This is a genomic window from Lysinibacillus odysseyi 34hs-1 = NBRC 100172 (assembly GCF_001591965.1).
Classification (GTDB): Bacteria; Bacillota; Bacilli; order Bacillales_A; family Planococcaceae; genus Lysinibacillus_B; species Lysinibacillus_B odysseyi.
This window is the reverse complement of the sequence record NZ_BCVX01000005.1, coordinates 57,672-173,014: the sequence shown is the minus strand read 5'-3', so window position 1 is coordinate 173,014 and position 115,343 is coordinate 57,672. Positions and strand designations below refer to the sequence as shown.

Here is a 115,343-nt window from a genome sequence, read left to right as displayed (position 1 = left end):
TTAGTAACATCCGCAAACCAATTGAACCAGAATCTGCGAGTCATTGTAAGTCAAATTAATTTCGTTTCTGAAACAGTAAGCAGTCAGAGTGAAGAACTGACCGGGTCCGCAAACGAAGTAAAAACAGGTTCTGAACAAGTCGCATCGACTATGCAGGAATTAGCGGCCGGCACTGAAACCCAAGCGGACAGAGCAAGTGATTTATCAGCTGGTATGAGTAATTTTACACATAAAGTTCAAGAAGCAAATGAAAATGGCTACCGCATTGAAGAAAACTCAAAAATCGTGTTAAACATGACGAAAGATGGCGCGGAGCTCATGAAAAATTCCATTCTTCAGATGGAGAAAATTGATAACATCGTGCGTGAGTCAGTCCATAAAGTACAAGGGCTGGACAAGCAGTCACAGGAAATTTCCAACTTGGTCACAGTCATTAAAGATGTTGCCGACCAAACGAATCTTCTGGCTTTAAATGCTGCAATCGAAGCGGCAAGAGCAGGGGAGCATGGAAAAGGATTCGCCGTAGTAGCAGAAGAAGTAAAAAAACTGGCGGAACAAGTATCTGATTCCGTAACGGATATTACTAGTATAGTGGGGAACATCCAAAAAGAATCGGGGCTTGTATCGGATTCGCTGCAAGGCGGATATAAGGAAGTAGCAGAAGGAAAAGCACAGATTGAATCAACGGGCGGCACTTTCCATAAAATCAGTGAAGCGGTCACAGAAATGGTGAAGAGCATTACAACTATCGCTGGAAACCTAGCTGAAATTGCAGCAAATGCCCAGCAGATGAATGCAGCCATTCATGAAATCGCCTCTGTCTCCGAGGAATCGGCAGCCGGTGTCGAACAAACATCTGCCTCTTCCCAACAAATAAGCAGCATTATGGAAGAAGTAGCCGCAGGTTCAGGCCAGCTGGCAAAATTAGCCGAAGAACTAAATGCATTAGTAGGTCATTTTAAGTTATAAGTAATTAGTTTTACCTCTTGTAAGAAAAGGATGAGGGGATTAGTTTCTTATGAGATGAGACAGCAGGAGTAAGACAGGCACACCCGGTTGAGGGTAAGACGGGTGGGCTTGTGAATAAGAGAATTTTTGAACTACCTCTTTTTGAGGTGGTTCTTTTTTGATTAACGTTCTGAATAAATTGTGGAATGTCAAAATCAAACGGGACAAAGATTAATGGGGACAGGGGCTTGAATTTCCCTTTGGATTGTAGAGACTTCAACTGTCATTAATTCGTTTGTTTCGTCAATCGGATAATATAGTTTAATTCACTTAAAAGATTGTTACTTCTAATACACCGTATTCGCCGGATAGTTGGTTCCCCGAGCGATCAAGTTCGACCATTATTTGGTTGAACTCTTGATTTTACTGGTTTATGTAAATGGGAATAAAATAAATACACCCCTTTTAGTGGTATTTTTATGTAAAAAATAAAATACAATTAACATTAACTACAGGGGGTGATTAAATGTCTTCTATAGCAACTAATGTATCTATTGGATTAACTCAATTTCTTGATTATACATTCAAAGGGAGCACTGCCAAGACTAATACAGTGAAAAAAATCAAGTATCAAGATGATTACCATCCATCAAAAGATTATTGGAAGCCACTTCGCGATCGAATTAGACTTTATCATGAAAATAATCGAACAGAGGATTATTTGATTTCATTAATTGATGAAATATCTCAAGCTAAGCAAAAAAATTACACAGACGCTATTAAGGCATATTTGAAATTTTTTAGAAATAAGGAAGTCAAGTGGTTTGAACCTGGTAAAGCTACTTGGTACAGTGAAGAATTAGCAGTTAGATCTAGTCCTGAAATAGGTCTAATTATAGATGGTAAAGCATTTCTAATAAAGTTATTTTTTAAGGGAAAAAAAGAGAAAGTGGACAAAATCCGATGTAGATCAGCATTAACATTATTAAGTGAATCAATCTTCACTGAAGAGCATATTGATGACATAACATATGCAGTATTGAATGTACAAAAAGGTAAACTTATATTTGATGAAAAGCTGAATGATGACCACAGGATTGCATTACAATCTGAGGCTGCACAGTTTATTTATATTTGGGATAAAGTGTAAATTTGTCGAGTAAATAATCAATAGAAACACTGGTACCTTATTAATTTATAGGTGCCAGTGTATTTTTTAGAAAACTAAATAATCCATAAATTTCTGTATTGTTCCGGCTTTAACCTTTTTGCCACATGATTGTAAATGTTTGTAGTAGCTGTACATCCCCGTGATTCAGCCAATCCTAAATTTCTTAATCCTAGTACTGGCTTCAAATAGCCACTAATAGCGCGCATGTCGTAGCTAATGTGTTGTGATTTCCTGCACTCCGTATTTAATTTGAATATATAGCATCTATTTCCGAGCCTTTTTTGATGGCATCAGTCTGTTTTATGGTTACTAAAGACCAAGTGCTTCGATAGCAACGTATTAAAGGCAATCATTAGTATCTTCCGTATTGTACAATGCATAAATTCGTCCTATCAAGAAGACAAATTTAAGTGCCTTTATCAATTTTGAGCTGTAATCGTGCGAGTTTAGGCTAAGTCTCTTTAACTAAGTCGCGTTGTGTTTTAATATTCCATGTGCGGGCTCCTGCACTAATAGGGTTATTTCATCTGTAAATTAATCTAACTAATTGTCTGAGCTCTCCAATCTGCTTATTAATTATGTAGAGAAGCCAATTCAATAATTGTACTGTAAAGCATTAGCCACAGAACCCTTCCCTCCAAATTATCGTCCCACATAAATAAGATAATCCAATCAGGAGGTAAAACAATGCATCTAAAATCCCCCAAAAACCCGGCAGTCCTTCTCTTTGCCTGCGTGCTAGCCTTTGTAATGCTTACATACCTCTTAAGAATTTTCGGCTATTATTTTTCCTTTCTTGTTTACAGCGGGCATACTTATTTACTGCTTGCCGTCCTCACATTACTTTCCTTTTATCTGTTCGCTGACACGCAAAAAGTAAATGCGATGTTGGTATTTGTCGTTTCAGCTGTAGGGGTAGTAGGGATCATTGGGCTATGGTTGGCTTACTTTTCCTTGCATATTTCCGTCGATTCCATTGACTCTCCGATAGAACACAGAAAGTTGGCCATTGAACATAGAAATGATTCCTGGGGAGAAACCTATTACCATTACAATTTTTATCAGCCGACTATTTTTCCGATGGTGTTAAAAAAATTAAATGATGAAAAAGTATCCTTTTGGGTTCATGAGGACCAAATAGATGATTTAGAAGCATTAGGAGCAGATGAAGCTGAGTGGACGGGGAATAGTGTCACTTTCCGTACGGTTACCGGGGAAATAATTAAGGTGGATTTTTGAATTTGAGCTTTCTTCTTTCAAGCAGCAACCTTTAAATAGACAGCCGTTCAAATATGAACAATACCAATTACCAGCAAGATCATAGCCAGTAAATCTCTCAATTATAAGTAATCTCCAAAAAAACAAGTTGAAAGAACATTCCCTCAATTGGTATAATACTAAAAAGCTCGCTTGTACATGAGTATGAATCCGAGGTTGTCTCGCCGTCATATTTAGCTGTGCAAGGTTCGTTTTTAAAGGGTGTGTCTAAATGTTTCATGATCAAGTGATTTATATTATCGGAGATGCGCAAGTGCCGCAGAATAATCCGATTTCCAAACAATACAATCAGTTCTTTTTAGGAGTTGCGGTGGACCGGACGAACGGGATTATCGTGGAGGTAGACTGTTCAGCTACAGTGGAGCTGACGGTGAAGTTTATCCGTTCGATGCTGGTGAACCGGCGGATTAGTGACGAGAAGATCATCCAGGATGTTCAAAAACGTTATTTCGGCTCCTCGCAAAAAGCGTTAATTGTTGCACTGAAGGATGTGCAGCGGAAATATAGTCAAATTACTGCTTTGCCTACATCAACCTAGGTGAAATCCAGTTTACTTTCAAAAGTAAGCTGGATTTTTTGTTTTGTGAGGAACATTGATCGTGACATACATCGTATTTTCAGCATGAAGGGGGATCTGTTTATGATTCAGGATGGGTTTATGTATATCAGTGTGCTTGTCGCGTTGGCAGCGCTGATGGTTTTTATCGAAAAGAGGTTTGGGAAGTCGAAGTTTTTCAAGTTCATCCCAGGGATTGTTTTAATCTATATCGGGGCGGCGCTGCTGCAGACGTTCGGGGCGTTTGAGTCGAACGAATCGACAGAGGCTGCATACAGCAATGTGCGGTGGGCATTATTGCCGGCGATGCTGTTTTTAATGCTATTAAAATGTGATATCCGTACGGTCATTAAATTAGGGCCAAGAATATTAGGCGCTTTTGCGGTTGCGGTAGTAAGTATTGCGGCAGGCTTTGTTCTTGTGTATGCCGTGCTGCAGTCGTTTTATGTGGAGGATACATGGAAGGCGTTTGGCGCGCTGGCAGGCAGCTGGACAGGCGGGTCGGCAAACATGGTGGCATTGCAAAGTATTTTGGATGTGCCGGAAACGATTTTCGGCTATGCGCTTATGATGGATACGATTAACTATGCCGTGTGGGTTATGTTTATGTTCTGGCTTGTACCGTTTGCGGACCGCTTCAATAAATGGACAAAGGCAGATACGTCCAGCTTTATGAATAATTTGAATGTCAACACGGATAATATTACGGCTGATGAACAAGGAGCTAGATTTGAGCATATTTTATATTTACTAGGCATTGGTTTATTAGTTTCTTCTTTATCGAACTATTTCGGTGGGCTATTGCCGGAAGTCGGGGATGTCATCAACGGGACAACTTGGACAATTATCATTGCGTCTGTACTCGGGCTGATTTTGGCGCTGACACCGCTGTCACGTATTCCGGGAACATTTGATATTTCAAATGTTATGTTATACATTGTCGTTGCGTTAATCGCGTCACATTCGGACTTTTCCAACATCGCACAGGCGCCGATTTATATAATTTCAGGCTTCCTGATCATGGGTGTCCATTTAGTTGTGATGCTGCTGTTAGGAAAACTATTTAAATATGATTTATTTACATTAGGAATTGCGAGTTTGGCGAATATCGGCGGTATGGCGTCTGCCCCTATGCTTGCTGCTGCCTATAATAAAGCACTCATTCCGGTCGGCGTCATTATGGCGTTAATGGGTTCATTCCTCGGTACGTATTTCGGAATGGTAATCGGGAAGCTGTTATCGCTTTTATAAAGAAGGGGGTAGGAATCAATGCTCATTAAAGAACTGCTTGTGAGAACAGAAATCATACCATTAACGAAGCCTTTTAAAACAGCGCTGCGGGTAGTTGAACAAATTGAAAATGTTGTTGTAGAAGTTGTGCTGGAGGATGGGACAACGGGTATCGGTGCAGCGGCGCCTACCTTTGTCATTACGGGTGAATCCCGTGAAAGTATCGAAGCAGCATTAGTCGGGCCGATCCGAAACAATGTAATAGGAAAGGATATTACTCAACTAAATGATGTGCTGAAAACAGTTCAGGAGTGCTGTGTAGGCAATACGAGCGCCAAGGCGGCAGCGGATATTGCACTGCATAATGCATACTGCCATCATGTCGGGCTATCGGTTTCTTCTTATTTAGGCGGGCAGAAGAAAATATCTACGTGCATGACAGTAAGTGTCGATACGGTTGAAAAGATGCAGGAGGAAGCTAAAAAAGCGGTGGAAGCGGGCTACTCCGTACTGAAAATTAAGGTAGGCGACAATGCAGAGCTGGATGTCAAAAGAATGGCGGCAATTTTGTCGGTAGTGCCTAAAACAATTACGCTGCGGCTTGATGCCAATCAGGGCTGGAAACCGAAAGAAGCAGTGAAGCTCATCCGAAGGTTCGAAGAGCTTGAGTATCCGATCGAGTTTATCGAGCAGCCTGTAAAAGCGTGGGATTTAGACGGGCTGAAATATGTCAGGGACCATGTGTCCACACCGATTATGGGGGATGAAAGCGTCTTTTCCACCAAAGATGCAGTAAAGCTTATCGAAGGCGGCTATGTCGACCTGATTAATATTAAGCTGATGAAATGCGGCGGAATCGCTGAAGCGATGAAAATTGCAAGCATCGCAGAATCAAAAGGGGTTGCCTGCATGATCGGCAGTATGATGGAATCCTCCATTTCCGTGGCGGCAGCAGCCCAGGTTGCGGCGGCACATCCAAATATCCGCTATTTTGATCTGGACGCACCGCTATGGCTGGCGGTCGAGCCGACACACTTAAAGTATGTTGGCGAAATGGTTGAAATTATATAACAGATGAGGAATCCCCTCTCGCCAGAAGTTGGAATGTTGTTTACGTAAGAACAGCAGCCCGGTTCTAGGGAGGGGGGCTATGTGTTTATATCCTTTTGGGCCCCTGATGACCCACTTTATGTCTTAAAATCGTTAAAGCAGAACAGGCTAAATGAATAAATTGTAGAATCATTTTCTATACAGTTACTGAGAACATAATCAAGATGAAAACCACTTCACTTTCACTAGTAAAATGGTTTTTTGTTTTGTTGGAAAGAGTCGTTTAGGACTAACATCATATTTTTAACATAGAGTTGGAGTGCAGTGCTTACGTTCCTATACAACAGATGGTCAAGAAAACTTTGACAAAATTTGTTATGTGTTTTATTTTTATATTGACTAACTAATCAATCAAAAAAGGAGTTTCGCAATGCCGAGAACTGAAATTCAAAATTTAGAATTACGTGATCAAAGACGCGAGCAAATACTAATAGCTGCTTTAAAGGTATTTTCCAGAAGAGGAATGGCTGCCACAAAAATTAGTGAAATAGCGAAAGAAGCCGGATTAAGTCATGGACTTGTATATCATTACTTTAAGTCCAAGGAAGAAATCTTTACACTGTTAGTGCAGCGGGCTGCAGAAAGTGCTGTTCAGATTATCGAGAAGGCGCGTCTTCAAGAAGGAACACCATTAAAAAAGATTAAATGGATGACAGAACAGATTCTCCAAGGTTTATCAGCAGGAGAACAAATCTTATTATTTTTGATAATGATTCAGGCGAGCACATCCGATGCTGTTCCAGAAGAAGTGCAACACCTTTTCTCTTCACCGGAATACAAGTCACCGGTTAATTGCTTAGTCCCGTTAATTATAGAAGGTCAACAGTGCAATGAAATTATAAAGGAGGATCCAATAAAGTTAGCAGTTAGCTACTACGCTTTTATTCAAGGTTTTTCTATTAGCAAATTGCAGTGGAACCAATGTCCGATTCCAGAGGCGGATTTGATTATTAAAATTTTTAAATAATCTTTTCAAAAAGGGGTCTGAAATGATATTAAACAATCAGAATGTGAAATTTTGGTGGCTGTTCACTTCGCCATTTTTCATTATATTGCTGGGGTTTTTAACAGCTTCAATTTTTCATCATTTTATTGGGGGATGGGCGTGGATTCCGCTGGCGATAGTATATTGGAGTTTACTAGGTTTTTTTGTTTGGACTTTTAAAGAGGACAAAAAATTAGGGGATTGGTTCAAAAAATCTAAAAAAGCTCCTTTTTGGGTAACGATCACAATGCTGGTTGGGATGTTTCCGTTAACAATCCTTATAATGAATTATCGTTTGTTTGATTCGATTTGGTTAATCATCTTTTGGTTAATGTTTGCTTTTATTAATCCCTGGTTTGAGGAATACTATTGGCGGGGTGTTCTATTAGATAGCGTATTAACTAGATTTCCTAAATGGTTTGCTGTGTTATATACAACTCTGCTTTTTGTTATTAGCCATCCATTAATGTGGGGCATATTTTCTTATGCAAGCAAATCTTATCATCTGTATTTATATTTATCAGCAGCAGGTATTGTATGGGCAGTTACGTATTTAAAAACGAATAGTTTACGTTCTATTATTCTTTCACATTTTATTGTAGATATAGGGAATTTAACTGTATTAACTTTCTTGAATATTTACGTACCACCTGTAATGTAGAGTGAAATTTTCCTTTAGTGACACGAAACATTGCATGATTGGCAGGTGGAGGGAATCCTCTCTCACTGGAAGCTGGCAGACTATTTATTTTAAGGTAAGCGTTTTTTCCTAGTACTTGTACAAGAATGGGAAAATCCATATACGACATAACGTGAAATAAGTGCCTGGCAGCAATATTGTCCGGCACTTATTTTCATTTAAGTTGTATACCAAAATCGACGGATAGCAGGGTTGGTCGTATAAAATGATACGGCAGTATTGAAACAGACTTATGCAGAAAGCCCCCGTATATAAAACATGTCAAATTTTTTCTTTCGGGCACTGCCGGCCAACAAGATACCTTTTTTCGCGTTTTCCCTGTATACTTTTCAACAGAACACTACAAAAAACGAGGGATTTGATTTGATGCTGCGACAAATTCTTTTACATATTTTTTATCAGTTAAATAACGAGCGGACAATCAATGCGGCGTATCATCTGCTTCGGGGAAAGCGTTCGGGGCAGACGATCCAGGATGTGGGGATTTTTAAACTGTACCCGTATTTCGGGATTTTGCGGAAGCTTGCGCGTCCGGTATTTGAGGACGGGGTGAATAGTCTGGGTGTAGAAGGCTGGATTAGAACCGATGATAACGGCTATTTTACACTGACGGAGAGCGGTTTGGAACAGGTACGGAAGCTTGCACTGCCGTTTTTTGACGGATGGCATTATCAGGGCAATGAGCATATATTCTACGGACGGCTGTCTCTTATCGTGCAGAGCCTGTCGAACCAAGCGGCAGGAATCCGGTCATTTATACCGGTTCAGCGCAATGAGGAAATTCAAGGGTGGTGCCGGCAGTTTCTTTTGGCAAGTGATTTTCGTTCCGGGATGCTGCAGCAGGCGCTCTTTCACGAAATGAAGACGAGCATGGAGCAAAGCGGACTTTCGACATTGCAAAAGGAGCTGCTAGTCGAGCGTCTGACAGGCGTTGGTGTGACAGGGATACCGTGGCAGCAGCTGAGCTTTGAGCATGAAATGACGGAGCTTGACTGCCAGCTGCTGTTCATTAGTGCGCTTCACAAGTGGCTGGACACAATCCACCAGCACAACGAACAATTTCCTTATTTATTAAAGCTTGCGGAAAATATCCGCATTGATAATGTATTGACGGGCTCTGCCTATCAGACAGCCCAGATGTACAATCAAGGCTACTCGCTCGAACAGATTAGTGCAATGCGGCGCCTGAAGGCAAGTACGATAGAGGATCATCTGGTAGAGCTTGCGATGAATGAGCCGACTTTCGATAGTACGCCATTCATCTCACATGAGCAGCACGAGGCTGTGCAGCAGGCGGTGCGTACGTATGCGACAAGAAAGTTGAGGGTACTGCATGACGCCCTGCCGCATCTATCATATTTTCAAATCCGGCTTGCGCTGGCAAAAGGGGAGGTGTAGGACATGCTAGAACAAAGACTTCAGGAAATCTTCGGCTATAGTGAATTTCGTCCGGGACAAAAGGAAATTATTGAGCATCTGTTAGAGGGGCGTGACTGTATTGCTCTTTTGCCGACAGGGATGGGCAAGTCGATGTGCTATCAGCTGCCGGGCTATATGTTTGATAAACCGGTTCTCATTGTGTCACCGCTTTTATCGCTTATGCAGGACCAAGTCGATCAGCTGCGTCAGCGCGGAGAAAAGCGGGTCGTAGCGTTGAACTCCTTTTTATCGCCGAATAAAAAAACGTACGCCCTGCATTTTCTGCACGAATACCGTTTTATCTTCACCTCGCCGGAGATGCTGACACAGCCGCAGGTAAGGCAGCGGCTGCAATCGATGGAGCTGTCCTTGATCGTAGCGGATGAGGCGCACTGTATATCTCAGTGGGGGTTTGACTTCCGTCCCGATTATTTGCGTATCGGAGAAATTCTCGGGGAAGGGCGGCCGCCGGTTCTCGCCTTAACGGCAACAGCGACAGATTCTGTATTAGCCGATATTAAGAAGTACCTTTCTATGAAAGAGCCTTACCAATTCATCCATAATGTGAACCGGGAGAACATTAAGCTTGCTAAATATATGTTTGACAAAAAGGAAGAAAAGCACGAGTGGATTTTGGAGCATGTTAAAAACACCGCGGGACCGGGTATTGTATATATGTCATCGCGCAAGCGCTGCGATGAGTTTAGTCAGCTGCTCATTGAAAATCACATACGGGCGGCAAGCTATCATGCAGGAAAAGATGCAGAAGATCGGCAGTTTATCCAGCAGCAGTTCATCCAGAATGATGTCGAGTGGATTGTAGCGACAAATGCTTTTGGCATGGGGGTGCACAAAGACGATATCCGGCAGGTGATCCATGAGTCCATGCCTGCGAATGTCTCAAACTATATGCAGGAGATTGGGCGTGCAGGGCGTGACGGGAAGGATGCGCTGGCCATTTTGCTTTATGCGGATGGGGATGAGCACTATGCCCGGTATATTGCCATTGAAGATCTGCCAAAGACAATGCATGTAGATGCATATGCTGCATACCGGCAGATGCAGCAAAATCCGACTGTGATGTTACATGATGAAGGAATGTCCGAAACTGCTTTTCGTGTACTCGATTACTGGATGCAGCAGGAACCGCAGGAAGCTGTGAAACAGCGCCTCCTGAATATGGAGGAAAATAAGCATACAGCTGTACGGGAAATGGCAAATATCATCCATATGTCAACTTGTATGCGGGCAAAACTAGTAGAATATTTTGGGCAAACACTCATAAAGACCCAGGAAGTATGTTGTACAGAGTGTGGATTAGAGATGGATAAGATCATTGGGCCACGCCGAAAAGTGACGAAACAGGCGCTAATGACATGGGACGGGCGGCTGCAAAAATTGTTATTTGGGCATATTTGAGTATACGTACCCGTTTACATTTTCCGCAAATTTCGTCATAATATGAACATAGATGGCGAAGTTTGGAGGGTAATGATATGGCGAAAGAAGACTATCGCGAAAAAATAGAGGAAGATCGTCAGGAAATTGAAATGGAAGGTTTCCAGTCTAGAGCATCCCGGTCAAAACGTAAAACAAAAAAACGTAAAAATCCACTTATATCGATTTTACTTGTAATCTTTATTTTTATTCCATCAATGATATTATTGTATGTTAATTTCTTGTACGAGCCTGATAGTCCAGTAGAAACAGTTGAACAAAATAACGAGGTTGTTCAGGTCGAGAAGAACGATACAACAGCGAAAGCAGCTGAAGTAGAGGACGATGAGGAAGAAAAGGACAAAAAGGATGCATCTGCCACTAAGGAAGAAGACATTTCAGCGGACAAGCAAAAAGAGCTAGCAGCGGCACAGGCAGCAGCAGCTGAAGCGGCAAAAGCAGCCGAGCAGAAGGCAAAAGAGGAAGCTGCGAAGAAAGCGGCTGAGCAAAAAGCGAAAGAAGATGCTGCAAAAAAGGCTGCTGAGCAGAAAGCAAAAGAAGAAGCAGCAAAAAAAGCTGCTGAACAAAAAGCACAGGCAACGAAGCCAAAAAGAACTCATACTGTAAAATCAAACGAAACACTTTACCGCATTGCAATGAATTATTACAATGATCCAAGTGCAGTCGAAAAGATCAAACAAGCAAATGGGATGGCTTCTGAATCCATCCAAGTTGGACAAACGTTGATTTTACCATAAACCATTTTACAGGTTCATAAGTATAATAAAGAAAAAAGACGGAACCATAGCGGAGACGTCTTTTTCTAATGGTTAGGAGGAAGCCAATTGAGATCCATTGCCAAAATGTTTTTCGCCGCGCTTCTCTTCATCTTTTATATGGTAAGGGAAGCGCATGAAAACAATATACGCACACATTTCGTGCATGCCCGCGGGAAAAAAGACCGGTTCTCGATATTTTTTATAGCGGATGTGCATAACCGCAAAATCAATAAAAAAATGCTGGAACAAATTGAGCCGGTGGAAGCGGTTATTATTGGCGGGGATTTTGCTGATAAGCGGGTATCCATCCCAAAAATCGAAATGAATCTGCAAAGATTACAATCTCTTGGTCCCATTTATTTCGTATGGGGCAATAACGATAGAGAAGTAGGGGAAGGCAATCTCCTTGCTTTATTTAGAAAGTACGATGTGACAGTAGTAGAGGATGACGCAGTCCAGCTGCCGAATCGCTCGAATGTTACATGGATCAGTGCGATTAATGATACATCTCAGCGGCAGTACAGCTTTAAAGATGCACTGGCAAAATGTAAGGAAGGCGATGTGACGCTGTTCATTTCGCACAATCCGCAAGTATTCAATCAGGCCTATCCGATTCATAAGCCGGCCTTGATGATGGGCGGGCATCTGCATGGCGGCCAGATCCGACTCGGTAAACTCGGCATGCATCCGCACGGGTCCTATACAATGCGGGAGGGTGTACCGACATTGATCAGTAATGGCTATGGCACAACATTATTACCGCTGCGCCTGATGGCAAAACCCGAATGCCATGTGATTAAAGTAATTTGTGAAGAAGAATAGGATATAGCAATTAAGAGGCTGGGGAGCGGGATGCCCCAGCCTTTTTTGATGGGAAAGACCAGCAGTATAAATAGAAAACCGTTCTGTAATAATAAAGCCTCTTAATAAATTATATAGTTGTTTAATTTTCCTTGAACTATCAGTACAAGTTAGTTGAATAAAATGGAAATATTCAGCAAAATGGGATTATGTAAATCCATGCGGAAATTTACATGAATGAGAGTTTTTTAATGATTCGTTTAGGCAGCCGCAAACCAAAGGATTTTTAGGGGGAATAATGGATGGATATGAAATACCCAATTGGTACTTTTCAATTTGATGGAGAGATGACTAGCAATGTTACAGAGCAGTGGATAAATGAGATTGAGGAGTTACCGACATTGTTACGAGAGGCTGTAAAAGACTTAAATAATGACCTGCTTGATACACCGTATCGTTCTGGCGGGTGGACGGTTCGACAAGTAATACACCATCTTGCAGATAGCCATATGAATGCTTATATCCGGTTTAAATTAGCCCTTACAGAAGAAAACCCTGTCATTAAGCCATATAACGAAACGAACTGGGCGGAACTATCTGATTATAAATTACCAATTGATATTTCACTTACACTTCTTGAAACATTACATAAACGCTGGACTAATCTTTTACGTAGTCTAACACCTGCTGATATGAAAAAGACATTTATTCATCCAGATTCAGGTGAAGTTTCAGTAGGGAAAAATATAGGAATCTACGCTTGGCACGGTAGACATCACCTTGCCCATATTAACTCTTTGAGTAATCGCCAAGGGTGGTAAAGAATCGATGAATTAAAGTAAGAAATAAAAATTTCAAAGGGCCTTATTACAATAAACTGTAGTAAGGCTCTTATATTTTTATATTAAAATTAAATAATTCTACTATAACCTTAAAAAACAAACTTTTAATTTGAAGTTTATTACAGAAAAAAGCGTTTATAAAATAATTTCATGCTGTGCAACTATTTGGTACCGTGCTGTATCTAATCTATTGAGAAACAAAATAACCGATAAGGGGGTGCCAACATGGAATCGATCAAAAGCTTGGTCAGAAAAGCGAAGAAGGGAGACGGGGAAGCATTTGTCTCGCTTGTAAAGCAATATGAAAACGTATTATACCGTACAGCCAGCAAGCTGTTGAACAATGAGCAGGATGTGGCAGATGTGATGCAGGATACGATTATCTCGGCTTACGAAAAAATACATACGCTCAAAAAAGACGAGTACTTCAATACATGGATCTGCAAAATCTTGATTAATAAATGCAATAGCTTATTAAACAAAAGTAAGAAACTCGTAGTGATGGACGAGCAGTTGTTGATGGAAAAGAAAAATGACGGATTTCAAAAACTGGAGCTGGAAGATGCATTGAATAGCTTAAATGAAGCCTACAGATTAGCGCTTATTTTATACTATATCGTCGGGCTCAATATAAAAGAAATCAGCGAATTTCTAAAGGAGCCGGAAGGGACGATTAAATCCAGACTTTCCAGAGCCAAAACGCTGCTGAGGGACAACTACTATCAATATGAGGGAGGGTTTGTATATGAAAAATAACTTTGAAAAAGAGCTGGAGAATATGATGAAGGAAGAGAAGGAAATACCGGCAAAGGTCAGACAGTCTTTAGATCAATCGTATGATATGATCCGGGCAAAATCGAAAAAGAAAAAAGCCCGTTTCGTTTGGAAACGAGTCGCAGCTGTAGCCAGTGCCATTCTCGTAACAGGGATCATTCTTACTAATGAACAGGTAATGGCAGGGATTAATGGATTCTTTAACTTTGGCGATAAAGGAATAGACAGAGCTGTAACAGAAGGCTTCGCCTTGGAGGATCAGAGCACGGCTGCAGATCAGGGAATCAGCATAACACTAGCACGGCATTTTTCGGATGCCAATAAAATCGGCATGAGCTTTCAAATCATATTTGACGATCCTGCTGTTCTACAAAATGCGGAAGATATCAGCATGGACTACCGGCTGAAAAACGGGGATGGGGAGTACATTGTTGAGTTTATTCCTGATACAAAACCACTGAAGGGTACCAACAGACATATAGCTGGTCTTGAAGATTATAACCCTATCCTAAATATTGAAGCCGGGAAAGTTCAATTTGACGTAGTAATGGATTCCCATAACGGATCGATTCCTGCGTTACAGGACGCCGTTGTAGAGATTGAAAGCGTCGATATTTTTTACGGTATTGATAGAGAGCTGAAGAAAATTGACGGAAGATGGGATTTGCCGGTAAACAATAAATCTGTAGAAGATGGTCCGGCCATTGAATATGTCATGAATGACGAAGCTTCTTTACTTCATGTATCTTCTGCAAAGGCAAATCCGACATCGATGAATATCGTATTTTCGGTGGATAAAATATCTTATGATGATGAAAATGCTATTGCACATCATATGAAAATCATCGATGAAAACGGAGAGGAATTTGTTTCAAATGGCGGCTTTAGCATGGACAGAAACGGTGATGGAGTCGTAATTTCAACCAACTTCCCGATTACATCTTATAATAGTTCTGCCAAGCTGAAGCTTGTCGTTGAGGGAATAGGAGAGGTAGAGCTGGTGAAAAAATAGCCCCTTATAAAAATAAAGGGAACAGTCCCATTAATATCGTACCTGTATTTAGTACGCTTGAAAAGAGTGTGCTGCCTACAGGTGTTTTTTATATACAAGATCTGAGCCGGAAGAAAATTCAGCGTGTAATGCCAAAAACGGGGGATGTCCGCATTGAAAGTGAAGCCATCTAAATAAATGGCGAAAGCGATAAAGGAATATGTAGAGCAATAATAAAAATGTTTCATTCTTGATCCACGAAGAGGGGACCCGGACTTTCATTTGAGAACGTTATTTGTATGATTTTGTATGGATTGATCATTAAATCCGTTTCGAATAAATAACCATTGTCAATGGGATTGATGTAACCATAATACAAAATAAAATACTCAAAACTTGTGTGGCACTTAAAGTGTTATCAACTATTAAAAATAGAAGTGTAATTGCCGCAAATAACGTAAAATAATTTGCTGTCATGCTTCTGCCTATAATTTCTTTTGTACGCTCATCTTTTGGAAATAAATGCGGCGATAAATAAGACATCATTAATGCACTTGTTCCTATGAAAAATAACATAATTCTTTCTGAAAATTGCCCATTTACAATATCTGAGTAATTTATATAAATACTCATTGGTATCGTAATAATAGCTAAAAATAAGTACGTTAACTGATTTTCACGTGCTTTCTTCATTCGAAATCCCCCTCATAAATAAATATATCTTCAATCTTACAATTAAAAATTTCTGCCAATTTAAAGGCCAAAATAATGGACGGATTATATTTTTCTTTTTCAAGGGAAATGATGGTTTGTCTAGAAACTGAAAGTTTTTCCGCCAACTGATCCTGCGTCATACTTTGTTGAGCCCGTAAAACCTTAATATTATTTTTGATAGAAAATCCTCCTTTAAATGTAAAGTTAGTTTTACTTTAAGTAAAGCCTACTTTACATACAACTAAAAAGCAAGTGCCCAAAGCGTCGGTTGGGCACTTTATAGATATAAGACTGACGAGATTCCCTATTGGAACACCGTATTGTGTCAAATAAATTATATTATCAAGAGCATCTAAAAAAGATGGTTCCTGTACAATACAGAAACCATCTCTTTTTTATTTGTCCGTGGTTTGGGAACCCCTCAACATGGACCGCTTTTTTATTTCTCTGCCTTCATCAGGCGCTCAGTTTCTGCAAACTCTGCTTCAATTTCCGGGTTCAGCTTGTATGTCGCAATACTCACTACAATTGCTACAAGCAAGCAGATGATAAAGCCCGGTACGATTTCATACAGCATGCCGCTTAAATACTCGGATTTCCCCCATACGAAGGCAACAACTGCTCCGCTCACCATACCAGCAAGAGCGCCGATGTTTGTCAGCTTGCGCCAGTAAAGTGATAATAAAATGACTGGTCCGAATGCAGCACCGAATCCTGCCCAGGCAAAGCCGACAAGATCAAGAATCGAGCTGTCCGGGTTCCAGGCAATCACTGCTGCAAAGATTGCTACAGCCAAAACGGCAATCCGTCCGGCAAGAACGTAATGCTTATCTGTTGCATCCTTTTTAAACAGTGCTTTGTAAATATCTTCGATAAGTGCAGAAGACGTTACAATCAGCTGTGAAGAAATTGTACTCATAACAGCTGCTAAAATAGCTGCTAAAATGATCCCGGCAATGAACGGGTGGAAGATAATTTGCCCCAGTACAATAAAGACAGTTTCCTTATCTTTAAGCGTAAGTCCCTGCTGCTGGAAGTAAGCAACACCTACAAGTGCTGTCAGGAGAGCTCCTCCTAGACTGAAGATCATCCAGCCAATACCGATGCGGCGTGCGCTTTTTGTTTCTTTAACAGAACTGATGGCCATAAAACGAACGATGATGTGCGGCTGGCCAAAATAACCAAGCCCCCATGCAACGGATGAAATGATTCCTGCTGCTGTTGCAGCGGCAGGCAGCAGGCTCAAATGCTCTGGATTCACGGCTTTAATCGAATCAAGCGTTTCTCCAATGCCGCCTGTCAGGAAAATACCAAAGGCTGGTACGGCAATAAGTGCAATTACCATAATCAGACCTTGAAGGAAATCTGTGTAGCTAACCGCCAGGAAGCCGCCGAACAAAGTATAGGCAACTACAACTGCTGAAACGACGAGCAGCCCTGTATGATAGTCATAGCCGAATGAGCTTTCAAAGAATTTCCCGCCGGATACCATTCCGGATGATACATAGAATGTAAAGAACACTAAAATAATAATCCCCGAAGCAATACGCAGCAGCTTCGTTGTGTCACGCAGACGGTTATCCAAGTAACTTGGAATCGTAATCGAATCTTTTGTGACCTGTGTATAAACACGAAGACGTGGTGCGACAAATAGCCAGTTTAAATAGGCACCGGCTGTCAGGCCTATTGCAATCCATGCTTCTACAAGCCCAGACGCATAAATAGCGCCCGGAAGTCCCATTAACAGCCAGCCGGACATATCTGCAGCACCGGCGCTTAAAGCCGTGACGGCAGGGCCTAGACCCCGGCCGCCCAGCATGTAATCTGATAAATTGCTCGTCTTTTTATATGCATACCAGCCAATAACGAGCATCGCAATCATATAAATGCCGATCGCCAATAATTGAAAACCATGATCTGACAAGAAAAAACCCCCAATTGTTTGAACTGTATACTCAGTAATCCCTTAGATGTGTCTTATTTTTTTTGTTTAGCCCGCTTTGTAGCACGGCCTAATAGGAATGCACCTGCTCCAACCCCAAGAAGCGTATTTGTGCGTTTGTTGAACACCTGCTTTGTTACAAGCGTCAAGTTTTGCGGACGCTCTGCTAAGCGGCGCATGAAGTAACCGTACCAGTCATTACCGAATGGCAGATAAGTACAGAACTGATAGCCCTCTTTAGCAAGAGCAAGCTGCATTTCTTTCCGGAAGCCGTAAAGCATCTGGAATTCAAATTTGTCATTTGGAATGTTGTGCTCTTTCACGAATTTCTTCACATGATCAATAACGTTATGGTCATGTGTCGCGATAGATGTAAATTTACCATGCAGTAAATGATATTCAATCAGCTCAATATATTTTTGGTCGATTTCCAGCTTCGACTGGTAGGCAACACTTGGGTCTTCTTTATAAGCACCTTTTACGATACGAAGACGGTAGTTTTTATATTTCTCGATATTTTCGATAGATTCAAAGAAGTATGCCTGAATAACTGTTCCGATATTATCATACGTTTCGCTTAAACGTTCTAGAAGGTCGAATGATGTATGAAGGCGGGCATAGTTTTCCATATCGAAATTGACAAAAATGCCATATTGGTGAGCTAGGGAAACAATTTCCTCCAAGTTTTCATAGCAGAATTCCACATCGATATCCAAGCCTAGCTGTGAAGGCTTTAAAGATACATGGGCATCAATCTGCTCACTGTGGATGCGCTCGATCACTTCAAGAATTTGATCTTTTGCTGCCGTAGCTGCCTCTTTTTCGAAAACAAATTCCCCTAAATTATCAACCGTACATGAAATGCCGTGACGGTTTAACTCTTTAATGCTTTCGATTGCCTCGTCTAAATTTGTACCTGCAACGACATTTTGCGCACCAAGTCGCAAACCGTAACGCTGTGCTGCATTATTCAGCGTTCTATTCTCGGATAAATAAATAAAAAAGTCTTTTAACGCCATTTTTTCTTCCTCCACATACAAGTAAATGTAAATCTTGATGTGAGTATAAGGCAAAAAAATAAAAAAGAAAATAATAATTTTTCAGACTTATAGACACAACTTCATAGAAAGCGAGGTTTTGTAAGGGTTTCCACCACGAAAAAAATTTTTTGTAATATACTTTTTTAACACTTTTTGAGTATAAATTTGGTAAATATGCAAAAATACTTTGCATATAAAAAGCCCGGCGACAAAACCGGACTTGTATCCTTATTTTTTTCGAAGACGGTACTGAAGGCTTTGCCGGTGCAGGCCAAGTGTGCGGGCGGTCTGTGAAATATTGCCATCATGCAGCTCCAGCGCCCGTGTAATGTAGTAATCCTCAACCTCACGCATATATTCATCAAGAGGACGTAGATCTTGTTTTTCATGAAAGGCAAACATGTTTGTATCGCCGTCCTCCCTGAGCGTCTGCTGTTTCGTTTTCCATTTGAAATAAGCCGGCAGCATATGCAGCTCAACATATTCCTCAGTTGTAAGAAGACTGCTGATATCATCGAGCAAAACTTCCAGCTCCTTTAGGTTGCCCGGCCAATCATAGCTCAGGAAAAGCTCTTCTACTTTAGGTGCAAGTCCCTGTACACGGACACCGAAATTAATGCGTCTGCGTGTAAAGTAGTCTTCAACGAACGGCATAATATCCTCGCGTCTTTCCCGAAGAGCAGGGACTTGAATTGTTAAGTTTGAAAATAGATAGTAAAGGTTTTTTGACAGCCGGCCCTGTTGGATCAGATCAATGGGATCTGTACCAATGCTCGCGATGAATACATGATTACGTTCAGCATGGGCAGTCAGCAATTCAGTGATGCGCTCCTGTGCATCCATTGATAGATATTCAATGCGTTCAGCAAAAAACGTATAGTTCTGGCTTCCGGCAATGTATTTTTCAATCTGCCGGATTAACGGTTCTTCATTCCTTCGGCAGATCAATGTAATGAAACGCTCATTCGGTTCCTTCAATTCATGATGAATCCCTTCGGCAATCATATCTTTTCCTGTACCGGATTCTCCTATAAGCATGACGGGAATCCTGCCCATTGCTGCAATTTTAGCCTGCTGGATTACTTGTCTCATCGAGCGTGAAACAGCGGTAATAATGTCAAATGTCAGCGGGGCACCGTAACGGCTTAACGGACGATCCATCAAAAATTCCTGCTGTGTTACATCACGTGCAAACTGGACAGCGATACATTTCCCGCTTTTCGTAATGAATGGACGGTAATCGCTGATCATCGAAATTTCTTCTCCGTTGTGATTCCAAAATGTATGCTTCACTCGAAGAACAGGCTCTCTAGTAGCCATGACCTGATGCAGAAGATCCTGCTTCAAATCGATATCCAGCAGCTCAGATGCAAGCCGTTGTTGCTCCTCCTGTTCGGATAGTCCATTCATTTCCCGCATCTTTTTATTATAAAAAAGAATTTGGCCTGATTCGTCGATTGCACAAATTCCTGTATCGATTTGTTCTCCCATGAACTCATATAATTCAATAAATTCGTCTTTAGTCATAAAAAAATCTCGCTCCTTCATGTCTTACAGTACATTCTAACATGTGCGACCATTCTAACAATTATTTTTTGGAATTGTGCAAAAAAAATCTTGATTTATGCAACTTAGTATTGCAGAATGTAAGTATATTAATCTGATATGTGCAAAAATTCTTTGCATTGTCATAGATATTGAGGAGGATACTTCGTATGATTCCATACAAACATGAACCATTTACTGACTTTTCGGTGGAGAAAAATAAACAAGATTATTTAGATGCATTAAAAAAAGTGGAAGCTGAGCTTGGCGGAGACTTCCCGTTAATCATTGGCGGAGAGCGCATTACAACAGAAGAGAAAATTGAGTCTTATAACCCGGCTGATAAAAGCCAGCTGATCGGACGCGTATCAAAGGCAAGCCAAGAGCTTGCAGAAAAAGCAATGCAGGAAGCTGAAAAGGCTTTCAAAACATGGAAAAAGGTAAAACCTGAAATCCGTGCAGACGTTCTATTCAAAGCAGCGGCAATCATCCGCCGCCGTAAGCATGAGTTCTCAGCTATTTTGACAAAAGAAGCTGGTAAGCCTTGGAACGAAGCAGATGCAGATACAGCAGAAGCAATCGACTTCCTTGAGTATTACGGTCGTCAAATGCTATCAATGAAGGATGGCCGTCCTGTGGAAAGCCGCCCGGGTGAATATAACCGTTATGACTATATTCCGCTTGGTATCGGTATTGTCATCTCACCATGGAACTTCCCGTTTGCAATTATGGCGGGTACAACAGTTGCAGCGGTTGTAACAGGTAATACAGTATTATTAAAACCGGCTTCTACAACACCGGTTGTTGCGTATAAATTCATTGAAGTATTAGAAGAAGCAGGCTTACCAGCAGGCGTTGTCAACTTTGTCCCAGGAAGCGGCGCAGAAGTAGGGGACTACTTAGTAGACCATCCGAAAACACGCTTTATCAGCTTTACAGGCTCACGTGATGTTGGACTACGTATCAATGAACGTGCATCTGTTCTAAACAAAGGGCAAGTTTGGATCAAACGTGTCATCGCTGAAATGGGCGGTAAAGATACGATTGTAGTAGATAAAGAAGCAGATTTAGAATTAGCTGCACAATCAATCGTCAAATCGGCGTTTGGCTTCTCTGGTCAAAAATGTTCAGCATGTTCTCGCGTTGTTATCGTAAAAGACGTTTATGATCAAGTAGTAGAGCGCGTAACAGAGCTGACAAAGGAATTAAAAGTAGGAAATCCAGTTGACCCGACAAACTTCATGGCAACTGTAATCGACCAAAATGCATTCAATAAAATTACGGAATACATCGAGATCGGTAAAAAAGAAGGCCGTCTTGTAGCAGGTGGAACAGCGGATGATTCAGTAGGGTACTTTGTACAGCCAACTGTATTCGTAGATGTAGATCCATCAGCACGCATCATGAAAGAAGAAATCTTCGGACCAGTCGTTGCGATTGCAAAAGCAGATACATTTGAAGAAGCGATCGATATCGCAAACGACACAGAATACGGTCTGACAGGTGCTGTTATCACGAAAAACCGTGAAAACTTGGAGTACGCTCGTGAAGAATTCCATGTCGGAAACCTTTACTTCAACCGCGGCTGTACAGGTGCAATCGTAGGCTACCAGCCATTCGGCGGCTTCAACATGTCAGGTACAGACTCTAAAGCAGGCGGTCCTGACTACTTAACACTGCATATGCAGGCAAAAACAACATCTGAAATGTTGTAACCCCCCTTTATATAAGGATAAATAATAAAGCAGTGCACTGCAGGTAAACTCAACTGTAAAGAGTTTGCCTGCAGTTTTGTTTTGCTTTCAAGACCTTTACATGAATAGGGGCGCAAAATGTATGTAAATGCCCTACAATTAGATAAAGGGATGTATTCTATTTTTCCTTCCTGCCGGAGAATAAATGGAGAAATGATATATTTTTAACTAAGAGATCAAAGGAGTCGATTTATAATGGAGAAAGTAACCCCGTTTTTAATGTTTCAGGATGGGAAAGCAGAAGAAGCAATGAATTTTTACACATCCCTAATCGAAGAATCAGAAATAACAAGTATTGTCCGCTATGGAGCGAATGAGGCAGGAGACGAAGGGACTGTCATGCAGGCTGCTTTTTCTTTAAAAGGCCAGGAATTCATGTGCATCGATAGTAATTTAAATCATGGATTTTCCTTTACTCCTTCGTTCTCTATTTTTCTTACTTGTGATACCGAAGAAGAAATAACTACTCTTTATGAGGAGCTGATCGAGGGGGGACAAGCCCTTATGCCGATTGGCGATTATGGGTTCAGCGAAAGGTTCGGCTGGGTGAATGATCGGTTTGGCGTATCATGGCAATTGAGTCTTCCATTGAAAAACGCTTAAGCCTTTCCGGCAATTCACTCTATTTATAGAAGGCTATTTCTTCTTCCTATATGTAAGTAAGCTGACAATAATCGATAGTACAGTAAAGATGACAGCCCAAAAGAAGAACGTTTCGTTGAAAACGGTATATGTCAGGATCGTAAATACGATAAAGGTAAGGATCGGGACGATGAACCACTGTGTAAATAAGAAGCTTCCGGTGATTGATGCTAAAACAACGACTAGTGGGCAAATAATAAGTACAAATAGAAATTCCATTGTTCCATCCCTCCTTTTTTGATTATACCATAAAATTCCTATTGCATATAGAAAGCCCGGGACACCGATTCCCAGGCTTTTAATATATTAAATGGAAAAATCCTCTGGAATAAAGACCTTTAACTGCTTTGGACGCACATATACGGTGTCCCCTTTTTGCACGCTGAGATGAAGGAATTGCTCCTTCGATAAAGCGGCTTCCAAATATTCCTCTTCATCCTGCCGCCTAAGCTCGACCTGCACATTTGGTCCGACAAGGTGGATATGTGTAATCGTGGCAGCAACTGTATCTACAGCCGACCTTTCTTTTTCAAGCACGATATCATGCGGACGGACGTAGCCGACTGCCTCGTCATACGTAGTGCCTTGTAAATCATCCGATACGTGCATTGTAAATGTTCCCTGAGTCAGCATCCCGTTATGGAGGCGACCTTTAAATAGATTGACATTCCCTAAAAAGTCATAGACGAATGGGCTTGCCGGTTTTTCATATACTTCTTCGGGAGTGCCGATCTGCTCGATTTTCCCGCCGTTCATAACGATAATCCGGTCTGCTACATCCAGTGCTTCTTCCTGATCGTGCGTGACGAAGATACTTGTAATATGGTACTCATCATGCAACTTTCGAAGCCAGCGACGGAGCTCCTTTCGCACCTTCGCATCGAGCGCGCCGAATGGTTCATCCAACAGCAGTACTTTCGGTTCTACAGCAAGCGCTCTGGCCAGTGCCACCCGCTGACGCTGCCCGCCGGAAAGCTGGGAAGGGTAGCGGTCGGCAAAACTTTCAAGCTTGACGAGGCTAAGCAGTTCATTCACTTTTTGTCTGATCGTTTCTTTGGAAGGGCGGTGTTTGCGTGGCCGTACTTTCAAGCCATATGCGACATTGTCAAATACCGTCATATGCCGAAATAGTGCATAGTGCTGAAAAACAAAGCCGACATTCCGCTCCTTTGGATTCACCTTCGTTATATTATGGCCGTCAAAAAGGATGCCCCCTTCATCGAGACTTTCCAGCCCGGCGATAATCCGCAGGAGAGATGTTTTTCCGGAGCCGGAAGGACCGAGCAGGGCGATGAGCTCTCCTGATTCGATTTCAACGGAGATGTTTTGCAAAGCCTGAAAGCTGCCGAATGCTTTTGATACGTTTTTAACTGAAATCCCCATTTAATGACCTCCTCCTTGTAGTCCTGATTTCCATTCGATGATATTTTTAATAATGATCGTAATGATTGCTAAAATGGACATAAGGGAAGCAACGGCAAACGCAGCAGCAAATTGATATTCATTGTACAAAATCTCAATATGAAGCGGCATGGTATTCGTCATGCCGCGAATATGTCCAGACACGACGGAGACAGCACCGAATTCCCCGATCGCGCGCGCATTGCATAAAATCATTCCATATAGTAACCCCCACTTAATATTAGGAAGTGTAACATAGATGAACGTTTTAAAGCCGCTTGCCCCTAAAGAAATGGACGCCTCCTCATCAGTCGTACCCTGTGTCTGCATTAGCGGAATAAGCTCGCGTGCCACAAAAGGCAGTGTGACAAATAATGTTGCGAGGACGATACCAGGCAGGGCAAACACAATTTTTATATCATTCATCATCAGCCACTCACCGATTAAACCTTGTGCCCCGAATAGCAAAATAAATGTCAGTCCGGCAATCACCGGGGAAATAGCAAATGGAAGGTCAATCAGTGTAATCAGCAAGTTCTTTCTTTTAAACGAAAACTTCGTGATACACCAGGCAGCAGCAATCCCGAAAATCGTGTTCAGCGGCACAACGATTATCGTTACAAGCAGTGTCAGCTTAATAGCGGCTAAGGCATCCGGGTGCGTAATAGATGCAATATATGTCTCCCAGCCCTTTTGAAAGGCAGTAACGAAAATGGAGACAAGCGGCAATACAAGAAATACCGCTAAAAACAGTAGAGAGACCGCTGTCAGGGCGATCCGCACAATCCGCGGCTCCTCTGTTGCCCGATACACTTTTAATTGATTCGCTTCGATCATAATCCCTCCTTAGCTCGGTAAAAACTTCCGGTTTGTATACCATTGAATTAAGTTAATAAGCAGCAGTAAAACAAATGAAAGTACAAGCATGACGGTGGCAACAGCAGTAGCGCCGACATAGTCGTACTGTTCTAGCTTCGTCATGATAATAAGCGGTGTAATCTCCGTTTTCATCGGCATATTACCGGCGATAAAGACAACCGAACCGTATTCGCCGAGCGCCCGGGCAAAGGCAAGCGAAAAGCCTGTCAAAATAGCGGGAAACAGCTCCGGAAAAATCACTTTCGTAAACGTCTGGAATCGATTGGCCCCAAGGCTTGCGGATGTCTCCTCTGCTTCCTGGCTGAAACTTTGCAGGACAGGCTGCACTGTCCGTACGACAAATGGCAGACCGATGAATGTCAGTGCAATAATAATCCCGATCGGCGTAAAGGCAATCTTAAAGCTGAAAAATTGGCCGAGCCATCCGTTCGGTGAGTATAAGGTTGTCAGTGCAATGCCGGCGACAGCGGTCGGCAGGGCAAACGGCAGGTCGACAAGACCATCGACAATCCGCTTAAATGGAAACCGGTAGCGGGTCAAAACCCAGGCAATCACTGTCCCGAAGACTACATTCACCAGCCCTGCTGCAAGCGCTGCACCAAAACTCAGCTTATAGGAAGCCATCACACGGGGGTGTGTAATTGTTTTCCAAAAGTCCCCCCAGCTCATGGATAATGTATTAAAAAAAATCATGGCAATAGGCAGCAGAACGAGAATACTAACATACAGCAGCGTGTAGCCGAGTGATAAAGAAAAGCCGGGAATGATGGCGGCTGATTTCTCTTTCAAGTGAACACCTCCTCTTTCGATAAACCCTTCATATGTATGAGAGTGTGAAACCGTAACGGGGCCACATAGTAAATAAAAATGTTCCAGCATGCCGGCCTATAAAGAGAAGACGGGGGGTGCCTTCTTTTTATGGACAGCTGCTGGGGGACAGTTTCTATGAAAATCACAAATGTGTGATGCATAGCTGGAATCATAGCGATAAAATGTCTAGCAAGGACCGGGATGATTACTGTTCGTAAATCTCATCAAAAGTGCCGCCGTCGGCAAAGTGTGTTGTCTGTGCTTTTTTCCAGCCGCCGAAATCCTCGATTGAGACTAGCTTTAGGGTAGGGAACTGATCTTTGTATTTAGCAAGAATTTCTTCATTACGCGGACGGTAGTAGTGTTCGGCTGCAATTTCCTGACCGATATCTGTATATAAGTAGTCAAGGTATGCTTTGGCTACCTCGCGTGTTCCCTTTTTATCCACTATTTTGTCAACGATTGCTACTGGCGGTTCTGCAAGAATACTTAAGGAAGGTGTGACGATTTCAAATTCATCCTTGCCAAGTTCGTTTAATGACAGATACGCCTCATTCTCCCAAGCAATAAGCACATCACCAATGCCGCGCTCTACGAATGTCGTTGTGGCACCGCGTGCTCCGGAATCAAGTACTTCGACATTGCCGTATAGATCCTTGATGAAGGATTTGGTTTTTGCTTCATCACCACCGTATTGTTCCTTCGCATATGCCCAGGCGGCTAAATAGTTCCAGCGGGCACCTCCGGACGTTTTAGGGTTAGGGGTAATGACGGATACACCGTCCTTCACCAGATCATCCCAGTCCTGAATGTTTTGCGGATTTCCTTTCCGGACAAGGAATACGATTGTCGACGTGTAGGGAGTCGCGTTGTTTTCGAACTCAGATTGCCAGTTGTCGTCCAGCAGGTCCCGCGCCTCGGAAATTTCATCGATATCATAGGCAAGAGCTAATGTGACAACATCAGCTTCCAGTCCGTCAATCACTGCGCGTCCTTGTTTTCCTGATCCACCGTGAGACTGCTGGATTGTTACTTTCTGACCTGTCTCTTTTTCCCAATGCTTTGCAAACTCTTCGTTAAATGCTTGGTAAAGCTCGCGTGTTGGGTCATAGGAAACATTCAATAGCTCGATAGCTTTAGAAGAATCAGCCGATGTCTCGACAGTTGCATCTTTAGATCCGCATGCGCCCAGCATTAATGCTGCCGCCAGCAGCAACACGGTGAATCCTCTGTTTTTTCTTTTCTCCATTTTTTCCACTCCTTTGTGAAATCAAAAAGGCAGAATGCACGCTAGAGGTACATTCTGCCTTCAGTTTTCTGATCAGCATATTCTATTGCTTGTTAAGGGCTAACCACTTACTTAAGCTTACGAAAACTTTAAATCAAACATAACATATCAGTCAACAAGGAATTATGATAAAAAGGTATTTCGGTTATTTCTGACTACCTGATGCCGGAAAGATAGTAAGTATGCAGCTTAAAACACAGTAAAATTACTACAGATAAATTGGCCTCGAAAAGAGTGGCAGGTTAAAAAAGAGAGGATATACTCCTTTGGGCGAAGTATCGCTATTTTATGCAAAAAAGACAAAAGGAAATTGGGCACAAGCTCGAAACAACGGGAAAAAAGGGGTACACTAGAAGTAATTGTACTTAAAAAAAGGAAGGTTATTTATGAAAAAAGTAGATGCAGTAATAGTCGGCGGAGGTCCTTGTGGTTTATCAGCAGCGATCGAGCTGCAAGAAATCGGGCTGAAACCAATTGTGATTGAAAAAGGGAATATCGTCAATGCGATTTATCATTATCCGACACATCAGACGTTTTTCAGTACGAGTGAAAAGCTGGCTATCGGGGATGTACCATTCATTATTGAAGAGCGTAAACCGCGCCGAAACCAGGCGCTTGTATATTACCGGGAAGTGGTGAAGGCAAAGGATATTCACGTAAACCGCTTTGAAAAGGTAGAGCGAGTAGAGAAAAAAGAAGGGCATTTTATTGTTTCGACAACAAAAGAACAATATGAAGCAGCATATGTCGTCATTGCGACAGGCTATTATGATAGCCCGAATTATATCGGAATCCCTGGGGAGGACTTGCCAAAGGTTTACCATTACTTTAAAGAGGCACATGAATTTTTCGATACGGATGTTGTCGTCATTGGGGGGAAAAATTCTGCCGTGGATGCCGCTCTTGAGCTGAACAAGGCGAAAGCACGCGTGACAGTTGTGTACCGGGGCAGTGAGTATTCTCCCAGTGTGAAGCCGTGGGTGCTCCCCGAATTTGATGCATGTGTGCGAAATGGAGAAATTAATATGCTGTTTGACAGCTGTGTAACAGAAATCCGTGAACAGGAAGTACTCGTCAATGTGGATGGCAAGGAGCAGATTCTGAAAAATGATTTTGTTTTTGCTATGACAGGCTACCATCCGGATCATGAATTTATCCGTAATATGGGGGTCAACATTGACGAGGAAACAGGCCGTCCGCAATTCGATTCTGAGACGATGGAAACGAATGTGGAGAACCTATTTATTGCAGGAGTTATTGCTGCAGGGAATAATGCAAATGAGATATTTATCGAAAACGGGCGTTTCCATGGCAAACTGATTGCTGATAAAATCAAAGGGATACGGTAAGTAAGAGGGATTATAAAAAATAAAAGCAGGAAGGATTTATGATAATCTTTCCTGCCGAAAGAAGGAGTCTGAAAAGCTGTTTTCACGGCTCCTTTTTTATATAATCCGCTTCACATAAGGGATTTTTGACAATATTGTCACCGTGATTAATGACAGGAACAACCCAATAACAACCTGAATCGGGATGCCGATTGCCGGATGAACAAGCACTTCATCACCATTTTGGAAATAGCGGCGGATCAAATCCAAAAAGAGCGGATGCACAAGGTAAATTCCGAAGCTTGTCCAGGAAATTTGTTTCAACAATCTGCCGGGGGAAAATTGTTCGTTCTGCTCCTGCCGCTTTGTAATAAAGTATTTAAAAAAGACGAATAATGCAATGGCCATTGCTAATACATTTGGTGTTGCATAGCCGAATGCATAGCTCGAAAACTGCTCCTGCTCAAAGGCAAATGCATTCGTCCGTAAAATGGTGGCGGCCGCACCAATAATCCCTGCGGTATAAATAATGATACGCAGTTTCTTTGATTGGTTATACCGCCCTAAATAAAACCCAAGCAGGATCATCCCCGTGAATTCAGTAAACGGGAAGTAATCAACGAGCTTATTCGGGATGAGAAAGTCATAGTACCGGAAAACCCCAAAAAACAGCAGATAAAGCATGACTGTATAGCCGACAAGCTGCTGAGTGGCATAGCGGCAAAATACATTAAACATAGGGATCAGCAGGTAGAGTGCGATCAGTGCATAAAAATACCATAAGTGATAATAGATCGTTGCATTCAAAAAAAGATCCCGGAATTCTATAAAGGATGGAGCGCTTTTATAAATGGCCAAGACACGCCATAAATAGTAAAAGATGGACCAAAACAGAAAGGGAATCAGGATTTTATTGGCTCGCTTTGTGAAAAAGTCCTTAAGGGATTCTTCTTTCCTGCCGAGCAAAAGTGCGCCTGAAATCATAAAGAATACAGGTACGCACCATCTTGCTAAGCTATTATAAATAATGCCTGCCTCCCACATCGAAAACTCTGCTTTCTGATATAGCGATGCATAGGGAGCGGCAGCATGGATGACCAGTACACCGATTATGGCAATGGCACGCAAGTAATCCATGAAAAAAACGCGTGGTTTCATACAGCACCTCTTCTAATTGATAAGGATTAGTTTAGTATGAAACCATTTGGAAGTATATATTACGCAAAAAATACCTTTAAGTCGATTGGCTTATGAGCCTGGTTGATGCCGATGAGCAGCTTGAGGCGGGCTTTTTGGCCGTTGATGCCATTCGCAAAAATGACACCCATATCCTCTAATTGCTTTCCGCCGCCATCATATCCGTATACTCCCTCTGCAATACCATTAAAGCAGCGCGATACGAGAACGACCGGAATATTATTGGCCACAAGTTTCTCAATTACTTTTGATACTGCCGGCGGAACATTTCCTTGACCAAGTCCTTCCAGCACAAGCCCGTCATAGCCGGATGCCATGACGGCTTCCAGGATATCAGCCTCCATCCCGGCGTATACCTTCAGGAGTGCCACACGCTTTGAGACCTCTTCAAGCGGAACATACTGTCTGCGGACAGGCTGCTGCTGGATATGAACCGCTTTTTTTGTTACTAATCCGATTGGGCCGTATTGCGGGCTTTGGAATGTATTAACACTGGAAGTCGAAGTTTTCGTGATGTTGAACGCCTGATGAATTTCATCATTCATGACAACAAGAACCCCTTTGTCACGTGCTTTATTATCACATGCGACGCGAATAGCCTCGATTAAATTATATACACCGTCCGCACCGAGTTCATTGGAAGACCGCATTGCTCCTGTTAGGACAATCGGGAAGTCGAAGCGGGTTGTTAAATCTAGAAAATAGGCTGTTTCCTCCAAAGTATCTGTTCCGTGGGTAATAACGACACCATCTATTGCGTATAATTGTGTCTGTTCGATAATTAAATTTCGTAATGTAAGCATCTCTTTTGGCGTAATGTGTGGGGAAGGAAGATTGAACGCTTCGATTTCTACTATATTAGCATAGCCTGCCAGCGTTTCTTTTGCGCCAATGAGCGGGTTGCGCTCGTTAACTAATACCGCTCCTTCTTCTCCCATTTTCATTGAAATTGTACCGCCTGTATGGATGAGCAGAATATTTTTTTTCATAAGAAAACCTCCTGTTTACACTTTCTTGTAGATGTTTTTGCTATAATAAAAGGGAAATTTTTTTCAGAATGGAAGGAGGGTACTAGACATGTTCATTTTAATATCAGCAGGTATTGCACCAGGTCTGGCCCTTCTCAGCTATTTTTATCTGCGGAACCAGATGTCCACGGAGCCCCGAAGAACTCTTCTTCACACCTTCATCTACGGTGCTATCATTACTTTCCCGATCATGTTCATCCAATATGTGTCAGAGGAGGAAGGGACCTTCTCAAATCCTTTTTTATCGGATGTTATTTTTGCGAGTTCGATCGAAGAATTTTTCAAATGGTTTGTCATCTTTGTCGCCATATTGCGTCACGTAGAATTTGATGACCCATATGATGGGATTTTATATGGTGCAGCCGTTTCCCTTGGGTTTGCCAGCGTTGAAAATGTTCTCTATCTCTTATCATTCGGAATCGATACGGCCTTTTTGCGTGCGATCCTTCCTGTATCAAGTCATGCGCTGTTCGGCGTGGTCATGGGCTATTATTTTGGGAAAAGCAAATTTTCAAAGGATAATAAACAGCTAGAATACCTGATACTTGCATTTCTTGCACCTGTTCTCCTACATCTTAGTTATAACACAATTTTAACGCTGAAGGGCCATCTCATTTACTTGATGCTGCCGTTTATGTTGTTTTTATGGTGGTTTGGCTTGCGTAAGGTGAAACAGGCACATCGACATCTTGTTCAGCATCTATATGAAAATAATAAAATATAAATGGCTTTTGTTCACAATTTTCGTGTACAAAAGCTTTTTTTTGTGTATAAAAAGTGGCTGTTTTTCCATCCTACGTAAAAAGGAGTGATTCGCGATGATAAAAAAATGGTCATCATCAATTTTGGTTGTGTATTTATTGATCATTTCATTCATCCCATTGCAAGCAAATGCTTTTTCCTCCCAGGTTGTGGAGCGGGGAGCGTTTGGTGATGATGTCATTGAATTACAGGCGAGGCTGCAGTATATCGGATATTACGATGGCAATATTGATGGCGTCTTTGGCTACGGCACGTACTGGGCATTGAGAAACTTCCAGTCTGATTATGGGCTGAAGGTTGACGGCGTGGCAGGAACTGGTACAAAGAAGGCACTTGTTAACAACACTGACTATGACAGGGCATGGGTAATGGAACAAATCAATAAGGGAAGACGCTTCACTTATTATGGTGGTATTCCGCTAGAACAGCAGGTGAAGCAGGGAACAAAGAATAGCCAGGTCCAACTGCCGGGCAAATATTCCGAACAGGACTTGCAGCTAATGGCCAATGCTGTATACGGAGAAGCACGTGGAGAGCCGTATGAGGGGCAGGTAGCTGTCGCAGCAGTCATCTTAAACCGACTGGAATCCAATGAGTTCCCGAACACAATTTCAGAAATTATCTTCCAGCCGCGGGCATTTACAGCGGTTGCGGACGGGCAGATTTGGCTGGAGCCCAATGATCGTGCGAAGCAGGCTGTTTTAGATGCTATGAACGGTTGGGACCCATCTGAAAACGCATTATACTATTTCAACCCGGAAACAGCTACAAGTCCGTGGATTTGGTCACGGCCACAAATAAAACAGATAGGTGAGCATATTTTCTGCTACTAGAGGTGGATGATGAAAAATAGTTTATATTTAGTTGGGATATTATTGGTTGCAGTGCTGCTTTATGCGGTAGATCTAACGAAACAAAACAATGAGCTAAAGCAATCGATGCATGCTTATTATACGAATGAAATGGCGGCTGCCTCCGCTAAAATGACCCAGCTGTCGCAGGCTATCAATCAAGCGCAGCTTTTTGAGGATGGTGAGGCGCGGGACAACGAGATGCAGTCGATTTGGCGAATCAGTAACGACTTGCGCAATTCTATCGGGAAGCTTCCAATTCATAATGGAGTAGCCAATGATATGATGAGTTACCTCGGACGGATGGGAGATCAGGCAAAGAGCGGTACACAAGGGGACTGGCAAGCTATCGCCCAAAATATGAATAGTCTGAAGGAAGAATGGAATGTTGCCACGGCAAGATTTTTCTCGACGGGCAGCAATTATGACACATGGGCAGATGGGCTGTTAGAAGAAAAATCTCCATTCCAGACGGTCTCGGCCAACTTGAAGAGCTACCAGGAGACTGATTTCCCCCTGACTGCCAGCGAATCAGATTATGAGAAGAAACGAGATCTTGTCCATTTAACGGATAAGGAAGTGACGAAGGATGAGGCATTGCAAAAGATGCGTGAGTTATTCCCGTCGACTGACGGAGCAACGGTAACCGTATCCATGAATGCAGATGATGCAGCCTATCCGTTCTATCATATTCAATTCGCGCGCGGCTCGCGTTTAGGCTATGCTGATATTACGAAAAAAGGCGGCCATATCCTTTCGTTCTTACTGGAACGACCGGCGAATGACCCGCAAGTGACACAGCAGCAGGCACGTGAGATGGCTACTAGCTTTTTACAGAAGGCTGGATATACGGATGCTGTCTATGTAGAAGCAAGGGAAAACCATGAAGCATGGCACTTTGTCTTCTCACGTAAATCAGGAGACGCAATTGTTTATCCGGACAGCATCCAGTTGAAGCTTGCAAAAGATACAGGCGAGCTATTAGGGCTCAATGCGATGGAATATATACAAAAAGAAAATCTCCCTGATACAACACCGGTAGAGCTTGCTATGGAAAATTATTTTGCTGATGGTGTAAATGTTGAGGAGACAAAACTTGTATACGCGGAAAATACAGGCCGTGAATTAGTGCTTTGTTATGAAGTGATTGCTAGATTAGATCATGAGCAGAACGAAACCTTCCGGGTATTAATAGACGCGAATACCCATAAAGTCGTCCAGATTGAGCAATTAGTCTGATGAAAAATTCCCTCTATATCTAGAAAAAATACCAAATCCATGACATAATAGAACTACTAAACGATGGTTGAGGGGAACTACATGGAACTAAAAATCGGGACAATGTTGATATTGGAGCCTACGTATACAGATAGTGTTGAAAAGCTGCGATGTAAGGTTGTAGAGCAGAATGAGCATGCCATCTACATCGATTATCCTGTAAATACGGAGACAAAAAGAACGGCTTTCTTAGTAGACGGCGCACAATTCCGGGCTACCTTTCACACAGAGGCCAAGCAGAGCTTTGCCTTCAATACAGAAGTGCTTGGGCGTAAAAAGGGAAATATCCCTATGATTATGCTGAAAGTTCCACCCGAGGATGAATTTATTAAAATTCAGCGCAGGGAATATGTACGGGTAGAAACAGCCGTGGATATCGCTGTAGGGCATGAAGAGCGCTATAATCAATTTGTAAGCGCTGATATAAGTGCAGGAGGAATATTGCTGCATATAAACCAATCTGTCACATTTAAAGAAGGAGATGTCGTTCAGCTGACAATCGTCCTGCCGTATTTGAACGGCGATATGCGCTATGTAATCACTGATGCTAGTGTCATCAGTATTTTCGAACGGAATGGCCAGCGCTATGCCTCCATGCAGTTTAAAGATACAGATGATCTGGATAAGCAGTATATTGTACGCTTTTGCTTTGAGCGCCAGCTGCACATCCGCAAGAAAGAAATGAATACACCAGTTTGAGGCCACCGGAAACGGTGGCTTTTTTATTACATTTGTTGCACGGGAACTGTTAAAACAATAAAAAGTATAGGTTCAGAAGTATTTTTTGCTTGCACTATGTGGATAATGGGACTCTAAACAGCATGGAAATCAAAAAGGTGAATTTAGAAAACAAATGGTCCGTACATCCATCGTTCAGACAGGTCAAATTTTGAAGGAATATGGTACAATGGGGAAGGAAAGTAGGGATTATTTATGGCAAAGAATATTCAAATTGCGATTGACGGTCCGGCTGGAGCGGGGAAAAGCACGATCGCAAAAATTGTAGCAGAAAAATTAGGCTATACGTATATCGATACGGGGGCGATGTATCGCGCCGTAACGTATAAAGCACTTTGTACAGGCATACAATTAGAAGACGCGCAGGCTCTTGAAAAAATGCTCCGCGCGACAGAGATTCGGCTGCAGCCTTCACAGGAAGGACAACTTGTCTTTGTTGATGGCGAGAACGTGTCGGCGCCTATCCGCTCAAATGAAGTGACAGCGAACGTTTCCCAGGTGGCGGCTTATGCGAATATCCGGGAGATTCTTGTAGCGATGCAGCAGCAGCTTGCCGAACAAGGCGGGGTTGTAATGGACGGAAGAGATATCGGGACGCATGTATTGCCAAATGCAGAGCTGAAAATCTTCATGTCAGCTTCTGTAGAGGAGCGTGCACGCCGACGCCAATTGGATAATGAAAAACGGGGTATCCCATCATCCATTGAAAGTCTGATAGAAGAAATTGCCCTGCGCGATAAAAAGGACAGCGAACGGGAAGCATCTCCCCTTATTCAAGCAGAGGATGCAATGTATTTGGATACGACTCAGCTATCAATTGACGCAGCTGCTGAAGCCATTTTAAAATTAGCGAAAGAAAAAATAGCATAATCTCTCGAAAATAAGCATGAAATTATTTTGTTTGGGTAATGTGTAAATAGATAGCAGCTTACGCAATTGGCCGTTAAGGTTTTCCCCCGTACATTTTAGTAGGCAAATGTAGGATTTCCGGCGACCTATGCGTTTAAAAAGGCAAGAAAAATAGAGTTTTTCCCATCGATTACATGAAATTTCTGAAAAAAAGGGAAATTTTTTGTTTTTATATTTATTTTCGAATAAAATAAAAAGTGGAAGATGCGAAGGAGGGTTACATATGTCTGAAGAAATGAACTTAAGTGTAAACGAAGGATTTCAAGAAGGAGATATCGTAAAGGGTGTTGCTGAGCAGGTAGATGAAAAATCAGTAACAGTTACTATAGAAGGTGCTCCATTCGATGGGATTGTCCCAATTAGCGAACTATCAAGCTTACACATCGAAAAGGCTTCTGATGCTGTATCGGTGGGTGATACACTAGAACTAATGATCACTAAGGTGGAAGAAGAGAACTTCGTGCTGTCAAAACGCAAAGTAGATGCGTTAAAGGCATGGGATGACCTTATTCAGAAATATGAATCAGGTGAGGTATTCGAAGCTGAGGTGAAGGATGTAGTGAAGGGCGGCTTAGTCGTTGATTTAGGCGTGCGTGGCTTCGTTCCTGCATCATTAGTCGAAGATTACTTTGTAGAGGACTTTGAAGACTATAAAGGGAAAACAATGAGCTTTAAAATTACAGAGCTTGATAAGGAAAAGGGCCGCCTTATTCTCTCTCACCGCGCTGTTGTGGAAGAAGAGAAGGCTTCGAAGAAACAGGAAGTCATCCATAATATTAAAGAAGGCGATGTTCTGGATGGCAAGGTACAGCGCCTGGCAAGTTTCGGTGCTTTTGTGGATCTTGGCGGAATCGACGGCCTTGTGCATATCTCCCAAGTAGCACATGAGCATATTGATGACGTATCAACTGTACTTTCAGAAGGACAAGAAGTGAAGGTAAAGGTACTTTCAGTCGATCATGATAATGAAAGAATCGCCCTGTCTATTAAAGAAACACTCCCTGGACCATGGGCGGGTGTGGAAGAAAAAGCTGCCAAAGGTTCAATTTTAACTGGTAAAGTAAAACGCCTTGTATCATTTGGTGCTTTTGTAGAAGTGTTCCCAGGTATCGAAGGGCTCGTACACATTTCACAAATTTCCCACAAGCATATCAATACACCGCATGAGGCGCTGAAAGAAGGCCAGGAAGTACAAGTAAAGGTGCTTGATGTTAATGAAGCGGAACGCCGCCTGTCATTGAATATTAAAGACTTGATAGAAAACCCTGATAAAGAAGAGGAGTTCGACTACGAACTTCCGGAAGAGAATACGGGCTTCTCATTCAGTGATGTGATTGGCGATCAGTTGAAGAAATTTACTGAAAAGTAAGCAGTAAATTGTAACAGATTACGTCTGTTTCATGAAAAGGCAAAGTCGTTTTATGACTTTGCTTTTTCGTCTTTTTATGAAGGTTTCTGATGTAGGATACTTGCAAACACCCGTCAGCCAAACCGAGGAGACAAAAGCAAGGCGGCAGTGGAAGGCTTTCTTTAAAATGTGCAGGGAAAGGGTATGATAATAAATAACGGAAGCGGTTTTGAATGTTGTGAAAACATGCTATACTGTCAAGATTGATGTATAATACACATTTGAGAAGAAGTTTGGAAGGATGATAACAGATGACAAAACCAGTAATCGCCATCGTTGGTCGTCCGAACGTAGGTAAATCGACAATTTTCAACCGTATTGTTGGAGAGCGTGTATCGATCGTGGAAGATATTCCAGGCGTAACACGCGACCGTATTTATAGTTCGGCAGATTGGTTAGCACATGAATTCAACATTATTGATACAGGCGGGATTGAAATCGGGGACGAACCGTTTTTAGAACAGATCCGCCAACAGGCTGAAATTGCCATTGATGAAGCGGATGTCATTATCTTTATGACAAACGGCCGTGAAGGTGTAACAGCTGCTGATGAGCAGGTTGCCAAGATTTTATATAAAACAAAGAAACCGGTTGTATTAGCCGTTAATAAAATTGACAACCCGGACATGCGTGAAATGATTTATGATTTTTATTCACTTGGCTTTGGCGATCCGTTCCCGATTTCAGGCTCGCACGGTATTGGGCTTGGGGATTTATTGGACGAGTGTGCAAAGCATTTCCCGAAAGAGGATGAAGCACAATATGATGAAGATGTCATCAAGTTCTCTTTAATCGGCCGACCAAATGTAGGCAAATCCTCTTTAGTAAATGCATTCCTAGGTCAGGACCGCGTCATCGTGTCTGATATCGCCGGCACAACGCGTGATGCGATCGATACACCATATACGTATGAAGACCAGGAGTATGTGATTATTGATACAGCAGGGATGCGTAAAAAAGGAAAAGTGTACGAAACGACGGAGAAGTATTCCGTATTACGTGCACTACGAGCGATTGAACGTTCAGATGTTGTATTGGTCGTGCTAAATGCAGATGAGGGTATTCAGGAGCAGGACAAAAAAATTGCAGGATATGCCCATGAGGCCGGAAAAGCGATTGTGATTGTCGTGAATAAATGGGATGCCATTGAAAAAGACGAGAAAACAATGAATTTCTATACACAGCAAATCCGCGAGCACTTCTTATTCCTTGATTATGCACCGCTTGTCTTTGTATCAGCGAAAACGAAGCAGCGTGTTCACCAGATTTTGCCGGTGATTCAGCGGGTTAGTGAAAACCATGCGATGCGTATCCAGTCTTCTATCTTAAACGAAGTGATTGAAGATGCGGTAGCCCGTAATCCGGCTCCAGCCGACAAAGGACGCCGTCTACGTATTTATTATGCGACACAGGTTGCGATCAAACCGCCAACATTTGTTGTATTTGTCAATGATCCGGAGCTGATGCACTTCTCTTATGAGCGTTTCTTAGAGAACCGTATCCGTGAGACATTTGACTTTGAGGGAACTCCAATTCGTTTAATTACACGTGCGCGTGATTAATTCGGTAAGGGGGAGATTGGATGGAACAAGTAACGGTACTAGGGGCTGGATCCTGGGGAACAGCGCTGGCTATTGTACTGGCTGAAAATGGCCATGACACGCTTTTATGGACACACCGCCAGGATCAAGCAGATGAAATTAACAATGAACATACAAATAAAAAATATTTGCCGAGTACAGTGCTGCCGGCTAATTTACGTGCTACAGCGTCCTTGGAGGAGGCTACAAAGCACGGAAAGACTATTGTAGTGGCAGTGCCGACAAAGGCGATACGGGAAGTGTGCGGCGAGCTGTCGAAGCTGTTGACGGAACCGAAGCTATTTGTTCATGTGTCGAAGGGAATTGAACCTGATTCCTTGCTGCGTATTTCCGAGTTGATGAAGGAAAGCATGAAACCGGAGCAAATCGAAGAAATTGTTGTGCTATCCGGACCTTCTCATGCAGAGGAAGTTGTGCTGCAGCACCCGACAACAGTAACGGCAGCTTCAGAGTCACTTGCAGCGGCGGAAAAAGTGCAAGATTTATTCATGAGCCAGTATTTCCGTGTTTATACGAACGATGATGTAATCGGTGTAGAAATCGGCGGGGCACTAAAAAACGTTATCGCGCTTGCAGCCGGTATAACTGATGGTTTATCGTATGGAGATAATGCAAAAGCGGCGCTTATTACGCGGGGCCTTGCTGAAATTACACGTCTTGGCGTCAAAATGGGCGGAAACCCATTTACGTTTGCAGGGCTGACGGGTATGGGCGACTTGATCGTTACATGTACAAGTGTGCACTCCAGGAACTGGCGAGCTGGTAATATGCTCGGGAAAGGCCTGAAGCTAAACGAGGTATTGGAGCAGATGGGGATGGTTGTTGAAGGCGTACGTACGACGAAAGCAGCTTATCAACTAGCTCAGAAGCATGATGTGCCAATGCCGCTTACAACAGCTCTCTATGAAGTGTTATTCAACGACAAGGAGCCAAAGCAGGCTGTTGATGAGCTCATGATCCGCATGAAGAAGGCAGAAATTGACGAGTTGCGGTAAAAATAAGCAGCGTTTTTTGAACAATGCTGAATTCGATTGTTTGACCGGTAGTTTATGCAAACGGCTGCTGGGAGAATTTTAATAATTTGTTCACAATATAGGAGGCACACGTATGTGTCTCCTATTCTTTTATGTTAGAAAACGGTATAATTACTAGCAGTGTGAATTTTGAAACAGGAAAGGCGGTTTTTTCTTTGAATCCAGTTTTATTAATGGATCACTCAATATTTGTTCTTAACACACGCGGTCCGCTGGCGGCTATGCCTGCTATGGATGTGATGTGGGTTTCCTTTTATTCCATCGCTTTAATGTTGGTTGCCGTTTTAATCGTATCTGCGGTCCGCAAATGGATACATAATGGAGTTTTATCATTTATTTTCAGGATGGTTGCATTTGGCCTATTCCTTATAGGAACTATTTTAATGGTGCTGGTTGTAGCTACATGGCCGGCTTAAAGGATGGAAGGTGAAAAAATGAAGAAGTATTTGCTAATTGGGCTTGTATGCGTCGTATCGATCATCCTGTCGGCATGCGGCAGCTTATATAAGGATGAAGAGCAGGAAAGAGTACAGCAAACCCCTGATCCGGATCTGCTGAATTCTGTACAGCGGGCAGTCGATGCTTATCAACAGGATACAGGAGTATTACCAATTAAAAATAGTGAAGAAGATACCGATCTATTTGTCAAATATCAAATTGATTTCTCAAGGCTTACGAACGGAGGATACCTTGTAAAATCACCGGAAAATTCATTTGAACAAGGGGGGATCTTCCAGTATGTTATTTGGAATGCGGAGGAAACGCCTACTGTGAAATTGGTTGACCTGCGAATGACAGAACGGCTACGCGAAGTAAATATCCGCTTTATGGCTACTAAGTACCCTCAGTTTAAAGACCGTGTGGCAGATTATGTTTATACGATCAACTTTGATAATATTGGCTATAAAACGGATATAGCAGTGGATAGTCCGTATTCAAATAATCTTTTGCCGCTTGTTGTGTCAAGCGAGGGTGACGTATATGTTGATTATTCAATCGATCTGCAGCGGATGATTGAGGATAAAAAACTAAAGCCGGTACCGGGGGAAGACATCCGGTTTTTATTAGCGGATGAATACCCGGTAATCCCTGCTTATTCTCTGCCTTACACGGTAAATGAAAACAATGAAGTAGTTTTTATGTATGATCCGGTAACAGAAAGAGAACAGCGAAAAGAGCAGTTGCGGCAAGAGCAGCAAGAACTAGAACAGAACAAACAAGAAAATAGTGAAAAATAATGGAATGCTTCTCGTAATTTACGAGAAGCATTTTTCATATTCTGTTATGGAATTCATACAATGATAATACGTAAAGGGGGAGCCGTATGTCAGAACAAGTATTTAAACAGTTGGCTGAACGCACAAATGGAGATGTATATATCGGTGTTGTGGGTCCTGTTCGGGTTGGGAAATCGACGTTTGTTAAAAAAGTGATGGAAATGGTCGTACTGCCGAACATTGAATTTGATGATGAGCGAAAGCGTGCATTGGACGAGCTGCCACAAAGCTCACCTGGTCCTGTCATCATGACGGCCGAGCCGAAATTCGTCCCGGCACAGAGCGCTCAAATTGGTATCGGAGATAATGGATTGTCCTTCCGAATTAGGCTGGCAGACTGCGTCGGCTACGTAATTGACGGGGTAAAGGGATATGAAGATGAGAATGGGCCGAAGTTTGTTCAGACGCCTTGGCATAATGAGCCGATTCCATTCCAGGAAGCAGCGAAAATCGGCACTGATAAAGTCATCCGTGACCATGCAAACATTGGGGTTGTCGTAACGACTGACGGAACAGTAAATGGCATCAAACGTTCAGCGGCAGAGGTTGCTGAAAGACAGATCATCGAGGAACTGCGGGAAATCGGAAAACCGTTTGTCATTGTACTGAATAGCACAATGCCTGCTCATGAAAACACGATTCGCCTGCGGAATGAGCTGCTGGAGCGCTATAATGTCCCAGTACATGCCGTAGCGATTGAGCAGTTAACGAAGAAGGATATTGCCTATATCTTGCAAGAGGCGCTGTATGAGTTCCCGGTAGAAGTCATTGAGGTAGAAAAGCCTGATTGGTTGGACGTGCTGGATGAGATCCATCCAATCCACCTGACGCTGAATGAAGCGATCGAGCATATGACATCATCTATCGGGAAAATCCGTGATGTAGAGCATGCGACGAGTGTCCTGTCGCAAATTGACTTTGTGAAAAGCTGTGAGCTGCAGGAAGTGGACCCTGGACTAGGTGTGGCGACTGTGCGCCTTGCGATCAATGAGGACACATACAAGGCCGCCTGTAATGAATGGTTATCAGAACCGATTGATACAAAGAAAGACTGGCTCCTGTTTATCAAGGAATCGGCCCAGGCAAAAGAGGAGCAAAAGCGCTTTAAAAATGCGATTGAGCAGGCCAGAAGGGACGGCTATGGGGTCACACTCCCTACAATGGAGGAGTTTACACCAAGTGAGCCTGAGTTGATCCAGCAAAATAATTTCTACGGGGTACGTATGAAGGCCAAGGCTGCTTCCTACCATATCATCCGAATTGATATGGGCTCGGAATTTTCACCGCTCATCGGTTCGGAATTCCATAGCCAGCAATTATTGAAAGATCTTAGATATGCTTTTGAGCATGACCGGGAAGCACTTTGGAGTACACAATTATTCGGAACACCTCTTCATGAAGTGCTGACAGAAAGTATCCGTTATAAGATGGAAGCTATACCAAAAAGTGCAAAAGAACGTATGCGTCTTACAATTGAGCGCATGGTAAATGAAGGAGAAAGAGGAATTGTAACGTTTGTGATTTAATAGAGACATCGAAAAAATTGAATAGATTTTTACTTAGAACGGTGACAAAATTAGTAATTTTGCACTGTTCTTTTTCATTTTCTTTGAAAAAACCACTAATAACGCGAAAAAAGCGGTTAATTACAGTTGCAGAGCGGTTTCTCTTATGTTAATCTTTTTACATGATTTAGGTTCATGACCCTTTGAGAGGAGGTGAATGGTGTGAATAAAACAGAATTAGTAAACTCTGTTGCTGAAGCTGCAGGTCTTTCTAAAAAGGACGCTTCTAAAGCAGTTGAAGCTGTATTTGATACAATTCAAGATGCTCTTGCAAAGGGTGACAAAGTACAATTAATCGGTTTTGGTAACTTCGAGGTACGCGAACGCGCAGCTCGTAAAGGTCGTAACCCACAAACAGGTGACGAGATCGAAATCGCTGCGAGCAAGGTACCTGCTTTTAAACCAGGTAAAGCGCTTAAAGATGCTGTAAAATAATACACAGCCGTAGTTACATAGAGCAGCCTTCCATGATTTTTGCATGGGGGCTGCTCTTTTTTAACTTCTTTTAGCACCGGGGTAAATATATCATCCAGTGAAGCGTAAAAGAATGTTTTGCGGTTGCCCGCCGCAGCAAACATGAGCGAATGCACTTTTCTTATGTGATTTTCTACATATTTTTTATAAATAGAGTAAGCATTTTTGAACTTGTAGGGCGAATGTGCTACGATTCATGTGGTAAGTTGAACATCTGTGTTCTCACCGGGTAGCGAGTGAATGATAGAGGGCCGGTAGAGAGACCGTGCAGAGTTAAAATAAATTGTACATATAAATTCATCGCAGCGATTTAGAATTATAGGAGGCAATTATGTCGAATGTTGATCTGAAAAAAATTGAAGAAGCGGTAAAAATGATTTTAGAAGCAGTAGGGGAAGACGTGAACCGAGAAGGTCTGCTTGATACGCCAAAACGTGTATCCAAAATGTATGCGGAGATGTTCAGCGGTCTTCAGGAAGACCCACGAGAATATTTTAGCACAGTGTTCCATGAAGATCATGAAGAGCTGGTGCTTGTAAAGGATATTCCATTCTACTCAATGTGCGAGCATCATCTTGTACCTTTTTACGGGAAAGCCCATATTGCATACGTACCAAGTGATGGAAAAGTAGCAGGACTCAGCAAGCTAGGACGCTGCGTAGAGTCGGTGGCACGCCGCCCGCAGCTGCAGGAGCGTATTACATCGACAGTCGCAGATGCAATTATGGAAATGCTGAACCCTAAAGGAGTTTATGTGATTGTCGAGGCGGAACATATGTGCATGACAATGCGCGGTTTAAAGAAGCCGGGGGCAAAAACGGTTACTTCTGCAGCCCGAGGTATTTATGAAACGGACGATGTGAAGCGCAGTGAAATCATTTCCTTTATTCAAATGTCTTAATTCATATAGAATTATGTTATGATGAATGAAGAATCTGTTGGTATGAGGAGCGAGCTGGTAATGACACAACCTGACTATATAATCATTGAAGCGCTGGAAGATGGTGTTCATGTGATTGGACTGACACGTGGAACCGATACAAAATTCCACCATTCTGAAAAGTTGGATGCGGGTGAAGTAATGATTGCACAATTTACGGAGCATACTTCAGCTATGAAGATTCGCGGGAAGGCGAAGATCCATTCGTCCCACGGAATAGTTGAAAGCAGCGGAAAAAAGTAATAGACTGTATCCGCGATTTCAATACAACACCAAGCTGGCTATGCTATAATAGAGCATAGTTACTTTAGTGAAATGGAGCATTATTTATGGATGCAACAACGATTGGCCAAGCTGTAGGTCAACTGAAAACATATATTTTGGATACTATTCAGCACAATACGCTGTTGAAATACACTGGCACACCGCTGTTAAACGAAAAGCAGCTATTTTTTTTGCTGTTGCCGAAGCTGAATGAGGAAGCATGGACAGAGGAGACAACGACAAGTGCGATGACTGTTGGCATTGTGCATGCGTCATTGGCAGAGCATGATAGGATCCATGAAACAGATGCTACATCGAAGGAACAGCAGCTGACAGTTTTATCGGGAGACTATTATAGCGGACGCTACTATCAATTGCTGGCACAGACAGGCAATGTTGAGCTGATCCGCAAATTATCGGAGGCTATTGTCGACCGATGTGAGCATGAAATAACAGTGTACGAGCGAGAAGGCCGGTATTTTCAGGATTGGGTAAAAGCCCTCTCTGTTATTGAAACGGCCCTTATTGAACGTTTTTTTTATGTATACCGATTTGATAGCTATCTTGAGGTGATGCAGGAAGCTTTGACGGCAGCCCGTTTAAATAGAGAATTAGAAGCTCTTATAAAGGGAGAACCATCCGTCTATGTAAACTGTATGCAGTTTAGCCTTGGGGAACAGCCTGTTGGAGAGGCGCTTAGGCAGGAAATCAGCAGGCGTAAGCAAATAGTAACGGCAATACTTGAAGCAAGCACGTATAACGAGGCGCTGAAGCAGGCAATTGTTGATATAGTGTCTTGAACGCTCGTGGATAAAGAAAGGTTTTGAGAAAATGGCAAAAGCGAAGGAACAACGTGTACATGAAGTATTTGAACAAATTTCAGATAGCTATGACAAAATGAATTCAGTCATCAGCTTCCAAATGCATAAATTATGGCGCGATGATGTCATGAAGCGTATGAATGTCAAAAAAGGTTCCGCTTGTCTGGACGTATGCTGCGGAACAGCGGACTGGACAATTGCTCTTGCGAAGGCAACTGCCGGAGATGGTATCGTTAAAGGCCTGGATTTCAGTGAAAATATGCTGAGCGTCGGCAAGAAGAAAGTGTTGCCTTACGACTTTGTAGAGCTTATTCATGGCAATGCAATGGAACTGCCGTTTGAGGATAATACATTCGATTATGTAACGATTGGGTTTGGGCTGCGCAATGTACCCGATTATATGCAGGTGCTGCGCGAAATGAACCGGGTATTGAAGCCGGGGGGGATGGCTGTATGCCTTGAGACGTCTCAGCCAGAAATTCCGGGCTACCGTCAATTGTTCCGTTTTTACTTTAAATATGTAATGCCGATGTTTGGCAAATTGTTTGCTAAAAGCTATAAAGAATACTCATGGCTGCAGGAATCAGCGAATGATTTCCCAGGTATGAAGAAGCTGGCTGCTATGTTCAGGGAAGCCGGTTTTGAAAGAGTAGCATATAAAGGCTATAGCGGCGGAGCAGCGGCAATGCATATGGGCTTTAAAAAAGAAATTTAGTGGGAGAAGGTTTGTTCGCGTGGAAAAGATGAAGTTGAAGTTGCTCTATGCTGACCTGAAATCAGATATAGAAGTCATCGAAAAAGAATTAGAAACAGCGTTGAACTCGTCTTCACACTTGTTGAACGACGCCTCCCTTCATCTTCTTCAAGCGGGTGGAAAGCGGATACGGCCTGTATTTGTACTGCTCAGCGCCAAAATGGGCCGGTATGAAATCGACCGCGTAAAGCATATCGCTGTCCCGCTTGAACTGATACATATGGCGTCACTTGTCCATGATGACGTGATTGATGACTCAGAAATGCGAAGAGGGGAACGTACGGTAAAAGCGCAGTGGAACAACCGGGTAGCCATGTATACGGGCGACTTTATTTTTGCCCGTGCGCTTGAGCATGTGACGGTCATTGAACATCCGCGGGTTCATCAAATATTGGCACGGACGATGGTGGAAATCGTAAACGGGGAAGTAATTCAGATTGAAGATAAGTTTCGGCTGGATCAAAACATCAAGGATTATTTCCGCCGTATTAAACGAAAAACAGCGCTTCTAATCGAATCCAGTTGCGAGCTGGGGGCAATCGTGGGAGAGGTGGAGCCGGAAAATGTCCGCCGATTGAAGCGATATGGCTATTTTGTCGGTATGAGCTTCCAAATCGTCGATGACATTCTTGATTTCACGGCTACTGATAAGGAGTTGGGAAAACCGGCCGGCAGTGATTTACTGCAAGGAAATATTACGCTGCCCGCGCTGCTGCTGAAGGATGATCCACATGTACGTCCATATATCGATAAGGCGATCGAGGGGACGCTGACTGAGGAAGAACGGAAGGAACTGCTAAAGCTTGTCCGTAAGTCGAATGCGATTTTGGAAGCAGCAAAAATCAGCGATAAATATTTAAAAAAGGCCTTAAAGGAAGTAGAGGCATTGCCTCCACATCCAATGAAAAAGAAATTGCGTGATATTGCCTTATTCATGGGGAAACGTAAATTCTAGGTATCGCTTGCACCGGTTATGTTATTTTGGTAATATTTATCGGTAGGTGAAAAAAACCTGTATCCAATTTAAAGGAGTGTTAAAATAATGGCTATCGAAAAAACTTTCCTAATGGTTAAGCCAGACGGTGTTGATCGTCAAGTAATCGGTGACATCATCGACCGTTTCGAGCGTCGCGGTTTCACAATGCGCGGTGCTAAATTAATGAACGTATCACGTGACTTAGCAGAAAAACACTATGCAGAGCACAGTGAACGTCCATTCTTCGGTGAATTAGTAGACTTCATCACTTCAGGTCCAGTATTTGCTATGGTATGGGAAGGCGAATCTGTTATCTCTCTAGCTCGTATCATGATCGGCGCTACAAAGCCATCTGAATCTCAACCAGGTACTATCCGTGGTGACTATGCAGTAACTGTATCTCACAACGTAATCCACGGTTCTGACTCTCTTGCTTCTGCAGAGCGTGAAATCGGCCTTTGGTTCGGTGAAGAATTAGTTTAATTTACAATTATTAATAGGGAGTGCCTGAAAATTCATTTTTAGGCGCCCCCTTTTCTTCTCTAGTAAAGAGGAGCCAGCAAGGAAGTATAACTTTCAAGCGGGCTCCTTTTTCGTATATTCATTTCTATAAATAGCCAAATTTATGGTATGCTACCAATGTAAAAGGCGGAGGAGATGAAAACACATGTGGACAGCAATTGGATTAATGGTAGTCGTAGGCATACTTGCAGATATGGTGACAAAAAATAAAAGCATTGAGCTCAAGCGTCTAAAACACGAAATTGAACTGGAGAAGCTGCGCCTTCAAACGTTTGATAAAGAAACAGAAAAAATGCGCCTGGAGCTGGAGCAATCAAAACAGGCATTAATCGAAATGAAAAAAGACAGTTAGAAAGCATATTAAAGAGCGGCGGGCAAGTATGAAGTCAATACTTGTCCACTGCTCTTTTTGTATCGGAAAGGAAAATTAGGAAGTATAAGCAATTGTACAGCTACTTCTTTACTAAACGGACTCTTTAGGAATAAGGAGGCAGGCAGCTGAAAAAGCAAACCGACCCTCCATGCTTTTTTCAGCTATCGTCAATAGATGGAAAGTAATTTGTAAAAATGAGAATAAAAAGAGAGGAGAATGGTTTATCCTAATTTCAGGATGGAGAGACGTTCTCTTACCCAAAAAGGAAAAGTTGGGATAAACCTATTGAATGCGTAGTGAAGATAGTAGATAATTTTGGTATAGAGGAAGCAAACAAGTGAACACTTGGCCTTCAGGGCTGCCTCCAAAAGAAACGAAAATACAGAAAGCGAGTTGTTTTAGATGTGGATGTTAATACCAATCATTGCAATTTTAATTGGCGGAGCGATCCCGCTTACGGCTATTTATACCGTTCATAGGAGGTCACAGACGAAGCTGCAAATTCAATTAGCAGAAAAAGAATTTTTACTGGAGGGGCAGCGTCTGCAGATTATGGAACGTGAAACGGAAAAAATGCGGCTGGAACTGGAACAGTCCAAGATGCTATTAGAGTCTCACAAGCGACTGGAATTGACTGAATAGTATTCTTGGGTATTTTAGAAAAGCGAGAGTTTCAGGAGTTTTAACAGATTTACTATTTCTGTAAGGTCCATTTTCCGCTATAATAAATGATACAATGCGTCAGAGGGGAAGATGTGGCAAGATGTCGGATTATGAACAATTTATTGAAGGCATAAAGCGAAGAACAGGAATTGACCTGGCATTATATAAAGAAGCACAAATGAAACGACGCCTAACGTCTTTATATGAAAAAAAGGGTTATAAAAACTTTGTAGAGTTTCTGGCTGTACTGGAAAAGGACCGGGATTTGATGAATGAGTTTCTGGACCGGATGACGATCAATGTTTCGGAATTTTATCGCAATGGCAAACGCTGGGAAGTATTGCAAAACAAAATATTTCCGAAGCTGCTTGCTGTAAACAAGCGGCCGAAAATTTGGAGCGCCGCCTGCTCGACCGGCGAAGAGCCATATAGCTTGGCGATGGTGCTGTCCCATTACTTACCGCTTTCCCAGATAAGCATATTGGCCACTGACTTGGATGAAAATGTCATTCAAAAGGCAAAGCTGGGCCTTTATCCTGAACGTTCCCTTGCGGAAGTGCCAAAGGATGTACAGGCGAAATATTTCAAGCAGGAGGGGCAGTTCTACAAGGTAAGCGAGGATATAAAACGCACCGTCAATTTCAAGAAGCATAATTTATTGAAAGACCATTATGAATCCAATTTTGATTTAATTGTCTGCCGAAATGTAATGATTTACTTTACTGAGGAGGCAAAAGATCAGATTTATGAGAATTTCAGCAAATCGTTACGCCCAGGTGGTATTCTATTTGTAGGATCTACTGAACAGATATTTAATCCGGGCCGTTATGGATTTGAGGTAGAGGACACTTTCTTCTACCGCAAGAAATAGGAGCGGGTGGTCATGTAATTTGCTTAATGAGGCTGAACGTTTATACGGGATACCGGCGCTTTTCGTCTATATGCGAAAGGCGTTGTTTATTTAGCGGCCGAAAAAGGAAGTAAAGGCAAGGCCGAAGGAATGAAGATCCTCAGGCGGAAATAAACAAAGAACGTTCAGAATATTCGTAACTAAAAAGTTTTATTTCGGAATACGTACTGTATTTTATAGTTAGATATGTTATAGTGAAAAATACATACTTTAGCGAGTTGAAGGGAGAAAGTGTTTACTATGCGTTACTTAACAGCAGGTGAGTCTCACGGACCACAATTAACAACAATTATTGAAGGGCTGCCTTCTCTTTTACCAATTTCAGCAGAGAAAATTAACTATGATTTAAAACGCCGGCAGGGGGGGCATGGCCGCGGCCGCCGCATGCAAATTGAAACGGATACAGTCGAAATCATGTCGGGCGTGCGTCATGGGAAGACATTAGGTTCCCCTGTTGCCCTTGTAGTAACAAATGATGATTGGAAGCACTGGACAAAAATTATGGGGGCAGCAGAGCTTCCGGAAGATATAGACCCAAGCGAAATGAAGCGCCAAATCTCCCGCCCGCGCCCCGGTCATGCAGATTTGGTCGGTGGAATCAAGTACGGGCACCGCGACTTACGTAATGTGCTGGAGCGTTCCAGTGCAAGGGAAACAACTGTCCGTGTCGCTGTAGGCTCCGTAGCGAAAGCTTTATTAAACGAATTGGGCATTTCTATCGTCTCTTATGTAACGGAAATTGCAGGCATTAAGGCGGATGTGTCGAAGGTAGCAGGTAAATCAGCCGATGAAATCCGCACAATTATAGAAGAAGACCCTTGCTACACAGTGGATCCGGAAGCATCTGCAAAAATGGTGGAAGCAATTGATGCAGCAAAAAAAGCAGGGGATTCCATAGGCGGTATCGTGGAAGTCGTAGTGGAAGGGCTTCCCGCGGGAATCGGTTCCTATGTGCATTATGACCGCAAGCTGGACGGGAAACTGGCGCAAGCAATGCTTTCCATCAATGCGTTCAAAGGGGTGGAATTCGGTATCGGCTTTGAAGCAGCACGCAGACCAGGCTCACAGGTGCATGATGAAATCCTTTGGGATGAAGAAAACGGCTATACACGCAGAACAAATAATTTAGGTGGACTTGAAGGCGGCATGACAACCGGTATGCCAATTGTTATGCGCGGTGTCATGAAGCCGATTCCGACACTTTATAAACCATTGAACAGTGTAGATATTGAAACGAAAGAAACATTCAAAGCGAGCGTCGAACGCAGTGACAGCTGTGCAGTTCCGGCAGCTTCCGTTGTAGCAGAGCATGTTATTGCCTGGGAAATTGCTGCTGCTATTATCGATCAATTCCACAGTGATCAGCTGCCCCAGCTGAAGGCGCAAATTGAGGAAATGCACAAGCTAGCAAAGGAGTTTTAAAATGAAAATTCCAGTTCGCGCAGCCTCCCACCAATATGAGGTAGTCATTGGAAACGGTATTCTGAAAGAAGCATTTGAAAGCTACAAGGAATTATTCCAAAGGGTCGATCAAGTAATCGTCCTGACAGATGAACATGTATGGGCGGCGCAGGGAGATTATTTTACTTCTTCTTGTCCGTATGCATTCGATGAATTAATCATGCCGGCGGGAGAGAGCTGCAAGTCATTTGATAATTTTCATGCTGCACATACCTTTTTGCTTGAGAAAAAATGCACACGTAAATCACTATTGATCGCATTTGGCGGTGGTGCAGTAGGAGACCTTGCCGGTTTTGTGGCAGCTACGTATATGCGGGGGATTCCCTTTATCCAAGTGCCTACGACGATTCTGGCGCATGACTCGGCGGTAGGCGGCAAGACAGCTATTAACCATGCACTCGGCAAGAATATGATTGGTGCTTTTTATCAGCCGGAAGCGGTACTGTATGATATACGTCTTCTAAGGTCATTGCCGGTACGTGAAGTTCTCTCAGGGATGACAGAGGTAATCAAGCATGCTATGATATCCGACCCGGTCTGGCTGAACGAATTAATGGAGCAAAATGTATCCCGGCTTGATGAGCCTACACTTGCTGACTATTTGGCAAAAGGCGTATCGGTAAAGGCTCATATCGTGGAGAAAGACGAAACGGAACAGTCTGTCCGGAAATTTTTAAATCTCGGGCACACTTACGGCCATGCTATCGAGGCAGCTGCAGGGTATGGTGGTTTGGCTCACGGTGAAGCGGTAATGATCGGGCTTGTATACTGCCTGCTGTTGAGTGAAAGACATGGATCCATTACACGGGAGTTTACGACCCGCTTCTATCAGTTTGCGCGCAGCAATGGCTATCCGTTCGATGCTGTACATATGTATACCTTCGCACAGCTAAAGGATTATTTATTAAAAGATAAAAAAGCGGATTATGGCGAACTGCAGTTTGTCCTGCTGGAGGAAATTGGCAAGCCATATGTGAAAAAAATTGAGCTTTCGGAGTGCGAGGAAATCGACGCCGAATTGCGGATATTACTATCGGAGGTGGAATGATGATTCGCGGTATTAGAGGAGCAACGACAATCCCGGCAGATACAGCAGAGTTTGTATGGGCGGAAACAGCATTCCTTGTTGTGGAGATGGCGAAGGAGAATAAAATTGTCCCGGAAGATATTGCTTCCATTACGATATCGACAACGGCAGATATTAAATCAGCCTTTCCCGCTAAAGCGGTAAGGTCGATGGATGGCTGGCAGTATGTACCTATTATGTGCACCCATGAAATGGATGTACCCGGTGGCCTGCCGCTATGTATCCGTGTGCTGATGCATGTGAATACAGAAGCTGCACAACAGGATATCCATCATGTGTATTTACATGATGCTGTAAAGTTAAGACCAGATTTGGTACGGAAATAGTACACAAAGGAGTAGAGTAATATGAAATGGAAACAACAAATTCACGGCATGAAAGCATATCAGCCAGGTAAACCAATTGAAGAAGTAAAGAAAATGTATGGCTTAGATGAGGTAGTAAAGCTTGCTTCCAATGAAAATCCATTTGGCAGCTCGCCTAAAGTAAAAGCATTTCTGCAGCAAGGTGAAACGAATCATGCTATTTACCCGGATGGCTATGCCCAGGATTTACGTACAGCAGTAGCAAACCACTTAGGCGTAAAAGAGACAGAGCTTATTTTTGGCAATGGTTCGGATGATTTGATTGCGATTATTACCCGTGCATTGTTGTATCCAGGCGTCAATACGGTCATGGCAGACCCATCGTTCTCCCAGTATTGGCACAATGCTGAAATTGAAGGGGCAGAGGTGCGCAAAGTGCCGTGTATAGAAGGTCGGCATGATTTAGAAGCGATGCTTGAAGCCATTGATGAAAATACCTCTGTTGTATGGGTTTGCAGCCCGAACAATCCGACAGGCACTATTGTAACCGATGCGGAGCTGCAGGGCTTTCTGAAGCAAGTACCTTCGGATGTTCTTGTTGTACTTGATGAAGCGTACATCGAGTATGTGAACGATCCTGCACATGAAAATACATTAAAATATTTCCGCCAATATGAAAATGTCATCCTTCTTCGCACATTCTCCAAGGCTTATGGCCTTGCTTCTTTCCGTGTAGGCTATGGGATTGCCCAGGAGCAGACAATTGCCAAGCTGGATCCGGTGCGCGCCCCGTTCAACAATACAATTTTGAGTCAAAAGGTAGCTGCTATCGCACTGGAGGATCAGGCATACATCGAGCATTGCCGCGAAGCGAATGAAAAAGGCAAGCAGCAGTTCGTTACGTGGTGTGAAAAGCAGGGGCTTCACTACTACCCATCCCAAACTAACTTTGTCTTGTTTGAGGTAAAAGCAGACAGCAATACCGTCTTTGAAGAAATGATGAAAAAAGGCTTCATTATCCGCAGCGGCGCGGCATTAGGTGCTCCAGGCTATATTCGTGTGACAATTGGTACAGAAGAGCAGAATGCCAAATTTTTATCATTGCTTGAAGAAGTGCTGTATGAGCAGGGAGTACTTGCATGACGAAAAATGTGCTTGTCATTGGGCTGGGGCTGATTGGCGGGTCCATTGCGCTTGCGCTGCAGAAATCTCCGCAGACGAAAATATTCGGCTATGATGCATTACCGCAGACGAGAGAATTGGCGAAGGCTTTAAAAGTAGTACATGAAATTGTAGAACATCCGGCGGAAGTAGCAGAAGAAATGGATTTCATTATTTTTGGCACACCAGTAAGTGCCACATTAAAATGGATGGAGCAGTTGAAAGATTGGGTATTAAAAAAGGATGTCATCATTACTGATACAGGCAGTACAAAGGCGCTGATCATGAAGAAGGCGGAGGAATTGAAGGGGATGGGTATTACCTTCATTGGCGGGCATCCGATGGCAGGCTCGCATAAAAGCGGTGTGACAGCAGCAAAGCCTTATCTTTTTGAGAATGCATATTATATGCTAACACCTTTTGAGGATGAAAGAATAGAAGAGCTGGAGCGTCTTGAAGACCTGTTGAAATACACAATCGGGAAGCTTGTAAAGGTCGATGCGGTGGAACATGATCATATGACGGCTGTTGTCAGCCACTTCCCGCATATTGTCGCTGCATCACTTGTGCACCAGCTGCAGCTGGAAAATGCCCAGCTGCCGATGACACGTTCTTTGGCAGCGGGTGGCTTCCGCGACATTACAAGAATCGCTTCTTCTAATCCTATCTTATGGCGGGATATTACCGTCCAAAACCGGGGGGAGCTCATTGACCAGCTTGAACAATGGATGGCGGAGATGAACCGGGTGAAATCCTTGCTTCTAGACGGCAGCGAGGAGATGATTGAGCAATATTTTGCTGTAGCAAAGGAAGTGCGGGATGCACTGCCTACTTCCTCAGGGGCATTATTCGTACCATACGATCTGTATGTAGATGTACCGGATTACCCAGGGGTGATTTCTGAAGTAACAGGTTACTTGGCAGAGGATCAGATTAGCATTACGAACATTCGAATTGTCGAAACGCGGGAAGATGTCTTTGGTATTTTAGTCATCAGCTTTAGTTCCGCAGAAGACCGCGAACAGGCAGCGAAATGTATCGCAAGGCGGGCAAATTTCGATACGTATATTTCATAAGGCAAAGAGCATCCATGCTTTTTGCTCTTTTTCAAAAGGAGGATTTTTATGAAAACGATGGATTATAAGCGTCCCGGCCTGCACGGTGAAATCCAAGTGCCGGGTGATAAATCAATTTCGCACCGTTCTGTCATGTTTGGTGCTATCGCAGAGGGTACGACAACCGTTGAGGGTTTTTTGCTTGGGGAGGATTGTTTAAGCACAATTGATTGCTTCCGCAAGCTGGGTGTGAAAATTGATGTTGACGGCACAAATGTAAAAATCGAAAGCGCGGGCATTGATGCGTGGAAAGAGCCAAAGGAAGTATTGTATACGGGGAATTCCGGTACGACGACGCGCCTTATGCTGGGGATTTTAGCGGGAACGAAAATACATACCATTATGACGGGTGATGCCTCGATCGGTAAACGTCCGATGCGCCGCGTTGTAGATCCGCTTCGTCTGATGGGTGCCCAAATTGCAGGGCGGGAAGGCGGACAATTTACGCCGCTCGCTATCCAGGGAACGGAACTTACCTCCATCGATTATACGATGCCTGTAGCGAGCGCACAGGTAAAATCAGCTATCCTATTAGCCGGTCTTCGTGCAAAAGGTACAACAGTAGTCCGGGAATCGGAAATATCACGCGATCATACTGAACGCATGCTCCGCCAGTTTGGCGCAAAAGTAGAAACGGCAGACGGGGTTGTATCCTTTGAAGGCGGTCAGAAACTAAGAGGAACTCATGTAAATGTACCCGGTGACATTTCATCCGCGGCCTTCTTCCTAGTAGCAGGGGCTATTGCGCAAAAGAGCGAGATTGTGCTGAAAAATGTAGGGGTAAATGAAACACGCGCGGGGATTATCGATGTATTACAGGCAATGGGCGCTGATATGGAGGTCGTTATTGAAGACGAACAGGCAGCAGAGCCTACTGCAACGATTACGATCCGCACTTCGAATCTTGCAGGCACAACAATTGAAGGGGCAATCATCCCACGCTTAATTGATGAAATTCCTATTCTTGCTTTGCTTGCCACACAAGCACAGGGCAGAACAATTATTAAAGATGCCGAAGAACTAAAAGTGAAAGAAACAGACCGTATTACAGCTGTTGTGGCAGAGCTGAAGAAACTGGGCGCGGATATCGAAGCGACGGAAGACGGCATGATTATTAACGGACCAACGAAGCTGCACGGTGCTTCATTGCAATCATATGGCGATCACCGCATCGGGATGATGGCGGCAGTAGCGGCACTTATTGCAGACGGTCCTGTAGAAATTGATGATCCGGACTGCATAGCCGTATCTTATCCGATGTTTTTTGAACATATTGAAGCATTAATGAACCATTAATGTAACAAAAAAGTGCAGATTGAGCAGATAGCCTGTGTCTATCTGCACTTTTCTTCAAGCAGAAGTATAACTTACAAAATATTTCAGGATACTGTTTTAACAGAGTCCTTTTTCCTTGTTTAGCAGACAGCCGTGAGGTAGCATAAAGATTGACTAAGATGGAAAAGGTGAAAGTATCTATGGATGAAATGTTACAAGCCATTCAGAATGGCGACCTTCAACAAATCAATGCGTTTCTAGAAACGTTTTTGATGAATGAAGCACCGGGTGAGCAGTATGAAGCGGCGGAACTGCTAATGCACTACGGCTATTTAGAGGAGGCGAACCGAGTATTAGAACACTTGGCATTCCTGTTCCCTGAAGAAGCCCAAATTACAATCGATCGGGCCAATGTCTTTATGGAAATGGGAAATGAAGATGAAGCGCTGGAGCTTCTGCTTTCCATTCCGGAAGACGCTCCTGAATATCCGCAGGCGCTGCTTGTTATGGCAGACTATTATCAGATGCAAGGATTATTTGAGGTAGCGGAAAAACGTATCAATGATGCTCTTGAACTGCTGCCGAATGAGCCGCTGCTACATTTCGCAAAAGCGGAGCTGCTGTTTGAGACCGGCCGATTCACGGAAGCGGCCCGTATTTACGAGGAACTGTATGAAAAGGATAAGCAGTTTGCAGGCGTTTTACTGGCGGCCCGCTTAGCGGAAGTATACCGCGCTGGTGCTGGTTATGAGACGGCGCTCGACTATTATATGGAGGCACTTGAAGAAGAGGTGACACCGGACTTACTGTTCGGATCAGCCTATGCTGCCTTCCAGTCACAAAAATACGAAACGGCCATCCAGCAGCTGGAAGACTTAAAGGAGCTGGACCCGGATTACTTCTCAGCGTACCTGTTATTGGCGGAAAGCTATGCGATGCTTGAGGATAATAAACGGGCATATAAAGCGATCCAAGAAGGATTAACACGTGATGAATATGATAAGGCCTTGTACTTGTTCGCCGGTAAAATGGCGCTGAAGAACAATCTGCCGCATGAAGCGGAAAAACATCTGCAGCAAGCCATCGCACTAGATCCTGAATATATGGAAGCAACGCTTGTATTGATGTCAATTTATGCGCAGGAAGAGCGCTACGGAGAGGTCATTCAATTATTTGAACACCTGCAAAATGAAGATTTTGACTGGACAGCCCTTTATCCTTATGTAGCAGAAGCGTATGATAAAGAGGAGGAGTTTGCCAAAGCATATGAAATTTATAAGAACGCATATAATGACTTTAAAGAAGATGTGTCGTTTTTAGAGAAATATTGTTACTTCCTGCTTGAAGACGGCAGGCAGGAGGAGGCATATGCTATAGCAAAACAGCTTGCCCACCTAGAACCGACAGAACAGGAATGGCAAAACTTACTTGAACGCTTTGAATAAAGGGGGAATAGGATGACTTCTTCCATCCCAGTATTAGAGAAAAAAACATTTATCCGATGGTTTTTGAAAAATCATCAATTAAAGAGAAGAGAATGTGTGTGGATTTTAAATTATTTATTAAGTAACGACCGTCTGCTTGAGCATGTACACTTTGTAGAGGAGGCGCACTATTGTCCCCGGGCGATGGTCATGTCCTCTGTAGAGCATACCGGTGTCCCGTTCCGCTTTTATAAAGGGAATGTCATGACAAGCGATGCCGAAAAATCTTTTCATGATTTACGTTTGAATCCAGATGAAAGCATATTCATACAAATCAATTTCCCAAATATCCCACCACATATTCATTACTTGTCAGTGCTCGAAGAAAATCCCTATATGCCGAAATCCCTTCACATTAGTGAAAAGGATCGTGTAATGGCAGAGCAGCTGTTGAAAGATAGCATGCTCGCATTCCAGGAGGAAAAAATCTTGCGCCAAATAGATGAAGCGCTTGATGCAGGGGACAAAGAACGCTTCTTTGAACTGTCAAATTTATTGCAAGCTTTGAAGCATACGTCATCACAACCATGAGATCTGGAAGGAAGAGAAAGCATGTTTTTTAATGTTAAAGATATAGAACAGTTCCAATCACAAAAGCAGTTCATTGATACGGCGATTGTACCGTTGCTTAGTTTAGAGTTTGCTGATGATCGTAGTAGGCAAAGCAGTTCGGCGGCAGAGTTTTTAATGTCGCTTACAGCTTTTATCGAACAACAATTTAAGGGACGATTGCTTGTAACGCCCCCATTTTCCTATACGCCAGCATTAAAAGATGCCATTCAACCAGAAAAGATAAAAGATGAGCTCCTATCAGCAGGCTTTAAACATATCTTTTTTATGACATGTGACCATCATTGGACAACTGTGGATAGTGAACTGGAAGTCATCTGGCTGCCGGCCATCCCGCTTGAATCGATGGATAAGGCAGTCAAACAGAGAGTTTTGGAAGACCAGCTAAAGCAGGTCATTCCAACGTTTACGAGGGCTTGGACAAGCGTCTAGACATTTGATTCATCAAATGTTCACAATAAGTCGAAAACGGACGAATGCGATATTGACCAACCTATTTTATTGATATATCATAGATATGTCCTAGTTATTACTATTTGTAAAAGTATATGTCCGTTGGACTAACCTTTTAGTCAGAGGGGGGAAAAGGATTGAGTAATAATCGAGTAACACGACGCCAATTTTTAACTTACACAATTACAGGTGTTGGTGGATTTATGGCTGCTGGTATGCTAATGCCGATGCTACGCTTCGCAATTGATCCAGTCTTACAGACGAAAGCTGAAGGGGACTTTGTTGTAACAGGTCAAAAAGTTAGTGAGCTTTCGGAAGAACCGGTAAAAGTTGACTTCTCATACGAACAAGTTGATGCATGGTACAAGTCTGAAGTAACTGATGCAGCTTGGGTGTATAAGAATGGAGACGAAATTGTTGCACTTTCACCAGTATGTAAACACTTAGGTTGTACGGTAAACTGGGCGGGAGATTCAGAGCATCCAGAGCAATTCTATTGTGCATGTCACGGTGGACGGTATGAAAAAACAGGTGTGAACGTTCCACACACACCACCAACAGGGCCTTTAGATCAATATGAAGTGTCTGAAAAAGATGGCTATTTAATGCTTGGGAAAAAATTCGCAAATAGTTTTGCATAATTTAGTTAGGGGGTACGACATCAGTGCTAAATAAAATTTACGATTGGGTCGATGAACGTTTAGACATCACTCCTATTTGGCGTGATATTGCCGACCACGAAGTGCCAGAGCACGTTAACCCTGCACATCACTTCTCAGCATTCGTTTATTGTTTTGGTGGATTGACATTCTTCATCACAGTAATTCAAATTTTATCCGGTATGTTCTTAACAATGTACTATGTACCGGACGTAGAGAATGCTTGGAAATCAGTTTATTATCTACAAAACGAAGTAGCTTTCGGTGAGATCGTTCGCGGTATGCACCACTGGGGAGCTTCATTAGTAATTGTAATGATGTTCTTACATACACTTCGTGTATTCTTCACAGGCTCTTATAAGAAACCTCGTGAGTTAAACTGGATTGTTGGTGTAGGTATTTTCGGTGTAATGATGGGCTTAGGTTTCACAGGTTATTTACTTCCTTGGGACATGAAAGCGTTGTTCGCAACAAAAGTAGGTATCCAAATCGCGGCATCTGTACCATTTATTGGTGAATATATTAAAATTCTTTTAGCAGGTGACTCGACAATCCTTGGGGCGCAAACGTTAACACGATTCTTTGCAATTCATGTATTCTTCTTGCCAGCTGTACTATTTGCTTTACTTGCAGCTCACTTTATCATGATTCGCCGTCAAGGTATTTCAGGACCACTATGATTTAAACAATGTTTTGATGATTTTTTAAGGAGGGGACAATATGCAACGCGGAAAAGGAATGAAGTTTGTAGGCGACTCGCGTATTAAAGCGAATAACCGTATGCCGAACAAGCCAAAAGATTATTCCGAGTATCCGGGAAAAACTGAAGCTTTCTGGCCAGACTTCTTATTAAAAGAATGGATGGTAGGGGCAGTTTTCTTAATCGGCTATCTATTATTGACTGTCGCTCACCCTTCGCCACTTGAAGGCCCGGCAGATCCAACAAACGCAACTTATACTCCGTTACCGGACTGGTACTTCTTCTTCATGTACCAATTATTAAAATATACTTATACTTCAGGTGCATTTAACGTAATCGGTGCTGTAGTAATGCCAGCAATCGCATTCGGTGCATTAGCATTAATGCCATTCTTGGACACTACACCAGAGCGTCGACCATCAAAGCGTCCATTGCCAACTGCAATTATGCTATTAACTCTTGCTGCGATGGTATACCTCACTTGGGAGTCAGTACATGCTACAAACTGGGAAACAATTGAGTCACAAGGCGAAATTTCGGATGCAGACTTAGGACTGCTGCCTGATGTAGAAGTCGATAAAGAAGCAGAAGGCTATAAGATCTTTGAAGGCAATTCTTCATGTATCGGATGTCACGGCGGCGACTTCGAAGGGGTTTCCGGCCCAACGCTTTTAGGCAATGAGCTGACAGCGGAAGAAGTTAAAGAAGTAATCATTAACGGCCGTGGCGGTATGCCGGCTGGCCAATTTAAAGGTACTGATGAAGAGCTTGAAACTTTAGCTCAGTACATTGCAGATTTAAAAGAAAAGTAGTAATAACAAGAGAGTCAGTTCGCTGGCTCTCTTTTTTTCCCGTTTCATAAAATGTCGAAAAAAGATGAAACTTTGTACAAGTTGATTCGTAAATAGAAGGAGAACATATATGCAAACGTTTTTCGTAAAAAGCTGGTATCTTTTAACGCATCGTGCCTTTTTGACTTTGGTGCTTATTATTAACTTTTTAGGTACCATCTACGGGTATTATTGGTATCAGGGACAATTGGCAGTTACCGATCCGATATTTTACATTTTTGTACCGGATAGTCCGACTGCAAGTCTATTCTTCTGCCTGGCTGTTGTTGGCTGGCTGTTCGGGAAGCATTTTAAGCTGATGGAAGTACTGGCATTAATTACTTTAGTCAAATACGGTTTATGGGCCGTCGTAATGAACATGCTGACGTTGGCCGAATTAGGGTCATTAGGAGCAGATGGCTGGATGCTTGTTTTTTCACATTTCATGATGGCTGTACAGGCCATTCTGTATATCCCAAAATATGCATTTCGTCTTGGGCATGTGGTAATAGGGGCGGTTTGGACATTGCATAATGATGTCATCGACTATGTATTTGGTCAAATGCCTACTTACCGTGTACTTTCTCTATATGCTGCCGATATCGGCTACTTTACGTTTTGGCTGTCCATCGCGTGTATCGTGCTTGCCTATACCGTGTCCCGTAGGCGCAAACATTTGCAAGTGTTCTAAAAACTAGATAAAATTATGTTATAGAAAGCTTTTTATAGAGAGGGAGAATATAATTGGGTTTAGGAATGTATATTGTATATTTTGCTGTAATTTTGCTCTTACCGTTGTATGCGCAAATGAAAGTAAAAGGTACGTATCGCAAATTTTCTGAAGTACCTTCACAGCGTGGAATGACAGGTGCTCAAGTGGCACGTATGATTTTGGACCACCATGGGTTGACGGATGTACGTGTTGTACCAACACAAGGTGTTTTATCCGACCATTATAACCCGGCTACAAAAACGGTAGCTCTTTCAGAATCAAACTATTATCAATCATCATTGGCTGGTATTGCAGTTGCTGCCCATGAGGTCGGCCATGCGATTCAACATAAAGAAGCATATTCCTTTTTAACATTGCGTGCAAAACTAGTACCAGTAGCAAATATTTCTTCTAATATGTCTTGGATTTTCGTCATGATCGGTATCTTTGCTTCAAGCTCTGGCTTCCTTTTACTAGGAATCCTTCTCTTGTTAGCGGGTGTTTTATTCCAAGTGGTTACACTGCCGGTGGAATTTGATGCATCGAAGAGGGCGATGAATGAAGTAGTATCGCTTGGCATTATCGGCAACAATGAAGAAAGAGGCGCGCGTAAAGTGTTAAGCGCGGCAGCAATGACATATGTTGCAGCAACAGCAGTAGCTGTCCTGGAGCTTTTACGTTTAGTACTAATCTATACAGGTATGCGCTCAGATGATTAATATCTACGTCCAAACAGAGTTTCTGTTTGGGCGTTTTTTTGTATGTAAAAAACTATCAATCCTCAATATTCATGGAGAATATTTAGTCATGTAATAGATTGATCCGGCGTATCCTGTAGAGAAAATAGGAGGGGGTAAATGGATTTTAGAAAAGCTTGGCTACAAATACTGCTAGCGGTCTTATTAGGGGGAGTTTTTATAGGAGGGATTGCTTATTTATCAGCCCTCATCACAAAAAATACATTATCTGATAATGAATCTAATGGACACAGAGGCGGCTATGCCATTTTCACTCCGGAATCAAAAGAGCGTACAGCTGAATATGCGGAGGAGGAATGGGCGACATATGGAGGAGATTATTTTAATCGGCGGTATTCCCAGTTAGCTGACGTTAATTTAGGCACGATTCAGGATTTGAAGCCTGCGTGGGCTGCTGATCTAGGTCCGGGTATTAATAATAATTCTTTAGGCGAGGCCGTTCCGATCGTTGTAGATGATGTAATGTACGTAGCGGTCGGTTTAGGGGATGTCGTAGCATTACACGCTAAAACCGGGGAAAAATTATGGACATACCATCCCGACTTACAGGAGACAAAGGAAGAGGTATGCTGCAGCAGGAGTACAAGAAGTGTAGCTGTTGCAGAAGGAAAAGTGTATGTCAGTCGCTTGGATGCAACGCTTGTAGCACTTGATCAAAAAAATGGTGAAGTGATATGGGAAAAGGAGGCTGCTGATTCACAACAAGGTTACAATATAACAACTGCTCCGCTTTATTATAATAATAAGATTTATATAGGGGTGTCAGGCGGAAAGGCCGGCACTACCGGCTCACTCGTAGCATTGGATGCGAAGGATGGAAGGGATGTATGGACATTTGACGGCATCCCGGGAAAAACCAACGAGATAAGCAGTCTGAATGAAAGCCAAGAGCACGAAGTAGAAGTAGCACCTATATGGAATACACCGGCCGTCGATACAGAATCAGGCACTATTTACTTCGCAGCAGGCTATGCAGCTTCTGAACCTGCCAGTCAAGCAGAGGAAGATAGCTTGAATGCAAACCTTATTATAGCGGTAAACGCCAAAACTGGCGAATATAAATGGCATTTCCAGGATGAAAGTATAGAGAAATGGTCCGTCGATGCCTCAAATCCTGTTGTTCTATTTGATGTGGAACAAGAAGGGGAGAAAAAGAAGGTGCTTGGACAGGCCGGAAAGCAAGGCTGGGTATACTTGCTTGATCGAGAAAGTGGCGTGCCGTTATTTAAAAATGAGGAGCTTTCAGCATTTGAGCAGGAGGGTGTAGAGTCAGCTGCGGAACATCCCCCTTCTACAGTACAAAGCCGAGTCCATTCAACGATAGAAAAAGATGGGCAAAGTAAGGAAGATCCATCAGATAAAAGTCTTGCCTCGGTATTTACACCATTTTGGGATTTTCCGGTCATTGAGCCTTCACTTCAGAAGACGAGTAATTGGCAGCCTTCTGCATATTCTCCAAAAACAGAATATTACTATGTGCTTGGAGAACAGAAAGAGCCGGTGGGAAGAGGCAAAAGCAAATATGTGGAAGGCAGGATGAATGTAGCAGGAATAAAAGATAGAGCATCGAATGCCAGCTCGGGGTTATTGACGGCGTTTGATGTAAGGACAAATGAAGTCGCCTGGCAGGTAAACTGGCAGCATACCGAATATACAAGCCTTCTTGCCACAGCAGGGGATATTATATTTGCAGGTAGCGATCATGGACGGATAAGTGCTCTACATGCAGCGACAGGACAAGAAGTATGGAGCTATGAAACAGGGGCAGACAGTAATACACCAGCCATTACGTATGAAATAGACGGCGAGCAATATATAGCTGTTCTCGCGGTTGGAAAAACAATGGCGGGCGATGTTTACAGGCAAAAGATTTATACTTTTTCGTTAAACGGAGCGTGGGATGGCGTATCGAATATCGCCTCTCCATTAGAACTAACGGAATAAAATAAATACTAAACAGCAGGCTTGGTACGTATAGTACACAGGGCTGCTGTTTTATTGGTTGTGGAAGTGGGGCAACCGGCTTAGGGGAACTGTAAAGATATCACTTGGAAAAAGTTGAAAATATAATAAAGAATAATTAAAATCCGGATATATAGGTAAATAACTTTTATGAAAGAAGAACGGAACATGAGGTGTTTTACATTCGAAAACTTGCTATTTTCATAACAGTTTCGGCCGGCAGCATTATCGCTGCATTGTTAATTGCTTTAGGTTACATTGAGTACAGGAAACACCTAATCGAAAAAGAAACATATGAATATTTATTGCAAAATCATAAGCCTCATGAAATATATGAAGTAAAGGGAAGTTTAGGGTTTGGTCATTTATTCGTCGCAACCGTAATTTTTGAAAACGAAAAAAAACTCGTATATGAGTTCGGTAAAAAAGATGGTCAAATTATTCAATTAACCCCTGAACCAGGAATCGAAAATGATAAAAACAGTAAATAAAAAGTACATTGCTTCAAAAGGCAATGTACTAAAAAATATTTTTGCGATATCCTGTAACCTTAGTTTCCCTCATCAAGAGCCCCGCGTTAAGTTAGCAGGAAGCCGGCCAGATAGCCGTTACCAGCCGTTACCACAGGAAGTGGCGCCATTAGGCTATCAGCCGCTTAATTGGCGAGGTGCGGTAAAAGAGAAACAATTAATGAATTGGCTGCTTCTGATCATCAAGGGTAAATCCTTCACCGGCAACGTCCCGTACTTCGACAATCGAAACAAACGCATGAGGATCAATCCCCATAACAAGGGATTTTAAGCGCACAATTTCATTTCGTGCCACTACACAATATAGGACGTCACGATTTTCCTTTGTGAAATGACCGCGTCCGTTAATAATGGTAACCCCGCGGCCCATTCTTTCTGTTACTGCATCGGCAATAGCGGATGCTTCGTTCGAAATAATGAAGGCTCCTTTTGCAGAATAGGCACCTTCCTGTACAAAGTCGATGACTCGTCCGCCAACATAAACGGCTACAAGTGTATACATCGTTGAGCGTGCATCGAGGAATGTAAGCAAAGATAGCAAAATGACGACTGTATCAAACCCAAACATCGTTTTCCCCATTGTCCAGCCTAAATACTTATTGGCAACACGGGCAAAAATATCCACCCCTCCTGTTGTGCCGCCGCAGCGGAAAACAATACCGAGGCCTACACCGATGAAAACGCCGGCAAATAATGCGACAAGCAGCTTATCATCCTGCAGGTTCATCTGGAATTGATTCGCCTGGAACAGCTTAAGGAACAGGGAAACAGCGACTGTTCCGACAAGTGTATAAATGAAAGTACGACGACCGAGCAGCTTCCAGCCAAGGAGAAACATCGGGATATTCAATATAAGGTTCATAAGTGCAGGATCCCAGCCAAGTGTAAAGTAAAGAATTAATGTAATCCCGCTGAAGCCGCCTTCCCCTAACTCGTTCTGCATATTAAAATGCACAAAGCCAAAACTGAAAATGGCTGCACCAAGCAGGATGCCTATAATATTTTTTAGTTTAATACCTTTCAAAAAAAGACCTCCTTTGGCAAAAGTGATAAAATATTCGGAAAACTAGTAACTATTTGTGGAACAATAGCAGTATCTTCATTATGTTGCATTTTTCTTGTTTTGACAACATAACGCTATTTCCTATACGATAGCAAAGAGGGGTGAATGCATGGAACGGCTAACGTTAACGCAATTACAAAATAGAGTGGATGCTTACATTGGACAATATGAAGAAGGGTATTTTCCACCATTCGAAATGCTTGCCCGTCTTACGGAAGAAGTAGGGGAGCTTTCCAGAGAAGTCCAGCATGTTTATGGACATGTAAAAAAGAAGCAAATAGATCAAAATGATATAGAAAAGGAAACGGGAGATCTATTTTTTACATTAATCTGTTTTGCCAATGCGCAGGGAATTCGATTAGAAGATGCATTACTCCAAGTACTACATAAATTCGAAACGAGAGATAAAGATCGTTGGACACGAAAGGAAGAACGATATGATTAAGGTAGCAATTGCTGGAGCACGAGGAAAGATGGGAATGGAAGCCGTACATACAGTGATGAAACGTGAAGGAATGAAGCTCGTTTCTGTCCTTGATTATAAGGAAGTAGGGACAACATTAGCAGAGCTGGATGCCTTTCCAAACACTTATGAGGTGCCGATCTTTACCGACTTTGCGCAGCTTGTGGAAGAAACAAAACCGGATGTGCTCGTTGATTTGACGAATCCTCATTCTGTTTATACCCATACAAAACAGGCATTGGAGCTGAATGTACGTCCGGTTATTGGGACGACTGGCTTTACGGATGAGCAGCTGACAGAGCTGAAAGAACTTGCGGCCAGAAAAAAGATCGGAGCGATTATTGCCCCGAATTTTGCGATTGGCGCCATTTTGATGATGAAATTTGCACGGGAGGCTGCAAAGTATTTGCCTGATGTGGAGATTATTGAAATGCACCATGATAAAAAACTCGATGCCCCAAGCGGAACGGGTGTAAAGACAGCACAAATGATTGCAGAAGTGCGCCATGAAAAAATCCAGGGCCATCCGGATGAAAAAGAAACACATGAAGGCGCACGCGGGGCAGAATTTGAAGGAATGAGAATTCACTCGGTTCGTCTCCCTGGACTAGTGGCTCATCAGCAAGTATTATTTGGCGGGGAAGGGCAGTTATTGACAATCCGTCATGACTCATTAACCCGGGAATCCTTCATGAGCGGAGTGGCTTTCTGCATTGAAACGGTCATCGGGATGGAAAGTCTTGTGTACGGCCTAGAAAACATTATTTAAGCAGGTGGAAGAATGAAAATTGCATTGATTGCACATGACCGGAAAAAAGATCACTTAGTACAGTTTGTCATTGCGTACCGACATATTTTTGAGGAACACGACCTTTTTGCAACAGGTACGACGGGACAGCGAATTATGGACGAAACAGGGCTGGATATTACACTCCTGCGTTCAGGTCCGTTGGGGGGAGACCAGCAGATCGGTGCCATGATAGCCAATAATGATATGGATATGGTGTTCTTTTTCCGCGACCCGTTAACGGCGCAGCCGCACGAGCCGGATGTGACAGCACTTATTCGTCTATGTGACTTGTATCATATCCCGCTGGCAACCAATATGGGTACGGCGGAAATATTGCTTAAAGGGTTAGATGCAGGATTGGTCGATTGGCGGCTGATCCAAGAAAGAAGACAATAAGAATCTGGATTAGAGAAAGGTTGTGAAACGGATGCGAAAATTAAAAATTGGTATTACGTGTTATCCAACAGTCGGCGGTTCAGGTGTTATTGCAACAGAACTGGGAAAAATGCTGGCAGAGCGGGGGCATGAGATTCATTTTATTACCTCTAGCGTACCATTCCGATTAAATAAAATTTATCCAACCGTTTTTTTTCATGAAGTGGAAGTAAATAATTATTCTGTATTCCAGTACTCACCATATGATATTGCATTGGCTAGTAAAATGGCCGAAGTGATCAAAGAGGAAAAACTAGATATTCTGCATGTGCATTATGCGATTCCACATGCTGTCTGTGCTGTCTTGGCACGGGATATGAGCGGCGAGAATATTGGCATTGTGACGACACTCCACGGTACGGATATTTCTGTACTCGGTGAAGACTCGACATTAGCCCAGGCAATTAAATACGGCATTGATCGTTCGGATATTGTGACGACTGTATCAAATGCGCTGAAGGAAGAAACATACGAGCGTATTGAAACGACAAAGCCGATCGAAACGATTTACAACTTTGTTGATGAAAGTGTGTTCCACCCAATAAACGGAACGGACTTAAGAGCTCGTTTTGGCATTCGGGAAGATGAGCGGGTGCTGATCCATGTGTCGAACTTCCGGAAGATCAAAAACATCCCGCATATTATCGAAGCGTTTATGAAAGTAAGGGAAGCCATGCCCGCGAAGCTTTTGCTTGTAGGGGACGGACCTGAAAAGCACCGGGTGACAGACCAGGTAAAAGCCTCGCCTTATCCGGACGATGTACTGTTTTTAGGCAAACAGGAAAATGTCGCCGAGCTGTTTTCCATTAGTGATTTGAAGCTTTTATTATCGGAAAAGGAATCATTTGGGCTCGTGCTGTTAGAAGCAATGGCATGCGGTGTACCGGGAATCGGTACAAACATCGGAGGTATTCCGGAAGTAATCGAACATGGGAAAAATGGATTTATTGTAGAGCTTGGTGATACTGATGCAGTAGCCCGCCATGCAATCGAGCTGCTGAGCGATGAAGAAAAGCTCTCGGCATTCCGTCTCCATGCGCTTGAAGCAGTACAGACAAAATTTAACTCTGAATCAATTATTGAGCAGTACGAAAAATTATATGAAAGGCTGGCTGCGGTAAAAATATGAAACAACAATGGCAGGCAGCAAAACAGGTTATTAGACAGCTTGAGACAGCCGGGTTCGAAGCTGTATTCGTAGGGGGAGCCGTTCGGGATGCGCTCCTCGGTCGACCCGGACATGATGTCGATGTGGCGACCAGTGCATTGCCGGAGGAAGTGAAAACGGTCTTTGGCAAAACGGTTGATGTCGGGATTGCACATGGTACGATTCTGGTACTAGATGCCGGGGAACCAATTGAGGTGACGACCTATCGGACAGATGGCGAATATGTGGATCACCGTCGGCCGGATGGGGTGATTTTCGTTCGTTCGCTTGAAGAGGATTTGAAGCGCAGGGATTTCACGATGAATGCGATTGCGATGAGGGCAGATGAACAAATTATTGATTTATACGGCGGCCGGGATGATATTGCAAAGGAAGTCATCCGGGCCGTGGGGAATCCATCAGACCGCTTTGCAGAAGATGCGTTACGGATGCTGCGTGCTGTGCGTTTTTCAGCACAGCTCGGCTTTACGATCGAGCCTGCAACATTAGCTGCCGTGAAGGAGCATGCCCATGAAATAGCCTTCGTTGCACATGAACGGATCGCAGCGGAACTGGAGAAAATATGGGTGAGTGCCGCGCCGAAAGCAGGAATCGATTCACTCGTAGAAAGCGGATTGGCACATCATCTTCCCGGGCATATCGAAGATCATCAGGCAAGGTGGACATCGTTCTGCGCAAACAAGGCGGCTGTCGGCTGGGCTTACTTGGCATTTCTGAATAAGGATGGACAGGGCATTGTGGAATCCTACCGTCTATCTAATAAAATCAAAAATTTTATACAGCAGGTACTGGCAGCGTATAATAAGCTGCTGGACGGCTGGCTTCCTTTTGATTATTTCACATATGAGCAAGATGTATTAGAAGCAGCTTTTGACTTTGCCATATGGGAGGGAAAAGCATTGCCTTTCCAAAAAGAGGAAATTTCCCGCAAGAAGGAGTCGCTGCCTATCCAAGCAAGGCAGGAGCTTGCTGCAAACGGCCATGATTTTATAGAGTGGCACGAAGGAAAAGGCGGGCCATGGCTGAAAGAAGCGATAGAACAAGCCCTTCTCGCTGTGCTCAGCGGTGAAGTCCAAAACAATAAAGAGCAGATAAGGGATTGGTTCATACATGACTTTCTCAATGAAGGATGAATTATTAGCAAGATTATTAAGAGCAGGTGGGGAACCCATTTCCGGGCAGCAGCTGGCAAATGACTTTGGTGTGTCACGCACAGCAATTTGGAAGCATATACAGGTGCTGCAGGAAGAGGGATACATACTTGAGACGGTGAAAAAAAAGGGCTATGTTCTAAAGAGTGCCCCTGACCGTATGGATGCTGCACGCATTCAGACGCATCTGGAGACAGAGCGTATTGGACAGGTTATTCACCATTTTGGGTCAGTAGATTCAACCCAGATTCTTGCCCATGGTTTTGTAAGAGACGGGGCAGCAGACGGAACCGTTGTCATTGCGGAGGAACAAACGGCTGGACGTGGCCGAATGCTGCGCCCGTGGGAATCTACAGCGGGGAAGGGCGTATGGATGACCGTTATCCTAAAGCCAGATATACCGCCCCATCAAGCACCGCAGTTTACATTGGTGGCAGCTGTTTCCATTGTTAATGCGATGAAGGCTTTGTATCCAGAGCTTGAGCCGGAAATTAAATGGCCAAACGATATTTTGCTGAATGGCAGGAAGTGTACCGGTATATTAACAGAGATGGTAGCAGAGGCAGACCGTATCCAGGCACTGCTGATTGGGATAGGCATTAATGTGAATCAGAAGATAGAAGATTTCCCGCAGGAGCTCCATACGATTGCTACATCTATTTCTGCAGAGCTCGGCAGGGAAGTAGACCGTGCAGAGTTTGTAGCTAAGGTGCTCTATTATTTAGAGAGCTACGGCGATCAGTATGTAAAAAATGGCTTCTCACCAATCAAGGCGCTATGGGAAAAGGCGTCTGCAACTATCGGGCGGCATGTTCGCGCAACAACGCTCCGTGAGGTTATTGAAGGGGTAGCTGTTGGTATTACAGAGGCAGGCGTTCTCGAAATCAAAACGGCCTCCGGTGAAGTCAAAGGTGTCTATTCAGCAGATATTGAGCTATGCTGATTTCAAACCCTGCAAAAGCAACATAAATATTAAAACTGTACGTCTCCATATAAAATTGTTATATTAATAGTTGGACAGTATCCTTTGTGAACTGTACCTGCTATACCCAATTTTATGAAGAGTCTGCCTTGATCTACTTTAGACAGGGACGGAAGAAAACGAAGCGTACAACATACAAGCGCTGCCCTTCTGTCCATTATCGGATGGAAGGGTTTTCTTGTTTTCTTCAATGTACTTGAAGGAGGAACAAATGAAAACAACAAGCGATTTCTTGAAAATGAAGAAACAGGGTGAAAAAATCGTGATGATTACAGCATACGATTACCCGGCGGCAAAGTTCTCGGAGGATGCAGGCGTCGATATGATTTTAGTAGGCGACTCATTAGGCATGGTTGTGCTTGGTTATGAATCGACGATGCCGGTAACGGTAGAGGATATGATTCATCACAGCAAGGCGGTTCGCCGCGGTGCGAAAGATACGTTTATCGTAGTGGATATGCCATTTGGTTCGTATCATGGAGATATGAATGACACGTTAAAGACAGCTGTGCGTATGATGCAGGAGACAGGTGCTGATGCATTAAAGTTAGAGGGCGGCGATGAAGTTATTGACGTCATCAAAAAGCTGACAAGTGCAGGCATTCCGGTTGTCTCACATCTTGGATTACAGCCGCAGTCTGCCGGTGTGCTGGGCGGCTATAAAGTACAGGGAAAAACGAAAGAACAGGCAGAAAAGCTTATTGAGGATGCATTACTAGCCGAACAGGCCGGCGCATGTGCAGTTGTTTTAGAATGTATTCCACATCAATTGACGGCCGTTGTATCAGAGAAATTGGCCGTACCGACAATTGGTATTGGGGCAGGTCCAGAGGCTGATGGGCAAGTGCTTGTATTCCATGATTTATTAATGTATGGAAAGCACCATATTCCAAAGTTCGTGCAAGGTTTTGCCTTTGTAGGAGACGAAGTGGCACGAGGAATTGAAGGCTATACAAAAGCGGTGAAGTCAGGAGCATTCCCAACCCTTGCGCAAAGCTTCACGATGAAGGAAGAAGAATTGAACGGTTTATATGGAGGCGCAGTAAAATGATCGAAACAGCAGTAAAAATCGTCTCGACTATTGCTGAATTGAAGGATATTGTACGGAAGACAAAGCAGCAAGGTAAAACAATTGGCTTAGTGCCAACAATGGGCTACCTGCATGAAGGGCACTTGACGCTGGCAAGCAACGCACGCAAGGAAAATGACCTTGTGATCATGAGCATTTTCGTTAATCCGACACAGTTTGGACCGAACGAAGATTTTGAATCATATCCACGCGACCTGCCACGTGATACGAAGCTTGCTGAATCAGCAGGAGTTGATATTATCTTTGCGCCTTCTGTCGAGGAAATGTATCCTACTGACGGCGGAATCTATATCCGTGCCGGACGCCAATCAGAAATCCTGTGCGGTGCAAGCCGGCCGGGTCATTTTGATGGGGTGCTGCAGGTTGTCGCAAAGCTCTTCCATCTGGCGGAGCCTACCCGTGCTTATTTCGGTCAAAAGGATGCTCAACAGGTAGCTATTATTCAGACGATGGTACGTGATTATAATTTCCCGCTTGAAATCCGGACAGTGCCGATTGTGCGCGAGGCGGACGGATTGGCGAAATCCAGCCGCAACGTTTATTTAACAGAGCAGGACCGGCAAGAAGCAGCCGCTATTTTTGCGGCTCTCCAGATGGCGAAGGAAGAAATACTCGCCAGCGGGAATGTAGAGCAGGCAGCTGCCAAAGCGGTGCATTATATCGAATCAAACACAAGCGGCAAAATTGACTATCTGGAATGCTTATCGTATCCTGATTTAGCACAAATCAATGACAAGACAACAGACGTCCTACTTGCTGCTGCCGTATATATTGGCAAAACAAGACTGATCGACAACTTAATGTTTTCACTCAAAGGAGAAATGAAGTAATGTTTAAAACGATGATGAGCGGGAAAATCCACCGTGCAACAGTAACACAGGCTGACCTGAACTATGTAGGTTCCATCACAATTGACGAAGATATTATAGATGCTGTAGGTATTGAAGCGAATGAAAAAGTGGCGATCGTCAATAACAATAACGGTGCCCGCTTTGAAACATATGTCATCAAAGGGGAACGCGGCTCGGGTGTTGTATGCCTAAACGGTGCAGCAGCACGCCTAGTACAGCCGGGCGATATCGTCATCATTATGTCCTATGTATTAGTAGATGCTGAAGAAGCGAAGCACCACATGCCAAAAGTAGCCATCATGGACGAAAACAACCATATTAAAGAAATGATCAACTACGAACCAGAAGCAACAGTACTATAAAAATCAAGGGAACCTGCTACGATATGCAGGTTCCCTTTTTGCGAATATATTCACTTATAAAATTGGCTGGATGTCCTGCTTTTTTGTAGGATTCCCTTGTTAGGCATAGTAAAATAAGGGAGGGAGTTGATAAATATGAATGCGTTTCAAATGCACTTAATCGAGAAGCAAGCAATGAAATTATTAAATAGTCTATCCACATCTAAGGATGAAAAAGTACTGGAAGCGGTGCGTGGTCTTATCGAGACGACCCTTACAGAAGCAGAAGTGCCGCAATTCATCATAGAAGATGTGCTAGCGCTGAAAGACCGTCAGCAGCTAGAGCCTTTATTAAGTGTCGTAAAGGAAAATGTCCAGCCGTTTCCGGAAGTATCCGAGCAGGTACTTAAACGGCTCTGGAAAAAAGAGAAGAAACTAAAGGCACCAAAAGTAGCAAATCCACAAGTAACATTTGTAGCCTGGGATGATTCATCTACCCGTACACGCTTTTTCGTTTATGAGCAGGAAGGCGAGCTTACAGGGGTGAAGGGCATTCTTTCTACTGAGCAAATAAAAGGTGTGTGTGCGCTTTGCCGCCAGCATCAAAGCGTTTCTCTTTTCACGACAAAGGAAAAGGGAGATGTTGAAGGCACGTATAAAAAGTACAGCCAGTATATTTGCGCAGACATCGAAAAGTGTGAAAAGGGCATCGATTCCGAAGAAAAACTATATAGCTTTATGGAAACGGTCAAACCGCGGGCATAAGGCAGAATGCGTCTCCGATGGGAGGCGTATTTTTTATGGGGAAATAGGGGCATTCGCGGGTATTTACCCGAAAAGCGCAGGTATTCCATCCAAAACCGCGGATATTCACCCCACACCCACAAAAAACCCCCGCGGAGCAAATAGCCGCGGGGGGAGAGACTATGCATTTACTTTTTCAGCCGGTGCATAGGCATGAAGGATTGCACCAAGTCGTCTGATACCTTCCTCGATCACTTCAGGTGTCGAGTTTGTATAGTTCAGGCGCAATGTATTAACATTTTCAGGATGTGTATAGAATGGATCGCCTGGTACGAATGCAACTTTTACCTCCATTGCTGCATGGAAGACCTCCAGTGCAGAAACGCCCTCCTGAAGTGTAACCCAGATGAACATACCGCCATCCGGTTTTGTATATTTCACAGTCGGCGGGAAGTGTCTTGCCATTGCGTCCAGCATGGCATCGGACTGTATGCGATACAAATTAATAATATTGTCGACATGTTCCTTGTATTCATTGTTTGCCAGATACTCGTAAATGACATATTGAGAGAAAATGTTCGTGTGCAGATCCGTTGCTTGTTTTGCTGTCTCGATATGATCAAGAAGCTCCTTATTTTTCGTGACAATCCAACCAAGGCGCATCCCCGGTGTAACAGTTTTAGAGAAGGAACCTAGCAAAATAGAGTTTTCCAGACGGCCGCCGCCGATATACGGCAATGTTTCGCCGCGGAAACGAAGCTCCCCGTATGGATCGTCCTCAATTAATGCTACATCATATTTTTTTACCACTTCATAAATGGCTTCACGCTTTTCAGCCGAATACGTAATCCCCGTCGGATTATGGAAATTCGGTACTGTATAAATGAATTTTACATTTGGTTTTTGCAGCTGCTGTTCAAGCTCTGCTATATTTAAGCCGTCTTCCTCAAGCGTTACCGAGTAAAAGTTTGGCTCAGCCAGTGTAAATGCCTGGATGGCCCCAAGATAGCCCGGCGCTTCCATGATAATGCCGTCGCCTTTATTGATCAATACTTTTCCGATGAGCTCCAGTGCCTGCTGGGAGCCTGTCGTAATGAATACTTCGTCCGGATGAATATCCAGCCCGTGTGTTTTCTTGTATTTAGCGGCAATGAATTCACGCAGCGGCAAATAACCTTGCGTCGTCGAATATTGGAATAGCTTTGTTCCATGTACATCGATCGAGTTGTTGATTGCCTCCCGCAGTTTCTCTGTCGGGAAAGAAATCGGGTTTGGAAGCCCTCCTGCAAATGAAATAACATCCGGCTCTCCTGTAACCTTTAAAATATTGCGGATGAATGAAGATGGCGTGTTTAAAATCTTATCAGAGTACTGCATAAAGTATCGTTCCTTTTCCTATATAAGTGTGGGGCATGGGGACCATGAAGCCGGTCCTTTCTGCTTAAATCTGTATTACTAGATAATATCAGATAATTCTAACAAATAAAACTCCCAATCTGGATGAAATAAAAAATAGTAGGAGTCAAGAAGCTTTTTATTGCGTAAAGACGCGGATATAAAGATGTTCGCAGAAATAATGAGCATAAAAAAGAAAGGGCGAATCTCCAAATATCTGAAAAGTCTGACACATTGGTAACGTTATCAAATTTTGATTGTTCTGTCAATTGATGATTTGTTTGTGTTTTCATTGAGATATGATATATTACTAGTTGTAATGATGATAAGGCTTGAAAGCCAACAACTGCTGACGAAACCTACAATGAGATAGGGTCGTCTTTTACTTTTATTATTAAAGGGGAATTATAAGAATATGTGTGGTTTTATAGGGTATGTAAATGGTACTAATCCACTTAATCATAAAGAGATTATTGAAAATATGATGAATACAATTATCCACCGCGGGCCGGACAGCGGGGGGATTCATGCTGATGATCAAGTGACATTAGGATTCCGCCGATTGAGTATCATAGATTTAACAGAAGGTGCCAATCAGCCGCTTTACAATGAAGCAGGAGATATTGTTCTTATATTTAACGGAGAAATCTATAACTTTATGACGCTGCGTGCAGAATTGGTGGATAAAGGATACCAGTTCAAAACACATTCAGATAGTGAAGTATTGCTGCACGGCTACGCAGAGTATGGCTTCGAGCTTGTTCATAAGCTCCGCGGTATGTTTGCTTTCTGTATCTGGGATAAGAAAAATGATCTGCAGTTCATTGCACGTGACGGATTTGGTATTAAACCGCTTTATTATACAGAAAATACAACAGACGGTACGATTATTTTCGGTTCGGAAATTAAATCATTCCTCCCGCATCCATCTTTTAAAAAGGAATTTAATAACGATGCACTTCGTCCTTATTTGACTTTCCAATATTCTGCAATGGATGAAACATTCTTCAAAGGAGTTTACAAACTGCCGCCAGGACATTTTATGGTAATTAAAAACCGTAAAATAACGAAAATCGAAAAATATTGGGATAAAAAATTCAGTGCTTCTAAAGGATCATTGGAAGAAACAATTGCGAATATCAGAGAAACAGTAGCAGCTTCTGTAAAGGCACATCAAATTTCAGATGTAAAGGTTGGCTCCTTCCTATCAGGCGGGATTGATTCCAGCTATATTGCTGCCTTATTGAAACCGGATAAAAGCTTCTCGGTTGGCTTCTCGGATTACGAGGCAATGTTCAATGAGACAAACCTTGCGAAGGATTTATCAGATATTCTAGGTATTCAAAACGAGCGCAAATATGTCTCTGCAGAAGAGTGCTTTAAGGCGCTGCCAACAATCCAGTGGCATATGGATGAACCGCAGTCAAACCCTTCTTCTGTACCTTTATATTTCCTTTCCGAGCTGGCAAGAAAAGACGTAACTGTCGTTCTTTCAGGTGAAGGGGCAGATGAGATTTTCGGCGGGTACGAGTGGTATAAACCATCAGCGAAAATGCAAAAGTATGAGAAGCTGCCATTAGGTGTACGTAAAACGATTGCCGGACTTGCAGGGGCATTACCGAAAAATGCCTATACAAACTTCCTGAAAAAGGGCGCCCAAACGGTAGAGGAGCGCTTTATCGGCGAAGCGGTTGTATGGGACGAAAAAGATGCCTTTAACGTGTTAAAACCGGCATACCGCAAAGGACCTTCTGTACATGATATTACAAAACGCATTTACGCAGAAGTTCCTGGCGATGATGATGTGACAAAAATGCAGTATCTTGATCTGAACTTATGGCTGCCTGGGGATATTTTATTAAAAGCAGATAAAATGAGTATGGCGCATTCCATCGAGCTGCGTGTACCATTCCTTGATAAAGAAGTAATGGAAATGGCGAAAAAGATTCCGACAGAACACCGTGTAAACGAGGCAGATACGAAATATGCCCTTCGCCAAGCGGCCCTTGAAGAACTGCCGGAAGAGTGGGCAAAGCGTAAAAAGCTTGGTTTCCCTGTACCGATCCGTCACTGGCTGCGTGAAGAACGCTACTACAACCTCGTAAAAGAGGCGTTTACAGCAGAGTACGCGAAGGAATTTTTCGATACAGAACAACTTGTTACTTATTTGGATGCCCATTATAAAGGTGAGCATAACTATGCACGCTACATTTGGACAGTTTATGTCTTCCTAGTATGGTATAACTGCTTCTTCATTGAAGATACTAAGTGGACTAAATTGAAGGGAACGAGACATAATGAAATGGCGTCTCACTCTGACTTGTAGTTTGAGCCTTTTGTTATTAGCCTGCCATGGGAATGATACCCAAGGGAAAACAGAAGGAGCTGGACTTGTTGTAATGCCGGTGGAGTATTACAGCGGTGCAGCGGTCAGTAATGTGATGGTGGAAGTATATGACGAAGCCGGTGAACAGATCGGTTCAGAAATAAGCTATGAGGGCGAAGCGGTTTTTCCGAATGTACAGTCCGATAAAACGTATTTGATACGTATCGGTCCGGAACAATATATAGAGGATGATACATGGGGTACGCAAAAGACGATTGTTTTTGATGCCTCCAGCCCTCAGGTCGTGATTGAGACGAATGCAGTAGACCATGAGCAGGCTTTGGCTGTTCCGGTGCAAATGCAAAAACCGGAACTCCCTCATGGTTGTGAAATTACATCGTTAACTTCTGTACTAGCCTATTACGGGGCGGAAACAGACAAAGTCACAATGTCCTCTAAATATTTACCAAAGCAGGCATTCAAGCAGGAAGGAAGCCGGAAAATTGGCCCGAATCCGAATGAATACTATGCCGGTGAACCGAGCAGTCCCAAAGGCACTTATTCGTTTGCCGGACCAATCGTACAGGCGGCAAATGACTATATAGATGAACATGAGATGAATCTTATAGCAGAAAACAAAAGCGGGAGCTCCGTAGAAGAGATTGAGCAATACATTAAGCTCGGTGTTCCTGTCATCAGCTGGGTGACGCTTGATTTATCTGAGCCGCGTAAAAAGGGCGGCTGGTATATCGCCGGCACAAACACATTCCATGAAATGTATACAAATCTCCATGCGGTCGTTATCGTTGATATTACAGATAAAAGCGTGGAAGTAATGGATCCATTAAAGGGGATAGTCCAGTTGGATAAAAAGCAGTTTTTCGCCAGCTATAAAGCGTTAGGTGAACAGGCTGTGGTCGTTTATTAGAAAGCCGCCATTTTGGCGGCTTTTTCTTATGGAGGCCATTTTATGGTATAATTTTCTTGTAAAACAGAGGAGGGAAAAGCATGTTATTGCCACAGCAGATAACAGCTGCATTTGAAAAATTAACTGAAGAGGAAGCAAAAGCCCTATTGGTAGAAATATTCACCGCACGCAACTACGGCAATCAAGAAATGATTATGGTGATCAACGAAATGGTGGAGCGGTTGGGAATGGAAAAACAGTAAGTGCCTCATAGTGAAGCACTTACTGTCAGGCTAATTTTCGGTTTTTGGCCATTTGCTTTACATAGGCATAGATTGTAGGGATAAGCACAACAGCTGAAATGAGCAGCAAGGTGAACATCAGATTATCAGCAACCCATGGGATATTCCCGAGGGCATAGCCGGAGAAAAGCCATACAAAAGTCCATAAAAGAGCCCCTGCCACATTATAGCGCACAAATTTTTTGTACGGATATTGGGTAAAGCCTGACATGAATGGCGTCATCGTCCGCATAAGAGGGATAAAGCGGCTGAACGTCAGGGCAACCCGGTCATAATCTTCGATAAAGGTCTTGGCTCTCGTTAGTACATCGGATGATATAAAGCGGAACAGCAATGACTTTTCCTGCGGGACTCGTCCGAATAGCCTTCCGATGAAATAATTATTGCTATCAGCCAATGTAGTAGCAATAAAATATAGTACAAACAGCGGGATGATGTCTAATTTATCAAGCGCAGCCAATGCTCCGCTGGCAAAGACGAGTGAATCTCCTGGTAAAAAAGTGAGGACGACAAAAGCTGTCTTTGTAAAAACTACGGCAAATAATAGAAAATAAATAAGTATGCCGAACTTCTTAATGTAATAATACAATTCTGTATCAACCGCTCTTAAAAATTCAAAAATTTCTGCAATTGACATGGGATACCCTCATCTAATATGTTTTATTTTCTCATTATAATTGGAAGAGGAAATAAAATACAAATAAAATCTTCAGTACATAGAAGAAAGGGGAGAAAGAAATGGATTCGAATAGACCAAAAGTACATATTGAAAAGACAACGCTCACGAAATTTGCAGATATTCTGGGTAATGCAGGTATATTGGTAATGATATTGCTTGTTGCTCTTAATTGGGGCAGCTTGCCTGACACAGTCCCTACCCATTTTAATGGAGCAGGGGATGCAGACGGGTGGGGCTCTAAATTTACGCTGCTCATTTTACCTGTCATTGCTATCTTCCTGCATATTCTTTTGGGAGTGGTAGAAAGAAAACCGCATCTGCATAATTATCCTGTCCGCCTTACAGAGGAGAATGCGCCGCTGTTTTATGCAGAAAGCGTGAAAATAATTAATTTGACTAAAAATATTATTGCTCTTATGTTTGCTTATATTACCTATCATATAATACGAGGTGCCCTGAATGGCAGTGACCAGCTGAATATTATTGGACTGGCAATCTTTATCATTCTTTTATTCCTTGTAATTATTGTCGGCATGGTTCGTATGTCGAAAATCAAATAGCTCTACTAGTTTGCAAGAAAACCGTACTATTAAATAATATTTAAATGATCCTCCTGAAAATTGCCCTAGGCTGACAGTAAAAACTTATTGTATGATGGATAGTGGAGTCTAGCGATAAGGGAGAGAGAATGATGAAAGCATATTTAGCAAATGGTCTATTTTCTATTGGCGACCGTTATGTAAATGAACAGATTGCCAAAGCACTGCGGGAGGCTATTGATGGTATTGCCCTATACGTGCCACAGGAAAATGACGCTATAAACGATAAATCAGCCTATGCTGACAGTCTGGCTATTGCCGCTGCGGATTTGGCGCATCTACAGGAAAGTGATGTGCTGATTGCCGTAATGGACGGAGTGGAAATCGATTCGGGAGTAGCCGCAGAAATTGGTGTCTTCTCAACCTTTAACCGGCCAATCATTGCACTGCTTTCAGATGTCCGCCAGCAGGGACGGGACAACGAGAAAAAGATTCAGGCCCTCATAGAAGACGGAGTGGAAAATCAATTTATCTACCGTAATTTATTTGTAGTAGGCCTTATTAAACAAAACGGTGTAATTGTAAATACGATTGAGCAATTAGTCGATGAAGTTGAGAAATGCCTGCAAAAAAATTAAAAAATAGTTTAGAAGAGAAAGGGTATTTCTATAAGAATATTTATAGGAATACTCTTTTTTAATGCTATAAATAAAGATTTTCTATTCAAGCTTAGGTTTTTAAGAAATTTGAGCGTAACAAACGCACAGAATCTCTGGTTTTTATCTACTTGAATTGTGAAGAAATAAGGAATAGAAAGGGGGTCTGTGCTTTACTTTTCATTTATTATGTGAAAAAGAGAACCTCATAGAAAAGCCGGCAAGACCGCCTTTTGCGTGGGATTTTATATAAGTAGATGAATAAACGATGGATAACTTTCAGAACCCATGCATTTTTATGGGAAAGCCTTATGGGACAACATTTCCGAAATTAAAGAAATGATATAATATAATTATTGATGATTTAGAATTTTCGTTAGTTTTAGGTGTCATTAGCAGTAAAACAGCTTTGGTACACTGAATATTATTTGATTAACAGAAAAGGTTGTGAATAAATGGCAATTATTATTCAAAATATTGAGATATGGAATGCACATGAAGAGCCGAAAAAAAGTACTTTGTTCATAGAGGATCAATTTTTCGTTGAAGAAGCACAAAATTCCGATAGTGAAATCATCCAAGGTGACTCTCTCATTGCGATGCCAGGCTTTGTCGATTTACATATTCATGGCGCTATGGGAGGCGACGTAATGGATGCTACGCAAGAAGCGCTCAAAGCCATAGCAGAAGCACTTGTTACAGAAGGGACTACTGCATTTTTAGCTACTACGATGACACAATCAGAGCATAAGATTGAAAAAGCTTTACAGAATGCTGCAAATTTTAGGAGCAATTATAGCCAAATGATTGGTATACATTTGGAAGGGCCATTTGTGAATCGTCTAAGAGCAGGAGCACAACCTGAACAATATATTCAACAACCTAATATACAGCTTTTTAAGAAGTGGCATGAAGTAAGTAAAAGAAAAATCAAATACATCACCATTGCACCAGAGCTGGTTACAGATAATTTTATCGAAGAATTGAGAAGTTTGGATGTTATCGTAAGTGCCGGACATACTGATGCTACAAGTGAAGAATTACGTACTGCTCAACAAAAAGGAGTTCAATCGGTTACTCATTTATATAATCAAATGAAACCGTTTCATCACCGAGAAATCGGCGCAATTGGGGAAGCTTTATTGAATGATGAGCTATATTGTGAGATTATAGCTGACTTTGTACATAGTAGTAAGGAAGCAGTGCAGTTCGCCTTGAAAACTAAAGGAGCGGACCGAGTTTTCTTAATTACTGATGCAATGCGTGCAAAAGGGCTTGAAAAAGGCATATATGATTTAGGTGGGCAACAAGTAAATGTCGATCACGATGCGCGGTTAGGAGATGGAACGTTAGCCGGTTCCATTCTGAAGATGAATGTTGCTGTAAAAAATGTTTCATCGCTATGCAGTCCACAAGAGTTGGTGAAGATATCAAGTTATAATGCAAATCGTTTGTTAAAACGTGAAGGCTATGGAGTCATCGCGCCTCGTTATTTTGCAGATCTCGTTTTATTAGATAAGAATTTCAATGTGAAATATACAATTATTAATGGGGAAATTGTTTATTCGGCTAACGACTAGGCCATAGGGAAAAATTGTGGCATTTCTCATAAAGGATATGAATAGAAAAATCAAAAAGCCCTGAAAGCTTTATATAAGCTTTCAGGGCTTTGGCGTATACACTAAAAATTAGATGACAATAGTTTCGTTTGGAATGTTTTCTACAGATTTTTTTTCAAATGCAATACGCATTTCACTTTCTTTATCGAAGAAATGAACTTTATCCATGTCAATAAATAATGGGATACTATCATTCACAGAAATATTCGCTTGTGAATCAATTCGTGCTACAAAATTTTCATTATTAATCTGTGAATAAATATTGATTTCAGCACCCATTAACTCTGCTACGTCGACAGTAATGTTGATTTTCATTTCATTCGCCTGATTGGCTGGTTCAATGTCGAAATGCTCCGGACGAATCCCCACAATAAGTTCTTTGTTTTTATATCCTTCTGCATGTAATTGTTTTAATTTTTTTTCTGGCAAGTGCAGCAGGTTGTCACCTAAAATTACCCCTGTATCTGTTAGTGTTCCAGTGAAAAAGTTCATAGCTGGAGAGCCTATAAAACCTCCAACGAATACATTGACTGGATAATCATATACTTCTTTTGGTGTTCCCACCTGTTGGATAAATCCATCCTTCATAATAACGATGCGTGATGCCATAGTCATTGCTTCTGTTTGATCATGTGTTACATAAATTGTTGTTGTTTTTAAGCGTTGGTGGAGTTTAATGATTTCTGAACGCATCTGGACACGTAGCTTGGCATCCAGGTTTGAAAGTGGTTCATCCATTAAAAACACTTTTGCATCACGTACAATGGCGCGCCCCAATGCTACACGCTGACGTTGGCCGCCAGAAAGCGCTTTCGGTTTACGCTCTAAATAGTCTTCTAATCCTAGAATTTTAGCAGCGTTCATAACGCGGTCTTTAATTTCTTCTTTTGGAAGTTTACGAAGCTTTAACCCGAATGCCATATTCTCAAAAACTGTCATATGGGGATAAAGTGCATAGTTTTGAAATACCATCGCAATGTCACGATCTTTTGCAGGGACATCATTCATATGGACATCATCGATAAGGAAATCACCTTTCGAAATTTCTTCTAATCCCGCAATCATTCGCAATGTTGTTGATTTTCCACAGCCAGATGGACCAACAAAAACAATGAACTCCTGATCATGAATATGCAAATTAAAGTCGGTTACAGCCGTAACCTTTTTGTCATACACTTTATAAATATTTTGTAATTTTAACTCAGCCATTTAATATCCCTCTTTCCTGTAAGTTTGTTAGTTATTAAAAATATAAAGCTAGTCTTTACTGCCATTTTTAAGGACTTTTTGTGCGTTACCCTTTTAAATATATGAAATTTCTGAAAAATACGTATCTAATCATATGAGTACTAAAGGATAAACAAATTATCCTGTTTCTAGAGGCAGCGACGTAAACAGTACAAATCTTAATGAAACTTTACTATGAATTGTATTTATTCTACAACGTAATGGAAAATTTGTCTTGCAAATGGTGAAAATTTTTTTCTTTTAAAACCAAAATAAAGAAAATTATTTACTAAATTTAATTGTTAAGGTATATTGTTGTTGAAAACGTTGTCATGTTATTTTTTGAAAATTACACGCGTATTACAGTTTGCAGGTTTTATAAATATGTTGAGGTGATGAGATTGATAGTTGAAAAATTTAAAGGGATATTTCCAGCATTTTATGCTTGTTACGATGAAGAAGGCAATATTTCAGAAAGCCGAACAAAACAATTTGCAAATTATTTAGTTTCAAAAGGAATTCAAGGTCTTTATGTTGGTGGAAGTTCAGGTGAATGTATATATCAAAATTTGGAAGAGAGAAAATTAACGCTGCGATATGTAGCAGAGGCAGTTGGGCATCAAATTACATTGATTGCACATGTCGGGGCACCTTCAACAAGGGATAGTATTGAATTAGCAAAATATGCAGAACAGTTAGGCTATGATGCATTATCAGCCATCCCGCCTATTTATTTTGTATTGCCAGAAGATTCGATTTATCACTATTGGACGGACATTTTAGAAAGCACTAATTTACCATTTATTATTTATAATATCCCGCAAACGACAGGATACAACTTGTCAATTCAATTGTTAAATAGAATGTTGCAGCATGGGAAAGTGATCGGAGTAAAAAATTCATCAATGCCAGTAATGGATATCGAACGTTTTAAAACAGCTAGCTCCAATAATTTAATCCTATTTAATGGACCTGATGAGCAGTTCGTGGCCGGTAGACTAATGGGCGCCGATAGCGGGATTGGCGGCACATATGCTGTAATGGTTGAATTGTTCTTAAAGGCAAATGAATTTATATCCTCTGGCGATATCGCCCGTGCACAACAAATTCAATCAGATATTAATAGCATTATTATAGCGTTATGTTCCTTAAATGGGTCAATGTATTCAGCTATTAAAGAAGTGCTAAAGAAAAACAATATGGATATTGGTAGTGTAAGAAAGCCATTGCAACCGGTAACAGGTGAAGATTTACAAAAAATTGATGAGATTAAAGCAATGATTGATCAGGCAATAGCAAAATATTAAGGGGGATTTTATGAGGGAATCAATTGTTTGCTATGGTGATTCAAATACTTGGGGATACAATGCTGAGGATGAGTCAAGGTTTCCCGAACATATTCGATGGCCAGGGGTTCTTTCCAGTTTAGTAGGTGAACATTATAAGGTGATTGAAGAGGGGTTATCCGGGCGTACAAGTGTAATGGACGATCCGTTATTTGAAGGATTGAATGGCTTAATGTATATCACACCGTGTTTAAAATCACACTCCCCAATTAAATTAGTAATTATTATGTTAGGGACGAATGATACGAAAGAAAGGTTTGGATTAACTTCTTATAACATCGCACAAGGAATTATGCGAGTTGTAGAAAAAGCGAAACATTCCTTATCAGGTGTAAATGCCGAAAGTCCAAATATTTTAGTTATTTGTCCACCAAGAATTGGCGAAAAGTACAGGCAATCAATAGTTGGCGATGCAATGGGGGATCAGTGTGCCGAAAAATCTGCACAATTAGGTCAATATTTAAAGACGATGACTGAGCAAGCGATGGTTCCTTACCTAGATGCATCTTCGATTCCAATGAATGAAGTTGACTATATGCATTTGACGAAGGAAGGTCACAAGCAATTAGCACAGCTTGTCTTCGATAAAATTTCAGAATTATTGAAAAAATGATAAGGGAGAGATGGGAATGTTAAAGAGAAAACATTTAGCTTTAGGAATGACCGCTATACTAAGTATATCGGCATTAGTTGGTTGTTCTGATAGTAAAGATGAAAGTAACAAAGGGGATACGATTGAATTAAAGGTCATGCTCACTCCACAGTGGAAAGGCGTTATCGATGCAGCTGAAGAAGGTGCTGATTATGATAGTTTCTTTAAATATGCAGCAGAGCAATTTGAAGCAGAGCATAAAAATGTGGATATTAGTGTTGAAGTAGTTGCAGGAGATCAGCGTGACGAATTATTAAATGTTAATTTAAATGGTGGCACGCCGCCTGATGTTTTCTTTGAAAGCGTATTTGCAATGGGAGATTATGCACACCGCGGAGCACTTGTTCCGTTAAATGACATTATTGATGATGAAGCTAAAGCAGATATCGAGCAAGGATATTGGGACAGTGTAACATTTGGCGATGATATTTATTTCTATCCGTTCTCCCATAATCCAGGCACATTTACGTACAATGCCGATATGTTTAAAGCGGCTGGTTTAGATCAATATATCGGGGAAGAAAACGAAATCAAAACATGGACAATGGAAGAGTACGAAGAAATTCTAAAAACATTAAAAGAGAAATTACCTTCTACAGATTATTCCAATGCCAATGCTATGGGCATGTACGCTTTAAATAACCAAGGGGATACGTGGAATTTGGCATATTTGCGCATGTTTGGTAATGAGTTTTTTGACGAGGAAGGCAATATCATTCTAGATGATGCAAGTGGCGTGAAAGCAGCAGAATGGATGAACAATGTTTATCAATCAGGCTATACAAACCCAGGTGCAGAGTCGGTATCTTCTAATGACGTCAATGCGCTATTCCAAAATCAGCAATTAGCGATCAGCTTTACAAACCCTATTTTATTTAATAATGCTAAAGCAGATATGGAAGCTGGAAAAATGGCAAAGTTCGATATGCGTTTAGCTAATATACCTTCTGAAAGTGGCGATCCATTAACATTCACATATGTAACGGGAGCTGCAGTATTCGATACAAAGGATGAAGAGCGTATTGAAATGAGTAAAGAATTCGTGAAGTTCGTTTCTACGGATGAAGAGTTAATAAAAGCATCGAAAAATGGTATTCCAGTTCGCACATCTGTTTCAGAGTTATATAAATCTGAAAATCCATTGTTTGCTGCATATGCTCAAAACTCTCAATATATTTTCAATTTCACAGGAAATGTACCTGGCTACAGTCAATTACGACAAGTGCTTTATCCAGAGCTGCAAGCAATGTTTACAGAGCAATTGACACCTGAAGAAGCAGTGAAAAATTATCAAGAAAAGGGGAATCAAGTAATTAACGACGCAAAAGAGGACTCAGTAATTTTTAATAAGTAAACCAATAAATATTAAAAATTCAAGCTTCAATTATACGGAGCTTGAATTTTTGTAGGAAGGTTTGATTGTATGAAGCTGAAAGATACGATGAGAGAGAATATTTCCGGTTATATATTTATTGCACCTCAAATCATCTTGTTTTTAGTGTTTTTAGTTTATCCGATTTTTGAAGGGATTCGGTTAAGTTTATTTAAAATTAACTATCAAAGTGAAACATTTATTGGTTTAGCCAACTATGGAAAATTATTTGCAGATCCAATATTTGTTAAGTCGATTATTAATACATTGATTTTTGTTGTATTTATTGTGGCTTTAACAGTATTATTTGCGATGTTTGTCGCTTCAGCAATATTTGATAAAAATGCAAAATACGTTTCAATTATTCGAGGAGCTTATTACATCCCGGTAATGGTATCGATGGTAGTAATGAGTATGATTTGGAGCTTTTTATTGAACCCAGCAAACGGGCTGATTCCTTTTTTAGCAAGGAAGATGGAAATGTCTGTGAACTTTTTAGGTGACACCAATTGGGTATTGCCGGTCATCATTTTTGTAACGTTTGCTACAAATGTAGGCCAGGCAATCATTTTGTACATTGCATCGATGATCGGAGTACCGAAAGAGTTGTTTGAAGCGGCAGAAGTAGATGGTGCCAGCCGCATAAAAGTTATCTTTAAAATCATTTTACCAATGGTTAAGCCAACAACGATTTACATTATTATTATGAATATTATTGCTGTATTGAAGATATTTGTTGTTATACAGTTATTAACTGGTGGTGGGCCTAATAATGCATCGACGACAATGATGTACTACTTGTATAACAATGCATTCAAATATAATCAGCTAGGTATAGCTTCGGCGGTTGGGGTTATTATGTTTATCATTACTTTATTATTATCGGTACCTCAGTTGAGAGCTATGTTGAAGAAGGACTAAGGGGGAGTGAAGAATATGTTTAAAAACAATAAAATGAAACGAGAGAAATATGATGTCATTGCAAATATTATTGTTATCTTCTTTGCTATTTGTAGCTTATTCCCTCTCTATTGGCTCGTCACAAGTTCCTTTAAGAATAGTGTAGATGTAGTCAAAATGCCTCCTGACTGGTTCCCGCAAACATTTACTTTAAGCAATTACGTAGATGTATTTAATAATCAACCTGCATTTAAGTGGGCATTTAATAGTATTACTGTTGCGCTAGTGGCAACAATTGCTTTATTAATAGTCAGTTCAATGGCTGCTTATGCCTTTTCAAAGCTGCAATTTAAAGGGAAAAATATCATTTTCATTATTTTTATTTCGAGTTTGATGATACCAAAGGAAGTTATGATTGTACCGTTATTCCGGATCATCCAAGATCTAGGGATGGTTAACACGTTAAGTGGGATGATTTGGCCAAACGTAGCAACAGCTTTCGGGGTATTTTTATTGAAAGGATTTTTTGATACAATACCCGATTCATTAAGAGAAGCTGCAAAAATGGATGGTGCAAGTGAATTTCGCATCTTCTTTACTATTATGTTGCCATTAGTGAAACCAGGTTTAGGAGCATTATTTATTTTAAACTTTGTAAACGTTTGGAACGATTATCTATGGCAGCTTGTAGTAGGGCAAGCTGAAGGTTCAAAAACATTAATGGTAGGTATTGCAACGTTAATGCAAGATTTAAATCCAAACTTTGCGTATAAAATGGCTGGGGCGGTAGTTGGTGCAATCCCAATGTTAATTATTTTTGTTTTGTTCCAAAAGTACTTTACAAGGGGAATTACTATTGGATCTGATAAATAAACTTTGAATATTGGGAGAATAGAAAATGGATAATAAATTAAAAGTATTAGATTGTCTGAAGGGACATCTAATTGTATCGTGCCAAGCACTGCCAGAGGAGCCGTTACATAGCTCGTTCATAATGAGTAAAATGGCTTATGCTGCGATGCTGGGCGGTGCAAAGGGAATTCGGGCTAATAGTATCGAAGATATACGAGCAATCAAAAAAGAAGTGAACTTGCCTATTATCGGTATTATTAAAGCTGTTTATGAAAATTCAAACGTTTATATTACGCCTACGAAAAAAGAAATTGATTTACTTGTTGAGGAAGGGGTTGAAATTATTGCACTTGATGCAACTAATCGAATGCGCCCAGATGGGAAAATGATATCAGAATTATTTCCCGAAATCCGTAACCAATATAAAAATCAACTATTTATGGCGGACTGTTCTACATATGAGGAGGCAATAGATGCGTATAAATTAGGCTTTGACTGTATTGGAACGACGCTTAGTGGTTATACATCCTATACGAAAGATGTCCATTTACCAAATATCTCCTTATTAGAGCGATTAGTTAAAGAGTTACCGATACCAATTATTGCTGAAGGCGGTATTTGGTCTCCTGAACAGTTAAAGCAATGTTTTGATGCAGGTATTCATGCTGCTGTTGTCGGCACAGCAATTACGAGACCGATGGACATAACAAAGAGGTTTGTAAATGCGATTAAAAATTAGAATCGTTATTTTGCAGGTGACAATATGACAATTTTAGCTATTGATATCGGGGGAACAGCAATAAAGGTTGGAAAGATCTCTATCTCGGGGAAGCTCATATCATTTCAAGAATATGAGAATGATGGAACAAAAGGCGGGCCAGTTTTAATAGAGCGTTTATGTGAAATTATTGATGGGCAAAAGGAATATAGCGCAATAGGTGTTAGCACCGCAGGCCAGGTAGACAGTAAATCAGGAACAATCATTTTTGCCAATGATAATATCCCTAATTATACAGGTACACAACTAAAAAAAATTTTAGAGGAACGATACAAGGTTCCAGTTGCAGTTGAAAATGATGTGAATGCTGCTGCGCTAGGAGAACGATATTTTGGGGCAGGGCGTTCATATCAAAATTTCATTTGTTTAACGTATGGTACTGGCATTGGTGGCGCTATTATAATAAATTCAAATGTATATAAAGGATTAAATGGTGTGGCAGGTGAATTTGGGCATATTTTAGTGCACCCAAATGGATTACCTTGCAAATGCGGAAAAGCCGGCTGCTACGAATCGTATGCTTCCACTACAGCATTATTAAAGAGAGCAAAAGAAGTCGACATGAGTTTCTATAATGGGAAAATTGTGTTTCAGCATTATGAGGAAGGTTATTTACCAATTCAAGAAATAGTGCACGACTGGATTAATGAAGTCGCAATAGGTATTACATCGTTAGTCCATATATTTAATCCACCAGCCATTATTATCGGTGGGGGAATAATGGAACAAAGGAACCTTGTTGATAAAATTGAAAAGCAAGTGCAGTCGATGATTATGAGTAGCTTTGCAGAAGTGAAGATTTTGCAAGCAGCTTTAGGCAATAAAGCTGGATTGTTTGGTGCTGCATCGCTACACTTATCAAATATAATTACACAATAAATGGTCGTGTCCAATTCACTAATTTAATTAGAAGGAGCTGATTTGTTGTCAAATATTGATATATTCGCGCTCATTAACTCACGATACAATGCATTTACAAATACGGAACGTAAAGTTGCAGATTTTATTAAAGAAAATAGTAGAGATGTATTGTATATGTCAATAACGGATTTAGCGGATGCTTGTAATGCTGGGGAATCAAGTATTTTCCGGTTTTGTAAAACACTTGATTTAAAGGGGTATCAAGAATTTAAAATTGTTTTGGCACATAGTATTTCAATTGAGGATGAAACACCACCGCAAATCTCTAGTGAAATTACATTAAATGATTCAATAGAAGATCTTTCTTCAAAAATTTTAGCGTCTAACATTGAAGCTATAACAGAAACATACAATTTACTCGATGTGCAGCATATACAAGCTGCTACAAGTTTATTAGTTCATGCCAATCGTATTCATTTCTTTGGTGTTGGTTCTTCGGGAGTTTCTGCGCTCGAGGCGAAAAATAAATTTATGCGTATTACGAATAAGACGGAATATTCAACAGATGTGCATTTTCAAATGATGTCTGCTGCATTAATGGAAGAGAATGATGTAGCAGTAATATTTTCTTACTCTGGGTCTACTAAAGATGCATTGGAGATTGCCGAAGTCGTTAAAGAAAAAGGCGCAAAAATAATAGTAATTACACGTTTTGCAAAGTCGCCTTTAACGGCATTTTCAGATATCACGCTGCTTTGTGGAGGAAGAGAAGGCCCATTACAAGGCGGTAGTTTATCAGTGAAATCATCTCAATTATATATTTTAGATTTGCTTTATTATAGTTTTATTAAGGAAACTAAAAGCCATTCTATAAAAAATAAAGAATTGACTGCTCAGGCTGTTATTACAAAAGTTTTGTAATAATAGCTTTTTTTATTCTTGTTCTATTTAAGGGAAAAGCTTTTTGTTGAGCCATATGAACAACTTTCAATGGAAGAAAATGAAGTTGCGGGGATTCTTTCCGTAAAATCCAAAACATTCAAAAAAGGCACTTACCAGTCAGTTACTCATAGCAAATGCCGAAACCTATGATTCAATTGATATTTCACCAAATCAAAAAAAGAAACAATCTAGCGCTGTCTAATAGTATGGAAAAGCCGTGAAAATAGTGGTGATCGTTAGGCATCCAAGTTTTAAAGCAGCGGATAAATTCCAGGCTTACAGAGAGTGTGTATATACATACATTTGTTGTTATTTTACTCCAGTGTAAATGACGGTTACATCTTGATGGCTGTTTAATGCACTAGCTGGGAAATCTTCGGTAACTTCACCACTGCGCAAACGATTAATTGCCTCTTGTTTCGATGCTCCTGAAATTAATAGCACCACTTTTTTAGCATTCATAATCGTCTGAATACCCATTGTAATTGCATGTGTCGGCACGTCATCGATTGAATCAAAGTAGATTTTATTTGCTTCACGTGTTGACTGTGCAAGCTCTATAACATTCGTTTCTAATGTAAAGGGAGTGCCTGGTTCATTAAAGCCAATATGACCGTTTACACCAATCCCTAAAAGCTGTATATCAATTCCTCCAGCTGCCTTAATCATTACATCATATTGCGTTGCAGCCGCTTGTAAGTCCGCTGTATCCCCTTTTGGTACATGAATGTTTTCTCGCTTCATATCCACATGATTAAACAGCTGCTGATCCATATAGTAATGGTAGCTCGCTTTGTTTTCTGGATTAATACCTACATATTCATCTAAATTAAATGACCGGGCATTTTCAAAGGAAATTTCCTTTGCTTTATAAGCCTCAACCAGTTCTTTATAAAACCCTTCTGCTGTACCTCCTGTAGCTAGCCCTAGTACAATTTCGGGATTCTGCTTTAGATTTTCTTTAAAAATATCCGCTGCAATTTCGCTCATCTCTTCATAGCTTGCTGCTTCAATCCATTTCATATTTGCTATTCTATTCATTGGTTATACCTTCTTTCTTTATTAAGTCGGCTTCTTTTAAATACATGAAATTTTCTTACGTTACTATATAAATTTTAAAGTAAATTTTTCTTGTATGCTATAGGTTATGTCATAAAAATTCTGTTTAGGGATAATAATTTTCTCCTTATTTCAATACGTTTTCTATTCGTAACTCGTTATTTCATATATATAAGAAATACCTCCTTAATAGGTTTTTTAAATATATCATCTTGGAACAAAGAGCTGTATTAACTATAATGAGACTAAGAGTATAATCCGAGGGGAATATGTGAAATTTACATGATTGATATAGTAAAATCCAGTTTAATAAAGGGAAGTAATAAGATAAATAAAAAATTTTATACTGAGGATGTTCAATATGCCTAAATTGGATAATATACTAGCAATTTTAAGAATGTTGAGCACTAGTGAAAAAATTACCGCAAAACAAATATCAGAAAAATTGGAAATAAATATAAGAACGGTATACCGTTATATTGATACACTTTCGACAAGTGGTGTACCTATCATCTCCTACCCGGGACATAACGGCGGATATACTTTATTAAAGGAATTTTTCGAAGCACCCCTTTTCTTTGATGCCAAAGAGCAAGCATCACTTTTTCACGCCGCTGTATTTGCAGAAGAAGCCGGTTACTATGGGGGAGAAGTACTAAAGAGAGCTATTTCGAAGTTAGGTAAATATTCAAACCAAGAGCAGGAAGCAAAGGTAAATCAGTATGCAACCAGTCTTGAAGTAATAAGTAGGGTGAATTCCAGTCCCTTGGAGCCCATTTTGCAGGAAGTGGAGCGGGCAGTAGCAAGCCGATTCTCTATAAAAATTCAATACTATAAAAACGGTAAAAATCAATCGAAATATAGATTGGTTGATCCGTATAAGATTATTTTTTGGAATAATAAGTGGTACATCATTGGATTTTGTCATTTTAGAGAGGATATTCGCAGTTTTAGAGCAGATCGTATCGAAGATCTATTAGTAACCGAAAATAAGTTTGATTGTCCGAATGATTTTTTGGCATCGGATTCCTTTTTACAAAATCTCCTTCCGACTATAAAAGATGAGAAAGAGATTGTTTCTTTGGTTATTGTTGGAGACACAAGCACAATAAATGATATTTGTCAGCATTGGTTTTTAGGGAATTATTTACATGAAAAATCAGCTGATCAAGCTGTGTTTCTTCTAGAAAAAGATATAACACATACATATGTACCTCATTTACTTTTACCTTACGCTAAATCCATTCAGATTATTGAACCGGCAAGCCTTAAGAAAAAAATTATTGAAGTTCTGTTGGAATTATTAAAATTTTATCAAGAATAATGACTACCTTGACGCTAGCTGTCAGGGTAGTTTTTTTATAATAGGCTATATCAATTAAGATAGGAGTGAAATGAGATGCAAACAAAAAAAGCTTATTTGTATGTATTTGATACAATGTCAGACTGGGAATATGGATATCTGATTGCTGAATTAAACTCAAGACGGTATTTCAAAAAGAATGCAGTACCGGTGGAAATAGTCACAGTCGGGACTGCAAAAAAAATAATTACCACAATGGGAGGACTGAAGATAATGCCGGATATTTCCCTTGAGGAGTGTACTTTTGAAGGCAAGGATCTTATCATCTTGCCCGGAGGGGTCACTTGGGGAGAAGACGTTCATCAACCTCTCTTGAAAAAAATCGATGAAGCCTTAGAACTTGGCACCATTGTCGCAGCAATTTGCGGTGCCGCTATAGGACTGGCGACTAATGGATACCTGGATTCAAGAATGCATACAAGTAATAACTTAGAGTATTTGAAGATGGTTTGTCCCAATTACAAAGGGGAGAATCATTATGTGAACGTACCAGCAGTGTCCGATGCCAATTTGGTTACAGCATCGGGAACAGCACCTATTGAATTTGCGAAGGAAGTACTGGGAGTTTTAGATGTGTTTACACCGGAAACATTACAAGCATGGTATAACCTCAATACTACTCATAAAGCAGAATACTACTTCGGGTTAATGAATTCACTAAATAGATAGTTTCCGAAATGAACATATAGAATCTTTTATGAAACTGGAAAATTCCATAAAAAATGCGCCGCTCCTTTATGCAGAAAACATTAAAGTAGTACAGCTATTATGTTTGCTTATATTACCTTTCATATTTTCAGTAGTTTTCTTCAGCTGATGCAGCAGGTGCATGATTACTTCGCCTATTTCATCCAATTTCTATTTATCCATACTAGAAGCTTCGAATAAAGGTTGAAGGATACAAGGTGCATTCTCTTGTAGGGCTTTGTCAACTTCCATAATAAGAATGTTAATGACGACACGTTCATCTACTGTATCACAGCACCGCTCGGAGATCTTTTTTCGCAAGTAAGGGTGGATTGCATGCGCCCATGTGAAGATTTAGCGTTAATATGAGTGAATGTATTGATAGTAGTTCAATGATTGGTAAGATCAAACCGATTCTAGTGAATTCAAGTCATAGACAAGATCTTTCATACAATAAAGATTTATAGAAAAATACAAATTTAAGTATAGAGATTAAATAGTTCAATATATAAGTGGTATGGATGGTCATTGGCTGTACAGAATATATTGCTAAACCATGGTAAGAATATTCAACGTTATGATATGAGTTTCAATAAGCCGCCACATAGATTTTTAAAAACAGAAAATTTAGCTAACTATTTCAATTATGTATGGTAGAATAATTTAGTATAAAAGAAATAATTTAGAATGAATGAATCGGAGAGAAATTATGAGCAATTTTAACCTTTTATTAGTTAAGCACAGCCAAATGGAGAGTGAGCGTATTAAATTACGCCCGATTTCACTTGATGATGCTGAAGATATGTATGAATATACTTCTGATGAAGAAACTACACGTTATATTTATGAGCCACATAAGGATTTGGAGCAAACTAAAAGTGTAATTGCCAATTATTTTGTAAAAGAATCGATAGGTAAATATGCAATTGAGTTAAAAGAGAGCAGCAAAATGATTGGTGCTATCGAATTTAGGGTTCATGAATGGAATAAAAGTGGAGAACTTGGATTTACATTAAATAGACATTTCTGGGGTAATGGGTACATGACAGAAGCTGGGAACCTAGTACTTGAATTAGCCTTTGATGTATTGGGATTAGAGCGAGTATATGCAGCACATGAAGTAGGGAATAGTGCTTCCGGGAAAGTGTTAAGCCGCCTAGGCATGAAATGTGAAGGAATCCTTCGTAAAAGCGAAATGATAAAAGGTGTTTTAGTAGATAGCGCATATTATTCGATATTAAAAGAAGAGTATCTGGATTCTAAAAAAGGAACGATAGATTAGTAATCATTTAAGTACTTATATTAATAATAGAAAATGTTTTATAAATGCAGGATAGAAAGAAGATTTTGGCGTAATATGGTTTCTGGAGGTAGGTTTACTATTGTTCTGTTACTTGTATTATGGGGACTAGAATGGGACTTGGTGCGCTAGGTTTCATCATTGTTACACAATTAACTGCACATAAGTCTATTTGGGCAATGATATTAGGCACAATTGTTATAGATTTGGGTCAATCATTTGTATTCACCACAATGTTTATTGCCTCTAGTTCAGGTATTGAAATGAAAGAACAAGGAGTTGCATCAGCTATTATAAATACAGGTCAACAAATTGGCTCTGCAGTAAAATTGAGTGTGGTGATGTCAATCGTTTCAGCTGTCTTTAATACAAGTGGATTATTGGAATAAATAGGAGGCACTTTATTGACCGACGCTGTCAATCTAGCACTGATTGTTGAAGCTGTTATTACCTTAGCGGCAATAATAGTAGCGTTCACATTAAGGCAAAGGACATCTTTTCAAGTGGTAACAAATAGATCAAATTTTTAGATATAGGAATAAGGAAGGTGTCCAAGGACACCTTCCTTATTTAATTTGTAGAAAACTCATTGAAACATTTATTTCCAAATATTTATTGGTTTTTAAAAGCAACTTACTAGCAATAAGGTTATTCCTAATGTGAAAACCATTTTACATACAACTAATTATAAGAAAGAGAAAATGAAAATCCATTTAGTCTACTCAATTCTAAGGCTGGCAACTATTTATCAATTAAATATACGGTACAAATACTAAAATGATTCTAAAATATGTAATTGAGAAGTAATTTTTTCAAAAAGTTGTAACGAAACATGTAACCGAGGTATTAATACTAAGAACAGCAAGAGAGAGAGGGCGTTATGAAAAAGCTAGAAGAAGAATACGAAGAAATCCAACCAAAAATCTATGCGTTTTTTTATGCGAAGACAGGAAATCAGGCAACTGCCCAAGATCTTTGCCATGATACCTTTTATGAGGCGTGTAAAAACATCGCATCATTTAACGGCACTTCCACCTTATCGACTTGGATGTTTTCGATTGCAACTAACCTATTGAAGAAATATTACCGCAAAAACAAGTATCAGCTTAGCCTAATGCAAAAACTTTCTGCGGTACCAGAAACGGAAATTCACTCATTAGAAGAGCTAGCAGAAATCAAAGAGGATACGAAAAGACTTTTGCATCTTATTTCAAAGTTAGAGGATTCAGCGAGAGAAATTGTACTGCTGCGCATATACGGGGAGCTGAGTTTTGCAGATATTGGCGCATTAATCGGTAAATCTGAAAATTATGCGCGTGTAACCTTTCACCGCTTAAAATTAAGAATTCAAAAAACAATGGAGGATACTTTATGAACACTATATGTTCGGTGACGCAAGATCTACTACCTTTATATGAAGAGGAATTATTGCAACCCGATACTCAACGGTTTGTTGAGGAACATCTGCAAAGCTGCCAAGAATGCCGGCATATAGCGGAACAATCACAAATTCCACTGCCTGCGGAAGTAAAACCCGGCGGTGCTTCTAAAAAAATGATTCGGAATATAACGGTGAAATTGACAACAATACAGATTTTCTTTGTAGCAATTGCCTTTATATTGGCGATGAGCACGACCATTATGAATGATAATAGTGGCTTTATCCTGACCTATGCCATTTTGGGTACGGTCACGTATCTGTTTTATCGATCGGTACTCGTTGCCGTCCTGCTTGCGGGCGTACCGAATTTCATATGGAGTTGCCTATTATATATGACGGATTGGTTCGGCGAATATTATGCTGAAAGTTTTTCGGAAGTTCTTCAAATAGCACTGACTAACTTAATTGTCCACCTGCTGGTTACTTTTGTCGGAATCATTATCGGCTTTTGCATTCTTAAAATAAGAGAGGAAAAATGAATGATGAAAAAGAAAATAATATACGGTGTGCTTGCAATTTCATTAATTGCCATACTCGTGTTCGCTTATATGCAAATGAGCGGAAATACAATTGCCAAACACAAAGCAAAGGAGAGTCTGGAAGAATTTTTAGAACAAACGTATCCGGACATGGACTACGAAATCAAGCGGTCGGTAGGGTATGGATGGACTGATGGTACTTATGAGTTTAAAGTAGTGAAAAAAGACCCAACAGCAGTTGAAACTACCTATACGTTCTATGTCTCCGCTCTCGAACCGTATGAAGTTTATAGTGATACGATTCATGAATCCAACATAGACAAAGAAGCATCCAAAAAACTAAACGAAGAGGCAGAGCAGTATATTCTAACGCTCCTCCAAGAAAAAGTGCCGGAAGTCGGCTCAGTGGATACTGATGTGGAAGTATACAGTAAAATTGCTGAGGAATGGACGCCGCAGTTGAAAACACCGAAGCCGATTCTCATTATGCTGGAAATTGAAAAAGGCGATTTGACGAAAGAACAAATATTGCAGCAGTGCAGGACTATGCAGGAGCTGTTAAATGAAGAATCGATCGATTATTATCTGACCGAGGCAGGGTATCGCAGTATGGTGAACGGGGAAGAAAATTATGAGTACGTCAGCTTTACTTCGGACCAGGAATTGACAATAGATGATATAAATTAAAGACTCATATACCCGCCACTCAGTGATTTCTATAGTCTGCGCCGAACTTGTCAGCCGTAACTGACAAGTTCGGTGTGGATTGATAGGTGTTAATAGATAATTTTGACGGGGAAGATGTGAATTATTATTAGTGCAATAAATATATGTAACTTTAACAATCAGGCGCGATTCTTGAAAAAGGATTGTGCCTCCTTTTGCTATAGGACTCCATTTTGAGAAAAGTAAATATATATGTATATAACACAGTTGGGATTATGGAGAATTACGCTTATACTACCGTAGTAGTTACGTTGAAGAAGAGTGAATGAAAAATTGCCCTTCTATAAAAATGTTAGTGGAGAGAGACATATGAGGAAATTAGTGTTTCTTTCAGTAATAACATTCTTAGCATCTACCTCTGTAGTATGTAATTCAAATAATCTATCTCTAGAGAAGATAGCATTCAATAGTATCCCGAAAGAAGACAACGATCAATACAGACTTCGCCAAAAGGCTCGGTTATTGTAAACATACTACAGTATCTTTTGTTTAACGAACCAAAAACCTATGTCCATCCTGTTCTACATTTTAAGTTTTTTGCTATATTGATGTATCTTCAATATAGTATGAAAGTTAAGAAATATATTCAATAAGGAATGATTGAATGAAAACCATTTATTTTATCCTCTTAGCTGCAGTTGCTATGGTGGCTGTATTTGTTTTAACCAATAAAGAGGAGAAGAAGGTTCAGGCTATTTATGTTGCGACAAATGGAAGTGATCAAAATGTCGGTACAAAATCAAAGCCATTTCGCACACTAAAAAAAGCAGCGTCAGAAGCAAATGCGGGTACTACCGTCTTTATACGAAAAGGAGATTATCATGAAAAACTTGTCGTAAAACATAGCGGTACCAATTCAAAACCAATTATATTTAAAGCCTACAACGAGGAGAAGGTAGTTCTTAGCGGAAAGAATATAAAGGATGCTGAAGGGGATACCGCCTTAGTGACGATAAATAATAAAAATTACGTGACCATCAGTGGACTAACTATCCAGGATTTATCTACTGACCTAGAAGACGAAACAGTAATGGGGATTTATGTAACAGGCACGAGCAGCCATATTACACTAGAAAATAATAATGTGCGGCACATTGAAACCTATGCGGATGATGGGAATGCCCATGGGATCGCTATATACGGAACTGGCACAATAAAAGATATAAATATTGTAAATAATACGCTGGAGGATTTAAAACTCGGGTTAAGTGAATCTCTTGTTTTAAATGGAAATATTGATGGTTTTAAAGTGGAGAATAATATTGTTCGCCGGAGTGATAATATCGGGATTGATCTGATAGGTTATGAAGGCACTTCTAATGATAAAAAAGTGGACTATGTGCGAAATGGCATAGTAAAAAATAATATAGTTTATGAAATATCCTCTTACGGTAATCCAGCCTATGGGGAGGATTATTCTGCTGGCGGAATTTATGTAGATGGTGGAAAGAATATAACCATTGAAAAGAATACTGTTTATAAAAGTGATATTGGAATTGAAGCAACCTCGGAGCATGCTAAAAAATACGCCGATAATATTAAGATAATAAATAATACTATTTATGAAAATTTTTATACCGGGATATCGATTGGTGGGTATGATGAAGAGCGGGGAGGTACAATCAATTCTACTATCTCTCAAAATATTCTTTATCGAAACGACACAAAAGGGCTGGATGGGGGACAGCTATTATTACAATATGATACAAAAAATAATGTAATTGAAAGAAATATTGTAACTGCTGGGCCATCACGGATTTTCATCTCCAACTATTTTGCAACCAATCAAAAAAATAAGCTACAAAAGAATATATTCCATAAGGAAAAAGGAGAAACCGGTATTTGGATATGGAAAGGGGAGGAATATATATCGTTTCCCGAATTTCTAAAAGCCTCAAAAAGTGATGAGAAATCACGTTATATAGATCCAAAATATCAAAATGCCAATAAATATGATTTTAGGCTGAAAAAAGATTCGCCCGCTAAAAAAATTGTCTTCTAATTTTGTATTTTAATGTTCTAGTTCTTTCGATTTTCCTTAATATTTATAATACATTGCACTCGCATTGCTCTTATTTGTAGTGTGAAGGCCTTTTCCCCAACTCTTTATATATTTCTGATTTAAAGTTCTACAATATATTAATGAATAGGAGCGGAAGTATGGAAAGTTTCAATCAAATCTTATGTGAGAAAAGGTCATATTCTAGAGAGTTTCATTCACACCAACATGAATACGGGCAATTCCTTTTTCCATTACAAGGTTCCTTAGAGATAATAACACCGTGGCAAGAGATAGAACTTGACTTAGATTACTGTTTTTATCTTCCACCGCGGTTTGAACATACCTTTCGTGCACTAGACAGGAATGAGTTCTTAATCTTAGATATTCCATTGCAGTTTTTGCCGGATGATACAAGTAGTATGTATACTCCGATGGATAAAAAATGGGCTTCAATCCGTTATTTGCTTATGGAGGAGTCAAAGAATAAAGAGGGTACTTCCGCTTTAATAGATTTAACTAGATATATAACTAATCAATTTCAAATAACTAATTCTCCCTCAATCGATTATATTCATAAACATTTTAGAGAGCCAATTAAATTAGAAACTTTAGCTAAAATAGAGCATTACCATCCAGTATATTGCTCAGTATGGTTTAAGAGGAAAACTGGAAAAAGTCCCAAAGATTATATAGCCGGAATCCGTTTGCAAGAGGCTAAAAACCTACTGAATTCAACAGTATGGTCTATGACTAGGATTAGTGAGGAGTTAGGTTTTGTAAATTCTTCCTCGTTTACACGATGGTTTGTTAAATTTGAGGGGTTATCCCCGCAAAAGTATAGATTCCTTAATAAAGGATAAATGGGATATTAAATTTGGTAAAGAAATTAGTTGGAAAGTTCCTTACTATAAGTTTACATATCCTTTTTTAAACGTAAGCAAAATGAAAGGAGCTATTTCTCCTTTTTTGAACATTACTTTGCAATAATACTCTCGGTTTTAATATGCTCTTCCGAATATATGAGACATGACTAAAGCCAGGTTCATAAAATTTTAAAAAGGTGGTTATCGGTTTGGCAGAAATAGAAGATTTCACAAAACTAGATATTCGAGTTGGCACAATTATCAAGGCAAGTCCTTTTCCCGAAGCTAGAAAACCAGCTATAAAACTAGAAATCGACTTTGGGGAAATTGGCATTAAACAGTCTTCAGCACAAATTACCAAAAGATATAAACCAGAACAACTTATTGGAAGACAGGTGGTGGCAGTAGTAAACTTCCCTCATAGACGTATCGCAGGCTTTAAGTCTGAGGTATTAGTAATAGGGGGTGTCCCAGAAGAAGGTGACGTAGTACTTTTAAAGCCAGATGCACCTGTTAAAAATGGAACACCTATAGCATAGAAATTTAAGAGACAACACTCTATAACAACCTTAAGAGTGGCTGGCCCTTAAAGCTCGCCTTCATTCTACTTTAGTTCTTCCATTAATATTTTTGCTCCTTTAGAAAGTAAGAAAAGATTCTTACTGTTATATTTATCATTAGCCAAAAGCGGCAGGTTCGTTTATTTCAAACGTGAAGTAGAAGGTTTTGAGAGGGATTTTAATCTCGTATTGGAAGGCTCTGCTAAGGAACTGTTGCAGCAGATTCTCTCTTGGCATTATCAAAGGTAATGGAAAAGCTAAAGGAGGTGTTAACAGAAATGTCCCTATGAAATAAAAGCACATAAAAAGCGCTGCCAGCATACGCCAGCAGCGCTTACTATTATTTATCTTTCAAATGCAGTTTGCGTTCCAGCAATTTTTGGCGGTATTTATAAATACCATAAATTACTAACAGCACAACAATGATGATGACGAACGGCTGTAAATAGTCCTTAAATAATTCTCCGGCTTGTTTCCAGTTCTCTCCAAGTTTGATTCCGAGATATACATAAAGCGCTGTAATCGGCAGCATCGCCGCAAAGGTATAGGCGGAGAATTTCCAAACCGACATTTTCATCATCCCGCAAGGAACGGAAATAGCTGTCCGCACAATCGGCATAAAGCGTGCAAAGAAGGCAACACCTGCCCCGTATTTGGCAAAGAATACATCCGCTGCATTCAGCTGCTTTTCATTTACTAAAAAGTACTTCCCGTATTTCACAGCAAGAGGTCGTCCACCGAAACGGCCAAGCATATACAATGTAAGCGGCCCAATCGTTCCACCGATTGTCCCGGCAAGTACCATTAGATAGTAATTGTATTCCCCTTGTGAAATCCAATAGCCTGCCAGCGGAAGCACAGCTTCAGCAGGGATAAATTCAAAACAAAGAGCAAGGGCAACCCCGAAATAGCCTAATCCTTTAAAAAACTCAATCATTGGCATAATGATTGCATCTAACAAATTGAATCAACTCCAAAACAATATATTCATAATATCGACGTGTTTCTGTCCTAAAGGTTCATCATACCATGTCTTTTTTTGCTTGAATAGTCTTGTATCGGTCCTCTAGCTTATCAAAACGTTCTCTCTCAAAATCTTTCTGTCCCCGCAGAAATTTTTCCTTCAAATTAAAGTAGCAAATTTCAAAGTATTCATCATCATGATGCCCTGAAAATGGCTCATGAATGATGTTGTTTGGATCGATATCAGAAAAATAGCATTTCATTTTATCAATTGTCCGAATATTGATGTTTCTGGCACGCATTTCCTGTAAAATAGAGCTTGTATAAACAAAAAGATGTTCTTTTGGGTATTCATAGATGTAATTGATTAAAATATGCCGATCTTCTTTTGCAAAAATACTATTCAGCTCCCGCCACTGGGCTAAAAGCTGGGATTTCGGAAGAAGATCGATCATTTCATGATGCCATAAGCGCATGGTTACCCTCCATAGAAAGGAATTATATGAAAAAGAAATGGTCATTCTTAATAATTGTAATGGTTTTGATGTTTGTGATAAAGGGATTTAGCTCGACAACAATGATAGAAAACAGCGCAACATGGATTTGGAACCCTTATTTACTGGACAGTAAGGGGGAGGAGTATATCGCCTTCATGCAGGAGCAGGGGGTAAAAAAGGTATTTGTACAAGTCGATGTGGAAGTGCCGAATGAAATATATCGTACTTTTTTTGAAAAGGTACGTGCCGCTGATATTGCTGTGTATGCATTGGATGGAGGAAGAGGCTGGGGAGAGAACAGGCAGCCTGCTGAAGTATTTATGGAGTGGGTCGAACAGCTCCAGCAGGAAGAGCCCCTTCTGGCTGGCATTCATATTGATGTAGAGCCCTATTTGCTTGAGCAGTGGACTACAGACCGCCAGCAAGTCATACAAAATTACTTTGATATAGTAAGCATACTCCGGCAATTTACAACCGGGCAAAATCTTGCTTTCGAGGTAGACATACCATTTTGGTTTGATACGATTCCATACGAAAATGCCTATGGTAAAGGGCTTGTAAGTGAATGGATTATTGACACGGCAGACGTCGTAACACTGATGGCCTATCGTAATCAGGCAGAAGGTGAAAATGGAATAATCGGGCTTGTGGAAACAGAGCTGTCCTATGCGCAGGAAAAGGGCAAGAAAGTAGCCGTAGGTGTTGAAACACTCTCCTCGGATGAAGGCACCTATATAAGTTTTGCCGGGATGTCCAAGTACGAGCTGAAGAATGAAACAGATAAAGTAACGGCTGCCTATAGACAAAACCCTGCATTCAGCGGAATTGCTGTCCATTATATAGATCCATGGATGGATATGAAATGAGAGCAGGGACCTTTCTCAAAACTGGTCGATGATTTTATCTCCGGCTAAGCAAAAAAGCGAAGGCAGAACTGGTACAGCCAGCTCTGTCTTCGCTTTTTAAGCAATCGGCTGCAAAAGCTTTGCCTGTAACAGCCGATTTCGAATGATAACCCCGGTCCACGCAGCAATCGCAGCTTTAATAATACCGACTACGACAAACGGCGCAATACCCGATAGAAGGGCTCCTGTCCATGTTAGATCTGCTACGGCCTTCAGCCATAAAGCACCAAATACTAATGTCACAATCATACCGATCAAATTAGCGACAAGGGCATGTGTGAATGTAAGATTTGTTTTTTCTAGGTAGTAGCCAATGGCAAGAGCGCAGGGAATAAACCCGACAATATAGCCGCCTGTTGGACCTACAATGACGGATAGACCACCGGAAAAACCTTGGAATACCGGGAGTCCGATTGCTCCGAGCATAATGTAAAGCAGCACGGAATATGTCCCGTATCTTAAGCCTAAAATAGTTACGACTAAACCGATAGCCAGAGTTTGTCCTGTAATCGGAACAAGGGGAAGCGGGATGCTGACCTGTGCCAAAACGGCAATGATGGCGGCACATAGTGCTGTTAAAACTAAAGGGAAAACCGAACTTTTCATATGACACCTCTTTATGTTAACTGTTTTAGTTGGTTGGTTAACGTAATGGTAAAATAGTCAGTAAAGTTTGTCAATATAAAATCTTTTTCTTGTTTTCCCGCTTTTTATTTTTGCGGCTTCCCTCTCTAATGTTGACGCTGTACAGTAAGTTATGAAAAAAAATGCTAGCATCAAAGTAGGCAGAAAATATCTACTATTGCGAAACGCCCGTAGCAGTGTTAGGATATCTATTATCTTGAAATAATACATGTACCTGCTGGCAGGCAGGTAAGATAACGCGTTGAAAGCTGTGGATGACACTACAGCAGGAGCATTTTCTGGAGAGAGCGCATTAAGCGTCGCCGAAGGGTTCACTATCTCAGGCAAAAGGACAGAAGGGTAATAAAGCAAGCTATTTTTTAGCTGATAAACTTACATGTTAGCGAAAATTGACGAATTTATGTCATTATCATTTATCTACTTTAACATGAAAAAGTTTTTTGTTATTCTTACGTTTAATGAGACTAGTGCTATTTGCCGCTAGTCTCTTTTGTTTTTTCAGGAATGATAGATGAAGTGATTCGAAATCATTATATTAAGTAACAGAAATTACCTGTACATATCTTTCCTTTAAAATCCGTAAGTGAGTTCGCGAAATGTGTTGTTTCAAGAGAAATGCTGTCGTGGCATTATAGCATGGATCAGTAATTGAGGAGGGGAGCTAGTCTTCCTATCTTCTTGATCTGCAGCTAGAGGCCAGCTCAGAAAATCTAGTCATCATAGAGTGATTCTTGGAGGCATTATCATGGAACTAAAGCGAGAATTGAAAAACCGCCACGTACAGCTGATTGCAATCGGCGGTACGATTGGTACAGGACTGTTTTTAGGTTCGGGGAAGGCAATTGCCCTGGCAGGTCCAAGTATTATTTTGGCTTATTTGATTGTTGGGGGCGCATTGTTTTTCGTCATGCGTGCACTCGGTGAACTATTATTATCCAATACAAGCTATACATCCTTTACTGACTTTGCAGCGGAATATATCGGTCCATGGGCAGGATATGTAACAGGCTGGACATATTGGTTCTGCTGGATTATGACAGCGATGGCCGATATTATTGCAGTAGGTATTTATGCACAGTACTGGTTCGATGTGCCCCAATGGGTACCGGCACTAGTATGTCTGCTCATTTTACTTGCATTAAACTTATTGACAGTAAAATTATTCGGAGAATTGGAGTTTTGGTTTTCCCTTATAAAAATTGTGACAATTATAGCGCTTATTGCGGTAGGGGCGTTTATGATTGTTATGGGTGTCCAAACGGATGCAGGACAGGTAAGTGTATCTAATTTATGGACACACGGCGGCTTGTTTCCGAATGGGGTCGGCGGCTTCCTGCTGGCGTTCCAAATGGTCGTATTTGCCTTTGTCGGTGTGGAGCTTGTCGGGGTGACGGCTGCTGAGACGGCAGACCCGAAAAACAATATTCCATCTGCCATCAATAAAATTCCGGTTCGCATTTTATTGTTTTATGTAGGTGCATTATTAGTCATCCTGTCGATCAATCCATGGAATACAATGGATGCAACGAGCAGTCCATTTGTACAGGTGTTTACGATGGCGGGCATTTCGATTGCTGCAGGTATTATTAATTTCGTTGTAATGACATCTGCTGCTTCCTCTGGTAATTCCGGCATGTTCTCGACAAGCCGGATGCTGTATAATCTCGGAAGCAACGAACAGGCAAGCGCAAAATTTGCCAAGGTGAATAAGCAAGGTGTTCCACAAAATGGGCTGATTGTATCAACGATTGTTGTATCAGTAGGTGCGTTATTAAGCAAGCTGATGCCAGAGAATGCATTCAGCCTCGTGACCACAATCAGTGCGATCTGCTTTATCTGGGTATGGAGCATTATTCTCATTTCGCATATCATCTACAAGCGCAAAAACCGTGCCCTGCATGAGGCATCTACGTTCAAGGCGCCATTTACGCCGTTCATCAATTACGTAGTGCTCGCATTCTTTGTGCTGCTACTTGGCATTATGCTGTTTGCAGAAGCGACACGTACAGCACTGCTGCTGACACCAGTATGGTTTATATTACTATTTCTTTTATATCGGGTACGTGCAAAAACAAACGCTTAAAATCCCTATTCTACTGCGGGCCACTCTTTCTATTGAGTGGTCCGCAGTTTTTGATAATGCAGCATTCTGCTACACCATAGAAGATTTTACCTTCTCGGGAATCATGACTACTTCTGTTTTTAAATCAACCGGTCTGAATGTTTTATCGATACACTCTTCCCAATAGGCAAGGTGCTGTTTGTCAATCCAATGAGTGGATTCCTCAACTTCGATTCCGCCTGTACCTTTAACAGAATACCAATAGAGATATTCATCTCCGTTCAACACCTCACGGAAAATCGTTTCTATATACATTTTCTCCCCTTCAAGAGTGATGAGTACGTCCGACATATTGTTATTTAAAAATTGCAGCCATTCATCTACCTTTGCCGATTTTCCAGATTTTACTTTATATCTTGTGCATTCTACATTCATGTTCCACACTTCCTTTTCGGTAATAAATCCCGATGAATTATATTTCATAAACAAAGATAACATTTGTCTGTTTAAATGTAAATTTTTTGATTTTATGTTTATAAATATAAAGTTCGGGAATATAAGAAGGAGTTCTTGGCAGATATTTTGAATTCCTTCGTAATGAGGCTTCAAGTGGACGAGCAAACCAATTCATGCTATAATTATCTCGAATTAAAGATAAATGAAATTGAAATAACAAGAGGTGAGCGTATGGAACAGCGTAACCAGGCTTTGCATGCGATTACGGTCTTACTTCGTGCATCCCGTTCGTTGGAAGATTTATTGAAGAAGGATGTAGCAGAATATGGACTGAATGCAACAGAGTTTGCCGTTCTGGAGCTTTTATATCATAAAGGCGAGCAGCCGATTCAAGTCATCGGCAAAAAAATATTAGTAGCAAGCAGCAGTATTACGTATGTGATCGATAAATTGGAGCAAAAAGGCTTTGTAAAACGGCGCGGATGTCCGACAGACCGCCGTGTCATTTATGCGGTGATTACAGAAAAGGGCCAGGCGCTAATGGAAGAAATTTTCCCGGAGCATGAAAGAAAAATGGAAGAGCTTTTTTCTATTCTTTCCCCCGAAGAGCTGACGCAAACAATCGAGAACGTTAAAATAATTGGGGTAGAGGCATCAAAATGGCAGGGGGAATAGAAAAATTCCTGCAATGCATTACCTCTGAATGATGAGGTGATGGCTGGCTTTTTACTGGCCGCGCAGCTACTTGTAAATTAGAAATCATAAAAAAGTATCAGCTATCGCTGATGCTTTTTTTGTTCCTGCTCTAGGCGAATATTGTTTTATATAAAAAAGTGGGAAGCCGGGTTAGTAAGGTTTGATATTTTTTTCTAACCAGGCTTATAACTATCGTATTTCGATAACAAAGGTGTAGGAAATTGTGCCATTCGGCCAGTCTGCTGCAACTTCATAAATATACTTTCCGTTATCCGAAGGAAGGACTATTTGATTATCCTCTAGCTTGATTTCTTTTTCTCTTCCATTTTCATTCCATAAATAAACCTTTATAGCTGGATCTTCTTCAATTTTTATTTCAATTTTTTGATTTGAATTTGTATGAATGGCTTCTATATACTTTGACGATTGATAGGGAGATGCGTGATCTGTTTGAACGATTTCAGTACCTAAACCATCCCTTCTTTCCCATCTATAAGCTCCTGCTTTTATCGGATATGCCATCCCATCCATCATAATTTGTCCTAGCATAGCTGGCGGAAAAAGTTGATCTATGTCTCTAGGTTCTTTCTCTGCATAATCGGAACAACCGATTGTAAAAAATATAGAGAATACTGCTACCATTATAAAAAAGTAATTTACCCTCAAACTATCCCTCCTTCATTGATTTGACGGGAGAGACTGCTTTAAGTTACCCCCTTTTTCTTTCCCGTTTTTTATCTAAAAATGAAAAGCAAAATGAAAGCGTTTTAAAAACCCTCTTGAAACCTTTTTGAATTTTAAGTATTCTGAAAATACCAACTGGTTAGTATCGAGGAGCGCAACTGCTATTTTTTCATATCTACAATATGAGAAAGAGAAAGTCTATCTTCTTCATCTTCGTCATGCTTTTGTGCAACCTATCATATTGTATATGCAGACGGATTCCCATTGTGTAATATACGTGCACTGTGAGAAGCCAAGGAAGGAGTAATGCAAAAGCGTGTCTTCCAAACGAAAAAGGCGTTAGTTGTTCGGTATTTGGTGTATGACGAAAAGCAGTAGAAGGAAGTGTAACTTCATGCATTTCCTACTAACAGGGGGGAGAAACTATGAAAGTCGAAAAAGTTTGGTATAAGCAATACCCTAGCTCCATTTCACCAGACATTGAATTTCCTGTTAAAACGATGCCGGAAATTTTACAGGAAACGGTGGAAAAAATCCCGGATCATATTGCCATCAAGTTTTACACAAAAGAAATTCGTTATAAGGAGCTGTGGTCGTTCAGCTCTATGTTTGCTGCATCACTCCAGCAGACAGGCATTCAAAAAGGGGACAGGGTCGCCATTATGCTGCCGAATTGTCCTCAATACATCATTTCCTATTACGGGATTTTAAAGGCAGGGGCGATTGTCACTCAGGTTAATCCAATGTATCTCGAAAAAGAACTACTCTATATTTTAAATGATTCTGCAGCTAAAACGATTGTAGTATACGAACCGCTTTATCCCCGTATTAAGGCCATTGCAGATAAAACAGTGCTGGAAAAGATTGTTGTTGTCAGCTTTGAACCGGAAAAGTCTACACTGCAGGACGAGGATGAATTGTTTGAGCAATTTATCGGGAACGGCATTGGACGGGCCATTCTCCCGGTGGAAATCGATCCGCTCGAAGATGTGGCCGTGCTGCAATATACAGGAGGGACGACTGGTGTGTCAAAGGGGGCCATGCTGACGCACCGGAATATTTCCGTCAACGCGCAGCAATCCCATATCTTTTTTGAAAATGAGCATCCTTTTGGAGTGGACAGATGCTTGACGGTTATTCCGCTATTCCATGTATTTGGCATGACCTCCTGTATGAACCTATCTATTCTGAACGGGGCGACAATTATATTACTGCCGAAATTTGATTTGCAGGAAGTCCTCCAGACAATTAAAGAAGAGCAGCCAACGACATTCCCGGGAGTGCCGACAATGTATATTGCACTTGTCAATCATCCAAATGCGCAAGATTACGGGATTGATAGTATTAAAACATGTAATAGTGGAAGTGCGCCGATCCCTGTACAGACGCTGCATGAATTCGAAAAGAGGACAGGAGCGAAAATTCTGGAAGGCTTCGGATTGTCCGAGGCAGCACCTGTTACTCACTGCAACCCTCCATTTGGAGAGCGGAAGCCGGGAAGTGTAGGAATTGGCGTACCGGGAACGGACTATAAAATTGTCGACCTGTCTACAGGTTTGGAGGAAATGCCCGCAGGTGAGCTGGGTGAGCTTATTATACGGGGCCCTCAAATTATGAAGGGCTACTGGAATATGCCTGAGGAGACTGAGAATACGATCCGCAATGGCTGGCTGTATACAGGGGATATCGCAAAAGTGGATGAGGACGGCTATCTCTATATTGTCGACCGGAAAAAAGACATGATTATTGCAAGCGGCTACAATGTATATCCGCGTGACATTGAAGAACTACTGTATGAGCATCCGGCTGTTCAAGAGGCGGTAGTTATCGGAATTCCGGACGAGTACCGAGGAGAGACCATTAAAGCATTGATCGTAAAAAAGGCAGACCAAACCGTAACTGAGCAGGACATCATTGATTGGTCACGCGAGCGGATCGCTGCTTACAAGGTGCCCAAATACTTGGAATTCCGTACAGAATTGCCAAAAACGATTGTAGGGAAAATTTTGCGCAGGGCACTGCGGGAGGAAAACGCGAGTGACCAGCCAAGGTCATGAACATATAAAGGACATCATTGCCCGCCACAGCATAAAGCTGTTCGAGCAAAAGGGCTTCAGTGAAACGTCCATACAGGATATTACGAATGCAGCCGGTGTAACGAAGGGGACATTTTATTGCTACTATGCCAGCAAGGGAAACCTCCTGCTGGATATTCTTTTACAGTATATTTGTGATTTGCTGGAAAAACAGAAGGCGATTATGCAGACGGTAAAGGGGTTCCGCCGGCAGCTTAGTGAAATCGTTGCTCTTATCGTTTACGATATGAAGTCCCGTAAAGCACACGGCCAGGTATATCTCCGGGAAATGCACAATTTGTCATTGGAGCACACTGAAAAGATCAATAAGAAGCGGGAAGAATTCCGGTTGAACGTCACACAGGTTATTGCAAAAGGTATACAGGCAGGGGAGTTTGACGCACAGCTGGATCCCAGCATTACATGCATGGCCATTCTTGGTATAACAAACTGGAGCTATCAATGGTTTAACCAGGATGGGAAATTGTCTGTCGAAGCACTGGCAGACGAGTATATCGCTATTATTTTATATGGTATTGCAGCTGCCGGCAATTCACCAAAAAAGCGAAGCAACAAGGTGCTAAATGAAGGAGGAATTCTAATGGAAACAATGCATTCAGTAAAAACAATGAAGTGTATTCAATTTACAGAGTATGGCGGGCCGGAAGTGTTGCAGTGGATTGAAATGGATGTACCGGTAGTCGGCGAGCGTGAAGTTCTCGTAGAAGTGAAAGCGATCGGTGTGAACTATGCCGATACGGCAAGACGGGAAGGGAAATATGTTGTACCGACAAAACTGCCGTTCATTCCGGGATCTGAAATCGCAGGTATAGTCGTTGCCGTAGGAAAAGAAGTCACGAGGTTTTCCCCTGGCATGCGCGTTGTCTCCATGATCGAGTCAGGCGCATATGCAGAGTATGCAAGCGTCCACGAAATGGCGCTGTCTGAGGTGCCGGAAGGGGTCTCTTTTACAGATGCTGTTGCACTGCCGCTTCAAGGGCAGACGGCTTATCACATTTTAACAACAATGGGGCGGCTGGAAAAGGGAGAAACCGTCCTTGTGCATGCGGCTGCAGGAGGTGTCGGGGCACTTTCTGTTCAACTGGCTAAATTGTTGGGGGCAGGAAAAATCATTGCTACTGCCAGCTCAGAGGAAAAGCTTGCACACGCAAAAGAACTAGGTGCAGATGAATTAGTGAATTATACAAAGCCTGGCTGGGAACAGCAAGTTCGTGAGCTGACAGGCGGAAAAGGGGTCGATGTAGCACTGGAGATGGTTGGGGGAGAAGTTTTCCAAAAAACATTGAAGTGCCTCGCTCCGTTTGGTCGCCTTGTCGTCTTCGGTGCAGCAAGCGGTGAGGATTCGCCGATGCTGGCAGGCCAGCTGATGCGGAGAAATCATTCTGTCATTGGGTTCTTCCTTCCTCAAATCATGGCGAAGCAGGAGCTGTACCAGCGCAGTATGAAAGAATTGCTGCATTATGTGGAAAATGGGGAACTTAAGCTGACTATTGGCGGCGTTTATCAACTGGAGGAGGCAGCAGAAGTTCACCGGCTTCTGCAGGGCAGAAAGACAATAGGCAAGCTTGTGCTTGTACCGTAGCAAATCCTAATTCAAAACAAAGGGGAAATGGATATGTCGACAACAGTCGTACAAACCAAGTATGGACAAGTAAAAGGCGAACAGGCTGGTGAGGTCTCTGTATGGAAAGGCATTCCTTATGCGAAGGCCGAGCGTTTTCAGCCTCCGCAAAAACCGGATGCCTGGGAGGGGATCTATGAGGCAGTGCAGTTTGGTGCAGCCGCCGTGCAGCCTCAAAGCGAGGTTATGGGCTTTTTAGGTGCGGCCATAAAGGAAGAAGATACAAATGAAGCATGTCATTACTTGAATATCTGGTCTCCTGCAGCGGATGAAAGAAAAAGGCCGGTCATGGTATGGATACATGGCGGTGCCTTCTTAAATGGGGCAGGATCTACTCCTTCCTATGATGGTACTTCGTTTGCCGCCAACCATGATGTAGTAGTAGTGACTATTAACTACCGGCTAGGTGTATTTGGTTTCTTGCATTTAGGCAGCATTGATGAGCAGAAGTATGCCGGTTCCGGTAATTGCGGTATTTTAGATCAAATTGCCGCACTGGAATGGGTGAAGGAAAATATTGAAGGTTTCGGCGGCGATCCGAATAATATTACGATTTTTGGAGAATCTGCCGGCGCGATGAGTGTGGGTATTTTGCTGACGCTCCCAAATGCAAAGCCGCTGTTCCAAAAAGCGATTTTACAAAGCGGCGCTGGTCGTAACGTTTTAAGTGCGGTCGTTGCCGGACAGGTGTGCAAAGGAATTTTAGCTAATCTTGAAATCGGTACAGACGATTTGGTAAAACTTCAGGAGTTATCTGCGGCGGAACTGCTTGAGGCTTCTAAACATGTCCCACCTATGATGCTAGGGCCGGTTGTGGATGGGGTCGTCATCCATGAGCCTCCGGAAGCAGCGCTAGGAAAGGGTGTATGCAGAGATATCACCGTTTTGATTGGGACAAACAAAGATGAATACAATCTTTATTCCATCCTCGATACATCGTTAGATCAGCTGGATGACGAAGGAATCGAACAGCGGCTGGAGCATGCGCTGCCTGGGAAATGGCCGCATATTGCGCCGCACCTGCAAAATCGGCCATTGAATCGTGAGCTTATTGAGCAGATGATGACATTTGATATCTTTACAGCCCCTGCAATTTATTTGGCGGAGGAGCAGGCAAAACATGGCGGAGAGGTGTGGATGTACCGGTTCGATTGGGAGACGCCTATCTTGAACGGCAGTCTAAAATCCTGTCACGCCCTTGAAATTCCCTTTGTATGGAACACCGCCGGAAGAGGAGCAGAATCTTTATTAGGAAGTGCTCCGAATCAGGAGCTGTCAGACCGTATGCACAAAGCGTGGGCTGCATTTGCCAAATACGGCGATCCGAACATCGAAGAATTACCGGCATGGCCTGCGTATCAAGAAAAAAATAGGGCAACGATGCTATTTAACCAAGATTGCAAGATAGTAAATGATCCACAGCGTGAGCTTCGCCTACTATGGTCTGCCGGTGAAGTAAGCACCCAATAGCAATAAGAATACGAAAGGGGCCGTCAATACGACCATTTGGATAAAAAGACGGCCTCCTTTTTAAAAAAGGAAACAAGTAGTCTGTAACAGCTGGTGCTCTTTATTAAATGACTGGTTAGTATTAAAAAGGTGAGGATGTGAACTGATGGAGCTATCTTATTTTGATCTGACGGGACGTACAGCGCTTGTTACAGGGGGAGGAACCGGTCTTGGGAGGGATATTGCCGATGTGCTGGCCCAATACGGAGCCAATATTGCGGTTTGTTCCCGAAAGCTGGAACCTTGCCGCCGAACGGCAGCAGAAATCGAAACCCGGTATGGCGTAGAGGCAAGAGGCTATGAATGTGACGTGAGTTCAGAAGAGCAGGTAGAAAAGACAGTGAAGCAAGTACTGGAGGATTTTGAACGGGTCGATATTTTAGTAAACAACAGCGGAGCGACATGGGGAGAAAAAGTAGAGGATATGCCGCTGGAAGCATGGGAGAAGGTAATTGGTGTAAATGTGACGGGCACATTTTTAATGACAAAGGCAATTGGCAGACAGATGATCGATCATGGCTACGGGAAAATTATTAATATTGGCTCGATTGCGGGTTTAAGAGCGGAGCCAGGCAAAGTACTGAATGCCATTGGTTACAGCACAAGTAAGGCAGCAGTACATCATTTCACCCGTGACCTTGCACGAAAATGGGCTGAGCACGGTATTACGGTCAATGCGATAGCCCCCGGTTTTTTCGAAACAAAAATGACAAGCCATGTAATCGAACAAAACCGTGACTACCTTGCCCAAAGCAATCCAATGGGTAAAATCGGGGACCCGGATTCGTTGAAGGGAAGGGAGCTGCTCTGTTTCTAGCAAGCCGTGCGAGCGATTTTATTACAGGCCAGGTCATAGCTGTGGATGGCGGCAGTTCTTTATAACAAGAAAATCACGCTAAATAAGAAAGATCACTAATGAAAATGGGGTGTCTATATGCATTTACGATTGACCGAAGAGCAAAAATTAGTACAGCAAACAATCCGCAAGTTTGTGAAGGAAGAACTTATGCCGCTGGAAAATGAAGTGCTGAAAAACGAACGGGAGGGTAAGCCAAGCCTTTCGAAAGAAAAGGTTCAGGAGCTAAGGCAAAAGGCAAAGGAATTTGGCTTCTGGGGTATCAATACACCGGAGGAATACGGCGGTGCCAATTTAGGGCAAATGATGCTCGCCATTGTGCTGATGGAGCTTTCAAAAACCTTTGTGCCATTTTCATTCGGGGGTTCGGCAGATAATATCCTCTATTACGGCAATGAGGAGCAAAAGAAAAAATACTTACTCCCGACAATCAACGGGGAGAAAAAATCATGCTTTGCAATGACTGAGCCAAATGCAGGCTCTGATACGCGCAATATTAAAATGACAGCGGTAAAAGACGGCGAGGAGTGGGTCCTGAACGGAGAAAAAACCTTCATTACCGGCGGGAACGAAGCAGATTTTGTGATGGCTATCGCGGTGACGGACAAAGAGCTTCATGACAAGACAGGCACACAAGGTGTTACATGCTTCATCGTTGACCGGGACATGGGCTGGAAGTCTGAATATATCGATACGATGGGAGAATGGGGGCCGGCAAGCCTCATTTTCGATAATGTCCGTGTACCGGAGGAGAATATTTTAGGGGAGCTTCATAAAGGATATAATCTGGGACTGGAATGGATCGGCTTTGCGAGATGGGTTGTCGGTGCCCAAGCTGTTGGAATGGCAGAACGCCTGCTGCAGATGGCCATCGACTATGCCAAAGAAAGAGAAACATTCGGCAGACCCATTGCTGACCGCCAGGCAATTCAGTGGATGATTGCCGACTCTGCTGTAGAAATTGAAGCGGCCAAGTGGCTTGTCCTGAATGCGACCTTTACGCTTGATCAGGGCGAGGATAACCGCCATCTTGCATCCATCGCTAAATTATACGGCGCTAATATGGGCAACCGTGTTGTGGACCGTGTACTGCAGATTCACGGTGGGATGGGCTATACGCGTGAGCTGCCGATTGAACGCTGGTACCGGGAGGCAAGGCTGTGGCGAATCTATGACGGGACAGATGAAATTCAGCGTATGATTATTTCAAGGAATCTATTAAAAGGACATGTCAAGGTAGGACAGTTTATTTGATTGGGAGGAAATAGAAATGACAGCAGGCAAAAGATTTGAAGGAAAAACGGCATTTGTTACAGGGGGAAGCCGAGGCATTGGCAAGGCAATCGCCGAGCAGTTCGCAATGGAAGGAGCGAATGTCGCGATTATTGACGTAAATGAGGAGGCACTGAATGAAGCGGCTGCACAATTTACCGAAGTAGGCTATTCAGCCTATACGAAAACGGCGAGCGTAACGAATCGTGAAGAGGTCGAGCAGGCGATGAAAGAAGTATATGAAAAATTCGGCTCCATTGATATTTTAGTAAACAATGCAGGCGTCATCCGCGATAATATGCTGTTTAAAATGACAGATGAGGACTGGCTGACAGTGATGGATGTACATCTGAAGGGGGCGTTCTATGCATCACGCGCGGCACAGGTGTATATGACACA

General features: G+C 41.7%; 119 protein-coding genes, 2 pseudogenes and 1 riboswitch (2 of these 122 cut by a window edge). Of the genes and pseudogenes, 99 read left to right on the top strand and 22 right to left on the bottom strand.

Annotation, left to right across the window (positions count from 1 at the left end):
* The 15 genes from BOD01S_RS23695 to BOD01S_RS10020 all read left to right on the top strand — a co-directional run.
* Positions 1–969 carry the end of a methyl-accepting chemotaxis protein gene (locus BOD01S_RS23695; RefSeq protein ID WP_081977942.1) on the top strand. Its footprint begins 1,104 nt before the window's first position, so only the last 969 of its 2,073 coding nucleotides appear in the window; its start codon lies off the left edge, out of view; its stop codon occupies positions 967–969.
* A 505-nt stretch (positions 970–1,474) separates the two neighbouring features.
* Positions 1,475–2,098 carry a hypothetical protein gene (locus BOD01S_RS10085; protein ID WP_036154380.1) on the top strand — a complete coding sequence of 208 codons (624 nt, stop codon included), beginning with the start codon at positions 1,475–1,477 and terminating at the stop codon, positions 2,096–2,098.
* Positions 2,099–2,806: 708 nt separating this feature from the next.
* Positions 2,807–3,358 (top strand): hypothetical protein, encoded by a 552-nt coding sequence (locus tag BOD01S_RS10080; RefSeq protein ID WP_036154382.1) that lies wholly within the window; start codon positions 2,807–2,809, stop codon positions 3,356–3,358.
* A 250-nt stretch (positions 3,359–3,608) separates the two neighbouring features.
* The gene (locus tag BOD01S_RS10075; protein WP_036154385.1) at positions 3,609–3,935 is read left to right on the top strand and encodes a DUF3870 domain-containing protein; all 327 of its coding nucleotides are present in this window, start codon (positions 3,609–3,611) and stop codon (positions 3,933–3,935) included.
* A gap of 102 nt (positions 3,936–4,037) precedes the next feature.
* The gene (locus BOD01S_RS10070; protein WP_036154387.1) at positions 4,038–5,204 is read left to right on the top strand and encodes a DUF819 family protein; all 1,167 of its coding nucleotides are present in this window, start codon (positions 4,038–4,040) and stop codon (positions 5,202–5,204) included.
* A gap of 18 nt (positions 5,205–5,222) precedes the next feature.
* Entirely contained in the window at positions 5,223–6,254 is a 1,032-nt protein-coding gene (locus BOD01S_RS10065; protein ID WP_036154389.1) for a dipeptide epimerase, read from the top strand.
* Positions 6,255–6,663: 409 nt separating this feature from the next.
* Positions 6,664–7,260 carry a TetR/AcrR family transcriptional regulator gene (locus tag BOD01S_RS10060; RefSeq protein WP_036154391.1) on the top strand — a complete coding sequence of 199 codons (597 nt, stop codon included), beginning with the start codon at positions 6,664–6,666 and terminating at the stop codon, positions 7,258–7,260.
* 43 nt (positions 7,261–7,303) lie between these two features.
* Positions 7,304–7,939, top strand: a complete 636-nt coding sequence (locus BOD01S_RS10055) for a CPBP family intramembrane glutamic endopeptidase (protein ID WP_169804315.1) — start codon at positions 7,304–7,306, stop codon at positions 7,937–7,939.
* A gap of 405 nt (positions 7,940–8,344) precedes the next feature.
* Positions 8,345–9,376 (top strand): helix-turn-helix domain-containing protein, encoded by a 1,032-nt coding sequence (locus BOD01S_RS10050; protein ID WP_081977943.1) that lies wholly within the window; start codon positions 8,345–8,347, stop codon positions 9,374–9,376.
* A 3-nt stretch (positions 9,377–9,379) separates the two neighbouring features.
* Positions 9,380–10,816: a RecQ family ATP-dependent DNA helicase gene (locus tag BOD01S_RS10045; protein ID WP_036154398.1), complete on the top strand. Its 1,437-nt coding sequence runs from the start codon at positions 9,380–9,382 to the stop codon at positions 10,814–10,816.
* 77 nt (positions 10,817–10,893) lie between these two features.
* Complete coding sequence (locus tag BOD01S_RS10040; RefSeq protein ID WP_036154401.1) at positions 10,894–11,592, top strand: LysM peptidoglycan-binding domain-containing protein; 699 nt, start codon at positions 10,894–10,896, stop codon at positions 11,590–11,592.
* Between the two features lie 87 nt (positions 11,593–11,679).
* A complete protein-coding gene (locus BOD01S_RS10035; protein WP_233153126.1) occupies positions 11,680–12,435 on the top strand; it encodes a metallophosphoesterase in 756 nt (251 codons plus the stop codon).
* Between the two features lie 281 nt (positions 12,436–12,716).
* Positions 12,717–13,235, top strand: a complete 519-nt coding sequence (locus BOD01S_RS10030; protein WP_036154403.1) for a YfiT family bacillithiol transferase — start codon at positions 12,717–12,719, stop codon at positions 13,233–13,235.
* Positions 13,236–13,481: 246 nt separating this feature from the next.
* Positions 13,482–14,012 (top strand): sigma-70 family RNA polymerase sigma factor, encoded by a 531-nt coding sequence (locus BOD01S_RS10025; RefSeq protein ID WP_036154406.1) that lies wholly within the window; start codon positions 13,482–13,484, stop codon positions 14,010–14,012.
* Positions 14,002–15,042 carry a DUF4179 domain-containing protein gene (locus BOD01S_RS10020; protein WP_036154408.1) on the top strand — a complete coding sequence of 347 codons (1,041 nt, stop codon included), beginning with the start codon at positions 14,002–14,004 and terminating at the stop codon, positions 15,040–15,042. The genes BOD01S_RS10025 and BOD01S_RS10020 overlap by 11 nt, the downstream gene beginning before the upstream one ends.
* 300 nt (positions 15,043–15,342) lie before the next feature.
* Here the strand turns inward: BOD01S_RS10020 and BOD01S_RS10015 are convergent, their stop codons facing one another.
* From BOD01S_RS10015 to BOD01S_RS09995, 5 genes are all read right to left on the bottom strand, one after another.
* Positions 15,343–15,714, bottom strand: coding sequence for a hypothetical protein (locus BOD01S_RS10015; RefSeq protein WP_036154410.1), 372 nt, complete (start codon positions 15,712–15,714; stop codon positions 15,343–15,345).
* Positions 15,711–15,914 (bottom strand): helix-turn-helix transcriptional regulator, encoded by a 204-nt coding sequence (locus tag BOD01S_RS10010; protein WP_036154412.1) that lies wholly within the window; start codon positions 15,912–15,914, stop codon positions 15,711–15,713. The genes BOD01S_RS10015 and BOD01S_RS10010 overlap by 4 nt, the downstream gene beginning before the upstream one ends.
* A 260-nt stretch (positions 15,915–16,174) precedes the next feature.
* Entirely contained in the window at positions 16,175–17,659 is a 1,485-nt protein-coding gene (gene putP / locus BOD01S_RS10005; protein ID WP_036154414.1) for a sodium/proline symporter PutP, read from the bottom strand.
* Between the two features lie 53 nt (positions 17,660–17,712).
* Entirely contained in the window at positions 17,713–18,696 is a 984-nt protein-coding gene (locus BOD01S_RS10000) for a proline dehydrogenase family protein (RefSeq protein WP_036154417.1), read from the bottom strand.
* Positions 18,697–18,945: 249 nt separating this feature from the next.
* Positions 18,946–20,244 (bottom strand): sigma-54-dependent Fis family transcriptional regulator, encoded by a 1,299-nt coding sequence (locus BOD01S_RS09995; protein ID WP_036154419.1) that lies wholly within the window; start codon positions 20,242–20,244, stop codon positions 18,946–18,948.
* A 188-nt stretch (positions 20,245–20,432) separates the two neighbouring features.
* Between BOD01S_RS09995 and pruA the strand changes: the two genes are divergently transcribed.
* Positions 20,433–21,977, top strand: a complete 1,545-nt coding sequence (gene pruA / locus BOD01S_RS09990) for an L-glutamate gamma-semialdehyde dehydrogenase (RefSeq protein ID WP_036154420.1) — start codon at positions 20,433–20,435, stop codon at positions 21,975–21,977.
* A 234-nt stretch (positions 21,978–22,211) separates the two neighbouring features.
* Positions 22,212–22,619 (top strand): VOC family protein, encoded by a 408-nt coding sequence (locus tag BOD01S_RS09985; RefSeq protein WP_036154422.1) that lies wholly within the window; start codon positions 22,212–22,214, stop codon positions 22,617–22,619.
* A gap of 33 nt (positions 22,620–22,652) precedes the next feature.
* On the opposite strand, the gene BOD01S_RS09980 is transcribed toward BOD01S_RS09985, so the two are convergent.
* The 5 genes from BOD01S_RS09980 to BOD01S_RS09960 form a co-directional block, all read right to left on the bottom strand.
* On the bottom strand, positions 22,653–22,877 hold the full coding sequence (locus tag BOD01S_RS09980) for a DUF2651 family protein (RefSeq protein ID WP_036154424.1): 225 nt from the start codon (positions 22,875–22,877) through the stop codon (positions 22,653–22,655).
* Between the two features lie 87 nt (positions 22,878–22,964).
* Complete coding sequence (locus BOD01S_RS09975) at positions 22,965–24,041, bottom strand: sulfate/molybdate ABC transporter ATP-binding protein (RefSeq protein WP_036154426.1); 1,077 nt, start codon at positions 24,039–24,041, stop codon at positions 22,965–22,967.
* Positions 24,042–24,896: a sulfate ABC transporter permease subunit CysW gene (gene cysW / locus BOD01S_RS09970; protein WP_036154428.1), complete on the bottom strand. Its 855-nt coding sequence runs from the start codon at positions 24,894–24,896 to the stop codon at positions 24,042–24,044.
* Between the two features lie 9 nt (positions 24,897–24,905).
* Entirely contained in the window at positions 24,906–25,727 is an 822-nt protein-coding gene (cysT, locus tag BOD01S_RS09965) for a sulfate ABC transporter permease subunit CysT (RefSeq protein ID WP_036154430.1), read from the bottom strand.
* A 226-nt stretch (positions 25,728–25,953) separates the two neighbouring features.
* Positions 25,954–26,997 (bottom strand): sulfate ABC transporter substrate-binding protein, encoded by a 1,044-nt coding sequence (locus tag BOD01S_RS09960; RefSeq protein WP_036154432.1) that lies wholly within the window; start codon positions 26,995–26,997, stop codon positions 25,954–25,956.
* A gap of 425 nt (positions 26,998–27,422) precedes the next feature.
* Here BOD01S_RS09960 and BOD01S_RS09955 point away from each other — a divergent pair, with 425 nt between their 5' ends.
* The gene (locus BOD01S_RS09955; RefSeq protein ID WP_036154434.1) at positions 27,423–28,385 is read left to right on the top strand and encodes a YpdA family putative bacillithiol disulfide reductase; all 963 of its coding nucleotides are present in this window, start codon (positions 27,423–27,425) and stop codon (positions 28,383–28,385) included.
* Between the two features lie 96 nt (positions 28,386–28,481).
* Here BOD01S_RS09955 and BOD01S_RS09950 read toward each other — a convergent pair whose 3' ends face one another.
* On the bottom strand, positions 28,482–29,522 hold the full coding sequence (locus BOD01S_RS09950) for an acyltransferase (protein WP_036154435.1): 1,041 nt from the start codon (positions 29,520–29,522) through the stop codon (positions 28,482–28,484).
* Between the two features lie 59 nt (positions 29,523–29,581).
* A complete protein-coding gene (locus tag BOD01S_RS09945; RefSeq protein WP_036154438.1) occupies positions 29,582–30,550 on the bottom strand; it encodes an asparaginase in 969 nt (322 codons plus the stop codon).
* Between the two features lie 88 nt (positions 30,551–30,638).
* On the opposite strand from BOD01S_RS09945, the gene prsW reads away from it, so the two are divergent.
* From prsW to BOD01S_RS09760, 37 genes are all read left to right on the top strand, one after another.
* A complete protein-coding gene (prsW, locus tag BOD01S_RS09940; RefSeq protein ID WP_036154439.1) occupies positions 30,639–31,313 on the top strand; it encodes a glutamic-type intramembrane protease PrsW in 675 nt (224 codons plus the stop codon).
* A gap of 94 nt (positions 31,314–31,407) precedes the next feature.
* Positions 31,408–32,184, top strand: coding sequence for a spore cortex-lytic enzyme (sleB, locus tag BOD01S_RS09935; protein WP_036154441.1), 777 nt, complete (start codon positions 31,408–31,410; stop codon positions 32,182–32,184).
* A 9-nt stretch (positions 32,185–32,193) separates the two neighbouring features.
* Positions 32,194–33,441 (top strand): PepSY1/2 domain-containing protein, encoded by a 1,248-nt coding sequence (locus BOD01S_RS09930; RefSeq protein ID WP_036154443.1) that lies wholly within the window; start codon positions 32,194–32,196, stop codon positions 33,439–33,441.
* Between the two features lie 81 nt (positions 33,442–33,522).
* Positions 33,523–34,179: a flagellar brake protein gene (locus BOD01S_RS09925; RefSeq protein ID WP_036154445.1), complete on the top strand. Its 657-nt coding sequence runs from the start codon at positions 33,523–33,525 to the stop codon at positions 34,177–34,179.
* 234 nt (positions 34,180–34,413) lie between these two features.
* Positions 34,414–35,088 carry a (d)CMP kinase gene (gene cmk / locus BOD01S_RS09920; RefSeq protein WP_036154446.1) on the top strand — a complete coding sequence of 225 codons (675 nt, stop codon included), beginning with the start codon at positions 34,414–34,416 and terminating at the stop codon, positions 35,086–35,088.
* Positions 35,089–35,350: 262 nt separating this feature from the next.
* The gene (rpsA, locus tag BOD01S_RS09915) at positions 35,351–36,496 is read left to right on the top strand and encodes a 30S ribosomal protein S1 (protein ID WP_036154448.1); all 1,146 of its coding nucleotides are present in this window, start codon (positions 35,351–35,353) and stop codon (positions 36,494–36,496) included.
* A 290-nt stretch (positions 36,497–36,786) separates the two neighbouring features.
* Complete coding sequence (gene der / locus BOD01S_RS09910; RefSeq protein ID WP_036154450.1) at positions 36,787–38,097, top strand: ribosome biogenesis GTPase Der; 1,311 nt, start codon at positions 36,787–36,789, stop codon at positions 38,095–38,097.
* A 20-nt stretch (positions 38,098–38,117) separates the two neighbouring features.
* Positions 38,118–39,131 (top strand): NAD(P)H-dependent glycerol-3-phosphate dehydrogenase, encoded by a 1,014-nt coding sequence (locus BOD01S_RS09905; RefSeq protein WP_036154452.1) that lies wholly within the window; start codon positions 38,118–38,120, stop codon positions 39,129–39,131.
* A gap of 212 nt (positions 39,132–39,343) precedes the next feature.
* Positions 39,344–39,586, top strand: a complete 243-nt coding sequence (locus tag BOD01S_RS09900; RefSeq protein ID WP_036154718.1) for a DUF2768 domain-containing protein — start codon at positions 39,344–39,346, stop codon at positions 39,584–39,586.
* An 18-nt stretch (positions 39,587–39,604) separates the two neighbouring features.
* Positions 39,605–40,408 (top strand): hypothetical protein, encoded by an 804-nt coding sequence (locus BOD01S_RS09895; protein WP_036154454.1) that lies wholly within the window; start codon positions 39,605–39,607, stop codon positions 40,406–40,408.
* Between the two features lie 86 nt (positions 40,409–40,494).
* Complete coding sequence (gene spoIVA, locus BOD01S_RS09890; protein ID WP_036154456.1) at positions 40,495–41,973, top strand: stage IV sporulation protein A; 1,479 nt, start codon at positions 40,495–40,497, stop codon at positions 41,971–41,973.
* 201 nt (positions 41,974–42,174) lie between these two features.
* Positions 42,175–42,447, top strand: coding sequence for an HU family DNA-binding protein (locus BOD01S_RS09885; protein ID WP_036154459.1), 273 nt, complete (start codon positions 42,175–42,177; stop codon positions 42,445–42,447).
* A gap of 370 nt (positions 42,448–42,817) precedes the next feature.
* A complete protein-coding gene (folE, locus tag BOD01S_RS09880) occupies positions 42,818–43,387 on the top strand; it encodes a GTP cyclohydrolase I FolE (protein WP_036154460.1) in 570 nt (189 codons plus the stop codon).
* A gap of 60 nt (positions 43,388–43,447) precedes the next feature.
* The gene (gene mtrB, locus BOD01S_RS09875) at positions 43,448–43,669 is read left to right on the top strand and encodes a trp RNA-binding attenuation protein MtrB (protein ID WP_036154463.1); all 222 of its coding nucleotides are present in this window, start codon (positions 43,448–43,450) and stop codon (positions 43,667–43,669) included.
* Between the two features lie 86 nt (positions 43,670–43,755).
* Positions 43,756–44,490, top strand: coding sequence for a heptaprenyl diphosphate synthase component 1 (locus tag BOD01S_RS09870; protein WP_036154464.1), 735 nt, complete (start codon positions 43,756–43,758; stop codon positions 44,488–44,490).
* Between the two features lie 31 nt (positions 44,491–44,521).
* Positions 44,522–45,226 (top strand): demethylmenaquinone methyltransferase, encoded by a 705-nt coding sequence (locus tag BOD01S_RS09865; protein ID WP_036154466.1) that lies wholly within the window; start codon positions 44,522–44,524, stop codon positions 45,224–45,226.
* A 19-nt stretch (positions 45,227–45,245) separates the two neighbouring features.
* Positions 45,246–46,220: a heptaprenyl diphosphate synthase component II gene (gene hepT / locus BOD01S_RS09860; RefSeq protein WP_063180327.1), complete on the top strand. Its 975-nt coding sequence runs from the start codon at positions 45,246–45,248 to the stop codon at positions 46,218–46,220.
* 87 nt (positions 46,221–46,307) lie between these two features.
* Complete coding sequence (ndk, locus tag BOD01S_RS09855; RefSeq protein ID WP_036154468.1) at positions 46,308–46,724, top strand: nucleoside-diphosphate kinase; 417 nt, start codon at positions 46,308–46,310, stop codon at positions 46,722–46,724.
* Between the two features lie 184 nt (positions 46,725–46,908).
* Positions 46,909–47,115: a hypothetical protein gene (locus BOD01S_RS09850; RefSeq protein WP_036154470.1), complete on the top strand. Its 207-nt coding sequence runs from the start codon at positions 46,909–46,911 to the stop codon at positions 47,113–47,115.
* 423 nt (positions 47,116–47,538) lie between these two features.
* A complete protein-coding gene (locus tag BOD01S_RS09845) occupies positions 47,539–47,778 on the top strand; it encodes a hypothetical protein (protein ID WP_036154473.1) in 240 nt (79 codons plus the stop codon).
* Positions 47,779–47,899: 121 nt separating this feature from the next.
* A complete protein-coding gene (locus tag BOD01S_RS09840; protein WP_036154475.1) occupies positions 47,900–48,670 on the top strand; it encodes a CheR family methyltransferase in 771 nt (256 codons plus the stop codon).
* Positions 48,671–48,949: 279 nt separating this feature from the next.
* Complete coding sequence (aroC, locus tag BOD01S_RS09835; protein WP_036154477.1) at positions 48,950–50,131, top strand: chorismate synthase; 1,182 nt, start codon at positions 48,950–48,952, stop codon at positions 50,129–50,131.
* Between the two features lies 1 nt (position 50,132).
* Entirely contained in the window at positions 50,133–51,218 is a 1,086-nt protein-coding gene (gene aroB, locus BOD01S_RS09830) for a 3-dehydroquinate synthase (RefSeq protein ID WP_036154479.1), read from the top strand.
* The gene (aroH, locus tag BOD01S_RS09825) at positions 51,218–51,583 is read left to right on the top strand and encodes a chorismate mutase (protein WP_036154481.1); all 366 of its coding nucleotides are present in this window, start codon (positions 51,218–51,220) and stop codon (positions 51,581–51,583) included. Before aroB ends, aroH begins: the two co-directional genes overlap by 1 nt.
* Before the next feature lie 21 nt (positions 51,584–51,604).
* Complete coding sequence (hisC, locus tag BOD01S_RS09820) at positions 51,605–52,705, top strand: histidinol-phosphate transaminase (RefSeq protein WP_036154483.1); 1,101 nt, start codon at positions 51,605–51,607, stop codon at positions 52,703–52,705.
* A complete protein-coding gene (locus tag BOD01S_RS09815; protein WP_036154485.1) occupies positions 52,702–53,799 on the top strand; it encodes a prephenate dehydrogenase in 1,098 nt (365 codons plus the stop codon). Before hisC ends, BOD01S_RS09815 begins: the two co-directional genes overlap by 4 nt.
* Positions 53,800–53,847: 48 nt before the next feature.
* On the top strand, positions 53,848–55,134 hold the full coding sequence (gene aroA / locus BOD01S_RS09810; protein ID WP_036154488.1) for a 3-phosphoshikimate 1-carboxyvinyltransferase: 1,287 nt from the start codon (positions 53,848–53,850) through the stop codon (positions 55,132–55,134).
* A 179-nt stretch (positions 55,135–55,313) separates the two neighbouring features.
* Complete coding sequence (locus BOD01S_RS09805; protein ID WP_036154489.1) at positions 55,314–56,558, top strand: tetratricopeptide repeat protein; 1,245 nt, start codon at positions 55,314–55,316, stop codon at positions 56,556–56,558.
* Positions 56,559–56,570: 12 nt separating this feature from the next.
* Positions 56,571–57,128 carry a ReoY family proteolytic degradation factor gene (locus tag BOD01S_RS09800; RefSeq protein ID WP_036154491.1) on the top strand — a complete coding sequence of 186 codons (558 nt, stop codon included), beginning with the start codon at positions 56,571–56,573 and terminating at the stop codon, positions 57,126–57,128.
* Between the two features lie 21 nt (positions 57,129–57,149).
* Positions 57,150–57,599 (top strand): YpiF family protein, encoded by a 450-nt coding sequence (locus BOD01S_RS09795; RefSeq protein ID WP_036154493.1) that lies wholly within the window; start codon positions 57,150–57,152, stop codon positions 57,597–57,599.
* 158 nt (positions 57,600–57,757) lie between these two features.
* Entirely contained in the window at positions 57,758–58,261 is a 504-nt protein-coding gene (locus tag BOD01S_RS09790) for a QcrA and Rieske domain-containing protein (protein WP_036154495.1), read from the top strand.
* A gap of 23 nt (positions 58,262–58,284) precedes the next feature.
* The gene (gene qcrB, locus BOD01S_RS09785; protein WP_036154498.1) at positions 58,285–58,959 is read left to right on the top strand and encodes a menaquinol-cytochrome c reductase cytochrome b subunit; all 675 of its coding nucleotides are present in this window, start codon (positions 58,285–58,287) and stop codon (positions 58,957–58,959) included.
* 40 nt (positions 58,960–58,999) lie between these two features.
* Positions 59,000–59,791, top strand: coding sequence for a menaquinol-cytochrome c reductase cytochrome b/c subunit (locus tag BOD01S_RS09780; RefSeq protein ID WP_036154500.1), 792 nt, complete (start codon positions 59,000–59,002; stop codon positions 59,789–59,791).
* Positions 59,792–59,900: 109 nt separating this feature from the next.
* A complete protein-coding gene (gene lhaT, locus BOD01S_RS09775) occupies positions 59,901–60,500 on the top strand; it encodes a lipoprotein heptaprenylglyceryl N-acetyltransferase LhaT (RefSeq protein WP_036154502.1) in 600 nt (199 codons plus the stop codon).
* Between the two features lie 65 nt (positions 60,501–60,565).
* Entirely contained in the window at positions 60,566–61,240 is a 675-nt protein-coding gene (locus BOD01S_RS09770; RefSeq protein ID WP_036154722.1) for a zinc metallopeptidase, read from the top strand.
* Positions 61,241–61,378: 138 nt separating this feature from the next.
* Positions 61,379–63,223 carry a pyrroloquinoline quinone-dependent dehydrogenase gene (locus BOD01S_RS09765; protein ID WP_052124831.1) on the top strand — a complete coding sequence of 615 codons (1,845 nt, stop codon included), beginning with the start codon at positions 61,379–61,381 and terminating at the stop codon, positions 63,221–63,223.
* Positions 63,224–63,414: 191 nt separating this feature from the next.
* On the top strand, positions 63,415–63,732 hold the full coding sequence (locus tag BOD01S_RS09760; RefSeq protein WP_036154504.1) for a hypothetical protein: 318 nt from the start codon (positions 63,415–63,417) through the stop codon (positions 63,730–63,732).
* Positions 63,733–63,928: 196 nt separating this feature from the next.
* Here BOD01S_RS09760 and BOD01S_RS09755 read toward each other — a convergent pair whose 3' ends face one another.
* Positions 63,929–64,795 carry a YitT family protein gene (locus tag BOD01S_RS09755; protein WP_036154506.1) on the bottom strand — a complete coding sequence of 289 codons (867 nt, stop codon included), beginning with the start codon at positions 64,793–64,795 and terminating at the stop codon, positions 63,929–63,931.
* A 148-nt stretch (positions 64,796–64,943) separates the two neighbouring features.
* Here BOD01S_RS09755 and BOD01S_RS09750 point away from each other — a divergent pair, with 148 nt between their 5' ends.
* The 10 genes from BOD01S_RS09750 (at position 64,944) to BOD01S_RS09705 (ending at position 72,870) form a co-directional block, all read left to right on the top strand.
* The gene (locus tag BOD01S_RS09750) at positions 64,944–65,279 is read left to right on the top strand and encodes a nucleotide pyrophosphohydrolase (RefSeq protein ID WP_036154507.1); all 336 of its coding nucleotides are present in this window, start codon (positions 64,944–64,946) and stop codon (positions 65,277–65,279) included.
* Positions 65,272–66,066 carry a 4-hydroxy-tetrahydrodipicolinate reductase gene (dapB, locus tag BOD01S_RS09745; RefSeq protein ID WP_036154509.1) on the top strand — a complete coding sequence of 265 codons (795 nt, stop codon included), beginning with the start codon at positions 65,272–65,274 and terminating at the stop codon, positions 66,064–66,066. The genes BOD01S_RS09750 and dapB overlap by 8 nt, the downstream gene beginning before the upstream one ends.
* Positions 66,067–66,078: 12 nt before the next feature.
* Positions 66,079–66,483 (top strand): methylglyoxal synthase, encoded by a 405-nt coding sequence (mgsA, locus tag BOD01S_RS09740; protein ID WP_036154511.1) that lies wholly within the window; start codon positions 66,079–66,081, stop codon positions 66,481–66,483.
* Positions 66,484–66,514: 31 nt separating this feature from the next.
* A complete protein-coding gene (gene bshA / locus BOD01S_RS09735) occupies positions 66,515–67,651 on the top strand; it encodes an N-acetyl-alpha-D-glucosaminyl L-malate synthase BshA (protein ID WP_036154513.1) in 1,137 nt (378 codons plus the stop codon).
* Positions 67,648–68,823 (top strand): CCA tRNA nucleotidyltransferase, encoded by a 1,176-nt coding sequence (locus BOD01S_RS09730; RefSeq protein WP_036154515.1) that lies wholly within the window; start codon positions 67,648–67,650, stop codon positions 68,821–68,823. The genes bshA and BOD01S_RS09730 overlap by 4 nt, the downstream gene beginning before the upstream one ends.
* Complete coding sequence (locus BOD01S_RS09725) at positions 68,801–69,784, top strand: biotin--[acetyl-CoA-carboxylase] ligase (RefSeq protein ID WP_036154518.1); 984 nt, start codon at positions 68,801–68,803, stop codon at positions 69,782–69,784. Before BOD01S_RS09730 ends, BOD01S_RS09725 begins: the two co-directional genes overlap by 23 nt.
* A 250-nt stretch (positions 69,785–70,034) precedes the next feature.
* Entirely contained in the window at positions 70,035–70,874 is an 840-nt protein-coding gene (gene panB, locus BOD01S_RS09720) for a 3-methyl-2-oxobutanoate hydroxymethyltransferase (RefSeq protein ID WP_036154520.1), read from the top strand.
* A complete protein-coding gene (panC, locus tag BOD01S_RS09715; protein WP_036154522.1) occupies positions 70,871–71,743 on the top strand; it encodes a pantoate--beta-alanine ligase in 873 nt (290 codons plus the stop codon). Before panB ends, panC begins: the two co-directional genes overlap by 4 nt.
* The gene (gene panD, locus BOD01S_RS09710) at positions 71,743–72,126 is read left to right on the top strand and encodes an aspartate 1-decarboxylase (protein WP_036154524.1); all 384 of its coding nucleotides are present in this window, start codon (positions 71,743–71,745) and stop codon (positions 72,124–72,126) included. Before panC ends, panD begins: the two co-directional genes overlap by 1 nt.
* A gap of 135 nt (positions 72,127–72,261) precedes the next feature.
* Positions 72,262–72,870, top strand: a complete 609-nt coding sequence (locus tag BOD01S_RS09705) for a FusB/FusC family EF-G-binding protein (protein WP_052124832.1) — start codon at positions 72,262–72,264, stop codon at positions 72,868–72,870.
* Between the two features lie 159 nt (positions 72,871–73,029).
* Here BOD01S_RS09705 and BOD01S_RS09700 read toward each other — a convergent pair whose 3' ends face one another.
* A complete protein-coding gene (locus BOD01S_RS09700; RefSeq protein WP_036154526.1) occupies positions 73,030–74,226 on the bottom strand; it encodes an aminotransferase-like domain-containing protein in 1,197 nt (398 codons plus the stop codon).
* A 433-nt stretch (positions 74,227–74,659) separates the two neighbouring features.
* Here BOD01S_RS09700 and asnB point away from each other — a divergent pair, with 433 nt between their 5' ends.
* From asnB to BOD01S_RS22935, 3 genes are all read left to right on the top strand, one after another.
* Positions 74,660–76,570 (top strand): asparagine synthase (glutamine-hydrolyzing), encoded by a 1,911-nt coding sequence (gene asnB / locus BOD01S_RS09695; RefSeq protein ID WP_081977945.1) that lies wholly within the window; start codon positions 74,660–74,662, stop codon positions 76,568–76,570.
* A 1-nt stretch (position 76,571) separates the two neighbouring features.
* Positions 76,572–77,498 carry a C39 family peptidase gene (locus BOD01S_RS09690; RefSeq protein WP_052124833.1) on the top strand — a complete coding sequence of 309 codons (927 nt, stop codon included), beginning with the start codon at positions 76,572–76,574 and terminating at the stop codon, positions 77,496–77,498.
* An 80-nt stretch (positions 77,499–77,578) separates the two neighbouring features.
* Positions 77,579–77,740, top strand: coding sequence for a hypothetical protein (locus BOD01S_RS22935; RefSeq protein WP_156117029.1), 162 nt, complete (start codon positions 77,579–77,581; stop codon positions 77,738–77,740).
* Positions 77,741–77,765: 25 nt separating this feature from the next.
* On the opposite strand, the gene BOD01S_RS09685 is transcribed toward BOD01S_RS22935, so the two are convergent.
* Positions 77,766–78,416 (bottom strand): DedA family protein, encoded by a 651-nt coding sequence (locus BOD01S_RS09685; RefSeq protein ID WP_036154531.1) that lies wholly within the window; start codon positions 78,414–78,416, stop codon positions 77,766–77,768.
* Positions 78,417–78,517: 101 nt separating this feature from the next.
* Here BOD01S_RS09685 and BOD01S_RS09680 point away from each other — a divergent pair, with 101 nt between their 5' ends.
* The 3 genes from BOD01S_RS09680 to nagA all read left to right on the top strand — a co-directional run bounded on the left by BOD01S_RS09680 (position 78,518) and on the right by nagA (position 81,233).
* Positions 78,518–79,018, top strand: coding sequence for a DUF1648 domain-containing protein (locus BOD01S_RS09680; RefSeq protein ID WP_036154533.1), 501 nt, complete (start codon positions 78,518–78,520; stop codon positions 79,016–79,018).
* Between the two features lie 131 nt (positions 79,019–79,149).
* Complete coding sequence (locus BOD01S_RS09675; protein WP_036154535.1) at positions 79,150–79,635, top strand: nucleoside 2-deoxyribosyltransferase; 486 nt, start codon at positions 79,150–79,152, stop codon at positions 79,633–79,635.
* Between the two features lie 473 nt (positions 79,636–80,108).
* Positions 80,109–81,233, top strand: a complete 1,125-nt coding sequence (gene nagA / locus BOD01S_RS09670; RefSeq protein ID WP_036154537.1) for an N-acetylglucosamine-6-phosphate deacetylase — start codon at positions 80,109–80,111, stop codon at positions 81,231–81,233.
* A 108-nt stretch (positions 81,234–81,341) separates the two neighbouring features.
* On the opposite strand, the gene BOD01S_RS09665 is transcribed toward nagA, so the two are convergent.
* Positions 81,342–82,481: an ABC transporter ATP-binding protein gene (locus BOD01S_RS09665; RefSeq protein ID WP_052124834.1), complete on the bottom strand. Its 1,140-nt coding sequence runs from the start codon at positions 82,479–82,481 to the stop codon at positions 81,342–81,344.
* Between the two features lie 413 nt (positions 82,482–82,894).
* On the opposite strand from BOD01S_RS09665, the gene BOD01S_RS09660 reads away from it, so the two are divergent.
* The 8 genes from BOD01S_RS09660 (at position 82,895) to BOD01S_RS09625 (ending at position 90,181) form a co-directional block, all read left to right on the top strand.
* Complete coding sequence (locus BOD01S_RS09660; RefSeq protein ID WP_036154732.1) at positions 82,895–83,806, top strand: dihydrodipicolinate synthase family protein; 912 nt, start codon at positions 82,895–82,897, stop codon at positions 83,804–83,806.
* A 10-nt stretch (positions 83,807–83,816) separates the two neighbouring features.
* The gene (locus BOD01S_RS09655) at positions 83,817–84,458 is read left to right on the top strand and encodes a GDSL-type esterase/lipase family protein (protein ID WP_036154539.1); all 642 of its coding nucleotides are present in this window, start codon (positions 83,817–83,819) and stop codon (positions 84,456–84,458) included.
* Positions 84,459–84,474: 16 nt separating this feature from the next.
* Positions 84,475–85,851, top strand: a complete 1,377-nt coding sequence (locus tag BOD01S_RS09650; RefSeq protein WP_036154542.1) for an ABC transporter substrate-binding protein — start codon at positions 84,475–84,477, stop codon at positions 85,849–85,851.
* 69 nt (positions 85,852–85,920) lie between these two features.
* The gene (locus tag BOD01S_RS09645) at positions 85,921–86,790 is read left to right on the top strand and encodes a carbohydrate ABC transporter permease (RefSeq protein ID WP_036154544.1); all 870 of its coding nucleotides are present in this window, start codon (positions 85,921–85,923) and stop codon (positions 86,788–86,790) included.
* Positions 86,791–86,805: 15 nt separating this feature from the next.
* Positions 86,806–87,642 (top strand): carbohydrate ABC transporter permease, encoded by an 837-nt coding sequence (locus tag BOD01S_RS09640; RefSeq protein ID WP_036154546.1) that lies wholly within the window; start codon positions 86,806–86,808, stop codon positions 87,640–87,642.
* Between the two features lie 25 nt (positions 87,643–87,667).
* Positions 87,668–88,360: an N-acetylmannosamine-6-phosphate 2-epimerase gene (locus BOD01S_RS09635; protein WP_036154548.1), complete on the top strand. Its 693-nt coding sequence runs from the start codon at positions 87,668–87,670 to the stop codon at positions 88,358–88,360.
* Positions 88,361–88,384: 24 nt separating this feature from the next.
* Entirely contained in the window at positions 88,385–89,278 is an 894-nt protein-coding gene (locus BOD01S_RS09630; protein ID WP_036154550.1) for an ROK family protein, read from the top strand.
* A gap of 45 nt (positions 89,279–89,323) precedes the next feature.
* Positions 89,324–90,181, top strand: a complete 858-nt coding sequence (locus BOD01S_RS09625; RefSeq protein WP_052124835.1) for a MurR/RpiR family transcriptional regulator — start codon at positions 89,324–89,326, stop codon at positions 90,179–90,181.
* Positions 90,182–90,511: 330 nt separating this feature from the next.
* Here BOD01S_RS09625 and nagB read toward each other — a convergent pair whose 3' ends face one another.
* The gene (gene nagB / locus BOD01S_RS09620; RefSeq protein WP_174523080.1) at positions 90,512–91,225 is read right to left on the bottom strand and encodes a glucosamine-6-phosphate deaminase; all 714 of its coding nucleotides are present in this window, start codon (positions 91,223–91,225) and stop codon (positions 90,512–90,514) included.
* Positions 91,226–91,622: 397 nt separating this feature from the next.
* Between nagB and BOD01S_RS09615 the strand changes: the two genes are divergently transcribed.
* From BOD01S_RS09615 to csaA, 10 genes are all read left to right on the top strand, one after another.
* Complete coding sequence (locus tag BOD01S_RS09615; protein WP_036154554.1) at positions 91,623–92,585, top strand: helix-turn-helix transcriptional regulator; 963 nt, start codon at positions 91,623–91,625, stop codon at positions 92,583–92,585.
* 75 nt (positions 92,586–92,660) lie between these two features.
* Entirely contained in the window at positions 92,661–93,293 is a 633-nt protein-coding gene (locus BOD01S_RS09610; protein ID WP_036154555.1) for a type 1 glutamine amidotransferase family protein, read from the top strand.
* Positions 93,294–94,020: 727 nt separating this feature from the next.
* The gene (locus BOD01S_RS09605) at positions 94,021–94,593 is read left to right on the top strand and encodes a GNAT family N-acetyltransferase (protein ID WP_036154557.1); all 573 of its coding nucleotides are present in this window, start codon (positions 94,021–94,023) and stop codon (positions 94,591–94,593) included.
* A gap of 119 nt (positions 94,594–94,712) precedes the next feature.
* Positions 94,713–95,000: an MFS transporter gene (locus BOD01S_RS09600; protein ID WP_156117031.1), complete on the top strand. Its 288-nt coding sequence runs from the start codon at positions 94,713–94,715 to the stop codon at positions 94,998–95,000.
* A 491-nt stretch (positions 95,001–95,491) separates the two neighbouring features.
* On the top strand, positions 95,492–95,986 hold the full coding sequence (locus BOD01S_RS09595) for an RNA polymerase sigma factor (protein ID WP_036154561.1): 495 nt from the start codon (positions 95,492–95,494) through the stop codon (positions 95,984–95,986).
* Entirely contained in the window at positions 95,983–96,531 is a 549-nt protein-coding gene (locus BOD01S_RS09590) for a zf-HC2 domain-containing protein (RefSeq protein WP_036154563.1), read from the top strand. Before BOD01S_RS09595 ends, BOD01S_RS09590 begins: the two co-directional genes overlap by 4 nt.
* Complete coding sequence (locus BOD01S_RS09585) at positions 96,532–97,218, top strand: YfjL-like protein (protein ID WP_036154565.1); 687 nt, start codon at positions 96,532–96,534, stop codon at positions 97,216–97,218.
* Positions 97,219–97,861: 643 nt separating this feature from the next.
* Entirely contained in the window at positions 97,862–99,259 is a 1,398-nt protein-coding gene (locus tag BOD01S_RS09580; protein WP_036154567.1) for a right-handed parallel beta-helix repeat-containing protein, read from the top strand.
* A gap of 158 nt (positions 99,260–99,417) precedes the next feature.
* Entirely contained in the window at positions 99,418–100,119 is a 702-nt protein-coding gene (locus BOD01S_RS09575) for a helix-turn-helix transcriptional regulator (RefSeq protein WP_036154569.1), read from the top strand.
* Positions 100,120–100,331: 212 nt separating this feature from the next.
* The gene (csaA, locus tag BOD01S_RS09570) at positions 100,332–100,661 is read left to right on the top strand and encodes a chaperone CsaA (RefSeq protein ID WP_036154571.1); all 330 of its coding nucleotides are present in this window, start codon (positions 100,332–100,334) and stop codon (positions 100,659–100,661) included.
* A gap of 361 nt (positions 100,662–101,022) precedes the next feature.
* Here the strand turns inward: csaA and BOD01S_RS09565 are convergent, their stop codons facing one another.
* On the bottom strand, positions 101,023–101,643 hold the full coding sequence (locus BOD01S_RS09565; protein ID WP_174523079.1) for a DedA family protein: 621 nt from the start codon (positions 101,641–101,643) through the stop codon (positions 101,023–101,025).
* A gap of 61 nt (positions 101,644–101,704) precedes the next feature.
* Positions 101,705–102,121, bottom strand: a complete 417-nt coding sequence (locus BOD01S_RS09560; RefSeq protein WP_036154573.1) for a pyrimidine dimer DNA glycosylase/endonuclease V — start codon at positions 102,119–102,121, stop codon at positions 101,705–101,707.
* A 26-nt stretch (positions 102,122–102,147) separates the two neighbouring features.
* On the opposite strand from BOD01S_RS09560, the gene BOD01S_RS09555 reads away from it, so the two are divergent.
* Positions 102,148–103,008, top strand: coding sequence for a hypothetical protein (locus tag BOD01S_RS09555; protein WP_036154575.1), 861 nt, complete (start codon positions 102,148–102,150; stop codon positions 103,006–103,008).
* 96 nt (positions 103,009–103,104) lie between these two features.
* On the opposite strand, the gene BOD01S_RS09550 is transcribed toward BOD01S_RS09555, so the two are convergent.
* Entirely contained in the window at positions 103,105–103,653 is a 549-nt protein-coding gene (locus BOD01S_RS09550) for a biotin transporter BioY (RefSeq protein ID WP_036154577.1), read from the bottom strand.
* A 307-nt stretch (positions 103,654–103,960) separates the two neighbouring features.
* Positions 103,961–104,037, top strand: a riboswitch (glycine riboswitch).
* A gap of 400 nt (positions 104,038–104,437) precedes the next feature.
* Here BOD01S_RS09550 and BOD01S_RS09545 point away from each other — a divergent pair.
* Entirely contained in the window at positions 104,438–105,775 is a 1,338-nt protein-coding gene (locus tag BOD01S_RS09545; protein WP_036154579.1) for an amino acid permease, read from the top strand.
* Between the two features lie 69 nt (positions 105,776–105,844).
* Here BOD01S_RS09545 and BOD01S_RS09540 read toward each other — a convergent pair whose 3' ends face one another.
* Complete coding sequence (locus tag BOD01S_RS09540) at positions 105,845–106,189, bottom strand: DUF6176 family protein (RefSeq protein ID WP_036154582.1); 345 nt, start codon at positions 106,187–106,189, stop codon at positions 105,845–105,847.
* A gap of 162 nt (positions 106,190–106,351) precedes the next feature.
* Here BOD01S_RS09540 and BOD01S_RS09535 point away from each other — a divergent pair, with 162 nt between their 5' ends.
* The gene (locus BOD01S_RS09535) at positions 106,352–106,885 is read left to right on the top strand and encodes a MarR family winged helix-turn-helix transcriptional regulator (protein ID WP_407655995.1); all 534 of its coding nucleotides are present in this window, start codon (positions 106,352–106,354) and stop codon (positions 106,883–106,885) included.
* Positions 106,886–107,095: 210 nt separating this feature from the next.
* Here BOD01S_RS09535 and BOD01S_RS09530 read toward each other — a convergent pair whose 3' ends face one another.
* The gene (locus BOD01S_RS09530) at positions 107,096–107,548 is read right to left on the bottom strand and encodes a hypothetical protein (RefSeq protein ID WP_036154740.1); all 453 of its coding nucleotides are present in this window, start codon (positions 107,546–107,548) and stop codon (positions 107,096–107,098) included.
* A gap of 467 nt (positions 107,549–108,015) precedes the next feature.
* On the opposite strand from BOD01S_RS09530, the gene BOD01S_RS09525 reads away from it, so the two are divergent.
* The 7 genes and pseudogenes from BOD01S_RS09525 to fabG all read left to right on the top strand — a co-directional run.
* On the top strand, positions 108,016–109,647 hold the full coding sequence (locus BOD01S_RS09525; RefSeq protein ID WP_036154584.1) for a long-chain-fatty-acid--CoA ligase: 1,632 nt from the start codon (positions 108,016–108,018) through the stop codon (positions 109,645–109,647).
* Positions 109,628–110,191: pseudogene (locus BOD01S_RS23835) on the top strand (TetR/AcrR family transcriptional regulator); the annotation flags it as partial. The gene BOD01S_RS09525 and the pseudogene BOD01S_RS23835, both read left to right, overlap by 20 nt.
* A 102-nt stretch (positions 110,192–110,293) precedes the next feature.
* Entirely contained in the window at positions 110,294–111,268 is a 975-nt protein-coding gene (locus tag BOD01S_RS23685; protein ID WP_036154742.1) for a quinone oxidoreductase family protein, read from the top strand.
* Positions 111,269–111,301: 33 nt separating this feature from the next.
* Positions 111,302–112,777: a carboxylesterase/lipase family protein gene (locus BOD01S_RS09515; protein ID WP_036154586.1), complete on the top strand. Its 1,476-nt coding sequence runs from the start codon at positions 111,302–111,304 to the stop codon at positions 112,775–112,777.
* Between the two features lie 145 nt (positions 112,778–112,922).
* Positions 112,923–113,698, top strand: a pseudogene (locus tag BOD01S_RS09510) (glucose 1-dehydrogenase).
* 52 nt (positions 113,699–113,750) lie between these two features.
* A complete protein-coding gene (locus BOD01S_RS09505; protein WP_036154588.1) occupies positions 113,751–114,926 on the top strand; it encodes an acyl-CoA dehydrogenase family protein in 1,176 nt (391 codons plus the stop codon).
* Positions 114,927–114,942: 16 nt separating this feature from the next.
* Positions 114,943–115,343, top strand: the 5' portion of a protein-coding gene (gene fabG, locus BOD01S_RS09500; RefSeq protein ID WP_036154591.1) for a 3-oxoacyl-ACP reductase FabG. 370 nt of this gene lie beyond the right edge of the window; the window shows 401 of its 771 coding nt (coding positions 1–401); its start codon is at positions 114,943–114,945; its stop codon lies off the right edge, out of view.

Coding starts and splice junctions, on each gene's coding strand:
- BOD01S_RS09960 (WP_036154432.1), bottom strand. CDS start 26,997: ATGGAGAAAAGAAAAAACAGAGGATTCACCGTGTTGCTGCTGGCGGCA.
- BOD01S_RS09595 (WP_036154561.1), top strand. CDS start 95,492: ATGAAAAAGCTAGAAGAAGAATACGAAGAAATCCAACCAAAAATCTAT.
- BOD01S_RS09545 (WP_036154579.1), top strand. CDS start 104,438: ATGGAACTAAAGCGAGAATTGAAAAACCGCCACGTACAGCTGATTGCA.
- BOD01S_RS09600 (WP_156117031.1), top strand. CDS start 94,713: ATGGGGACTAGAATGGGACTTGGTGCGCTAGGTTTCATCATTGTTACA.
- BOD01S_RS09610 (WP_036154555.1), top strand. CDS start 92,661: ATGCAAACAAAAAAAGCTTATTTGTATGTATTTGATACAATGTCAGAC.
- nagB (WP_174523080.1), bottom strand. CDS start 91,225: ATGAAATGGATTGAAGCAGCAAGCTATGAAGAGATGAGCGAAATTGCA.
- BOD01S_RS10080 (WP_036154382.1), top strand. CDS start 2,807: ATGCATCTAAAATCCCCCAAAAACCCGGCAGTCCTTCTCTTTGCCTGC.
- BOD01S_RS09945 (WP_036154438.1), bottom strand. CDS start 30,550: ATGAAAAAAAATATTCTGCTCATCCATACAGGCGGTACAATTTCAATG.
- BOD01S_RS10030 (WP_036154403.1), top strand. CDS start 12,717: ATGGATATGAAATACCCAATTGGTACTTTTCAATTTGATGGAGAGATG.
- BOD01S_RS09905 (WP_036154452.1), top strand. CDS start 38,118: ATGGAACAAGTAACGGTACTAGGGGCTGGATCCTGGGGAACAGCGCTG.
- rpsA (WP_036154448.1), top strand. CDS start 35,351: ATGTCTGAAGAAATGAACTTAAGTGTAAACGAAGGATTTCAAGAAGGA.
- BOD01S_RS09540 (WP_036154582.1), bottom strand. CDS start 106,189: ATGAATGTAGAATGCACAAGATATAAAGTAAAATCTGGAAAATCGGCA.
- BOD01S_RS10040 (WP_036154401.1), top strand. CDS start 10,894: ATGGCGAAAGAAGACTATCGCGAAAAAATAGAGGAAGATCGTCAGGAA.
- BOD01S_RS10015 (WP_036154410.1), bottom strand. CDS start 15,714: ATGAAGAAAGCACGTGAAAATCAGTTAACGTACTTATTTTTAGCTATT.
- BOD01S_RS09590 (WP_036154563.1), top strand. CDS start 95,983: ATGAACACTATATGTTCGGTGACGCAAGATCTACTACCTTTATATGAA.
- BOD01S_RS09530 (WP_036154740.1), bottom strand. CDS start 107,548: ATGGTAGCAGTATTCTCTATATTTTTTACAATCGGTTGTTCCGATTAT.
- BOD01S_RS10020 (WP_036154408.1), top strand. CDS start 14,002: ATGAAAAATAACTTTGAAAAAGAGCTGGAGAATATGATGAAGGAAGAG.
- asnB (WP_081977945.1), top strand. CDS start 74,660: ATGTGTGGTTTTATAGGGTATGTAAATGGTACTAATCCACTTAATCAT.
- cysW (WP_036154428.1), bottom strand. CDS start 24,896: ATGATCGAAGCGAATCAATTAAAAGTGTATCGGGCAACAGAGGAGCCG.
- BOD01S_RS09850 (WP_036154470.1), top strand. CDS start 46,909: ATGTGGACAGCAATTGGATTAATGGTAGTCGTAGGCATACTTGCAGAT.
- BOD01S_RS09555 (WP_036154575.1), top strand. CDS start 102,148: ATGAAAAAGAAATGGTCATTCTTAATAATTGTAATGGTTTTGATGTTT.
- BOD01S_RS10045 (WP_036154398.1), top strand. CDS start 9,380: ATGCTAGAACAAAGACTTCAGGAAATCTTCGGCTATAGTGAATTTCGT.
- BOD01S_RS23685 (WP_036154742.1), top strand. CDS start 110,294: ATGAAGTGTATTCAATTTACAGAGTATGGCGGGCCGGAAGTGTTGCAG.
- ndk (WP_036154468.1), top strand. CDS start 46,308: ATGGCTATCGAAAAAACTTTCCTAATGGTTAAGCCAGACGGTGTTGAT.
- panC (WP_036154522.1), top strand. CDS start 70,871: ATGATCGAAACAGCAGTAAAAATCGTCTCGACTATTGCTGAATTGAAG.
- BOD01S_RS09765 (WP_052124831.1), top strand. CDS start 61,379: ATGGATTTTAGAAAAGCTTGGCTACAAATACTGCTAGCGGTCTTATTA.
- BOD01S_RS09840 (WP_036154475.1), top strand. CDS start 47,900: ATGTCGGATTATGAACAATTTATTGAAGGCATAAAGCGAAGAACAGGA.
- BOD01S_RS09805 (WP_036154489.1), top strand. CDS start 55,314: ATGGATGAAATGTTACAAGCCATTCAGAATGGCGACCTTCAACAAATC.
- mtrB (WP_036154463.1), top strand. CDS start 43,448: ATGACACAACCTGACTATATAATCATTGAAGCGCTGGAAGATGGTGTT.
- BOD01S_RS09515 (WP_036154586.1), top strand. CDS start 111,302: ATGTCGACAACAGTCGTACAAACCAAGTATGGACAAGTAAAAGGCGAA.
- BOD01S_RS09605 (WP_036154557.1), top strand. CDS start 94,021: ATGAGCAATTTTAACCTTTTATTAGTTAAGCACAGCCAAATGGAGAGT.
- BOD01S_RS09665 (WP_052124834.1), bottom strand. CDS start 82,481: ATGGCTGAGTTAAAATTACAAAATATTTATAAAGTGTATGACAAAAAG.
- BOD01S_RS09725 (WP_036154518.1), top strand. CDS start 68,801: ATGACTTTCTCAATGAAGGATGAATTATTAGCAAGATTATTAAGAGCA.
- aroH (WP_036154481.1), top strand. CDS start 51,218: ATGATTCGCGGTATTAGAGGAGCAACGACAATCCCGGCAGATACAGCA.
- BOD01S_RS10065 (WP_036154389.1), top strand. CDS start 5,223: ATGCTCATTAAAGAACTGCTTGTGAGAACAGAAATCATACCATTAACG.
- BOD01S_RS09650 (WP_036154542.1), top strand. CDS start 84,475: ATGTTAAAGAGAAAACATTTAGCTTTAGGAATGACCGCTATACTAAGT.
- BOD01S_RS09865 (WP_036154466.1), top strand. CDS start 44,522: ATGGCAAAAGCGAAGGAACAACGTGTACATGAAGTATTTGAACAAATT.
- der (WP_036154450.1), top strand. CDS start 36,787: ATGACAAAACCAGTAATCGCCATCGTTGGTCGTCCGAACGTAGGTAAA.
- BOD01S_RS09505 (WP_036154588.1), top strand. CDS start 113,751: ATGCATTTACGATTGACCGAAGAGCAAAAATTAGTACAGCAAACAATC.
- BOD01S_RS09535 (WP_407655995.1), top strand. CDS start 106,352: ATGAGGCTTCAAGTGGACGAGCAAACCAATTCATGCTATAATTATCTC.
- BOD01S_RS09615 (WP_036154554.1), top strand. CDS start 91,623: ATGCCTAAATTGGATAATATACTAGCAATTTTAAGAATGTTGAGCACT.
- panD (WP_036154524.1), top strand. CDS start 71,743: ATGTTTAAAACGATGATGAGCGGGAAAATCCACCGTGCAACAGTAACA.
- BOD01S_RS10050 (WP_081977943.1), top strand. CDS start 8,345: ATGCTGCGACAAATTCTTTTACATATTTTTTATCAGTTAAATAACGAG.
- BOD01S_RS09630 (WP_036154550.1), top strand. CDS start 88,385: ATGACAATTTTAGCTATTGATATCGGGGGAACAGCAATAAAGGTTGGA.
- BOD01S_RS09580 (WP_036154567.1), top strand. CDS start 97,862: ATGAAAACCATTTATTTTATCCTCTTAGCTGCAGTTGCTATGGTGGCT.
- BOD01S_RS09795 (WP_036154493.1), top strand. CDS start 57,150: ATGTTTTTTAATGTTAAAGATATAGAACAGTTCCAATCACAAAAGCAG.
- BOD01S_RS09895 (WP_036154454.1), top strand. CDS start 39,605: ATGAAGAAGTATTTGCTAATTGGGCTTGTATGCGTCGTATCGATCATC.
- BOD01S_RS09730 (WP_036154515.1), top strand. CDS start 67,648: ATGAAACAACAATGGCAGGCAGCAAAACAGGTTATTAGACAGCTTGAG.
- hisC (WP_036154483.1), top strand. CDS start 51,605: ATGAAATGGAAACAACAAATTCACGGCATGAAAGCATATCAGCCAGGT.
- BOD01S_RS10025 (WP_036154406.1), top strand. CDS start 13,482: ATGGAATCGATCAAAAGCTTGGTCAGAAAAGCGAAGAAGGGAGACGGG.
- cmk (WP_036154446.1), top strand. CDS start 34,414: ATGGCAAAGAATATTCAAATTGCGATTGACGGTCCGGCTGGAGCGGGG.
- aroB (WP_036154479.1), top strand. CDS start 50,133: ATGAAAATTCCAGTTCGCGCAGCCTCCCACCAATATGAGGTAGTCATT.
- BOD01S_RS09640 (WP_036154546.1), top strand. CDS start 86,806: ATGTTTAAAAACAATAAAATGAAACGAGAGAAATATGATGTCATTGCA.
- BOD01S_RS10000 (WP_036154417.1), bottom strand. CDS start 18,696: ATGGCGTTAAAAGACTTTTTTATTTATTTATCCGAGAATAGAACGCTG.
- BOD01S_RS09770 (WP_036154722.1), top strand. CDS start 60,566: ATGTATATTGTATATTTTGCTGTAATTTTGCTCTTACCGTTGTATGCG.
- BOD01S_RS09845 (WP_036154473.1), top strand. CDS start 47,539: ATGTGGATGTTAATACCAATCATTGCAATTTTAATTGGCGGAGCGATC.
- BOD01S_RS09685 (WP_036154531.1), bottom strand. CDS start 78,416: ATGTCAATTGCAGAAATTTTTGAATTTTTAAGAGCGGTTGATACAGAA.
- BOD01S_RS09900 (WP_036154718.1), top strand. CDS start 39,344: ATGGATCACTCAATATTTGTTCTTAACACACGCGGTCCGCTGGCGGCT.
- mgsA (WP_036154511.1), top strand. CDS start 66,079: ATGAAAATTGCATTGATTGCACATGACCGGAAAAAAGATCACTTAGTA.
- BOD01S_RS10075 (WP_036154385.1), top strand. CDS start 3,609: ATGTTTCATGATCAAGTGATTTATATTATCGGAGATGCGCAAGTGCCG.
- pruA (WP_036154420.1), top strand. CDS start 20,433: ATGATTCCATACAAACATGAACCATTTACTGACTTTTCGGTGGAGAAA.
- BOD01S_RS09680 (WP_036154533.1), top strand. CDS start 78,518: ATGGATTCGAATAGACCAAAAGTACATATTGAAAAGACAACGCTCACG.
- sleB (WP_036154441.1), top strand. CDS start 31,408: ATGATAAAAAAATGGTCATCATCAATTTTGGTTGTGTATTTATTGATC.
- BOD01S_RS09660 (WP_036154732.1), top strand. CDS start 82,895: ATGAGATTGATAGTTGAAAAATTTAAAGGGATATTTCCAGCATTTTAT.
- BOD01S_RS09930 (WP_036154443.1), top strand. CDS start 32,194: ATGAAAAATAGTTTATATTTAGTTGGGATATTATTGGTTGCAGTGCTG.
- BOD01S_RS09750 (WP_036154507.1), top strand. CDS start 64,944: ATGGAACGGCTAACGTTAACGCAATTACAAAATAGAGTGGATGCTTAC.
- aroC (WP_036154477.1), top strand. CDS start 48,950: ATGCGTTACTTAACAGCAGGTGAGTCTCACGGACCACAATTAACAACA.
- BOD01S_RS09560 (WP_036154573.1), bottom strand. CDS start 102,121: ATGCGCTTATGGCATCATGAAATGATCGATCTTCTTCCGAAATCCCAG.
- BOD01S_RS09950 (WP_036154435.1), bottom strand. CDS start 29,522: ATGAAACCACGCGTTTTTTTCATGGATTACTTGCGTGCCATTGCCATA.
- dapB (WP_036154509.1), top strand. CDS start 65,272: ATGATTAAGGTAGCAATTGCTGGAGCACGAGGAAAGATGGGAATGGAA.
- BOD01S_RS09525 (WP_036154584.1), top strand. CDS start 108,016: ATGAAAGTCGAAAAAGTTTGGTATAAGCAATACCCTAGCTCCATTTCA.
- BOD01S_RS09815 (WP_036154485.1), top strand. CDS start 52,702: ATGACGAAAAATGTGCTTGTCATTGGGCTGGGGCTGATTGGCGGGTCC.
- spoIVA (WP_036154456.1), top strand. CDS start 40,495: ATGTCAGAACAAGTATTTAAACAGTTGGCTGAACGCACAAATGGAGAT.
- BOD01S_RS10085 (WP_036154380.1), top strand. CDS start 1,475: ATGTCTTCTATAGCAACTAATGTATCTATTGGATTAACTCAATTTCTT.
- BOD01S_RS09955 (WP_036154434.1), top strand. CDS start 27,423: ATGAAAAAAGTAGATGCAGTAATAGTCGGCGGAGGTCCTTGTGGTTTA.
- BOD01S_RS09585 (WP_036154565.1), top strand. CDS start 96,532: ATGATGAAAAAGAAAATAATATACGGTGTGCTTGCAATTTCATTAATT.
- BOD01S_RS09800 (WP_036154491.1), top strand. CDS start 56,571: ATGACTTCTTCCATCCCAGTATTAGAGAAAAAAACATTTATCCGATGG.
- BOD01S_RS09975 (WP_036154426.1), bottom strand. CDS start 24,041: ATGGGGATTTCAGTTAAAAACGTATCAAAAGCATTCGGCAGCTTTCAG.
- folE (WP_036154460.1), top strand. CDS start 42,818: ATGTCGAATGTTGATCTGAAAAAAATTGAAGAAGCGGTAAAAATGATT.
- BOD01S_RS09705 (WP_052124832.1), top strand. CDS start 72,262: ATGAATGCGTTTCAAATGCACTTAATCGAGAAGCAAGCAATGAAATTA.
- panB (WP_036154520.1), top strand. CDS start 70,035: ATGAAAACAACAAGCGATTTCTTGAAAATGAAGAAACAGGGTGAAAAA.
- BOD01S_RS09980 (WP_036154424.1), bottom strand. CDS start 22,877: ATGGAATTTCTATTTGTACTTATTATTTGCCCACTAGTCGTTGTTTTA.
- BOD01S_RS09575 (WP_036154569.1), top strand. CDS start 99,418: ATGGAAAGTTTCAATCAAATCTTATGTGAGAAAAGGTCATATTCTAGA.
- prsW (WP_036154439.1), top strand. CDS start 30,639: ATGTTCATTTTAATATCAGCAGGTATTGCACCAGGTCTGGCCCTTCTC.
- BOD01S_RS09870 (WP_036154464.1), top strand. CDS start 43,756: ATGGATGCAACAACGATTGGCCAAGCTGTAGGTCAACTGAAAACATAT.
- BOD01S_RS09635 (WP_036154548.1), top strand. CDS start 87,668: ATGGATAATAAATTAAAAGTATTAGATTGTCTGAAGGGACATCTAATT.
- lhaT (WP_036154502.1), top strand. CDS start 59,901: ATGCAAACGTTTTTCGTAAAAAGCTGGTATCTTTTAACGCATCGTGCC.
- BOD01S_RS09700 (WP_036154526.1), bottom strand. CDS start 74,226: ATGCAGTACTCTGATAAGATTTTAAACACGCCATCTTCATTCATCCGC.
- BOD01S_RS09675 (WP_036154535.1), top strand. CDS start 79,150: ATGAAAGCATATTTAGCAAATGGTCTATTTTCTATTGGCGACCGTTAT.
- BOD01S_RS09655 (WP_036154539.1), top strand. CDS start 83,817: ATGAGGGAATCAATTGTTTGCTATGGTGATTCAAATACTTGGGGATAC.
- BOD01S_RS09645 (WP_036154544.1), top strand. CDS start 85,921: ATGAAGCTGAAAGATACGATGAGAGAGAATATTTCCGGTTATATATTT.
- aroA (WP_036154488.1), top strand. CDS start 53,848: ATGAAAACGATGGATTATAAGCGTCCCGGCCTGCACGGTGAAATCCAA.
- BOD01S_RS09995 (WP_036154419.1), bottom strand. CDS start 20,244: ATGACTAAAGACGAATTTATTGAATTATATGAGTTCATGGGAGAACAA.
- BOD01S_RS09550 (WP_036154577.1), bottom strand. CDS start 103,653: ATGAAAAGTTCGGTTTTCCCTTTAGTTTTAACAGCACTATGTGCCGCC.
- BOD01S_RS10060 (WP_036154391.1), top strand. CDS start 6,664: ATGCCGAGAACTGAAATTCAAAATTTAGAATTACGTGATCAAAGACGC.
- bshA (WP_036154513.1), top strand. CDS start 66,515: ATGCGAAAATTAAAAATTGGTATTACGTGTTATCCAACAGTCGGCGGT.
- BOD01S_RS10070 (WP_036154387.1), top strand. CDS start 4,038: ATGATTCAGGATGGGTTTATGTATATCAGTGTGCTTGTCGCGTTGGCA.
- BOD01S_RS09780 (WP_036154500.1), top strand. CDS start 59,000: ATGCAACGCGGAAAAGGAATGAAGTTTGTAGGCGACTCGCGTATTAAA.
- BOD01S_RS09985 (WP_036154422.1), top strand. CDS start 22,212: ATGGAGAAAGTAACCCCGTTTTTAATGTTTCAGGATGGGAAAGCAGAA.
- BOD01S_RS22935 (WP_156117029.1), top strand. CDS start 77,579: ATGTTATTGCCACAGCAGATAACAGCTGCATTTGAAAAATTAACTGAA.
- nagA (WP_036154537.1), top strand. CDS start 80,109: ATGGCAATTATTATTCAAAATATTGAGATATGGAATGCACATGAAGAG.
- BOD01S_RS09925 (WP_036154445.1), top strand. CDS start 33,523: ATGGAACTAAAAATCGGGACAATGTTGATATTGGAGCCTACGTATACA.